The sequence below is a fragment of the Pseudovibrio japonicus genome (assembly GCF_014651595.1).
GTDB classification, from domain to species: Bacteria; Pseudomonadota; Alphaproteobacteria; order Rhizobiales; family Stappiaceae; genus Pseudovibrio; species Pseudovibrio japonicus.
Window position 1 is genome coordinate 1 of record NZ_BMXE01000009.1, and the last position, 115,343, is coordinate 115,343.

At 51.9% G+C, this 115,343-nt stretch carries 89 protein-coding genes, 2 tRNA genes and 2 pseudogenes (1 of these 93 running past the window's edge); 50 read left to right on the top strand and 43 right to left on the bottom strand.

The features are described from left to right. The 5 genes and pseudogenes from IE076_RS19605 to IE076_RS19625 form a co-directional block, all read left to right on the top strand. Positions 1-2,736 (top strand): calcium-binding protein (locus IE076_RS19605; protein WP_244649737.1); only part of this gene is annotated, 2,736 nt, incomplete at its 5' end. 639 nt (positions 2,737-3,375) lie between these two features. Continuing rightward, positions 3,376-3,555: pseudogene (locus tag IE076_RS19610) on the top strand (IS3 family transposase); the annotation flags it as partial. An 800-nt stretch (positions 3,556-4,355) separates the two neighbouring features. After that, the gene (locus IE076_RS19615; RefSeq protein WP_189438496.1) at positions 4,356-4,760 is read left to right on the top strand and encodes a (2Fe-2S)-binding protein; all 405 of its coding nucleotides are present in this window, start codon (positions 4,356-4,358) and stop codon (positions 4,758-4,760) included. Next, the gene (locus tag IE076_RS19620) at positions 4,750-6,132 is read left to right on the top strand and encodes an NAD(P)/FAD-dependent oxidoreductase (RefSeq protein ID WP_189438497.1); all 1,383 of its coding nucleotides are present in this window, start codon (positions 4,750-4,752) and stop codon (positions 6,130-6,132) included. Before IE076_RS19615 ends, IE076_RS19620 begins: the two co-directional genes overlap by 11 nt. Further along, on the top strand, positions 6,132-7,385 hold the full coding sequence (locus IE076_RS19625; RefSeq protein ID WP_189438498.1) for an NAD(P)/FAD-dependent oxidoreductase: 1,254 nt from the start codon (positions 6,132-6,134) through the stop codon (positions 7,383-7,385). The genes IE076_RS19620 and IE076_RS19625 overlap by 1 nt, the downstream gene beginning before the upstream one ends. 525 nt (positions 7,386-7,910) lie before the next feature. Here the strand turns inward: IE076_RS19625 and IE076_RS19630 are convergent. From IE076_RS19630 to IE076_RS19660, 7 genes are all read right to left on the bottom strand, one after another. Then, positions 7,911-8,423, bottom strand: a complete 513-nt coding sequence (locus IE076_RS19630) for an IS66 family transposase (RefSeq protein ID WP_189438499.1) — start codon at positions 8,421-8,423, stop codon at positions 7,911-7,913. Positions 8,424-8,835: 412 nt separating this feature from the next. Then, positions 8,836-9,390 carry an autotransporter outer membrane beta-barrel domain-containing protein gene (locus tag IE076_RS19635; protein WP_280514307.1) on the bottom strand — a complete coding sequence of 185 codons (555 nt, stop codon included), beginning with the start codon at positions 9,388-9,390 and terminating at the stop codon, positions 8,836-8,838. A 426-nt stretch (positions 9,391-9,816) separates the two neighbouring features. Next, complete coding sequence (locus IE076_RS19640) at positions 9,817-10,917, bottom strand: saccharopine dehydrogenase NADP-binding domain-containing protein (protein WP_189438501.1); 1,101 nt, start codon at positions 10,915-10,917, stop codon at positions 9,817-9,819. A gap of 288 nt (positions 10,918-11,205) precedes the next feature. Continuing rightward, on the bottom strand, positions 11,206-11,862 hold the full coding sequence (locus tag IE076_RS19645; protein WP_189438502.1) for a TetR/AcrR family transcriptional regulator: 657 nt from the start codon (positions 11,860-11,862) through the stop codon (positions 11,206-11,208). Positions 11,863-12,755: 893 nt separating this feature from the next. Beyond that, positions 12,756-14,411, bottom strand: a complete 1,656-nt coding sequence (locus tag IE076_RS19650; protein ID WP_189438503.1) for an autotransporter outer membrane beta-barrel domain-containing protein — start codon at positions 14,409-14,411, stop codon at positions 12,756-12,758. Positions 14,412-14,619: 208 nt separating this feature from the next. Continuing rightward, positions 14,620-16,959 carry a beta strand repeat-containing protein gene (locus IE076_RS19655; RefSeq protein ID WP_189438504.1) on the bottom strand — a complete coding sequence of 780 codons (2,340 nt, stop codon included), beginning with the start codon at positions 16,957-16,959 and terminating at the stop codon, positions 14,620-14,622. A 209-nt stretch (positions 16,960-17,168) separates the two neighbouring features. Beyond that, positions 17,169-17,306 carry a hypothetical protein gene (locus IE076_RS19660; RefSeq protein ID WP_189438505.1) on the bottom strand — a complete coding sequence of 46 codons (138 nt, stop codon included), beginning with the start codon at positions 17,304-17,306 and terminating at the stop codon, positions 17,169-17,171. Between the two features lie 413 nt (positions 17,307-17,719). Between IE076_RS19660 and IE076_RS19665 the strand changes: the two are divergent. From IE076_RS19665 to IE076_RS19680, 4 genes and pseudogenes are all read left to right on the top strand, one after another. After that, a pseudogene (locus IE076_RS19665) lies at positions 17,720-18,238 on the top strand (ABC transporter substrate-binding protein); the annotation flags it as partial. 2 nt (positions 18,239-18,240) lie between these two features. Next, positions 18,241-19,323, top strand: a complete 1,083-nt coding sequence (locus IE076_RS19670) for a FecCD family ABC transporter permease (protein ID WP_189438506.1) — start codon at positions 18,241-18,243, stop codon at positions 19,321-19,323. 366 nt (positions 19,324-19,689) lie between these two features. Beyond that, positions 19,690-21,198 carry an efflux RND transporter periplasmic adaptor subunit gene (locus IE076_RS19675; RefSeq protein WP_189438507.1) on the top strand — a complete coding sequence of 503 codons (1,509 nt, stop codon included), beginning with the start codon at positions 19,690-19,692 and terminating at the stop codon, positions 21,196-21,198. Continuing rightward, positions 21,195-24,377 (top strand): efflux RND transporter permease subunit, encoded by a 3,183-nt coding sequence (locus tag IE076_RS19680; protein ID WP_189438508.1) that lies wholly within the window; start codon positions 21,195-21,197, stop codon positions 24,375-24,377. Before IE076_RS19675 ends, IE076_RS19680 begins: the two co-directional genes overlap by 4 nt. Before the next feature lie 184 nt (positions 24,378-24,561). Here the strand turns inward: IE076_RS19680 and IE076_RS19685 are convergent, their stop codons facing one another. Continuing rightward, entirely contained in the window at positions 24,562-25,638 is a 1,077-nt protein-coding gene (locus tag IE076_RS19685; protein WP_189438509.1) for a hypothetical protein, read from the bottom strand. A gap of 296 nt (positions 25,639-25,934) precedes the next feature. On the opposite strand from IE076_RS19685, the gene IE076_RS19690 reads away from it, so the two are divergent. Beyond that, the gene (locus tag IE076_RS19690) at positions 25,935-27,518 is read left to right on the top strand and encodes a TnsD family Tn7-like transposition protein (protein WP_189438510.1); all 1,584 of its coding nucleotides are present in this window, start codon (positions 25,935-25,937) and stop codon (positions 27,516-27,518) included. Between the two features lie 2 nt (positions 27,519-27,520). Here the strand turns inward: IE076_RS19690 and IE076_RS19695 are convergent, their stop codons facing one another. The 5 genes from IE076_RS19695 to IE076_RS19715 all read right to left on the bottom strand — a co-directional run bounded on the left by IE076_RS19695 (position 27,521) and on the right by IE076_RS19715 (position 33,189). Next, positions 27,521-28,939 carry an AAA family ATPase gene (locus tag IE076_RS19695; RefSeq protein ID WP_189438511.1) on the bottom strand — a complete coding sequence of 473 codons (1,419 nt, stop codon included), beginning with the start codon at positions 28,937-28,939 and terminating at the stop codon, positions 27,521-27,523. After that, positions 28,926-31,076, bottom strand: a complete 2,151-nt coding sequence (locus IE076_RS19700) for a TnsB C-terminal domain-containing protein (protein ID WP_189438512.1) — start codon at positions 31,074-31,076, stop codon at positions 28,926-28,928. Before IE076_RS19700 ends, IE076_RS19695 begins: the two co-directional genes overlap by 14 nt. A gap of 4 nt (positions 31,077-31,080) precedes the next feature. Further along, on the bottom strand, positions 31,081-31,659 hold the full coding sequence (locus IE076_RS19705; RefSeq protein ID WP_189438629.1) for a TnsA endonuclease N-terminal domain-containing protein: 579 nt from the start codon (positions 31,657-31,659) through the stop codon (positions 31,081-31,083). Continuing rightward, on the bottom strand, positions 31,623-31,886 hold the full coding sequence (locus tag IE076_RS19710; RefSeq protein WP_189438513.1) for a transposase: 264 nt from the start codon (positions 31,884-31,886) through the stop codon (positions 31,623-31,625). The genes IE076_RS19705 and IE076_RS19710 overlap by 37 nt, the downstream gene beginning before the upstream one ends. A 124-nt stretch (positions 31,887-32,010) precedes the next feature. Beyond that, complete coding sequence (locus IE076_RS19715; RefSeq protein WP_189438514.1) at positions 32,011-33,189, bottom strand: BaiN/RdsA family NAD(P)/FAD-dependent oxidoreductase; 1,179 nt, start codon at positions 33,187-33,189, stop codon at positions 32,011-32,013. A 322-nt stretch (positions 33,190-33,511) separates the two neighbouring features. Between IE076_RS19715 and IE076_RS19720 the strand changes: the two genes are divergently transcribed. Further along, a complete protein-coding gene (locus tag IE076_RS19720) occupies positions 33,512-34,159 on the top strand; it encodes a histidine phosphatase family protein (protein ID WP_189438515.1) in 648 nt (215 codons plus the stop codon). Between the two features lie 105 nt (positions 34,160-34,264). Here the strand turns inward: IE076_RS19720 and IE076_RS19725 are convergent, their stop codons facing one another. The 11 genes from IE076_RS19725 to IE076_RS19775 all read right to left on the bottom strand — a co-directional run bounded on the left by IE076_RS19725 (position 34,265) and on the right by IE076_RS19775 (position 46,589). After that, positions 34,265-36,310, bottom strand: a complete 2,046-nt coding sequence (locus IE076_RS19725; protein WP_189438516.1) for a methyl-accepting chemotaxis protein — start codon at positions 36,308-36,310, stop codon at positions 34,265-34,267. Between the two features lie 351 nt (positions 36,311-36,661). Next, a complete protein-coding gene (locus IE076_RS19730; RefSeq protein ID WP_189438517.1) occupies positions 36,662-37,750 on the bottom strand; it encodes a TRAP transporter substrate-binding protein in 1,089 nt (362 codons plus the stop codon). Between the two features lie 112 nt (positions 37,751-37,862). Continuing rightward, complete coding sequence (locus IE076_RS19735; protein ID WP_209009309.1) at positions 37,863-38,492, bottom strand: TetR/AcrR family transcriptional regulator; 630 nt, start codon at positions 38,490-38,492, stop codon at positions 37,863-37,865. 417 nt (positions 38,493-38,909) lie between these two features. Further along, positions 38,910-39,122, bottom strand: coding sequence for a cold-shock protein (locus tag IE076_RS19740; protein WP_057461006.1), 213 nt, complete (start codon positions 39,120-39,122; stop codon positions 38,910-38,912). A 337-nt stretch (positions 39,123-39,459) separates the two neighbouring features. After that, on the bottom strand, positions 39,460-40,515 hold the full coding sequence (locus IE076_RS19745; protein ID WP_189438519.1) for a branched-chain amino acid ABC transporter permease: 1,056 nt from the start codon (positions 40,513-40,515) through the stop codon (positions 39,460-39,462). Between the two features lie 12 nt (positions 40,516-40,527). After that, positions 40,528-41,556, bottom strand: a complete 1,029-nt coding sequence (locus IE076_RS19750) for a branched-chain amino acid ABC transporter permease (RefSeq protein WP_189438520.1) — start codon at positions 41,554-41,556, stop codon at positions 40,528-40,530. Next, positions 41,553-42,278 carry an ABC transporter ATP-binding protein gene (locus tag IE076_RS19755; protein WP_189438521.1) on the bottom strand — a complete coding sequence of 242 codons (726 nt, stop codon included), beginning with the start codon at positions 42,276-42,278 and terminating at the stop codon, positions 41,553-41,555. Before IE076_RS19755 ends, IE076_RS19750 begins: the two co-directional genes overlap by 4 nt. Beyond that, positions 42,271-43,065 carry an ABC transporter ATP-binding protein gene (locus tag IE076_RS19760; protein WP_189438522.1) on the bottom strand — a complete coding sequence of 265 codons (795 nt, stop codon included), beginning with the start codon at positions 43,063-43,065 and terminating at the stop codon, positions 42,271-42,273. The genes IE076_RS19755 and IE076_RS19760 overlap by 8 nt, the downstream gene beginning before the upstream one ends. A 17-nt stretch (positions 43,066-43,082) precedes the next feature. Beyond that, positions 43,083-43,982 (bottom strand): bile acid:sodium symporter family protein, encoded by a 900-nt coding sequence (locus tag IE076_RS19765; RefSeq protein WP_189438523.1) that lies wholly within the window; start codon positions 43,980-43,982, stop codon positions 43,083-43,085. Between the two features lie 176 nt (positions 43,983-44,158). Next, the gene (locus IE076_RS19770; protein ID WP_189438524.1) at positions 44,159-45,361 is read right to left on the bottom strand and encodes a substrate-binding domain-containing protein; all 1,203 of its coding nucleotides are present in this window, start codon (positions 45,359-45,361) and stop codon (positions 44,159-44,161) included. A gap of 811 nt (positions 45,362-46,172) precedes the next feature. Further along, a complete protein-coding gene (locus IE076_RS19775; RefSeq protein WP_189438525.1) occupies positions 46,173-46,589 on the bottom strand; it encodes a rhodanese-like domain-containing protein in 417 nt (138 codons plus the stop codon). A gap of 224 nt (positions 46,590-46,813) precedes the next feature. Between IE076_RS19775 and ftrA the strand changes: the two genes are divergently transcribed. Then, positions 46,814-47,803 (top strand): transcriptional regulator FtrA, encoded by a 990-nt coding sequence (ftrA, locus tag IE076_RS19780; RefSeq protein WP_244649738.1) that lies wholly within the window; start codon positions 46,814-46,816, stop codon positions 47,801-47,803. Here the strand turns inward: ftrA and IE076_RS19785 are convergent. Continuing rightward, entirely contained in the window at positions 47,794-49,011 is a 1,218-nt protein-coding gene (locus IE076_RS19785; protein ID WP_189438630.1) for a TIGR03862 family flavoprotein, read from the bottom strand. The two genes, ftrA and IE076_RS19785, sit on opposite strands and share 10 nt — an antisense overlap. A 233-nt stretch (positions 49,012-49,244) precedes the next feature. Between IE076_RS19785 and IE076_RS19790 the strand changes: the two genes are divergently transcribed. The 3 genes from IE076_RS19790 to IE076_RS19800 all read left to right on the top strand — a co-directional run bounded on the left by IE076_RS19790 (position 49,245) and on the right by IE076_RS19800 (position 52,363). Next, entirely contained in the window at positions 49,245-50,372 is a 1,128-nt protein-coding gene (locus IE076_RS19790; protein ID WP_209009311.1) for a glycosyltransferase family 4 protein, read from the top strand. Positions 50,373-50,503: 131 nt separating this feature from the next. After that, a complete protein-coding gene (locus IE076_RS19795; protein ID WP_209009313.1) occupies positions 50,504-50,926 on the top strand; it encodes a VOC family protein in 423 nt (140 codons plus the stop codon). Between the two features lie 168 nt (positions 50,927-51,094). Then, positions 51,095-52,363, top strand: coding sequence for a tetratricopeptide repeat protein (locus tag IE076_RS19800; protein WP_189438528.1), 1,269 nt, complete (start codon positions 51,095-51,097; stop codon positions 52,361-52,363). 60 nt (positions 52,364-52,423) lie between these two features. Here IE076_RS19800 and IE076_RS19805 read toward each other — a convergent pair whose 3' ends face one another. Both IE076_RS19805 and IE076_RS19810 read right to left on the bottom strand, forming a co-directional pair. Then, positions 52,424-53,386 carry a glycosyltransferase family 2 protein gene (locus IE076_RS19805; protein ID WP_189438529.1) on the bottom strand — a complete coding sequence of 321 codons (963 nt, stop codon included), beginning with the start codon at positions 53,384-53,386 and terminating at the stop codon, positions 52,424-52,426. Positions 53,387-53,504: 118 nt separating this feature from the next. Next, positions 53,505-54,419, bottom strand: coding sequence for a glycosyltransferase family 2 protein (locus IE076_RS19810; protein ID WP_189438530.1), 915 nt, complete (start codon positions 54,417-54,419; stop codon positions 53,505-53,507). Positions 54,420-54,779: 360 nt separating this feature from the next. Here IE076_RS19810 and IE076_RS19815 point away from each other — a divergent pair, with 360 nt between their 5' ends. Further along, positions 54,780-55,943, top strand: a complete 1,164-nt coding sequence (locus IE076_RS19815) for an acetyl-CoA acetyltransferase (protein ID WP_189438531.1) — start codon at positions 54,780-54,782, stop codon at positions 55,941-55,943. A gap of 371 nt (positions 55,944-56,314) precedes the next feature. Here IE076_RS19815 and IE076_RS19820 read toward each other — a convergent pair whose 3' ends face one another. Next, entirely contained in the window at positions 56,315-58,009 is a 1,695-nt protein-coding gene (locus IE076_RS19820) for an L-lactate permease (RefSeq protein ID WP_189438532.1), read from the bottom strand. A 547-nt stretch (positions 58,010-58,556) separates the two neighbouring features. Between IE076_RS19820 and IE076_RS19825 the strand changes: the two genes are divergently transcribed. Further along, positions 58,557-58,847 (top strand): hypothetical protein, encoded by a 291-nt coding sequence (locus IE076_RS19825; RefSeq protein ID WP_189438533.1) that lies wholly within the window; start codon positions 58,557-58,559, stop codon positions 58,845-58,847. Positions 58,848-58,994: 147 nt separating this feature from the next. Here IE076_RS19825 and IE076_RS19830 read toward each other — a convergent pair whose 3' ends face one another. Then, positions 58,995-59,186, bottom strand: coding sequence for a hypothetical protein (locus IE076_RS19830; RefSeq protein WP_189438534.1), 192 nt, complete (start codon positions 59,184-59,186; stop codon positions 58,995-58,997). A 98-nt stretch (positions 59,187-59,284) separates the two neighbouring features. Here IE076_RS19830 and IE076_RS19835 point away from each other — a divergent pair, with 98 nt between their 5' ends. From IE076_RS19835 to IE076_RS19860, 6 genes are all read left to right on the top strand, one after another. Further along, positions 59,285-60,190, top strand: a complete 906-nt coding sequence (locus IE076_RS19835; protein ID WP_189438535.1) for a LysR substrate-binding domain-containing protein — start codon at positions 59,285-59,287, stop codon at positions 60,188-60,190. Positions 60,191-60,654: 464 nt separating this feature from the next. After that, a complete protein-coding gene (cysG, locus tag IE076_RS19840) occupies positions 60,655-62,124 on the top strand; it encodes a siroheme synthase CysG (RefSeq protein WP_209009315.1) in 1,470 nt (489 codons plus the stop codon). 11 nt (positions 62,125-62,135) lie between these two features. Then, positions 62,136-62,441 carry a DUF2849 domain-containing protein gene (locus IE076_RS19845; protein ID WP_189438537.1) on the top strand — a complete coding sequence of 102 codons (306 nt, stop codon included), beginning with the start codon at positions 62,136-62,138 and terminating at the stop codon, positions 62,439-62,441. A 26-nt stretch (positions 62,442-62,467) separates the two neighbouring features. After that, a complete protein-coding gene (locus tag IE076_RS19850; RefSeq protein WP_189438538.1) occupies positions 62,468-64,123 on the top strand; it encodes a nitrite/sulfite reductase in 1,656 nt (551 codons plus the stop codon). Beyond that, positions 64,113-64,856 (top strand): phosphoadenylyl-sulfate reductase, encoded by a 744-nt coding sequence (locus tag IE076_RS19855; protein WP_189438539.1) that lies wholly within the window; start codon positions 64,113-64,115, stop codon positions 64,854-64,856. Before IE076_RS19850 ends, IE076_RS19855 begins: the two co-directional genes overlap by 11 nt. A gap of 7 nt (positions 64,857-64,863) precedes the next feature. Next, complete coding sequence (locus IE076_RS19860) at positions 64,864-65,394, top strand: DUF934 domain-containing protein (protein ID WP_189438540.1); 531 nt, start codon at positions 64,864-64,866, stop codon at positions 65,392-65,394. Positions 65,395-65,485: 91 nt separating this feature from the next. Here the strand turns inward: IE076_RS19860 and IE076_RS19865 are convergent, their stop codons facing one another. Further along, positions 65,486-66,694 carry a TsoY family (seleno)protein gene (locus tag IE076_RS19865; protein ID WP_189438541.1) on the bottom strand — a complete coding sequence of 403 codons (1,209 nt, stop codon included), beginning with the start codon at positions 66,692-66,694 and terminating at the stop codon, positions 65,486-65,488. A gap of 249 nt (positions 66,695-66,943) precedes the next feature. Here IE076_RS19865 and IE076_RS19870 point away from each other — a divergent pair, with 249 nt between their 5' ends. The 3 genes from IE076_RS19870 (at position 66,944) to IE076_RS19880 (ending at position 71,162) form a co-directional block, all read left to right on the top strand. Further along, positions 66,944-68,812, top strand: coding sequence for an ABC transporter ATP-binding protein (locus IE076_RS19870; protein WP_209009317.1), 1,869 nt, complete (start codon positions 66,944-66,946; stop codon positions 68,810-68,812). Positions 68,813-68,901: 89 nt separating this feature from the next. After that, positions 68,902-70,380 (top strand): aldehyde dehydrogenase family protein, encoded by a 1,479-nt coding sequence (locus IE076_RS19875; protein WP_189438542.1) that lies wholly within the window; start codon positions 68,902-68,904, stop codon positions 70,378-70,380. A gap of 29 nt (positions 70,381-70,409) precedes the next feature. Then, entirely contained in the window at positions 70,410-71,162 is a 753-nt protein-coding gene (locus IE076_RS19880; RefSeq protein WP_189438543.1) for an SDR family oxidoreductase, read from the top strand. Between the two features lie 20 nt (positions 71,163-71,182). Here IE076_RS19880 and IE076_RS19885 read toward each other — a convergent pair whose 3' ends face one another. Beyond that, positions 71,183-72,466 carry a GGDEF domain-containing response regulator gene (locus IE076_RS19885; RefSeq protein ID WP_189438544.1) on the bottom strand — a complete coding sequence of 428 codons (1,284 nt, stop codon included), beginning with the start codon at positions 72,464-72,466 and terminating at the stop codon, positions 71,183-71,185. A 451-nt stretch (positions 72,467-72,917) separates the two neighbouring features. Then, complete coding sequence (locus IE076_RS19890; protein ID WP_189438545.1) at positions 72,918-74,318, bottom strand: glutamine synthetase family protein; 1,401 nt, start codon at positions 74,316-74,318, stop codon at positions 72,918-72,920. Positions 74,319-74,967: 649 nt separating this feature from the next. Between IE076_RS19890 and IE076_RS19895 the strand changes: the two genes are divergently transcribed. The 8 genes from IE076_RS19895 to IE076_RS19930 all read left to right on the top strand — a co-directional run bounded on the left by IE076_RS19895 (position 74,968) and on the right by IE076_RS19930 (position 82,249). Next, positions 74,968-76,023, top strand: coding sequence for a polyamine ABC transporter substrate-binding protein (locus IE076_RS19895; RefSeq protein ID WP_371871519.1), 1,056 nt, complete (start codon positions 74,968-74,970; stop codon positions 76,021-76,023). A 96-nt stretch (positions 76,024-76,119) separates the two neighbouring features. Beyond that, positions 76,120-77,268, top strand: a complete 1,149-nt coding sequence (locus tag IE076_RS19900) for an ABC transporter ATP-binding protein (protein ID WP_209009321.1) — start codon at positions 76,120-76,122, stop codon at positions 77,266-77,268. A gap of 10 nt (positions 77,269-77,278) precedes the next feature. Beyond that, positions 77,279-78,280: an ABC transporter permease gene (locus tag IE076_RS19905; RefSeq protein WP_189438547.1), complete on the top strand. Its 1,002-nt coding sequence runs from the start codon at positions 77,279-77,281 to the stop codon at positions 78,278-78,280. Next, a complete protein-coding gene (locus IE076_RS19910) occupies positions 78,280-79,101 on the top strand; it encodes an ABC transporter permease (RefSeq protein WP_189438548.1) in 822 nt (273 codons plus the stop codon). Before IE076_RS19905 ends, IE076_RS19910 begins: the two co-directional genes overlap by 1 nt. Before the next feature lie 302 nt (positions 79,102-79,403). Beyond that, the gene (locus tag IE076_RS19915; RefSeq protein ID WP_189438549.1) at positions 79,404-80,099 is read left to right on the top strand and encodes a CoA transferase subunit A; all 696 of its coding nucleotides are present in this window, start codon (positions 79,404-79,406) and stop codon (positions 80,097-80,099) included. Positions 80,100-80,114: 15 nt separating this feature from the next. Further along, entirely contained in the window at positions 80,115-80,744 is a 630-nt protein-coding gene (locus IE076_RS19920) for a CoA transferase subunit B (RefSeq protein WP_189438550.1), read from the top strand. 110 nt (positions 80,745-80,854) lie between these two features. Beyond that, a complete protein-coding gene (locus IE076_RS19925; protein ID WP_189438551.1) occupies positions 80,855-81,481 on the top strand; it encodes a YrbL family protein in 627 nt (208 codons plus the stop codon). A 141-nt stretch (positions 81,482-81,622) separates the two neighbouring features. Beyond that, entirely contained in the window at positions 81,623-82,249 is a 627-nt protein-coding gene (locus tag IE076_RS19930; protein WP_189438552.1) for a LysE family translocator, read from the top strand. A 72-nt stretch (positions 82,250-82,321) separates the two neighbouring features. Here IE076_RS19930 and IE076_RS19935 read toward each other — a convergent pair whose 3' ends face one another. The 4 genes from IE076_RS19935 to IE076_RS19950 all read right to left on the bottom strand — a co-directional run bounded on the left by IE076_RS19935 (position 82,322) and on the right by IE076_RS19950 (position 89,622). Further along, positions 82,322-84,061: an ABC transporter permease gene (locus IE076_RS19935; RefSeq protein WP_209009323.1), complete on the bottom strand. Its 1,740-nt coding sequence runs from the start codon at positions 84,059-84,061 to the stop codon at positions 82,322-82,324. Positions 84,062-84,094: 33 nt separating this feature from the next. Further along, complete coding sequence (locus IE076_RS19940; RefSeq protein WP_189438553.1) at positions 84,095-85,144, bottom strand: Fe(3+) ABC transporter substrate-binding protein; 1,050 nt, start codon at positions 85,142-85,144, stop codon at positions 84,095-84,097. Positions 85,145-85,443: 299 nt separating this feature from the next. Then, positions 85,444-86,412, bottom strand: a complete 969-nt coding sequence (locus IE076_RS19945) for a threonine dehydratase (RefSeq protein ID WP_189438554.1) — start codon at positions 86,410-86,412, stop codon at positions 85,444-85,446. Between the two features lie 39 nt (positions 86,413-86,451). Next, complete coding sequence (locus IE076_RS19950; RefSeq protein ID WP_189438555.1) at positions 86,452-89,622, bottom strand: PAS domain-containing sensor histidine kinase; 3,171 nt, start codon at positions 89,620-89,622, stop codon at positions 86,452-86,454. A gap of 564 nt (positions 89,623-90,186) precedes the next feature. Between IE076_RS19950 and IE076_RS19955 the strand changes: the two genes are divergently transcribed. From IE076_RS19955 to IE076_RS19965, 3 genes are all read left to right on the top strand, one after another. Then, positions 90,187-90,573 carry a phasin gene (locus IE076_RS19955; RefSeq protein WP_189438556.1) on the top strand — a complete coding sequence of 129 codons (387 nt, stop codon included), beginning with the start codon at positions 90,187-90,189 and terminating at the stop codon, positions 90,571-90,573. 301 nt (positions 90,574-90,874) lie between these two features. After that, positions 90,875-91,378, top strand: a complete 504-nt coding sequence (locus IE076_RS19960) for a phasin (RefSeq protein WP_189438557.1) — start codon at positions 90,875-90,877, stop codon at positions 91,376-91,378. A gap of 230 nt (positions 91,379-91,608) precedes the next feature. Further along, a tRNA-His gene (locus IE076_RS19965) sits at positions 91,609-91,685 on the top strand. An 82-nt stretch (positions 91,686-91,767) separates the two neighbouring features. Here the strand turns inward: IE076_RS19965 and IE076_RS19970 are convergent. Next, complete coding sequence (locus tag IE076_RS19970; RefSeq protein WP_189438558.1) at positions 91,768-93,588, bottom strand: carboxylesterase family protein; 1,821 nt, start codon at positions 93,586-93,588, stop codon at positions 91,768-91,770. A 337-nt stretch (positions 93,589-93,925) separates the two neighbouring features. Between IE076_RS19970 and IE076_RS19975 the strand changes: the two genes are divergently transcribed. Next, entirely contained in the window at positions 93,926-94,588 is a 663-nt protein-coding gene (locus IE076_RS19975) for a YiaD family glycine zipper/OmpA-like lipoprotein (RefSeq protein ID WP_189438559.1), read from the top strand. 90 nt (positions 94,589-94,678) lie between these two features. After that, positions 94,679-95,437, top strand: a complete 759-nt coding sequence (locus IE076_RS19980) for a class I SAM-dependent methyltransferase (RefSeq protein ID WP_189438560.1) — start codon at positions 94,679-94,681, stop codon at positions 95,435-95,437. An 11-nt stretch (positions 95,438-95,448) separates the two neighbouring features. On the opposite strand, the gene IE076_RS19985 is transcribed toward IE076_RS19980, so the two are convergent. Beyond that, on the bottom strand, positions 95,449-96,768 hold the full coding sequence (locus IE076_RS19985) for an MFS transporter (RefSeq protein ID WP_189438561.1): 1,320 nt from the start codon (positions 96,766-96,768) through the stop codon (positions 95,449-95,451). Between the two features lie 47 nt (positions 96,769-96,815). Further along, positions 96,816-97,094, bottom strand: a complete 279-nt coding sequence (locus IE076_RS19990; protein WP_189438562.1) for a metal-sensing transcriptional repressor — start codon at positions 97,092-97,094, stop codon at positions 96,816-96,818. Between the two features lie 284 nt (positions 97,095-97,378). Here IE076_RS19990 and IE076_RS19995 point away from each other — a divergent pair, with 284 nt between their 5' ends. Continuing rightward, on the top strand, positions 97,379-98,341 hold the full coding sequence (locus IE076_RS19995) for a nucleoside hydrolase (protein WP_189438563.1): 963 nt from the start codon (positions 97,379-97,381) through the stop codon (positions 98,339-98,341). A gap of 6 nt (positions 98,342-98,347) precedes the next feature. Here IE076_RS19995 and IE076_RS20000 read toward each other — a convergent pair whose 3' ends face one another. Next, positions 98,348-98,944 (bottom strand): LysE family translocator, encoded by a 597-nt coding sequence (locus IE076_RS20000; protein ID WP_189438564.1) that lies wholly within the window; start codon positions 98,942-98,944, stop codon positions 98,348-98,350. A 91-nt stretch (positions 98,945-99,035) separates the two neighbouring features. On the opposite strand from IE076_RS20000, the gene IE076_RS20005 reads away from it, so the two are divergent. Next, positions 99,036-100,448: an aminotransferase-like domain-containing protein gene (locus IE076_RS20005; RefSeq protein WP_189438565.1), complete on the top strand. Its 1,413-nt coding sequence runs from the start codon at positions 99,036-99,038 to the stop codon at positions 100,446-100,448. A gap of 72 nt (positions 100,449-100,520) precedes the next feature. On the opposite strand, the gene IE076_RS20010 is transcribed toward IE076_RS20005, so the two are convergent. Continuing rightward, entirely contained in the window at positions 100,521-101,522 is a 1,002-nt protein-coding gene (locus tag IE076_RS20010; RefSeq protein ID WP_189438566.1) for a BMP family lipoprotein, read from the bottom strand. Between the two features lie 372 nt (positions 101,523-101,894). Here IE076_RS20010 and IE076_RS20015 point away from each other — a divergent pair, with 372 nt between their 5' ends. Beyond that, complete coding sequence (locus IE076_RS20015; protein ID WP_244649739.1) at positions 101,895-102,752, top strand: lytic murein transglycosylase; 858 nt, start codon at positions 101,895-101,897, stop codon at positions 102,750-102,752. Between the two features lie 156 nt (positions 102,753-102,908). Here IE076_RS20015 and folD read toward each other — a convergent pair whose 3' ends face one another. Further along, positions 102,909-103,835 carry a bifunctional methylenetetrahydrofolate dehydrogenase/methenyltetrahydrofolate cyclohydrolase FolD gene (gene folD / locus IE076_RS20020; protein ID WP_189438568.1) on the bottom strand — a complete coding sequence of 309 codons (927 nt, stop codon included), beginning with the start codon at positions 103,833-103,835 and terminating at the stop codon, positions 102,909-102,911. 8 nt (positions 103,836-103,843) lie between these two features. Next, positions 103,844-104,701 (bottom strand): formyltetrahydrofolate deformylase, encoded by an 858-nt coding sequence (purU, locus tag IE076_RS20025; RefSeq protein WP_189438569.1) that lies wholly within the window; start codon positions 104,699-104,701, stop codon positions 103,844-103,846. A 376-nt stretch (positions 104,702-105,077) separates the two neighbouring features. Here purU and IE076_RS20030 point away from each other — a divergent pair, with 376 nt between their 5' ends. From IE076_RS20030 to IE076_RS20065, 8 genes are all read left to right on the top strand, one after another. After that, complete coding sequence (locus IE076_RS20030; RefSeq protein ID WP_189438570.1) at positions 105,078-106,202, top strand: glycosyltransferase; 1,125 nt, start codon at positions 105,078-105,080, stop codon at positions 106,200-106,202. Positions 106,203-106,472: 270 nt separating this feature from the next. After that, a complete protein-coding gene (locus IE076_RS20035) occupies positions 106,473-108,041 on the top strand; it encodes an efflux transporter outer membrane subunit (RefSeq protein ID WP_189438571.1) in 1,569 nt (522 codons plus the stop codon). Continuing rightward, complete coding sequence (locus IE076_RS20040) at positions 108,038-109,192, top strand: efflux RND transporter periplasmic adaptor subunit (RefSeq protein WP_189438572.1); 1,155 nt, start codon at positions 108,038-108,040, stop codon at positions 109,190-109,192. The genes IE076_RS20035 and IE076_RS20040 overlap by 4 nt, the downstream gene beginning before the upstream one ends. A gap of 1 nt (position 109,193) precedes the next feature. After that, on the top strand, positions 109,194-112,559 hold the full coding sequence (locus IE076_RS20045; RefSeq protein ID WP_189438573.1) for an efflux RND transporter permease subunit: 3,366 nt from the start codon (positions 109,194-109,196) through the stop codon (positions 112,557-112,559). Between the two features lie 163 nt (positions 112,560-112,722). Continuing rightward, positions 112,723-112,797, top strand: a tRNA-Gln gene (locus IE076_RS20050). 130 nt (positions 112,798-112,927) lie between these two features. Then, positions 112,928-113,179, top strand: coding sequence for a hypothetical protein (locus tag IE076_RS20055; RefSeq protein ID WP_189438574.1), 252 nt, complete (start codon positions 112,928-112,930; stop codon positions 113,177-113,179). Positions 113,180-113,864: 685 nt separating this feature from the next. Next, a complete protein-coding gene (locus tag IE076_RS20060; RefSeq protein WP_189438575.1) occupies positions 113,865-114,824 on the top strand; it encodes a 2-keto-3-deoxygluconate permease in 960 nt (319 codons plus the stop codon). Beyond that, positions 114,817-115,343: the start of a four-carbon acid sugar kinase family protein gene (locus tag IE076_RS20065; protein WP_189438576.1), read on the top strand. Its footprint extends 727 nt past the window's final position; the window shows 527 of its 1,254 coding nt (coding positions 1-527); it begins with the start codon at positions 114,817-114,819; its stop codon lies beyond the right edge, outside the window. Before IE076_RS20060 ends, IE076_RS20065 begins: the two co-directional genes overlap by 8 nt.

The window sequence follows — 115,343 nt, forward strand, 5'->3', positions numbered from 1 at the left end:
GTGCTTGGATCAGCTGGTCATGATGAGATCATTGGGGATGGCAAGGACAATGTGCTTGAAGGCGGCCTTGGCGATGACACGCTTCAAGGTGGCCTGGGCGCAGATACACTTGATGGTGGAGATGGTATCGATACAGCCTCTTATGCAGACTTTACGGATGGAGCTGTCTCTTCTCGCATTAGTCTTGCAAACGCAGATGAGAACACTGGCGTTGCAGAAGGCGATATCCTGACGAACATCGAAAATGTGCTTGGATCAGCTGGTCATGATGAGATCATCGGGGATGGCAAGGACAATGTGCTTGAAGGCGGCCTTGGCGATGACACGCTTCAAGGTGGCCTGGGCGCAGATACGCTTGATGGTGGAGATGGTATCGATACAGCCTCTTATGCGGATTATCATGATGCCACTTCAGTATCAATGATCCGCTTGGGTGCTACTTCCGGGAACACCGGTGTTGCGGCTGGAGATATCCTGTTGAATATTGAGAATGTAAATGGATCTGCTGGGCAAGACACGATTTACGGCTCCAGTGACAGTAATGTCATTGATGGCCGAAAGGGAGATGACCACCTTTATGGGGGGTGGGGAAATGATACATACGTTTACAACCTGGGACATGGTGACGACATTATCTATGAAGAGTTGAGGGGCGGTGATCACGATAAATTAGCGCTCGGTGTAGGAATTACACTCGAAGACGTTCATTTTCGGAGAGTGGGTGGAACGCAGAACTCCAACGGTATTACAATCAGTGATGATTTGGACCTACAAATTACGTTCAAAGATGGCTCAGTTCTGTTGATTAAAGATCAATTTCCAGATCCGACGAAAACATTCGACGAGGCAGATTTGTCAACTGCTCGTGTCGAAGAAATTCACTTTGCTGACGGAACCGTTTTGGACGCAATTGCGATGATCCACCTGGCGTCTCAAGGGGCGACTGAACAAGATGACAGACTGTATGCAAGTAATCAAGGTGCCGAAATTCACGGACTTGGAGGAAATGATAGAATAGCAGGTGGGTTTGGTAGCGACACTATTTTTGGTGGTAGCGGCAACGACAGCCTTCACGATGGGTATATGTGGGCAAGCCGATGGCGACATTTCGAAGTTGCTGATGATCATCTCTTCGGAGGCGCCGGCGATGATAGCTTACATGCCAACTGGGGAGACGACCACCTTGATGGTGGCACTGGCAACGACATGATTCATGGGGGGTGGGGGAATGACCTTCTAATCGGTGGTGCCGGGAATGATTACCTATACGGTGAAACTGGTGACGATGTATATCATTATAACCTCGGGGATGGTGATGATAATATTGTCGAAACAAATGAAGAAGGCAGTATCAATAAGTTAATATTTGGTGCTGATATCAACCTGGATGATGTCAAATTCTCTAGAGTGAATGAATTGACTGTCACGGGTTGGGGAAGTAGCACAACCTATTATGGTGTCGACCTCAGACTAACCTTCAGCGATGGTTCAAACTTATTGATCAAAGATCAGTACATGGGGGAGTACGCCAAATCGATTGACGAAATCCACTTTGCCGATGGAGTGATTCTAGATCTGCTAGCTATTGCTCAGCAAGTTCACAATCATGCTACCGATGAGGCTGAGACCTTTTTTGGTACTGAACGCGATGATGAAATCTATGCACGAGGTGGTGACGACGTGGTACGCGGAGAGGCTGGTAATGACACAGTCTACGGTGGTGCGGGACAAGATTACGTAGATGGCGGGATTGGCAATGACATAATATTCGGCGGCGCTGATTGGGATCGGCTCTACGGAGACCAAGGCAATGATGTGTTGGAAGGTGGTCTTGGGGATGATAGCTTAAGCGGCGAGGAGGGAGACGATACGCTGATTGGTGGTATCGGAGATGATTACGTAAGCGGCGGATCCGGCAATGATACTTACCACTATGCCCTTGGTGACGGGAGTGACAGATACAGAGATTCACCGATAAGTAATGAAGTCAACAAAATTATCTTTGGTGCAGGTATTAAGTCTGATGAGTTGAGACTTGTTCGGACGGGTAGTTACGTCAATTCAAGTGGCCGCGAAACAGAAGATCTTGATTTAGAGCTTATATTGAATGACGGTTCAATCATAACAATCGTTGACCACTTCAGATATAAAGAATTGCCTGGAATTAATGAGGTTCACTTCTCAGATGGTACTGTCTGGGATGCACAAGACATGGTGCGCTTCGCTTACCAGAATTCCAGTGATGAAGCTGATGAGCTATACGGTGGTGTCCTAGATGACCAGATCTTGGGCTTAGGTGGTAATGATAAGATCATAGGGGATCATGGTAACGATACAATCTACGGCGGTGCAGGCAATGATGCTATAGATGGAGATGACGGCAATGATACGCTTCTTGGAGGAGCCGACAATGATCGTATTGACGGTGGTCAAGGAGAAGACGTGCTTACTGGTGGCTTAGGTCGTGATGCTCTAACTGGTGGAACAGGGAACGATACATTTGTCTTTAGTGGTGCAAGTTTTGGTAATGACTACATCAACGATTTTGTGGCCGGTGAAGGAACGGAGGACATTATTAAGCTCGACGCTGGTGTGTTTGCTAGCTTCGATGCGGTGCTTGCCGCAGCGACTGAAGATAGGTATTCGACCATTATTACGTTAGACGACGAAAACAGTCTTAAACTGTACTACGTGACCATTGCCGACCTTCATAGCGATGACTTTCAGTTTGTTTGATCGGACTTAGTAGCGAGTGATCCAGCTCTCAGCAGGTTTCTGCTGAGAGCATTTTATGTTTCGAGGTTAGAACCAAAAACTAGTTCTGATGATAAGACTTCTGGCTCATCGCAAAGAAATCTACGCAATCAAATTACTTGATATACTAATGATTCTATACATAAGAACGAAAGCATTTGAGCTTGGTATCTTTTTGATTGATCAACTTAACACTGTAGAAGCCAGTTTGGCATCACTTGGGACGCAAAATTCAAATTCTTTTGAGCGCCGATGAGGTGAAATACTCTGCGTACGACTGTTCCTCGTTTCGTGCTCTAAAGTGCCTCTGTAGTGAGATTGCAATATCCGTAGATGATAGTGATGGTATGACGATGAATAAAAAGAGGTGAAGAAGCTATTGTTCACGAAATTGGAAGAAGTGCTCAAGGCTAATTGGTGAATTGTGGGCTCAGTCATAGTTTGCGACGGAGCCTGTTAGGTGGGTCTGGATTGTTTGTCATCGACGCCTTCTGGAAAGATCGGTTTAATTGAATAAGAGAATGTTTTGGCCCAAGATCACGACGAGAGGAGTGAGACCTGGAGGCAAACCCTAAGACTGCCAGCGTTGCTGCAGAGCGCATGGTCAAGGATATCTGACACAAGACTCGCATTGCTCTTGCCGGATTACGCGGCGAGGACAGCATTGCCGAGCTGTGTCGTCAGGAGGGCATCTCTTTGGGGCATTATTACATCGGGTCGAAAGAAATCCTGGAAGTTATCAAAAAGCGCCTTGCCAGGGACACAGCCCGTCAGGCCAACACCAGCGAATTCAAACAACTTGCTGAAACGATATTGTACGATATCTATAAGGAGAGTAAGTACAAGATTGGTTCATGAGCTGAATTTAACTTTAATTCCTTGCAGGAGTTCCGAATAAACGACGCTGACATTGACTTATTTAGATGTTAATCTTGTTCGCATGAGTTAATAAATTTAATGATATTATAAAATATTATTTTTGTGATCAATATTACTGTTGATGAGCTTCAAATGAGCTGATATTAACGCTTATGAAGAGAATTTTTCTATTATTTATCATTGTGCTAATTTCAGCGATGCATAGTTTTGCTAGCGCTTCAGTGTATCACGACTTCGATAATAGTACCTATCACTCAGGCGTCTTTACATCTAAAACAACGACTAATTATCTGGTCATAAAGAGTGTTCCAGACCTTTGTCTTGAAGATAGATGTGACTCTTCTCTTGCTTCTACCAATTGTCCCAAATCGTGCGGTTTCATTAGCTATTTCTCGGAGCCTTTAGCACCGGTGCAGTCAAATATTGGCGAGTGCTCTTCTCCCCCTCAGCCTCCTAGTTTACTTCAAGCTACTCCACTACGCCCTCCCATTGTCTAATCACTAAGAAACTACGCCTTGGAGCTGATCACACCTCCATCGCAACACTTAGTTCTCATCGTAGAAGATAGCTCCGTCCAAAATTGTCCCTGTCACGCTGCCTGAAAGGCGGCAGGATACTGGGGAGTTTGGGATTGTCGGTAGTGCTTAAGCACGCCCAATGCCGAAATGCCTCTGCTTGCCTATTTGGGAGGAGTTTGGATCTGCCTCAAAAGGTATGAAGGTATGACAAAGGAATTTCAAAAAACTCGCAATGCGATTCCCCTTCGCACGGGTGAAACATTCAAGCACAACATCCCCGTCGCAATTCCGACGGTTAAGAGAGAACAAGACATTACGAAAACAGTTGATCGGCCTTTTACAATCAATGTTGATGGCGTACCGCTTCCCGCGCTTGAGGGCGAAAGCGTACTGAGCGCTTTGCTTGCCTCAGACATTCGCCAATTGATGAAGAGCGATTATGGCTCTCTATCTGGGGCTTATTGCGGAATGGGAGTGTGTCACTGCTGTTTATTGCACATTGACGGCAAGCACAAACAGCGCGCCTGCCAAACAATCGTAAAACCGGGTATGCGCATCCAGACCCAACGGAATATGGTTTTGGAACAGGAGGGAAAACATGACCGATAATGTCGTAATTGTCGGAGCAGGCCCTGCTGGTTCCTCTGCCGCAGTTGAGCTGGCCAAACACGGCATCCAAACAACCGTAATAGATGAAGCACCCAAAGAAGGCGGGGTTATCTACCGGGGGCCTTGGCGAAAGACGCCCGACATGCCGCACTTGGATGAAAAGCTCATTGCAACTATGGATATGCTCAAACAAGCATATCAAACCCACTCTTCTTTCATCGATCTTCAAACCCAAACACGTGTTTTGGGACCTTTGAGCACCAATAGCCTGCTGATCTCCAAAAACAATGAACTCTCCATTGTGGAATATGATCAACTCATTCTAGCAACGGGATGTCAGGAGCGCAGCGTTCCGTTTCCCGGCTGGCACCTTCCGGGTGTTATGCTGCTCGGCGGCATCCAGCTACAGCTGAAAAGTGGGCTCGTGAGACCGGGTCACAAGGTGGTCATAGCGGGCACTGGGCCGCTGCTCGTGCTCGTGGCGTGCCAGTTAAGTAAAGCCGGGTGTGACGTCCTCGGCGTTTATGAGGCGGCTAAATTCAGCGATATCGCGAAAGAGGCCCTGGCATTGCTAAACCGCCCGCAGCAAGCGCTGAACGGCCTATCAATGATGTGGTACCTGAAAAAGATGGATATCCCGATTCATTATGGTTGGGGTTTGGTTGAAGCAACGGGCGATGGTCAAGTTAATGAGGTGACCGTAGCTCCCTATGATTATGAATGGACACCTGATCACTCACAAGCTGTGACGCTTTCGACAGACACACTGGGTGTAGGATATGGATTTACGGCACGCTCTCAGTTAGCACAACTAATTGGTCTTGATGTTGAATACGACCATATGAGCGGCACGATCCCAAAAGTAGATGAGTGGCAGCGCAGTAGCAACACCGGGGTCTTTTGTGCTGGTGACAGCGCCAAAATTGCTGGAGCTGATGCTGCAATGATTGAGGGAACAATCGCGGCTCTGGCAGTTACTTGCGATCGTGGCAAGTTAGACCATTCTGCTGCGGAGCGTAAGCTCATTCCATTACGGCGAAAACTGACGCGTCAGTATCGCTTCAGACAAGGCTTTGATAGCTCAGGCTATCGTAAGATGGGGCTGCTCACTCTGCCGAAGAACGACACAATCATTTGCCGTTGCGAAAAAGTGGAGAAGCAAGCAATTGATGCCGCGATTGCGCAGGGTACCCGCGATATCGTTACACTAAAAATGAGAACGCGCGTCACAATGGGGGACTGTCAGGGCAAAATTTGTTCACCCTATTGTTATGACCGCCTGAAACACGAAGGTTTCAGCCAAGATCAAGGTCTCGTTCGCCCGAGGTTTCCGCTTGACCCAATTCCCTTTGCTGCGATGGAGGGCGAGTAATGAAAAAATATGATGTAGTTATCTGCGGCGGCGGTGTCATTGGCGCTGCAGTTGCATATTTTCTCAGTCGCAAGAAGGATCTGGATATTGCCCTTGTGGATTATAAACATCCGGGCAATGCTTCACGTGCGTCTGCGGGCGGCTTATGGCCAATGGGCGAGTCAACCGGTCTGGGCTGCGGGGTAATCCTTTTTAAAACGCTATCCAAGCAGATGCAGGAGACAGGTGATACAAACATCCCGCAAATGAAACCGCACATCATGCCAGAGAGTTTTTTCGAAATGGCAATGATGTCCAACGCGATGTACCCGACACTCCACGAAGAGCTATTGGAAAAGCATGGCGTTAATTTCAAATTCGAACGCACCGGTTTGAAGTTTGTGATGTTCGACAAATATGATCGCCTCTATGCGGAACAAATTGCTGCGGCAGTTCCAAATCGGAAAAATCATGTTAGCTGGTTAGATCAGGACGAGCTTCGTGCCAGCGAACCCCATGTGTCTCAGGAAGCGATTGGCGCAATGGAGTTTGATTGTGATCATCAAATCAATCCCTATCGCCTTAACGAAGGATATCTTGAGGCTGCGCGGCAAAATGGCGTAGAGCTTTACTTGAATACCAAAGTGATTGGTGTAGAGCGTCAAGGTAACCGCATAACTGCAGCAGATACTGAGAGCGGTAACTTGCCTTGCAAGGTAATGATCAATGCAGCTGGGGCATGGGCGGAAACGATCAGCAAATGGGCAACGGGCTATGCCTTACCAGTCTTCCCAGTCAAAGGACAGGTGATTGTCTCCGAAAAGCTGCCGAAACTGCTTAACGGCTGTTTGACCACGAGCGACTGTTACATCGCTCAGAAGGACAACGGCGAAATTCTGATCGGCTCCACAACAGAGGAACGAGGGTTCGATACCACAACCGATATCAAGTACCTCAAGCAGTTGGCTCAAGGAGCTATGAAGTCAATTCCCGCTCTGAAAGATATGAACATCAAGCGCTGCTGGGCGGGGCTGCGCCCCGGCTCACCCGATGAGTTACCAATACTTGGGCCAGTCCCCGGTGTTGAAGGGTACCTCAACGCGTGCGGTCACTTTCGCACAGGCATGTTGACCTCGGCAATAACCGGTCAGGTCTTGAACGAGCTGGTACGGGGGCTGCCAACTGCCGTTGATATTGAACCATTTGCATTTCAGCGATTTCTGAATGCTGAGGGTGAGATGGCTGGAAAGTACCAACTGGAAACCAGCCTGTAAGAAGGAAAGAATGTCAGATACCCTAGGGCACGGTAACTTCCCTAGGGTATTTCATGGCTGTTGCTCAGCAATTGACGTCAACCAAAACGTTCTGGACTAGCTTGCGAAACGTGGAAACCCTCTGTCTCAATATCTTTGCGCTGTTTATCGAACGTGATTGGTGAATGATAGCCTCACGCTGAGCGCTGCCGAATTGAATTTCAAAAGCTTCCAATGTATGGCCCAAGTGAACTTCTTCCGTCTCTCCCGATACTTTCCATGTTTCGCCTATGCCACCATTTGGCAACTCATTTCATTTCTTCGTATGCTTGCGATCGGGTTCTGTAGTTTATTACTGAATGCCAATGTTGGCGATTAAAAAAAGACTTCGACGTACTCGAATGTTTTCGCCTTTGTCTACGCTCTGGGTTGCAATTGAGTACGGTGAACAAGTTCCTTTTCAGGCTGACAAAGAAGGTGTGCTACCAGCGAATCCGACCTATCTAACTTGAACAGCTTCAGTTGCGCTGCTTTTGCAGCGTAACACTAGGGCATGAGATCGCTGGTGTGATTGAGTTTCTGGTCGGCTGTTTGATCCAGCACCAAAGTGAGCCATGCTTGCGGGTTGACGTTGTTGAGCTTTACGTTTTGTATCAGGGTGTTGGCGGTCGTCGCAGTCTTTCTGCCCCCCCTTGTGATCCCTTGAAGAGATAATTCTTTCGTCCCAAAGCGACAGGTATCATTGCGCGTTCGGCTGAGTTGTTGTCCGGCATCCAGATGCCGGTTGTCGAGCTGACTATGTAGCCAGTCTTCTCGATCATCGAATGCGGGTTTGGCCTGCATCTGCCAGAGTTTCACCCGCTCCGGCGGTGGTTTGCTACAAACCTGTTTTTCGATCTCATTGAGCGTTGAAATTCGTTGAATGGCCACGTCTACGATGCTTGAGCCTTGAGGTGCATGGATATCGATGAACTTGCAACTAATGTGCGCCGGACAGCCTATTTCAGTGACCTTATCTTCCCCGAGTGAGCCGTTGAACCCTGTATAAGCCCCCGGCATGAATCCAGCCCTTGCAGCCCTTCAAGTGACCCTGGTGATGCTCCCTTTTGTGATCAACGGTGAACTGGTACCAGATCAGAGTTGGTGCTTCTTGTAGCAGAGTAATAAAGTGTCATTCTGGGGAATATAGTTTCATACTGGAAGGGGCATAATGCGGGACATCGCTGCCGTTCGTTGCAATGCGAAAGATGTGGTGTACGAGAGACAGCTCCAGGTGACAGGGCAAAGAAGCGGACTTTCGCTGTGATTTGGACGGAAGCCCGCTAATTAGGCCCTCAGAGATCTAAATTACTACGCGAATCCGCCAAGATCTGCACAATGGGTTGGCAGGAATTGATCTTAAATTGTAACCGCGCATCGGAATGTGTGGCGTGTGTTTCAGTTTAATCAGAATGCAGCAGTCAATCGCAGACTACCCCCCATAGGTGTCGTAATCGTTGGCACCGATACCCTCATAATAGCCATCGAACTGAAGTGCGACCTTGTTGCCGATTATGGCATCAAAGCCAACGCTTATCCGGGCACAAATATTGCCGTTCTGACCGAAAGCATCAGCCAGAGCGGTGCCGTTTTTGACTCCGAAATTCCATACGCCTTCAATGCCCAGACTTGGGGTGAGCACAGAACCATCCTCAAAGCGGATGTCGTAGGAGACGGTCGGACCGAAGCGGATTTCATCGGCCGCGACTTGCTGGCTCGGGATCCGGCTCCCTAAGCTGTCGGTGTAGCTGTGCTGTTCCTCGCTGAAATAGAGGGCTTGCAGAGAGGGGGTTACCGTCCACTCAGCTAACTTTAGCGGGCCTTCCACCTTACCACTAACCAACCAGCGATCTGTGCGGAATCTGTCGGTATAGGTGCCAAGCGGCGAGACCTTGTTCTCCGACTGCCCCAGGCCGCACGAGCGTCGAAAAAGAGGCCTTGCCCAGGCACGCGGCCCACGAGATACGGCCCAATCATCCAGCCCCAACCATCAACGGCCGTGCCCGCAGCATCATTTGTTTCTTCGGCCCAATCCAATTGAGCTAGACCGCCGATCAGCAGGTTTCAAAATAGTGGGTACCGAGATAGCCGGTCCAGAAATCGATGTCGTTGTCATTAGAAAATGCCCGACTGCCATTCACTTGTATCCAGAGGCCATAGGAAAGAGGAGGTTCGGTATGCGGTGCGAGATTTAGGGCTTGGTTTATTCCTTGCTGCGCCTTTTGTTTGGGAAGGGTTTGTTCCTTTTACATGGCCGGAGCGGGGGTAGCCTGGCGATTTTAGCCGGCAGCAATGCGGCTCAAGCTAGTAGTAAAAGCCAGATCCATGTTGTTGCTATCGGCTGAAAACTGCAGGTTACCAAGGGGTCCACCTCCTGAATTTTACCCGCAAGCTACACAACCACCCGCGCCCTCTAGATAGACACGAACATATCGTTAAATTCCCGGCTCAATGCTGCGATAACAGGATCAATCTCAATAGTTTGTTCGCTATGAGAAACGCCAGCCTCTTGGTTCAGGGTCAATACCTGACGTGTCATTTCAGCTGCAATGATAGCGGTCATTTTGGCTTCGTTACGGCCAATCACCCCAACTGTAATCTCTTCCGCTCCGTTCTTAGCCCGCCCGCGGGCTCGTACAGCTACGCCGCAAACATCTGATCCAATGTGGACATTCATGAACAGCCAGACTGCGATCTTACGCCAGAACGGGCGTCGCAGTAAGCGACCGAGACCAGCTCGGGATGAAACTGCAAAGAGCCACGTTGTGAGGCGATTCTCGAATTGCACCCAGGTTGATACCGAAGGAACCTCAAGGGTACGCCCAATCACGTGCTGATCGGAGAAGTTAAATCGGTAGGCGGAACGCTTTTCTCTGCTGTTAGGCAGACCAAGAGCAATACTCTCTCCAAAACTACGTACTTGCCTGGCATTACCATTGTCCATCACGCTATAGGTGGTATCGAGGTTATTGAACATCCATTCTACAGCTGCCTGACCATGATGATCGCCAAGTCCAAACTGCAAGAGAATATCAATACGGTCCAGTTGCTCCATTTGATCACGCGCCCGAGCAGAAAGCAGATTGGTAAGCCCCGGCGCAGTACCAACACTAAGCAGCGCTGTGGCTTCGTTACGCTTCGCTAAATCGTCAAGTGCTTCCACTTGAGAATGGAAGTCGTGCTCCGCGCTAATGTCCACATAGTGAATGCCACGCGACAAACACAGCTCAACAAAACCTGTACTAGTCTGGTCTAGACAGACAAGAACAAGCTCAATATCATTAAGGGCGTCACCAACATCCATCGCGAAGATATCAACAGCGCGGCCTTCCGTATCGTAGCCGACCTTCGCAGCTGCAGTTTTGGCCTTGTTGAGGCTTCGTCCGGCAAGAGCGATACGTCCCGGAAGCTCTGGGGCTAGTCTTTCGGCGATCATATATCCCACCTGACCATAGCCACCCACGATTAGTATTTTACCACATTTTTCCGGCACGCTTTGGTATTCTGATGACATTTCAATTTACCTTTCATACAACTAATATCGGGTCTTTAAAATTTGCTTGGTTATTGAGGTGGAAATAAACGCCCTTTTTATTCAGACACTTATTATGTCCCCTTATTACTTATAAGGTGCCGGATCCTTGGGTTACGGAAGTTAAGCGACCGCTCTTGGCAGGCCACTTAGTCAACAAGGAGGCTTATTAGGTGGCACTGCAATACACTGGTGGGATATTCACTTTCGGCCTCTCAACGCTGCTCATGCACTCTCTACCTCGGGCTTCACGTCTCTGGCAGCATCGTGTCATGCAGCACCGAGACCTTCCCGATCTCCTAGCAAACCGTTCAACTCAATCTGAAGGAACTCGTGTGCCAGCGTATCAACCTCAGCCTCAGGGTTGACCACAACAGCGTAATGGATGGCCCGCTCGATAAGCCCCAAAATCCCCCATGCAGACGCATCAGTCACACTACCGCGGATTATCCCACGCTTTGCCAACTCCTTCAGGTAAGTCCCGATAGAAGTAATAGTTTGAGCGAATCTTTCTTCAACGCGCGTTCGCGAGGCAAGCGAAACCGCATAGGACTCACGCAGAATAAGTGCAGTTAAAAATGGCTCGCATCGACAGTGGCCCAAGATTGAACGCCACATTTCTAGGAGTTGGGCGTTTAGCTCACCAGTGTTGGCGACCGCAGAGGCAGGAAACCGATCCAGTGTTTGATTCTGCAAACGGGTGAAGAAATCATCTACAAGATACAGGAAGATTGCTTCCTTATTATCAAAGTAAAGATAAAAGGTGCCGTGAGCCACACCAGCATGGCTTACAAGGTCAGATACCCTCGTCGCGTGATACCCGCGGGTGCCGAACACTTCGATTGCCGCACGAACAAGACGATCCCGAGAAGTGAGTTTATTGGAGCGAGACATGAACTTACCCATTATGACTGACATGTCAGTCATAATGGTATTCTTAATTCTCATGTCAAGAACTTGTTTGGTGGAATTATCTCAAACCTCGCCCTATGATCCCAATCGCATTCTCGTTCCGGTTCGACAAAAAGGGCATTGCCACAGATCGTTAGATGTAACTGATTGCACTTATCCGACGCTCGAATTGCAAACATCCTGATTTTTCACTCGAATTAAATGCGACTCCCAGAGGGGCCAAACTCACATTACTTGCCTCGCGATTGCAAACATCCACCTCGGATCACATTATTTGCGAATAGCAGCAGAGCGGGACAAAGCAGTCCTTCGCTGCAGGGCAGAAATCTAGCTAAACATCAAGCCATTGCTGACGTGGTGGACCATTAGCGGACATTCGAGTGGTTCTATCACGAGTCGACGCAGCTTTTAATAGATGATGCCGCGACCTCATTCTGGAGAACTCTTCTTGAAAACTGATTGCGTGAGTGCCGGACAATTGGAGGGTTCCTTAAACCTAAGACTGCCCTCACGGCCCGCCTTGTATGGTGAAAGCACTCTATCTCGCAATCAGCCCAGGCCTTTACGCCGACTTACGCTTTATCCAAACAGCAGCGGGGCCATTGCCTGCGACCGTGGCTGGCTGCTAGGAACTCAGCCATTTGCGAGTGAAATAGTCGCCTTTGGCTAAGCTAATCTGCGCTTTGTTACCAAAGTGGGAAATAGTGACGTCATGGTGCTATCTGCCATTCCTGCGTTTCCACGCCTCGCAACATCGTAGGGTCCAGCGTGGCGGGTAGCTTGCTAGCATAGGATTGCTTTGATGTTCAGGCACACGTCGGGAATCTTGAAACAGACCGCCCGCAGCTACTCTGGAGCCTCATAGAGGTCTTCAGCCGCATTAGGTTGTGGAGGCAAGGGCTTCGGTCTTAAAACAACACCGAGAACCCTGCGTTGATGCTGCCGAAGACGGCGTCGATGGAGTCGTAGGCACCTTCTACACCGAAGTCCAGTGTGGCCCGGTCGGTGACCTGATAGTCAACGTCTGCACCGATGAACGGACGGACACCACCATCATTCAGGTTCTCGTGGTAGGGAACATCAAAGCCCATGACACGTGCGTCGATGTCGTCGCCCCAGTTTCCGTAGATATCCAGACCAGCACGTAGTGTGGTGTTCCAGTAGTTGGAATCCTGGTTAAGAGCGTTGAAACCGATACCTGCCAATTGCAGCCTGACGTTGATCTGCTGGTGGTTCCGGCTGTCCAGACGCAGGCCGTTGACCCCGCTTTCGCTGTAGCTGTCCTGATGGAACAGGGAGTAACGGACGCCGGCAGATGGCACGATGAGGTACTGCCTCCACGGCACCTCGTAACCGATGGTCAGCTCTGGCGAAATCAGGAAGCCAACACCGTTGTCGTCTCCTTTGACAACGCCGCCGGGAGCGGTGTTATCAAGATACGTGCGAGAGACATCATCCCAGTTGATACCACCCAGCAGGTTGATGCCGGTCAGGATACGGTTGAAGACGCGGTCGTAGTAGATACCCGCATAGGCTGTCTGCAGTGTGTTGTCCCAGTTGCGATTACCCGCATTAACGGCGCCGATGGAATAGCCGGCATAAATGCCGCCCAGTGCATTATCCTCAAACGCTCTGTCATACCCGATGGTGAAGGCGCCGAGGAAGTGGGAGTAGGCCCGTCCGGTCGTGCTGGCCTGACCAAAACCACTGGCATCAAACCAGAAGTCCTGAATGAGCCCGTTGTCCTGATAAAGGAACTGACGGTTCTTTAGCTCGCGGGTATAAATCTCCTGTTGCAGATAGCGGATCAGATCATCCGTCATGCGCACGCTTGAGGCTCTGAAGAAGCCGTCAGAATCCAAGGTCACAACCTTGACCTGATAGGGCGCAATCTGGTTGACCGCCAGTGGCTGCCCTTGACCCAGAACGGTCAGCTCATGCGGATCAGCGTCAATTGTAAAGGCAGCATCAAAGCCGCTACCAATGGTCAGGGTATTGTCGGTTCCGAACGTGCCTACCCCATCGCCAAAGGTGATCTGGCCCTGAATGACGGGATAGGCGAGTAGGGATAAGCTGTTGTGATTGCCATTCATCATAATGGCGTGGCTGTCCGGTGCCAGATCGGCGAACACACTGCCGTAGTTCACAAAATTGTTGTGGTCGCCGTTCATGCGAACGCCAAAAGATGTAGGTGTTGCGCTGGTGGATCTCGCAATAATTCTGCCACTGCTGAGCAGTTCAGAATTATTACCAGTCACAAGAACACCCTGGGCTAGATTACCTGAAGCATAAACCTCAACGCCTCTTTCCAGAGTAAGGAACCCCGAGCCGTTTGATGCAAAACTAGAAATTCCGATTGCATTTGATCCGGCCATAACGCTGATACGACTATTGGCATGGATGGTTGCTCTATTATTTCCAGATGTAGCGGTTTGCTGGATGCCGATTCCAAGGATATCGTCCACAACAACATGAACTAGAGAGTTTTCGCCTAAGGCAAATGTGTTTTCAGCTGAAGCTTGAAGTACGCCCCGTGCTGTTGTCACTGCGGAGATATTCATCATGGAGCCCGAGCCCACAGATAGGCTTGCAGATCCATTAGAAGCACCTTGGAAGATACCAGTCGCTGCGTCTAGTGAAGCAGTAGCGTTAATTCGTGCGTTTTGCCCGATCGCAATTGTTACGTCACCACTCCCAAATGTGAATTGGCTTATTCCTGTAGCGAAAGAGGAAGCTTCGGCCGTTATTCGGTTACCCGCTGCGATCACGATGCTACTGTTGCCGGTAGAGTCGAGCCCGTGAAATTGGTCTATTGCGGTAGCACTCCCCCCCTCCATTAGCCGTTATTTTCCCGTGTGAACCGAAATAGATAGTGTTATCGCCGGCAGTATTTATCTGATTTATGCCAGTGGCCGCTCCCCCCGCAGTAACAGAAATGTGCTCACCCGCTCCGATCCAGATAGAGTTAGTTCCGAGATCAGTGAGCTGATCTATTCCGACGGCGTTTCCGCCCGCAGTAACGGATAAGGGATCATTGTCCCCGATCAGGAGCGTGTTATCGCCATTGACATTGTTCTGACGTATTCCAGTGGCCTCTTCTCCAGCGTCAACGATCAGGTTCCAATTTTCTCCGACCTCAATAGTGTTATCGCCGTTGATATTTTGTTGGTCCAGCCCAACGGCTGTCCCTCCCGCGATAACAGTTAAGTCCCCATCTGGTCCGATCAGGAGAGTATTATCGCCACTGCTAGTTCTCTGAGTTATTCCTGCGCCATCAAAATTCGCTGTAACGTCTAAAGTTCCATTTGATCCAATATCAATTGTGTTAGGTCCACTGTCGTTTGACTGACGAATTCCAGTCGCAAGCCCCCCAGCGTTAATGATCAGTTCCTGACCTGCTCCGATCCAGAGAGAATTATCTCCGTCGAAAGTTCCCTGACTGATACCAATAGCGATTTCCGACGTAGTCACAGTCAAAGGATCATTGTCTGCAATCTCGATTGAGTTATTGCCGTTGTCACTTAGCTGTGAAAGCCCAAAGGCTGCGGCTCCCCCGGTTACGGTCAAGTCCCCATTGGCTCCAACCTTAAGCGTGTTATTGCCATTGATAGTTTGCTGATTGATTCCAGAAGCGTTCTCATCTGCGGTAACACTCAAAACCCCGTTTGGTCCGATGTCGAGGGTGTTGTCGCCATTGACGCTGAATTGTGAGATTCCCTCGGCGTCCTCACCGGCATCAACTGTTACTTCCTGATCCGCGCCGATCCAGATAGAATTTTCGCCGTCAAAACTACCCTGAGTTATGCCAGTGCCGTCTTCACCGGCACTTACGGTAATCGGATCATCTTCACCGATTTCGATCGTGTTGCTGCCTGCATTTGTTGACTGCGATATGCCAGTGGCAAACGTTCCGGCGGTAACGGTCAGGTTTCCGTTTTCCCCGAGACGCAGAGTGTTGTCACCGGTAGAATTTCTCTGAAATAGTCCAAAGGCACCCAAATCTGCGGTAACACTCAAAATACCGTTTGGCCCGATCTCGAAGGTGTTATCGCCCTCAATAGTTTGCTGAATGGTTCCGTTGGCAAACCCACCGGCGTCAATTGACATTTCCTGATCCGCTCCGATCCAGATTGAGTTATCTCCGCCGGAGTTATTCTGAACCATTCCAACGGCGTCCAAGTCAGCGGTAACGGTTAAGTCCCCATTTAGTCCGAGCAGGACCGTGTTATCGCCCTGGACAATTTGCTGAAGTATACCAGTGGCGTCTCCCCCCGCATCAACAGTCAAGTTCCCATTAGATCCGATCTCAAAAGTGTTAGTACCGCCGTTATTTTGCTGAAATATCCCTCTGGCTTCATCCCCCGCGGTAATGGTTAAGGTCCAATTTTCTCCGATTAGGACAGTGCTATCGCCTACGGTGGCTAGTCGCTGCTCTATTCCTCTGGCCCTTCCCGCTGCGGTAGCGGTTACGGTGCCATCTGGTCCGATATCGACAGCGTTATCGCCTTCCTCATTTTCCTGAAAAACTCCAGTTGCGGACGCGGCAATATTCCCAATAGCGGATACGTGCCCATTAGAACCGAATTCCATAGTGTTATTGCCTGAGGAAGTGTCTTGCACTATTCCTCTGGCGAAGAAAGCATCGGACGTAGCAGAGATTTGAGCGTCTTCCAGAAAAATCGTATTGTCGCCTTCAGCCGCTCCATTGCTGAATTGTGCCACTCCCGTGTGAGTGACGAACCCACCACCACCACTTGCAGAAACATCGCCCCCTTCGTGGACATTGAGTATATTGTAATCCTCTCCGCCCTGTAGGATGGCATCTACGTTACCGCCTAAGGGCGTGTCGTCTACTGAAACGGGACCATTGAGGGTGATTTCACTGTTAACCCCATCGGCGTCGATAGCTGTTGGGTCACCATTAACATCAATGCTCCCTGTATCAGTGACAAGCACTGTTCCGTCCGCGCCCAGAATGACCGGCGTATTTTGTGGGGCGTTGATCACGATCTGAGCGTTGGCACTGCCCGAGAATGAGACTGCGATGATTGTGCTGGCGAGCAAGCCTGCGGTGAATGGAGCAATCCTGCGATAATTCGGTCTTTTGCGCATCAAACACCACCTAGATTCAATGTCTAAGAAAGCATTTCCAATGATAGATTCTGTTTATCTCAGTCTCCGTTAGATCTATATCCATGAAATTGCGCTTGGATATTGGATCAAACATGAAGTACTATTGTAAGAACTACTGTGCTAGATAGGCGCATACTTGCCTGTTATTTCATTTCGGCTCACTGGTGCTTGACCCTTTGCTCCACAGCTCAGAACAAGACGGAGAACCCTGCGTTGATGCTGCCGAAGACTGCATCGATTGTGTCGTATGCACCTTCTACACCGAAGTCCAGTGTGGCCCGGTCGGTGACCTGATAGTCAACGTCTGCACCGAATTCACCGAGCATTTACTATCGACATCCTCCGATACTATTTGCAACGGCAACGAACTACCGCTTTCCGCCAATGAGGCTTGCTTGAGTATATCGACCTGAAGTTGAAACATCCCCCTTCAGAGGACTGCCCTGTGTCAGGGCGAATGGCAGCTCTGGTCATGCTGCCACATGCCGCATCTGCGAAGCTCTGAGAATAACTTTTCGCTGATGAACGTCAGCAAAGGGCTCAAACCCCAACCTCACCATCTAAATGGCTATCCGGCGACAAACCTCAGTATGACACTTTATTACTTTGAAACTAGCGATTGAGTGCGGATTTGCTCATCTAAGTATGGAACACTATTTCTACCCACCGCTTTGGAAACCGAAGGTTGCCGCTAATATTGCACACTCTAAGGATGAAACTTTATTCCTCTCCCACAGTTGGCGCGAAACCGAAGGTTTCCATGGATGACATGTACAATGACCTGCTGAACCTTGGCCGTATCTTTGGGGTTGAGGCACGGGCGGAAAAGCTGGTGCAGCACTACCGTGATGAGCTTGCCCAGTTCAAAGCTGGTTTGAAGGTTTCAGGCACCCCACCACGGATCTTTGTTTATGATAGCGGAGAGGATTCCCCATTCACTGCAGGGCGTTATGCCATGCCAACGGCGTTGATTGAGGCTGCTGGTGGCAGCAATGTGATGGATACCTTTGAGAAGAACTGGGCACGGGTGAACTGGGAGGCCGTTGTTGAGGAGAACCCGGAGATCATCGTGATTGTGAACTACGGCGAAGTAACTGCTCAGCAGAAGCGCGATTTCATGCTCAACAATCCCGCTTTCGCAGATATGGACGCCGTGAAGAATGACCGGTTCGTGACGCTGGAATATGCTGAAGCAACGCCAGGACCCCGCAACATTAAGGCGATCAAGAAGCTCGCAGCCGCGTTCTGGGAGAACTAAGCATGAGCAAAGGAACCGGCGTCTTTGCGGCCCCCAAAGTGGTCCGTTCTCATCATTTGCTACAGATCAGCTGCGCGGGCTTGGCTGCGCTGGTTCTTTCTGTTTTCCTTGCTGTCTCTGTGGGCGCGGTTTCCATTTCCATGGAGACGGTCTGGGGTGTTCTTGCAAACAAGCTGGTGCCGGGTCTGGTTGAACCGAGCTGGTCCGTGGGGCGCGAGAACATTTTGTGGCAGATCCGCCTGCCGCGCGCCCTGCTGGCGATCATGGTGGGGGCAGGGCTGTCCATAGTGGGGGCCTGTCTTCAATCGGTCACCCGCAACCCCTTGGCAGATCCTCACCTGATCGGCATTTCAGCCGGTGGTGCGTTTGGGGCAGTTTTGGCGCTGCTGCATACGGGATTGTTTCTGGGCACGCTGACGGTGCCGTTACTGGCGTTCCTAGGCGCGCTTGGCGCGACCTTCCTTGTGATCGGTGTAGCGAGGTTTACGAGCGCGACCAGTGCGGACCGGTTAGTGCTGACTGGTGTGGCTGTGAGTTTTGTGCTTATGGCAGGCGCAAATATTCTCATCTTTCTGGCAGACCCACGGGCGACACACAGTGTGGTCTATTGGATGCTCGGCGGGTTAGGTCTGGCACAGTGGGGGCATCTTATGTACCCGCTGGTCGTGCTGGTGCTGTGCGGGGGCTGGCTGTGGCTGAGGGCAGGGTACTTCAACGCCATGACGATTGGCGATGAGACGGCGACCACACTTGGCATATCCGTCTCCAGATTCCGGCTGGAAACCTTCGTGATTGGCGCGCTGATTACGGGTGTGATGGTCGCGTTTTCGGGGATGATCGGTTTTGTGGGGCTTATGGTGCCTCATATCGTGCGCTTGTTTGTGGGCGGCGACTATCAGCGCCTGATCCCGATCTCAGCATTATTTGGCGCAATCTTCCTCCTCCTCGCAGACGTGGCCGCACGTACATTGATGAAGCCCGAGGACATGCCAATCGGCATCATCACCGGCCTCCTTGGCGGCATCTTTTTCATCTGGCTTCTGCGAGAGAAAAGGTGGCGGGCAGCAACTTGTCAGAGCGGGTGAATACTCTGCGGCCCCGGAGACCTTAGGAAAGGTGAGTACGACCAAATTCATGTGCTGTTGGTTGCTCAGCATTCATCCTGAAACTTTACATCTAGTCTTTCTTAAGTATCAGTTTCGATTCAATATCAATAAGACTTTATTGTTTGTAAGTATTATAAGGGTAGTGTGATCAAGACAAGCGGTTGGGTGGATTAGTCTTGACCTTCTAGTTGCTGGAAGGATTACAATACTTGGCTATGAGTTGCCTTGTGCCGGAAGAATAAGAAAAAGTAGTGCACTGGCAGAACCTTGAGCAGCACGAGCATTCTTGAATACTGCTTCTCCGTTTCAGGTTGCACCAGTGCCTGGTAGATCAGGACAAGACCGATGCGTAGCAAGTACGCGGTTGTAGCTGGGTTTGTGGTTGTTTCGAGTATCTCGGTTGGGCTTGGGCTCTTTCTTGGAAGGTCGATGGATTGGACATCTAGAGGGCCTGACAGCAACGAGCAGGAGATCCTGTACTGGGTCGCGCCGATGGATCCCAATTTCAGACGCGATGAGCCCGGCAAGTCTCCCATGGGAATGGATCTCATCCCGGTTTATGCGGAGGAGGACGCCAAGCCAAAGGCGAGTACGGTGGCGCTTTCTCCAAGCGTCATCAACAATATTGGCGTGCGCACGGCTGTTGCCAGTGTTGAACCGATCTCTCAGAAAATCGAAAGCGTTGGCTTTGTGGGCTACGATGAACATCGCTCCAGTCATGTTCACCTGCGCACGGAAGGCTGGATTCAAAAGCTCAATATTCGAGCGATCGGTGATCCGGTTAAGAAGGGCGATTTGCTTTTTACCGTATACGCGCCGGAAGTGATTGTTGCCAATGCGGACCTGATCAGAGCTGTACGCAGGAATGACAAAGCAGCGGAACAGAGTATCCGCATTCAGCTTCAGAACTACGGTATTGATAGTGCTCAGATCGACGAGATGGCACAAGCCAGCAAGCCTGGCGATGTCTTCAAAGTATTTGCCCCACAATCCGGCGTCGTGACCACACTGGAAGCTGCAGATGGCATGTATCTGCAGCCGGACTCAATGGCGCTTAGACTAGCTGATATGTCTTCTGTCTGGTTAATGGTTGATGTGTTTGAACAGGATATCGCACGCCTTAGCCCAAACAGCCAAGTACTTGCCAGCTTTGAACATTTGCCTGGCATGGTGCTGGAAGGGCGGATTGATTACATCTATCCGGAACTGGATGTGGTGACACGCACGCTGCCGGTGCGCCTGTATTTTGATAACTCTGAAGGCCTCTTGCGTCCCAATATGTTTGGCCGTGTAACCATCATCCCTGCTGAAACGCGCAGCGCTGTGACCATCCCGACCAGTGCGTTGATCCGGACAGGCATGTCTGAGCGGGTGATTTTGAAAGCAGGTGATGGCACCTTCGTGCCTCGTATTGTGACGCCTGGATTGACCGGCAGTTTCGGTGAAGGCAGTCGAACGGAGATCTTGCAGGGCCTTCAGGCCGGCGAGGAAGTTGTGACCTCTGCCCAGTTCCTGATCGACAGTGAGAGCTCACTTTCTGCTGGAATGGGACGGATGTCCCCTTCGCAAGGTGTTCCTATTTGGTCAAATGGGACGGTAACCAAAGTTGATCCTGAGACCAACTCCATCACCATTCGGCATACGGCAATAGATGAGCTTCATTGGCCAGAGATGGAGACCACATTCGCTGTTCGCGGCAATCTGACAGCTTATGAGCTGCGCCCGGATGAACACTTTGAGTTTGCGATTATGCGAGGATCTGACAAACGTTTCAGCCTTGTTGATCTGCGGCAAATGGGAAGTAAACATCACAAATCAGGACATCTGGCACCAGCGGGGGCCGCTGAGAGATGATCGCCTCAATCATTCGCGCCTCCATTAAGAACCGCGTGATCGTTCTGCTAGCTGCGTTGATGCTGGCACTCGGCGGCATCTGGGCGTTGAAGGAAACCCCTGTCGACGCAATTCCTGATCTTTCCGATGTTCAGGTGATCATCAAGACGTCTTACGACGGTCAGGCACCACAGGTCATAGAAGACCAGGTTACCTACCCGATCGCCACAGCCATGCTGTCTGTGCCAAATGTGACCGATGTGCGCGGATTCTCGTTCTATGGCGACTCCTACGTCTATGTGGTTTTCAAGGACAATACGGACCTTTACTGGGCAAGAAGCCGCGTGCTGGAGTATCTCGCGCAAGCGGGCGCACGTTTGCCTGACGGGGTGACACCAGAGCTTGGGCCGGATGCAACCGGCGTTGGCTGGATCTATCAGTATTCGTTGATTGACCGGACCGGCACCTATGACATGGCACAGTTGAGGTCCTTGCAGGATTGGTGGCTGAAGTTTGAGCTTCAAACCGTCAGCGGTGTATCTGAGGTGGCGACCATTGGTGGCATGGTCAAGCAGTATCAAGTTGTTGCTGACCCCAACAAACTACGTGCTTACGGCGTGGCACTGCCTGATCTGATGAGCATCATCGAAAATGCAAACCGCGAAACCAGTGGCAGTGTTATCGAGATGGCTGAAGCCGAGTACATGGTCCGCGCCACGGGCTATATCCAGTCCATCGACGACCTAAAGCACATTCCGATCAAAGTGAACGAACGCGGCGCTGCGCTCACACTGGAAGATGTCGCTGAGATCCGGCTTGGCCCGCAAATGCGTCGAGGGGTCGCTGATCTGAACGGTGAAGGCGATGCGGTTGGTGCAGTTGTGATTATGCGCTGGGGTGAAAACCCGCTGCGCACAATTGAAGGCGTCAAAGCCAAACTGAATGAGCTGAAGTCAAACCTGCCTGACGGTGTGGAGATCATAACCACTTATGATCGCTCTGGTGTCATCGAAAGGTCCATCGCAAATCTGATCACGAAGCTTACTGAGGAGTTTATCATGGTGGTTCTGGTGTGCGCGATCTTCCTGCTGCACCTCAGATCCTCATTGGTGATCCTAATCTCGTTGCCGCTCGGCATTTTAACAGCGCTTCTGGTCATGCGTCTGCAAGGGGTGAATGCAAATATCATGTCTCTTGGCGGGATCGCAATTGCAATCGGCGCTATGGTGGATGCGACCATCGTGATGATTGAGGCGATGCATCGCAGACTTGAAGCGGAACCAGACCCAGGTAAGAACCGCTGGAAAGTGGTTGCTGAGTCTTGCTCAGAGGTCGGGCCAGCACTGTTCTACTCTCTCGCGATTATCACCATCAGCTTTCTACCCGTATTTGTGTTGGAGGCGCAGGAAGGGCGTTTGTTCAAACCGCTCGCCTTCACCAAGACCTATGCAATGGCAGCGGCGACCATCTTGAGCATTACCCTGGTCCCCGTGCTCATGGGATATTTTGTGCGGGGACGGATTCATCCAGAGGCCAGGAACCTGGTCAACCGTTTTTGCATCACACTGTATCGCCCGGCGCTTTCGCTGGTTCTCGCTTGGCCAAAGACGACGATCGTCCTTGCTCTGGTTCTTGTGGCTTCCATCCTTGTGCCGGCGCATCGGGTCGGGACTGAGTTCATGCCGGAGTTGAAGGAAGGCGACTTCCTCTACATGCCATCACTTTATACCGGTGTCTCGATCGGGAAGGCACGGGAGGTACTTCAGCAAACTGACCGCATGATCATGCAGGTGCCGGAGGTTCAAACTGTGCACGGCAAGCTGGGACGTGCGGACACGGCAACGGACCCTGCGCCTTTGACCATGTTTGAAACCACCATCCAGCTGAAACCGCAGGACCAGTGGCGCGATGGCATGACGCTTGAGAAGATACGGGAGGAACTGGACAAGTCCGTACAGGTGCCTGGCCTGACCAATGTCTGGATCCAGCCGATCAAGAACCGTATCGACATGCTCGCGACTGGTATGAAAACCCCTGTGGGTGTGAAGGTCTCCGGGCCTGATCTGCAAGTTATTCAGGATATCTCGGTTGAGATCGAAGGTCTTGTCAAAGGCGTTGAAGGCACTTTGTCAGTCTACGCAGAGCGACCCGAAGGCGCGCGCTTTATCGAGATTGACATCAACCGAAACGCCGCCACTCGCTATATGATGAACATCAAGGATGTTCAGGACGTGGTGCAAACTGCTATCGGCGGCATGAACATTTCTGAGAGCGTGGAAGGTCTGGAGCGTTACCCTATTAACCTGCGCTACCCGCAGGATTGGCGTAGCACGCCGGAACAGCTGGAGAAGCTGCCTGTAGTTACTCCCTCTGGTGCTCACATTCCGCTCGGCGCTGTGTCTGACGTGAAAATCGTCGACGGTCCCGGCATGATCCGCTCCGAGAATGCACGGCCAACAGGCTTCGTATTCATTGACATTGAAGACCGGGATCTAGGTGGCTATGTGAGCGAGGCACAGCAATTAGTCGCCTCCAAAGTCAAGATTCCTGCTGGCTACTCGATCACTTGGTCAGGGCAGTACGAGTATATCGCGAGGGTTCAGGAGCGCTTGCTGCTTGTTGCCCCTGTTACCCTGCTGGTCATTACACTGATGCTGTTCCTTGCCTTCAACCGGATAGGTGAAGTGGCGATCATCCTGACATCCCTACCAATAGCCCTGACCGGCGGTATCTGGTTTGTCTACGTTTTGGGTTTCGACCTGTCTGTTGCGGTACTGGTTGGCTTTATTGCGCTTGCAGGTGTGGCTGTCGAAACGGCTATTGTAATGCTGCTTTATCTCAACCTCTCCTGGGACAAGCGTATCGAGACCGCTCGGTTATCGCATCAAGCTTTGACATCAAAAGATGTTCTGGACGCAGTTGTCGAAGGAGCCCTTCTGCGCCTGCGGCCAAAGATAATGACGGTTGCAGCTATCTTTGCCGGGTTGATCCCCATCATGCTTGGCAGTGCGACAGGTTCGGAGATCATGAAGCGCATCGCGGCCCCCATGGTGGGAGGTATGATCACCGCCACGCTGCTCACACTCTTCGTCATTCCCGCAATCTACGTACTTTGGAAGAAGGCCCGTTTGCGCGCATTGAACAAGAATATCGAGGAGACGCTTGTCTCTGACGAAGCGGCGAAAACAACAGGCAAGTGAACGTGGACTGGCTCAGGAAAAGTGGCAGGAACTCTGATGAAGCGAAGTGAGGAGTTCATGAGGCGACTAATTTATACAGAAGAGTAGAAATGGGAAAAGCGAGATCTAAGCAGCTGATTGCTCAGCTAAATTCAGTACTTGCCGTCGATCTTCTTAGTACGTGTCGTCTTTCTCTCTAATCTTTTCATTTCTTCAATATTGACGATGCTGGGATCAAAGTAGGATCACACTCGATCATAGGAGAAAATGTCGTCCTATGATCCATACTATTGTGATGAATTCTTTTGCTTGTCAGATTTACTGTACAGGACCTTCCATAGAGTATAGCAGTCATGGGGGAGAATTTATTAGGCAGTCCTAGTGTTTTGCTTGGACAAGCGTGACATGGGTGATTTTGAGGCATGATCCAATCATACACGATTGCTTTCTTGTCAAAGTAACCGAGATAGCTGCGTGCAAGCTCTAAGTATCCTAGTTCAATAAGTGGTAAGATTCGTACTTTGTTTTCTGAAGGGAACACAAATGTTCTATCGACGCTAAGATCTAAGTACCCCTTGAGTGCGATAGTTCTAGGCGGTGAGGTGGTGTGATTATTTGTCGTTTCATCAGTCATATACTCATTTCGCATTTGATAAATTAACGCTTGAGAGCAGGGACTAAGGCGTGCATGGACCCCGCACAGCGCTTCCGCGACTTCATCGATCTTGTTATAACGTTCATGGAGGTTAGGTTCGTTTGCGTTCTTGCCACTCGGAGGTGGCATGTTGAATGCGTATTCCTTTCCCGATAATATCGTTTCTAGGGCTTGTAGGGCTTCTTTTCTGTTGTTGCAAACTGCTTTCGCAATGGGCTGGTCATGTTCTGAACAATGATTGTCGGCATGCCACTTCGCTAGTAACCATCCACAACCAGCTTGTTTGATCTGCTTCTCAATGCACGCTCTACAGTAGGAAATCATCTGAGAAAGCTGGTATGGTTCGTAAACTTGTTTTCGCCTGTCAATTGGCTCAATCAAATTCTTAAGCCTAGTTACAAGTTCGTCTGGAAAATAATGTTCTTTATGAATGTTGCTTACAAATCCATTACAGCCAAGCAATGTCAGCATAAGCTTGTCGCCGTAGCTTGCAAGCTCGCTCACGCTGTGTGGGTGGGCAAATGGATTCTTTGACCAGCATCCATTCTTGCTGATGATATTTGAAAAATCTGAAATTCCTGCTTTTTTTTGAAGGCGGTATAGAAGTGAATGAACGAGTTCGACCAATGTTGCTTTGCGGTGACTAGTTGTTGCGTTTAAGGGTGATAGCAGCAGCTCAGGTAAGTATTATTGAAATAGGTAACAGGGTTGCTGATGTGCGCTTATCCTCTGAAGACACCGGGGATGCAACCAACCAGAAGTGTAAGTTTTAGTAAATTCAAAGCAAAATCCCATCTTGATTGAGGGTACATGCAAAAGTAAGTTTGTATCATCGATCGTTGGATGCATTGAGGGCAACAAGAATTTAAAGAAAAGCTCGCTATTCTTCTAGCTGCATTGCAGAAACTACTAGAGTAGACAAGGTGCAACTACCAAAAGTATTGCCTGATGAACTCCTCTTCAGTCGGGTAGTTCGGTGCTTCGAGATTAGTGGGCTAGTACGATCAGATTTTCTCGAGGAGGTGGCTGGCTCAAAGCGTGCTTCAATTCACCCATTGCTTCCAAACGGGATTGAGCGTTTCAGCCGATTTACCTCTGAAAGTTCAAGACAATTGCTGTGGGAGCAAACAATGGCTCCTCTCTTTTTAGCCTGCCTTGCCGATCGGGCCGAGGTAATCCAAGATGCAATGTTGGGGGAGAGAGCGGGAACGCCTGGAAGGAGTTGCCAGCTACCTTGCTTTAAGTACCATCCAAAGCTGGTGCTTAAATTCTGTCCTGAATGCACGAAAGAGGATATCAAAAGATTTGGCGTCTCATATTGGCACCGCGCCCATCAAGTTTTTGGTGTAAATGTGTGCTCAACTCACCATAAGGAACTGCTTGAAACCAAACTCCATGGTCGTTCACGATTGTTACGTGGATTGCTGCCGCCTACCAATTGCATTAGTGCTACTACAACGCTTGAGAACGCCCAGTTTGCAGAGTTTGCTTGCAGCAAGCTTATTAACTTCAGTTCAGGAAGAAAAAGCAACACAGCTGCATATCGCCGAATGCTTAAGCGTTTTGGATACCTGACAACATCGGGCCGGGTTCGCAGGCAATTGCTAAGCGCTGAGCTTTACGATCTGCTATCGACTCTGACTGCAGTTGATATCCAATTTAAGCCGACCAGTAGAAAAGACTTTAGGTACGTATCGGGATTACTTGACAAAAACAATGTCAAACACCCAGCGATACACTTGTTGTTTAGCTACTGGATTTCAAGAACGAGAAAAGCTCCCCTCCCACTCAAGAGACCAAAAATAAGGGAAAGCCGGCCTTGTTTAGGGAAAGAGAAAGACGCTGAATGTTTGGCATTGCTTGCGGAAGGCTTTTCGTTAACAGAGATTATGCTGAGAACTGGGAGGAGCCGTTGTTATCTCAAGAGGCTGGCTGCTCTTAATTGCATCGAAACAAAAAAACAGCCGACGAAGTTGACTTCTGACCGAAGCGTAATCCTTCTTCAGTTGGCCAGAAAAGGTTTTCATCGTCAAATAATAGCAGAGCGTTTGGGTATTTCCGTAGGAACCGTTGAGATGGCGATCTCGCAGGCGGAAGGGTTGGTTGGCCACCGCAAGCGATGCAAATATCAGAGTTATCGACGTCGTTATAAAGCGCAAATTTTACGCTATCGTCAGAGGAATCCTGGAGCGCTACGTAAACATATCAAGAAAGCATGTAGTGCAGCATTCTTCTGGCTTTACTTGAATGAGCGTTACTGGTTGGAGGAGGCTTTGCCTACGCCAACAAAAGCGCAGGCCAAACCCCGTGTTGACTGGGAGTTGCGGGACAAAGAGTTAGCCATGAAAGTTGGTGATGTTTTAAGCGGATGCGAGGGAAGGATTTCAAGGTCACGTCTTGATCGGTTGCTGGGCGGTCATGGGTGGCTGACCAAGTATCGGGCGCGTTTGCCACGGACCATGAACGTTTTCCGGGCTCATATTGGGTCGTGTAAAGGGCAATCGTGAGCCTACGTCCCGAGCTGCAGTAATGGGTCATCGCAAAGGATGTCTTTGTTTTTTAACTCATTAATAGGGTCTGCCTGTTCAGCTGCCTGTTGGATTGCATTAGGATCTTCAACCAGGCGCGTAAGGTCAATTTCGTCTTTAAGAAACTGCAACTGCTCCGCAAACTCAGGATGCTGAGCGCGCGTTAAGTCTCCCGGAATTTTATGAAAAGCTGGAGGGGGGGAGATGGTGCCTTGAGAAACAGCTGCTTCTTTGCGTGGTCGTTTTAAGATCGCAGTGTGCGAGTGGCGCATTTCGTTTAGCGTTCTGGCTGTTGCTTGGGAGGCCACCGCGGTAGCCTGATCCAATACTTGCTCGTTCAAGTGTTCCGCTCCAGAACCAATTACTATGCGTTGCGCCTCTCTAAAAATACGAACCGCCATATCGACATTCCCGGCAGATAGATGATGTAGGTGATCACTTATCGCTTTTGAACTCGGTGTTACCTGGGCTGTCCATTGTAACTTCCAAAGTTCTTCAAAAAAGATCTCCCATAGCTCATCATTCTGCAGCAGTTCCATTCGAAGATAAAACTCAGATTCAGCCCGGCGAGCTGTTTTAAAATCCTTGCTCAACAGCTCATCGAAAGGAGGGTTACCGCAAAACAACAATGGGATCCCCAAGTTGTTCACCAGATTATGTAGGAACTTAAGAAGGCTGTCGCTCCCTTTCGTTTTTCGCGCTGTCAGGTGCTGCATTTCATCGATCACCAACAGGCCAAGGAAACTGGATTTAACCCTAGCCTCAATTTGTAACAGCAGATCGGGTATTGTATGCCCCAGTTTGGTTTCGCTGAAGCCTTGCAATTCATCCAGTTGGCGCAGGATATTATTACATAGTTGCCTCACACTTGAGTCATGTGGGCAATCGACCTTCGCCCAAACAACCTGTCTTAAGTGGAGCGGCTCTGTGTAATAGTCCGAATGATCGATAATCTGCGGAAACGGTGCCAGAACCTGTTCCAGCATCGTTGTTTTGCCCGCGCCACTTTCACCAATAACGGTAATTACACAGCCTTTGGGCCTAAAGTAGCCGGTGATAGGTTCAATCTTGGTAGGTGTATCGAGGGGGTAATGAAGATAGTTCTGTGTGGTCGGCGAGAGAGGGTTTTTTGCAGAGTAGCCTTTGCGAATGGTCCTATCAACGGCACGGTAAAGGTGAAGGTACTCAGGGAGAGGTTGAATGAAATGATCTAAGCGGGAAAGGTAGTCAAGTCTGTCAAAGGGATCCAACATGCGCTCTGCGGTGGTTGGAGTTGGGTAATTTTCAAGGATTTCAATTAATTGCTCGTCAGAGCAGCGGCGTGGCAAGGCTTCAATAAGCGGGTTACCTTGATAGTCTGGGAAAGCTGTTTCTATATACTGAGCCTTAACAGGAGCCATTGCGGTTTTTCTTTCTTTTAAGCAATGAAATTGTACTTTTCAGGTTGTGTGGGTCGGAAGCATGCATGCTTTCGTTCGGAGCTCGGGTCGCTTCTGGCTGATTTGGCTTTCTACGTTCAAACTCTAGTGCTTGTTGCCGGGTCTCCCGCATCCCTTTCGTTTTGTCTGCCTTGCGTGTCCCAACTGACGCTTCTTTTGTTGCAGCTTGAGCCTTGGTTTGTGTTTGTTTGCGCAGCCTTAGGCTCTCAATTTTTTTCGATGAGACCGTCCCAAAGCGTTTGTTGGCTTTTTGATAGTCCAAAAAGAATGAGATGTCCGCACTGTGCATATTTGCAAAGATTGCTGATTTGGACGACAGGGTGCATAAAAGAAATGGCCCATTGGGCTGCAACCTGACATACAAAAGAGAAGCATTTTCAGGATCTTGGCGGCCTTCAAGTTTAATCCGTCCTTGCGTACGGGCTTTTGCTTTCAAAGCATCAAAATCGGGATGGTCGTAGGTATAGTATATACTGTCATGAAGCCGAATTCCTCGCCCGGTCATGGATACTTCTACTGGGTGCAAGAGCTCAGCAGTCAGCCTGTCAGGATCGGTGACCATAAAAGCCGTGCGGTTGGTCTGTCGGTGGATGTTCCAGTAGTTAAGTGGGGTCGGTGCTAAACCATTCTGGATGAGCAACGGGCTTTGGGAAGCAAGTGCCTCGCAAACACTTTGATTTTGCTGCAGAACTTCATCTATTAGGAGTGCGGTAAACTCGTGAATGGTTAGCTGGGACTGAAGGCGAGCGTCTGGTTCCCCCCGCGTACGTGCACGGCCTTTGGTGGATCCGGGGAGCTCGTGCAGCAACTCGGAGTTAAACTTCCCAAAGCAGCGCTCAACAATCGCTTTCATGTCTGGTCGATAAGGCGGAGTAATGCTTAACTGGGTCACAGGTACCAGAAGTTGTTCTGGTACTAGTCCCGCTAGCTCACCCCGATCGCACAAAAGGCTCTCAGGCAGATGATGGCAGGGCCAAGCTTCCTCTGTAATTGTGATACCATACCGCAAACAATAAGGAGGCTTCGGCGAAAATGCGTTCAACAATGCTTGTTTTGCGGCTCGCCAGGAGGCGTGTTCTAAGGAAACGTGGATGCCAACAATCATTCGGCTTGCGACATCGACAACTGAATAAATAGTGGGACGACCCAAAACCTTACTACGGTCAAAGTGGGCGACGAGATGTACATCAGCGACCGTCGCGTCGATCTCGAAACAGCTACCCGGCACCTTCGCGTGATCAGTTGCTGCCCCGTGGAGCCCACGTTTATTGCGAAGGTAGTCGCCAGTATTTGTTCGTCCACGAATGAGTTTATCTTCGTCGATTAGGACTTTGACCCAATAACAAAATTGCCGGTAATTGGGAACATTAGGAAAGCGCTCTTCTTGTTCTGCCGCCAAGACTTCCTTGGAGTAGTAGTGGGCAATCGTTTTCTCCCATGCGCTCTTGTAGGAGCGATGCTCACCAATAAGTAGGAACTTTTTTGCCCCTTTCAAAATTAGTTTCTTATCGTGAGGTGTGATGTTGATCCCCGGATTCATATTGATCAGACCGGTGCGGGAGGTAACAGGTTTGCCGCGCTTTTTCTCTCCTGATTGTCTTTGTTTGCCTGGTGCTCCTTGTTTCGCAAATCTAGGAAGCAGGGCGTTAGCGGTCTGCCCATAGCGCCAATAAGTGTTTAAGAGGCGATAGAGGGTTCGAACGTCGATCCCGATCTCCTTGGCTCTGTCACTAACGTGTGTCGAGCGTAGCGACAAAGCGAAGTCTTGCAAGAAACTTCTGTTCTTTATCAGGGGCTGAATGTGGAGCAGACGTTCGTCGCGCATTTGCCGACGGTGTTGCGGAAGGCTTTCTTCATCGACAAGTAGATACGGAGGTGTTTCAAAGGCTTCAGCCTGAATTGCGTTACTATCGACAGCGGCTGTAAAGTCGCTGAGCAAGGCACCGATCGGGCGGTGAAGTTTGGTGCTGCTCTCGTGCTCCAATTTGAAAAGAACGACTAAATCGGTTTCTGGTTGGATTGCCAAGACCCGATAGTGTCCGGCTTCGATACCGTCCAGATCGTAAATCTTCCAAGTACTGTTGGTCTCAATCTGCAATCTGCTAGGTCCCAACGCCCAGTGTTTGTGTTGCTAGTATTTCGAACGCATCGGCTTCCTGCCAATCTTGTCTACTATCCAGATGGACCCTCTTTGAACCAATTAGCGCACGCATTACGTTGATTGCATCGTCCAGTTGAACATCAAGGTGGTCGACAAACCTTGAGCACAGGTTAGTACGCAGCTGCGGGCCTAATTCCACGAGCTGTACAGCTCTATCTAGAAATTCATTGTCATAGTGTCCGTGCCGCAGCGGCCACGTTGCCCATTTGATGTTTGCGGCTTGCATTTTAAGTCGTTTGGTCAGCACAAAAATGCGAAACCGAACGCCGAGTAACTCCCAGAAGACGCGCTCGATATCGATTTTTTCTGCTGTTCGTTGATTAGTAAGTTCTTCGGCCGGTTTGACGCAAACCGCTTCATAGCTGAGTTGGCCATCCCTTTGGCAAGTTAGTAAAAAATCAGTTGTCATAACGTTCGGGTGCTTAGTCGAGACAACCAGTGGATGTTTGAGATCAAGACAACTTGCAATCCGAAGTGTCTGGTCTAGGGGAAGAAGCGGAAATTGCTCACGAATATCAATAACGCGCTCATTGTGCTCGCAGAGATAGAAAACGCACTTTCATTGTTTGAAAGCAAATGATGTTCGCGTTGTGTTTTCATTCCCCAAATCTTGGAACATGTTCCATGAGAGGGAATGTCCTGCACTCGTATCCAGGGCTTGTAAGAAGCTCCTTCTCCGAGACCATATTTGTTGCGAAGTGAACGCTGAAAATCTTTGATTTCATTCAGCTTTCGTCCTCTTGCCATGTTGTTTCTCTTTGTTCGGCTAAAGGGTGGAAAGATTTTAGTGTGCAGGAATTATTATTCCGTTAGGCGCTTGTGTGCAAAAATTATTAGCTATGTGCAGAAATTATTATACCTACACAAACTCTCATACAAACTGCCCCGCCGCATGACCGGACGCCCACGCCCATTGGAAGTTGAATCCTCCCAGATGCCCGGTAACATCGACGACTTCGCCGATGAAGAAGAGGCCGGGAACCTTGCTTGCTTCCATGGTTTTGGAGGAAATGGCCTTCGTGTTCACGCCGCCTAAGGTGACTTCAGCGGTACGGTAGCCTTCTGTTCCAACCGGCTTGATGGTCCAGTCATTTATCGCAAGCGCCGCCTTGCGCAGCACCTTGTCGGAGGTATCCGCTAACCGTCCGCCCAACTTGTGCTCCTCGGCAATATGAGCGGCCAGCTTTTTGGGCAGTAATCCTGCAAGGGTGGTCTTGATGTCCTGCTTGGGCTGGTTCTGCTTGGCGGACTTCAGGGCGTCAAACGCATCCGTGTCGGGCAATAGGTTGACGCGAATATCTTTGCCTTCTTCCCAATAGGAAGAGATCTGCAGGATGGATGGCCCGGAAAGGCCGCGGTGGGTGAAAAGCAAGCCTTCGCGGAAGCTGGTCTTCTTGAAAGACACCACAGCATCTACTGAGACACCCGCCAGATGTTTGGTCCGCTCGCGCATGGCATCATCAAAGACAAACGGCACCAGTGCGGCGCGAGGTGACACGATCGGTAGATCAAACCGCTTGGCAACCTCATAGCCAAACCCTGACGCCCCCATCTTCGGAATGGACGGTCCGCCACACGCCACGACGACGGACTGAGCACGTATGGTATCGCGCGATGTGCCGATGGTGAAGCGGTCATCCGGCTTGGTCAGTGAAGTAATGCTGGTTTGCAGCTCAATGCGCACGCCAGCTTGCTGGCAAAGCCCAAGCAGCATGTCGATGATCTGCTGTGCGCTGTCATCGCAAAACAGCTGGCCCAGTGTCTTTTCGTGCCAGCTGATGCCGTGCTTGTCGACCAGTGCGATAAAGTCATGCTGGGTAAAGCGCTTCAGGGCAGAAACTGCAAAACGTGGGTTCTGGGAAAGGTAATTTGCAGGGGAGGCGTGCAGATTGGTGAAGTTGCAGCGCCCACCACCGGAGATGCGGATTTTGTCTGCCGCCCGTTTGGCATGGTCAATCACCAGCACAGAGCGTCCGCGTTTTCCAGCCTCAATGGCACACATTAGGCCGGCAGCACCTGCACCTATTATAAGAACATCAATGTTTTGCATGGCGCTCTTATATGAGCTTTCAAGCTAAGGTCAACTCATCTGCAATGAACACCGAGAGTAACTGTCATTGAACAAAACCGGGAAACTCTGAATTCTGAGCATGATGCAACGCCCTAAAGGACGATGTTTCCTAATGGAGTACCTGTGGATTGCGAGTGGTGATATATTGATCGAATAAAAGATATATATAAAATGTATCTTTATAAGGTAACGGCAGTGAATTACCGTTTCGACCCAAACCAGCTCGGTACCGGTGCAAGATGTGATCCGCTGTCTAAAGATAAAAAACGACCATCACCTCCTGCAAAAGGCCCCTCTGGTTATGAAACCATCCCTCTTAACTCGTTTATCACTGTCATTTTTCCTTTCAATCGCGGCGTTTTCCCCACTAGCCGCAGACGAAGGAAAGGCTCCGCCTCCACAACATCTTAAACCAGCAACAAAAGAGTTGATCGAGCAATTAAAGACAGGCGGGCATGTGCTTATCGTGCGCCATGAACGCACGAATGCATTTATTCCTGACACCAAAGAGGTGGACCTGAATAACTGTGCAACACAGCGTAATCTTTCGATTGCCGGGCATGCAAATGCAGTAGAAAATTATCGTGCACTTAGTTTCCTGCAGATTCCGATTGGGCAGGTTTACGCAAGTCCCACCTGTCGCACATTGGAAACAGCCAGACTCATGTTTGGAAGTGTCGAAGCACACAACGCACTTTATCGGTATGGCCAAGATTCAGAGCAACTTAGTGCTGACTTAAAAGAACTGATCCGCTCGAATACGAAGAACGCAGAAAATGCAGTACTGGTCACACACTTGGGAACGTACGCACCCGTATTTGGTGGGCACCTTGCGGAAGGCGACGCTGCTGTGTTCTCATTGGTAAATGATCGACCTCAACTGCAGGGCGTTATTCCAGCAAATGGGTGGAATGATGCGATCATTGATGCAGTGCTAGCCGCTCAATAGCCTAGCGATCAATCTCACAGCGAAGTATCTGAGCAGGTTCGTCGTTGGTACCGGGAAAACGGAGGGCCTCCGCCCTCCGCATATCATGTCCGCACGGCTTAAGATCTAAGCAGCCACAACATCCTTCAGGAAGCTGGAGATGGTCTGGCGCAGCTCTGTGGCCTGTTTGGACACCAAGGAAGAAGCCTCAAGCACGTTATTGGCAGAACTGTTGGTCTCTTCCACAGAGCTGGTCACAACGGTCATACTGTCCGCCACATCCTGCGTGCCCTGAGCAGCCTGCTGAATATTCTGGCTGATGGAAGAGGTCGCAGCGTTCTGCTGGGCAATCGCAGTGGCAATGGAGCTGGTGTACTCATTCACCTGCTGCATGGTGTCGGCAATCTGCTCAATGGCTGTCACAGCTTCCTTGGTGGAACCCTGAATACCTGAGATCTGCGAGGAAATCTCCTCCGTCGCCTTGGAGGTCTGGGTAGCCAGCTCCTTCACTTCAGAAGCCACGACTGCAAAGCCCTTGCCCATCTCACCGGCACGGGCCGCTTCAATGGTTGCGTTCAGCGCCAGAAGGTTGGTTTGCTCGGCAATGTCGCGAATAAGGTTGACCACTTCGCCAATCTTCTGCGCAGCATCATCCAGATCTGTCACATGATCGTTGGTTGCCGTGGCAACAACGGTTGCATCATCAACGGTCTGCTTAGTCTGGGAGATCTGGCGGCCAATTTCTTCGATAGAGGCGGAAAGCTCCTCCGCAGCAGAAGCCACAGTCTGCACGTTGTGTGAAGCCTGTTCAGAAGAACCTGCAGCATGACTGGCACGATCAGAGGTGGTTGTTGCAATGTGGGTGAGCGAGTCAGCAGTCTGCTGCATCTTGCCGGTGTTGTCATCGACGCGATCAAGCACGCTGGAGACCTGATCATTAAAGGCGCTGATCAGTTGATCTACACGCAACTGGCGCTCGCGTTCCTGCTCATGCTCCTGCTCGGAAAGGCTTTGCAGGCGCTTCTGTTCAGCAACCGTATCGCGGAAGGACATCACCGCAGTGGCCACCTGACCCACCTCATCAACGCCAATAGCGCGAGAGAAAGTCACCGAGGTGTCGCCATTGGCCAGTTTACGGGCATCGGAAAGTAGCGCTGCCACAGGAACGGACACACTGCGGATAATGCCGTATGCCGTGCTTATACCCAGCAAAGTAACCGCACCGGCAATGATCAGCGCCAGCACGAAGGCCCACTGAGCATCGGCTGTCAACTTCTTTGCATGCATCACCAGCTCACCGGCAAGGTAGTCCTCAAACTCCTTCAGCGCGTCAATGCGTTTGGTCGCCATATCAAACCACTCGGGACCGGAGATGGAGGAGATGTCTCCACCAAAGGCAGCCGCATACCCCAACTCGCGGGCGCCTTCCACTTGAGCCATGATCGCGCGGCTGAAGATCTTGTCCAGAAACTCTGCCTGAGGCTTGGTCATCAAAGAACGGGCCGTCTCAAAATGTGTATCCTGACTGGCACCAAGGCGAACGAACTGGTGATAGATCGAGGCGTTGAATGCTTGCGCACTAAAGCCGTTTGCGCCAATAGCCCGCTCAATGCCAGCGTTCTCTTTCCCAAGCAGCATCTCTTCGTACATGCTCAGCTTGCGAACAAGACTTGGATCGCGGCTCACTGCAATGGTGCTCGGCAGAAACTTGAAGGCCTCATTAATGGTGCCGCTGTAATAAGCCACAGTCTCGTCAACGGTCGCCTTCAGACTTTTCACATCGCTACGGATACGGTCGATGTTTGCAAGGCGCCTGTTCACCATGTCCACCTGCGCAGCAAGTCCGGTATCAATGGATTTCAGATCAATCTCGGTCAGCGCATTTTTATAGATGCGGATTTTGCTGTCGGTCAGCTTGTGCTGATCAGCAAGGCTTTCAACAAATGCCTTGCCCTGCGCACCAAGGTATCCTGCAGAACGACCACGCTCTTTCTGCAGCTCATGAACAACAGCACTTAAGACGGGAACAAACTCAGCAACTTGCCCAATGGAGGAAGCCTCCACCTTCTTGGTGTAGGTGGCGGTTATTTGTGAGCCAGCGAAGTAAAGCATGGGGACAAACGCAAGCAGAAAGATCGCAATGATGCGGTACTTTAGAAGAATACGGCGCATGGAATTACCTGAAGGGGAATGTGAGTTTTAAATTTGAACCGGCACAAACCGTCCGTTTTGATTGTCTTGGGTTACAATCACTAATTGAGTTAGTAATTCTTTATAGAGCGTTTATTTAAAAGTGAGATTTGCTTTATTAGCATAATTATTTGTAACTAAGTAAAGTTACTAAGTATGGTGATTAGATAAAGTAAATTTGCTGGTCACCAATGCCTAATTTCCAAATTATACTATATTTTTCAGGGTCTAATGGAAATTCGCGTCTTTTGGTTGTGCGTTCTGGCGGCGTCTTACAAAGGGTTGAGGAGAGCGGGGAGACAAATTCCCCGCTCATTGTTTTTTGCGTTGTCCTTATGCAGACCACACCTGCGCACGGTCCTGATAAAGCTGACCTTCCATGCGTGAGCCGTACAGGGAACAAGCTTTGACATATGCCATGTAGGAACTATGGATCTTCTCACACATCGCATCACCGTTCGGATAGTCCGCGATTACTTCGCGGGCTGCTCCGCCGATTGCGTCAATTACTTCTGGTGGGAAGGAGGAAAGAACCGCACCGCGCTCCACTAGTGTGGAAAGGGCAATGGTGTTGTGGTAGCGGAACTCGGCAGTTGTCTCTTCAGCCTGAGCGGTTGCCGCCTGCGCAAATACCTCTTTCAGCCAAGGGCTAAGGTTCTCATAGGTGTTCTGGTTCACGATCATTTCCAGACCCGGACCTGGCTCGTGGAACGCTGGCATGTGGTAGTAAGGTGCAATCTTGTAAAGGCCCAGAGCAAGGTCGTTCCATGGGCCAACAAACTCAGCCGCATCAACCACACCGGATTGCAGGGCAGAGTAGATCTCTGGTGGAGGCGTCACAACGGTGGTTGCACCCACCTTGCGCAGAATATCCCCGCCAAGGCCTGCGATACGCATCTTCAGGCCCACCAGATCATCCAGCGACTGGATTGGCTTCTTGAACCAGCCACCCGCTTGAGCACCGGAGCTGCCCACATAAAACGGCTTCACACTATGCGGTGCATATGCTTCGTCCCAGAACTCCTGACCGCCGCCATGACGCAGCCAGCCAGAAAGCTCTACTGCATCAAGCCCGAATGGCAGGGCGGTAAAGTACATGGTCGAACGGATTTTGCCAACCTGATAGTAAGGCGCGTTGTGGCCGATATCAGCCGTTCCGGAAGAAACTGCGGAAAATGTCTCAAATGGAGGAACCAGCTCGCCGCCGCCGTAATACTTGATCGAGATCTTGCCATCAGACAGCGCCTCGATGCGCTTACCCAGCCGCTCAGCAGAGGTACCCACGCCCGGGAAGCCTTTTGGGAAGGCTCCAACCAGCTTCAGGTTCAAGGTGGCATTTGCGATCGCAGGGGCAGCAAGGACAGAGGCCCCACCTGCTGTACCCGTTACCATCGCGGTTTTCAGAAAGTCACGGCGTTTCATCTGCCCGTCTCCGCTTACGAAAATTACATAGGTATTACTTCTAGCAGAGGAGGGGCAGGTCTGCGACATATTTCAGCAGCAAAACTGGGAAGAACTGAGGTCCATATGCACCTTATTTGAGGATTTCGGACATCCTGTCCAGTTGCTCGTCTACATCTAGCAGCTGCTCATCCAGCACCTGAAAAATGCCGTTGCAGTGAATGCCCTCTACCGCCAGATAGACGAGGGTTGCGAGCTCCGGATCTTCAGATTCCTTTTGGAGGCGCTCGTACACTTCCTTGTGGAAGGCACGTACCGGGTCGAGCAGGCTGTGGTCGTCTGCAATTGCAGCAAGCATACCGGACCCTGTTTTGCCCTCTTCCTGCATTCTTTTGCAGTGGCCCTTCAAGAAAGCACGCATCAATTTATGGCGATACGGATCATCGGCAAGCTTTCGCTCTTCTTCTGCAATGTGGGCACGGGTTTCGTCCACGTGGTATTGCACCATGGCGCGAATGAGTGCTTGCTTACTAGGAAAATTGTAGAGCAGTCCGCCTTTGGAAACGCCCGCATGCTTGGCCACTGCGTCCAGTGAAAACTGGCCGCCAGCTTGTGCCTGCACAAGATCAATTGCTGCCTCAAGAATGCGATGCTGTGTTCTGCTGGCTTTGGTTGTGCCCTTCACAATGAGTCCTTTGCCACGTCTGCGATAGCCGCAGAGAATAGAGTTCTGTCCAAACCATAGGTCTGCGACACCTGTCACTATAGGCTATCGGCTACAACTTTGCGAGGCCAACGAGCCCGTGTAACCATGAAATTTATGGTGTTAAAACAACGATGTCCATGGCTCAAACCAAAATAACGTTTTTTTGCGGTCAGTTTACGGGCCAGTCACATAGGTGACAGCGCATCTGTAGGAATAGGCAATCCTTGAAGAGGCGCGAAGAGATGGCTGTATAGGAACAAACCACTTTGCTGCCGCCTGTGGACCAGGCATATCCTCAAAGCGGAGCGCATAATCGGCCTCTGGCAACGCAGTTTTTGTGCGCAGGAGAGCCACCGCTTCGGAAAAATAAAAGGCCTGACGGTGCCCGGCAAATGCCGGCACTCATCAGGCCAATTATAAGTTGTGCCAGAACTGCTTCAGCCTATGCAGAAGCAATCCTCAAAATCTCGCAAATTAAGCAAGCTCAATCTGAGAAGCCTGCAAACCGCGGCCCCGACGATCTTCTTCAGCAACAAAAGTAATAGCAGCGCCTTCAGCAGGAACTGCAATGCCAGAGCGTTCGAAAGCCGTGATGTGAACAAAGATGTCTTTGGAACCGTCAGCTGGAGTAACGAAGCCGTAGCCTTTGTCGTGGTTGAAGAATTTGAGGGTACCGTCTTGTCGCATGGAAACGTCCTTTAAGCCAAAATAGTCAACTCGCCTGGTTAGAGCGAGCCAGTCTTGACGAGCAATGTAATCAAAGGCCGTAAAGGACATTGTTCCGATGCGTACACCGCAACACTGCCAACCGTGTCTCTAATAACAGCCCGCAGTCAAAAGATCTGAGCTCCCGTTTCTATCTGGAAAACTCAGTCCTAATGGTTCATATAGCGAGGCGGGGTATATGTCGCCCCTCTAATACTACGGGATAAGCAAATCTCTTAGCTCGCTCGTCCCTACCGATGTAGTTGCTCCTTAATAAATCCACAAGGTACATTTTCAAAAAAAGAGATGATTTGAGGCATTATGTTCCCCTCAGTCGGCCGGTGATGCCCTTAGGGAACCAATAAATACTGCAAATAAACAAAATCCCCAGCCAAAGCAGCCAGCGTTCCGGTGAAACCACCTCGGAAATTATAGGCAGATTACCCAGTGATTCTTGAAGGAAACCCAAGAGATTTTGCAGGTACGACTGGGTGAGCAAGAACAACACAGCTCCGATCACAGCGCCGTACATGCTGCCCATTCCGCCAATCACAACCATCAACAAAATGTCGACCATAATATCCATGGAGAGCGTCGTGGCCGGCCCCGTATAGCGCAGCCATATTGCCATCAGCGATCCGGCTAGCGCAGCCATCACAGCCGACAAAATGGTCGCCACACTGCGATACCGAACCACCTTGTAGCCAATAGCTTCCGCACGGAATGCATTTTCCCGGATCGCCTGTAGAACACGGCCAAATGGTGAGTTCACCATGCGCAGCAGAATGAGGAACAGACAAAGGCTACTGAAGAACACCGCATAGTAGGTGATCAGCTTGCCATTGATCCGAACCCCCAGCACTTTTTCGTTGACCAGCTTGAACGCAGGTGTCATCTCGCGCGGAATGCGATAGGTCAGCCCGTCCTCGCCGCCGGTAAAGCCAGAAAGCTGCGAGATCAACACCAGAAAGGCACTCGCCACTGCCAGCGTCATCATGGCAAAGAAGATCGCCTTCACACGCAGAGAAAACAGCGCAATCACAAAGGCAAAAGCACCAGCCACCAGCGCACCGCACACAGTCCCAAGCGCAATCGCACTATAAGAGGGACCCATGTTCACCAGAGCCAGTGCTGTCCCGTAAGCTCCAATGCCAAAGAACATGGTATGGGCAAACGAAACCACACCGGTATACCCCAGCAGCAAATCATAACTCGCCACCAGCACAATGAAGATGCAGATGCGCGCAGCAGTATCTAACGGGCGCGTACCGGGAAACAGGAAAGGTGCAAACAGCAAACCAAATAGAATGAGCAGCAACACAGCACTCAACATTTTACTGCGCGGGGTGTCACCGGAAAGGAGCTTCACAATCATCCTACCAACTCCTCAATGCGCTTTGACAACGGGGTAAAGCCCCTGAGGCCGCCACATAAGAACAGCGCCCATTAGAAGGATCGTCGAAACCAACGCCAGTTTGGGGATCAGAAAGCCGGTGTAGTTCGTCAGCAGTCCCACCAGCATAGCCCCGATAAAGCACCCCTCAATGGACCCAAGCCCACCGATGATCACCACGATAAACACTGAGATCATCACCTCCGCGCCCATATGCGCGGTGATGGTTTCCTGATAGAGCCCCCACATCACGCCGCCGAGCCCCGCCAATGCGCAACCTGCCATGAAAACCGCCAGAAACAGTTTCTGGATCGGATACCCCAGCGCCTCGACCATCTCACCATTTTGAACACCGGCTCGCACCAGTAGCCCGATGCGGGTCCGGTTGAGCACCAGCCGCATGGCCACAAACAAGGCCAGCCCGATCACAATGGCAAGCACACGGTACTTTTCAATGGCCGCACCCAACACAACAAACGAACCCTGAAACGCAGCGGGCCGCGCCAGCACAATCTCGTCCGGCCCCCAGATCACATAGATCAGCTGCTGGGTCACAACCAACCCGCCCATGGTCACGAGGATCTGCTTTAGGTGCTGTCCGTATACCGGCTTCACAATCAACCGCTCAAAGCCATAACCCGCAAGTCCCGTCACCAGCATGGCAAAGACAACCGCCAGCAACACTGCACCCAGATTCATCGCAATGCTGGGGCTCGCGATCCAGCCGCCCAGCAGGCCCAAAATGGTGAAGCCTGCAAAGGCTCCAAGCGAGATAAACGCACCATGGCCAAAGTTGATCACATCCATCAGCCCAAAGATTACCGTAAGGCCGGAGGCCATGATGAAAATCATCATACCCATCGCCAAGCCCGCAGCCGTCAGCGTTAGCCATGTGGAACCAGACCCGATTGCGAACAGGCCAATCAGCATCAACACCGGCACCAGAAACAACGGCGCCTTCGCCTCTATGACCTGTGATAGAGGAGGGCGCTCGATGCGTGGTTTAATCAGACTGTCGCTCATTGGTGCGCCTCCAGTGAAAGTCCCATCAATCGCTCCTGCAAGTCAGCATCGGCAGCCAGCTCCGCCATCTTGCCGGAATAAACAATCCGCCCGTCATCCATAACCGCCACCGTATCGCCCACCGCCCGCGCCATGGAAAAGTTCTGTTCCACCAGCAGGATCGTCGTCTGCATCTCTTTCAGCTCCTTCAGGGCAGCAATCACGGAGTTGATGATGGCAGGCGCCAGCCCCTTGGTGGGTTCGTCGATCAGCAGCAATTTACGGGGTTCAATAATCGCCCGAGCCACCGCCAACATCTGCTTCTGCCCGCCTGAAAGGTTGCCCGCAGCACTCTGCCAGAAGGTTTGAAGGGGAGGGAACAGGCCAAAGAGCCACTCAAGCCGTTCCTCATCAATGGCACCACTACGCGCTGCTAGCAGCATGTTCTCGTGCACCGTCAGATCGGTGAAGATGCCCATGTCCTCTGGCACAAAGGCAATCTCACGCTGGGCAATCGCAGGCGTGGCCTCTTTCTGGATTTCCGCCCCATCAAACAGGATCGCCCCTTGCGAGGCTTGCCACAGACCTATGATGGTCCGCAGTGTCGTCGTCTTGCCAGCACCATTGCGGCCAAGCAGCACCGTTACTCCGCCGCGTGGAACCTCCAGATCAACACCCTGCAAAATGTGATAGGGCCCTATATGCGTGTGCACGCCGTCAAGCGTGAGAAGAGCATCAGACATGAGCACCCTCCGGTTCTGCTTCGGGTGCAACGCCCAGATAAGCCTGCTGCACCACAGGGGAGGCGATCACCTCCGCAGGCTCCCCATCCGCCACCAGCTCCCCGTTGTGCAGAACAATGATGCGGTCTGCCAGCGAGCGGATCACATCCATCTTGTGCTCCACCAGTAAGATTGTGCGGTCCTTGTCCTGTTTTAGCTCGGCGATCAGATCCAGCACGATTGGCACCTCATCAACGCTCATGCCCGCTGTTGGTTCGTCAAACATGAGCACTTGCGGACCAATGGCAATCATCAGCGCCACCTCCAGCTTGCGCTGGTCCCCGTGAGACAGCTCGCTGGTGATCTGGTTCGCCTTATCCAGCAGATGCACCTCTGCCAAAATATGCTCGGCCCGCTGGATCAACTCCACATGACTGTCCGCCATGGAAAACAGGTCCATCCCCATGCGCTGATGCGCCTGAACCGCCAGCCGTGCATTTTCGCGAACAGATAGACCGGGAAACAGATTGGTCAGCTGAAACGCCCGCCCGATCCCCCGCAAGGTACGCTCTGCCACCGACAGGCGGGTGATGTCCTCGCCGTTAAACCAGACTTGACCGGAGCTGGCAGAAAGCTGGCCGGAAATCAGGTTGAAGTACGTTGTCTTGCCAGCGCCGTTCGGCCCCACAATGGCTGTCAGCGTCCCACGAAGAAAATCGCAGGACACAGCATCCACGGCCACATGACCACCAAAGCGGATGGTCAGATCCCGCGTGCTCAAAACTGGCGCTTCAAGTGTCTGTTGCATACTCAAAGACCTGCTTCTTAAGAGGCTTCACTTTGCGGGCGTAGCTCCGGATTTTTCCGGGCTCTCCAGCGCAGCCAGCCGATAAAGAGAAACGCACAGGCATACATGGTGATGCCGTAAACGCCGGAGGCCAGACTATAGGGCGGCAAGGCTTCGCTGCTCATGGCAATCAGAGCACCTACCGTGATCCCCAGCGTGGCATTCTGCACGCCCACCTCCATGGCAATGGCAACGCTATCAGGATGGGAAAGCTTCATCATCTTCGCCCCGCCATACCCAATCGTCAGCATCACCACATTCAGCAAAACAAGCACTGGCCCCAGCTCCAGAATATTCTCCATCAGCACCGACCAGTTGGTCACAAGCGCCCCGAGCACGATCACCACAAACAGCACAGAGGCGACGATCTCCACCACCTTGGAGATCGTCGAGGCGAAAGTGGGAGCCAGATGATTGACAGCCAAACCCGTGGCAACCGGCACAGCCGTGATCAGTGCCATGGAAATTCCAATGGAGGTCACATCGATCTTGGGCATCGCCGCACCGAGGAAATGGCTCGCCGCCGCTGCCGCAAATACCGGCACCGTCAAAACGCACAGCACACTGGTTATCGCCGTTATGGAAACAGCTAGTGCAACCGACCCACCACCAAACCGCGTCAGCATGTTGGAGGTCACCCCGCCCGGAGCAAAGGCGAGCAACATCACGCCAAACGCCATGGCCGGCTCCAGCTCCACCACCTGTAAGATGAGAAAGGCAGACGCTGGCAGCAGCACCAACTGCCCGAGCATACCAATGCTAAACGCTCGCGGTATCTGCACCACGCGTTTAAAGTCCTGCAATGTCAGAGTGATCCCGAGGGAGAACATGATGAACGCCAGCGAAAGCGGCAAAAACAGTTTGATGATAATATCCATGGCCTGTACTTCGCTCTTCGGCGCTCTGACAGACCGGCGAGGTTGCTAAACTGCTGCCGCGGATGAGGTCGGCGATTGTGCAGAAAAACCCCACAGGTTCAGAGCGTTATATTTTGAGATTTGAGAGAGGAAGCGAAGGATTCCGCTCCCCCCTGAAGCGATGCAAAACTTGGCAGCTATTGGTTCTGCACTGGAATATCCATGTCCTCGATGGTCAACTCCCGCACCAATTCAGGAATGCCCCATTCCACCTCAGGGTCCACGCGGATCTTGAAGTGATACATGGACTGCAAGGCCTGATGATCCTCGGCGCGAAACTTCATCAGTCCCTTCGGCCCCTCAAACTCCATACCTTCCATCGCCGCAATCAGCTCTTCCGTATCTGTTGAACCTGCCTTGCGGATCGCCTCCACAGCCGCAATGCCTGCCGCCATACCGCCAGCGGTAAAGAAGTCAGGTGGGCCGTCGTAACGCGCCTCATGCTCCTTCACTAGCCAGTCGTTCACCGGATTTTTCGGGATCTCGTAGTAATAGTAGGTCGCCCCTTCCATACCCGGCATGGCCTTGTAGGCCTTCAGCGCTGCCAGAATATTTCCGCCTGTCGCAATCTCGATGCCGTAACGCTCCGGGTTCATCGCATTGATCTTTGCCAGCGGATTGCCGCCACCAGCCCAGATCACAAACAGAAACTTCCGTCCCGGCTGGTCTTTAAGCGCCTCGAAAATGCGCTGGGCACTGGCGGTAAAGTCCTTGGTGTCCGTCGGTGCATACTCTTCAAACACCAGCTTGGCATTGGTTTTGGCAATGGCTGTGCGGAACGCGGAAACCCCATCCCGCCCAAATGCATAATCCTGAGCCAGGGTTGCGATGGAAGCACCGTCCTGACCAAGTGCCACAGCATTTGCAATCGCATCCTGAGAGGAGTTGCGTGAGGTACGGAAGATATAGCGGTTGAAGTTTGCGCCGGTGATGCTGTCAGCAACAGCTGGCTCCACAATCAGCAGCTTCTCGTATTCCTCCGCAACCGGCAGCATGGCCAGCGCGACGCCGGAAGAAACCGGCCCCACGGCCAGATCAACCTCATCATCGCCATAGGCCTCGGCAAGCATGGCCCGCCCGATATCCGGCTTGAGCTGACTGTCCTTCTCGATTACCTCAATCTTACGGCCATCAATCTCCATGGTGCCGCCTGTGGCGTATTCCAGCCCCATCATCAGACCCACATGGGACTGCTTGGCATAGGCCTCAAAAGGTCCTGTTTTGCCATAGACATGGGCGATCTTGATTGGCTCTTCCGCTGAAGAAATACTGGATGAAAATGAAAGTGCAAATACGCTGGCCGCCAGACTAAGCGCCGTGGCCCGAACTAATTTATACATAATGAAACCCCTCCCGCGCTGTCCCGGGGCCTCCTGCAATGCAAGTGTCCTTTTTTAAAGACGTCGGAAGCCAAACCTTAAACAACGTAAAGATAGTTGACGCATGTATTCAGGAAGGAGTCAATGATTCCGGACTATGCCAAATCATTAAGATCTGATTCCAGTATTTGTATTTGCCGTTGCTTCGACGGACTTCGGATTATCCGGTTCAAACATCAAGTAAAACACTATTTGGAAGGTGGCGGGCGCCAAATAGTTGCGATAACTTTTTTTCTACAAGAAAGAATGCTGAGCGGACGCCATCCCACGCAGGTCTTTGAAAACACGTTGCTTTCGACTGCGACAAGCTGACGATTCTGCGCCACCAAAACGCCACATTTTGCCCTGCTAACACCTTAATTAGCCTTTAGGTCGCGAGTCTTCAACGGCGGTCAGCTAAGTGTTTGTTCACCATATCTGGCAACCGGATGATAACAAGATACTGGTACCTTCAGGAACAATAAAAATAATATTCTATTAGGTGTCGTTAAGTATTGGCTGCTTTGCAGTCAGCGCTATAAAAACAATAATAAGTCCTGATCTAGGATTATTCGCATTTCACTGTGTGAACAACTTAAGGATGGCTTGCTTCCATTGCTTGGTAGGCCATCCTTTCTCAAAACGGGTTGTCTTGCCCCGACGATTTGAAAGGCCGCATCTCCTCCCCCCAAGCGGTCTTTGAGACCTGTTTTGTTTAGCACCGAGGTCACCTCCCACCTCGGTGCTTTTTTATGTCTGCATGCAATCGCGCGCGGTCTGCGAGGATTGACAGCTACGCCACCGCTTCTGCGTTCTGCAAAGAAGCCAGCTCAAAGCCTTCATCAATCCAGCCTGTCACACCACCGAGCATCAGCTTCACAGGGCGCCCCAGCTGCGAGAGCCTATAGGCCGCCTTGTCCGCAGCGTTACAGTGTGGTCCGGCACAATAGACCACAAACACGGTGTCCATCGGCCACTTGGCAAGGCTCTCTTCTGTCATATTGCGGTAAGGAAAAGAGATCGCACCATCCACGTGGCCTCTGGCAAAAGCGTTAGGACCGCGAACATCAAGTAAGACAAAACCTGCGGTGCCATCCACCAGATCAGCCTGCACATCAGTGCAATCTGTTTCGACCTGAATCTTTGCACCAAAGTGTGCAAGGGCGAACGTCGGGTCGGCAGCGGAATATTCAAGTGCGCGTGAGGACATAAATCTCTCCAAAAAACGTCATGGTGCCCCGATAAGGGGGACGGGGCACCAAAAGGGTTGTCTTTAAAGCAGCTTACGCGATGGGTGCACCGCTCTGCCGCATTCAGTGATGACAGGAATTTCGCCTGCCCCTGTAATCTGAAGAATTTCCCGCTTGCAGAAAACTGGCTTGAATGACTATATTCGTAAAAATTACGCCAAATTCATTTCCGCAGGATTTTTTGATGGTTTCCATGTCCTCTCACAAGCCCGAAGGCCCACTGGTTGCAACGCTCATTTATGACGGCCTGTGCACCTTCGAGTTCGGCCAGACCTACGAGCTGTTCGGCTTGCCCAGACCGGAGTTTGGCAGCAACTGGTACAGATACGAGACGGTTGCTATTGAGGACGGCCCACTACGCGCAGCAGGCGGATTGGAGATCAAAGCCGAAAAGCAGCTGGAAGCACTGGAACGAGCAGACATCATTATCATCCCCGGCTGGCGTGGCATTGAAACGCCCGTTCCGGAAGACCTGATCGTCGCCCTTTGCAAAGCCCACCAGCGCGGCGCACGTCTTGCCTCCATCTGCTCCGGAGCGTTTGTGTTGGCACAGGCAGGCCTGCTCAATGGCCGCACAGCCACCACCCACTGGCGTTACGCTCAGGCGCTGCAATCAGAGTTCCCCGCGATCAACGTGGAGGAGGACCGGCTCTACTCTGAAACCGACCGCGTATTCACCTCCGCTGGTAGCGCAGCAGGTATGGATCTGGCGCTCCATATCATCCGACAGGACTATGGCGCACAGATCGCCAACAGTGTCGCCAAACGACTAGTGGCACCGCCATTCAGAGAAGGAACACAAACCCAGTTTGCCGAGCAACCCGTGCCGGACCAAAGAGAAAGCAAACGCTTTGCATCACTGTTCGAAGAGTTGGAGAAAAAGCGTGCCTACACCATGTCGGTGCCGGAAATGGCCGAGTTGATGGGCATGAGCCAGCGCACCTTCATCCGCAAGTTCTCGAAGGTCACCGGGCAGGCGCCAGCTGAATGGCGACGCGCCAAGCAGCTGGAAACGGCAAAGCATCTGCTGGAGGCGGAAGAGACTATAGACATGGAAAAGCTCTCCCACCTCAGCGGCTTTGGATCAGCTGCTACCTTGCGTCACCATTTCAGAAGCAAGTACGGCACAACGCCGACAGCGTACAGACGCCAGTTCCAGACCCGTCAGTCTTGAAGATAGGATGCGATGCCAAGAGCAGCAGAACGACCTGTTGCAAAAACAGCTTGCAGCAGATAGCCGCCCGTCGGTGCCTCCCAATCCAGCATCTCGCCCGCCACGAATACACCGGGTAACTTGGTAAGCATGTAATGCTCGTTGATCTCATCAAACGAAATACCGCCCGCGCTGGAGATGGCGCGGTCGATAGGCCGCGGCGCGGTCACCTGCAACGGCAAGGCCTTAATGAGCGCCGCCAACGCCTCTGGCTCTGCAGGTAGCGGACCAGCCTCGCGCATCAAAGCAATGGCAGCGGCTGGCAGACCCGTTGCTTTGCGCAAAAAGTTGCTCATGGATTGTTTGCCACGCGGACGCGCCAGCTTGGCAGTAAGCTTGTTAGCAGAAACATCCGGCTTCAGGTCAATCTCAATCTGCGTCGTGCCATTCGCAAGCACCGCATCGCGCAATTCAGCAGAAAGCGCATAGACAACACCGCCCTCAATGCCAGTGGCATCCAGCATGGCATCACCAACAACACGATTGCCTGCGTGTGAAACGGCAATCTTTTTCAGCGGCGTGCCCTTGAAGCGTTCTTTGAAGTGCTCGGAAAAAGAAATCTCGAACCCGCAATTGGCAGGCAGCAGCTCCTTCACCCCAATCTGATGTTCACGCAAAATAGAAACCCACGACCCATCAGACCCAAGTTTCGCCCAGGACCCACCGCCAAGTGCCAGCAGCACTGCATCAAACGCTTGGGACTGGATCGGCCCTTCACCTTCCTGAAGAAGCAGCGCGCCGTCCTCATCAAACCCATGCCAACGGGTGTTGGAGTGCAGCGTCACACCGTGCTGATCGAGCAGCCTCAACCATCTGCGCAAAAGAGGGGAGGCCTTAAAGCTCTTGGGGAACACCTTGCCACTCGATCCGGCAAAGGTCGGCTCATCCAATCCTGCGCTCCAGTCCTGCAGCGCTGCAGGCGGAAAGTCACGCACGGACTGCAGCAACTGCGCATGAGCAGGGCGGTAACGGCCAAGAAACGCCTCCAACGGCTCGCTGTGCGTCAGATTAAGACCACCAAGACCGGCCATCAAAAACTTGCGCGCAGGTGAAGGACGTTGATCAAACAAGCTCACAGACAATCCCGCTTCCGCCAGATGTTGAGCGGCAAATAGTCCAGCCGGACCTGCTCCGATGATTGCAACGCGCTTTGTCAAAGACCCATCCATTCTGCTCAAGACCGCTGAGGCTCCTATCAGCCACAACCGCAGCTCTAATGCATTTGTTTTTCGCCAAATACAAGCGTCAAGCGCGACCTCTCACACAGATGTAGGAAAGCAAGATCACTCGGAGAATACCTCCTTAAAGAAACGCCCCCAAATTTGGCAGGAAGACTTTTAAGGAATGTACAGCCCCCGCACTTCCAGCTTTGCTGGATGCAAACACTATACTGGGGGCCGCTTTGAGAACTGCAATTGTAATGCCGCGTAACATGCACTTTTGCCAGTCTCGGGCCACATCAATCGACCTGTGCGCTCACGAGCTGGCCCTGCACAGCCAGAACAAAAGAAACCTGCGCATCTTTGCTGGCGGTGAGGAGGATCTGTTTGATGATGTTGATGTTCTTCCTGTAACTGCACCGGGCGGAAAACCGAGCCCCGCCAAATTCTACGATCCTTTGTCAGAGTTCGGACCGCACCTGATCGTGGTGCACCAGCATCTTGAAACCGCATTTCAGATCATCAACGACTTTCCCGGCACACCCGTTGTCCTGCATCGCCACGGCAGGTTTGAGCGCAACAGCGCCTACAAGCGTTGGAAGTACACCCGCAAAATGAATCGCCTCGCTGGCATCATCTGGGTCGGCGAAGATGCCCGCAATAACTTCTGTGAGAACTTCACCGGCGTAAGGGCGCGCAGCGTGGTTGTCCCGAACGGAATTGATTGCGAGATGTGGGCGCCAGCCCCCAAGGAGAACGCGGTAATCTACGTGGGCAGAGCCCGCGAAGACAAAGGCGTCTTTGACCTGGCCCAGGCCTGGCTCGCGTGTGCCGACCGACTGGAGCGTGCAGGCTGGAAATTGAACCTTGTCCTGGCCGTTACAGACGAAGGCGAACGCTCAACGGAAAACGCACTTCGCCAAATGCTTTCAAGCCGTGCGGACAGCGTGTCCATTGAATCCAATCTCAGCGCGCCTGATGTTCAGGAAAGGGTCGCCAGATCATCCATTGCCGTGGTGCCCTCCATTGTGGCCGAAGGATTTGGCCGCACCGCCATTGAAGCCATGAGCTGCGGCGCCGCTGTCATCACCACACACTCCGGCGGCCTATGGGAGGCGGTAGGGGAAACCGGCAAGGTGATCAATCCAAGAGCCCCCAAAGAGATCGCAACAGCGCTCCTCGATCTCGCAGACAATCTACCGCTACGTCAGGATATGGCAAAGGCCGGGCGCGAAAGGGTGCTCCGCCTCTTTAACATCCAGCAGATCGCAGAAAACTACGATGATGCGCTCATGAGCCTCTGGGATGACTTCGTCAGCGGCTCTCACAAAATACAGGGAATGATCGACCACATGCTGGTCTCTGAGTGAGGCCCGAGCGGAGCAAAGATCTGCACCGCCGGTTAGCCTGCTGGAGACAGTGCCCCAGCTCAAATGAGGCCACTCAGACAAGACAGGTAAGATGGATAACTTAGGAGAAGAAGGAAATGCATCCCGACCACATGACAGTAGTTGTCCGTGACTTGAATGAGGCCCGTTCCTTCTTCTCCCTCCTCAATTTTGAGGTCGCAAAGGCGCTGGTGATTTCCGGCCCCGTCCTCTCCAACTACATGAATATTCCAGATCTGGAGGCCGATCACATCACGCTGGTTTTGAAAGGGCACACCCCACGCTTCGAGATCCAGCTGCTGCACTATCGCAACCCGCAGCCCCATGTCGAACCACACCCCGAAAACCTATGCAGGACGGGCTACAACCACCTGTGTTTTGCAGTCAAAGATCTCGACCAGATACTGGCCAAACTTCAGGCCGCCGGATTTAAAGCCCGCTCGGATGTGATGGAGTTCAATGACAGAAAGCTGGTGTTCATATCCGGTCCCGAACAAATCACCATTGAGCTGGCTCAGTGGACCAAGCCAACCTAAAGCGCAAGTCTGAAGAGGCGCATCCCTCGGACAGGATGCTCCGCTGGACCACGCAAGTTGTCGAAGTATTGTGATAGCAGCCTCGCACCAGTAGGGTCTGGGCTGCAACAGAAATTGGATTTGCAAAATGTAACCTTACGTAGTTACAATTAAAGACAAGGGGGAGTCATGCTTCACAAGAAATTGCTATTCTTTTTGTCTCTGTTTGCTTTGCTTTTCTTATTGTCTGTTTTCGCTTTTATTGGCTGGGACAAGGTGGCAGGTTCGCAAACTCTTGAAGAATGCCGACATGATCCTGTGGGGAAAAATAAAGAGAACCTATCCTCCTGCATCGAATTAGCGAATGCAACTGGTGATAGTCGTCTTCACTTTCGTCTAGGTGTGGCATTTGCCAATGGCGAAGGCGTAGAGCAGGATTATGTGAAGGCACTTGAATGGTATCGCAAACCAGCAGCACAGGGCTCTTCTGGCGCACAGTACAATATTGGTGTTATGCATCACAACGGCCAAGGGGTGCAACAGGATTACGCCAAAGCGCTTGAGTGGTTTACCCAAGCAGCCACGCAAGGACATCCTAAAGCGCAATATCACATAGGTTTTATGCATTACAATGGCCAGGGGATGCCTCAGGACTACGCCAAAGCCTACGAATGGTTTAGCCAGGCAGCCGCGAATGACTTGGGGCGTGCTCAAAATTATTTGGGTACTATGTATTCTTATGGCCAAGGAGTCCCGCAGGATTACGCCAAAGCGCACGAATGGTATCGTAAAGCGGCACTCAATCATAATCCGAAAGCGCAAAATAGTTTAGGTCTAATGTATCTAAACGGTGTTGGAGTGCAAAAGGATTATGCAGAAGCATTTGAGTGGTTTAGCAGGGGCGCCGAACTTGGTGATAGTGAAGCCCAGAGCAACTTAGGCGCCATGTACGAAAAGGGCAATGGGGTGCGCCAAGACTACGCCAAAGCGTTCGAATGGTACCAGAAGGCTGCGCTAAACGGGGTACATATGGCACAGCATAATCTGGGATTACTTTACGTAAAGGGTGAAGGAGTAGCGCAAGACTACACCAAAGCGTTTGAGTGGTTTGGGAAAGCTGTACGAAATGGTTCCTATGTGGCGCAGAACAGCTTGGGTTTGATGTATGTAAACGGTGCTGGAGTGCAAAAGGATACTGCGGAAGCGTTTGAGTGGTTTAGCAGGGGTGCCGAACTTGGTGATAGTGATGCTCAGAATAATTTAGCCGTAATGTATCTATTGGGTGATGGGATACCGAAAGATTTTGTGAGAGCCTACATGTGGCATAGCCTTGCTGCAAACCAAGGTAATCAACTGGCGCTAAGAAATCGCACCGAAATCATGAAGCGTCTCACCCCCGAACAAATCACTGAAGGGCAACGAATGGCGCGTGAGTGGATCGAAGCCCACAGTGATTAGAAACTAAGTCGCCTAAAGGTCATACAAGTACAACCCACTCAGGCACAGTGAGCACAGCCTTCACACCAGCAGTGCCTTGGCCGCTTCCTTGTAGTTGCGCGCCTTTGCGTTTTGAGCGAAGAGCAAGCCCTTTAGGCGCTCCATCCCCGCATTGCTTTTTTTGATCCGGTGAGCCACATGCCGCGCCACTTTGGGAGAGAGAAACGTAAACCCGCGCTGCTTGATTTCCGCGCGCAAAGCATGTCCCAAGTCGGTCGCCAGCGTCTCCTTTGTGAACGCGGGCTCCTCCTCACCATGAAAGCGAGCGATAGCCGCGAGCAGTGCCATATCAGCAACCAGCCGGTAAGGACGCCCGATGCTGGCCGTCACTTGGCCGGGATGCAGCCGATACCGCACAAGCCGCTCATTGAGAGCGCCAATCTTCCCAACCTCCAGCAAACGCAGATAAAGGTCATAGTCTTCGGCACCATCAAATTGCGATCGATACCCGCCGACCGCCGTCACTATATCACGGCGAAACATAATGGTCGGATGGTGCAGGCAGCATTTCTCATAAAGACGTTTACGGATCTCCACCGAACTCTTCGGGCACTCCATCTGGTCAATGACCTGCCCGTCCGCATCAATCACCGAAACCTCTGTCCCGCACAGAAGCCAATCAGGATTGCGGTCCATAATCCGCAACTGCCGCTCCAACCGCAGCGGCTCTGAAAGATCATCCGCATCAAGGCGCGCCACCAACGGGCTTTGAATGGCAGCAAGACCCAGATTAAGCGCAGCAGAAATTCCTTTCCCCGGACCCTGCAGAATCTGGAAGCGGCCTTTAGGAAAGTACTCCACAAAATGCTCGCCGATCGCCCGCGTATCATCGCTGGACGCATCATCCACCAGCACAACGGCAAAGTCTTTGAAGCTCTGCGCTCGCAGACTGCTCAGCGTCTCCCAAAGAGTGTTTGCGGCGTTACGCGCGGGGATCAACACGCTTACAAGCGGGGGAGGGTCCTGCATCTGCTGTCCAGCCATCTAACCAGTCACCTGTCTGCCAACACTAGTCACCATCAAAGTAGGATGGCAATCCGCGCTAAGCCTCTGTCTATCCCGTATTTACTGCGAATACGGCATCACCGGACGCACCGTGGCCTCACCCATTATCCCGGCGCATAGCAGCTGGATCCTCCTTGGACTTGCCAGCTTTTGCCATCAGATCCGCCTCAATGGATTTCGCCACCCGCAAATACCGGCCCACCGCATAGTTGGTGGAGGCAATCAAGCCCCACCAGCCATAACGGCAGTAGCCTCGCATCACATATCCCTTCAGGAAGGCAAGGGGGAACTCATAGAGCAGCCGGGACCGTGAAAGCCTGCGGCCCCGCCCATGCATCTCTCGCACCTGCATGGAGGAATAACGGTTCATCTTCTCAAAGTGGAACGTAATGCTGGGAATGCTGCGGTGGTCCATATGCCCCTTCAGCATGCCCACGCGGGCATCACTGGGAGGGCGAACCGTATCGTGCACCGCGTTGGCAGCAAACCGCCCAACGCTCCTGCGATAAAGCCGGATTTGTTTATGCGAATAAGCGTGCTTTGCCGCAGTGCTCTCATGCGGCCACACATCACAAATATCGACTTCCCAAAAATCGTTCTGCATCAAAACAGAGGTCTGGAATAATCCAAGAATCTCGTCGCGCAGCGCAGGGGTCACCACCTCGTCCGCATCAATGTTCAGGATCCAGTCATTCCGGCATTGGTCTTCCCCAAACCGCTTTTGCAGGCCGTATCCGTTCCAGTCATGATGCAGCACACGCGCACCCATGCGCTGGGCAAGCGTAACAGTCCGGTCCGTGGACCCGCTATCAATCACAATGACTTCATCAGCCCAATGAATGCAGCTGGCAATTGTCCGTCCGATCCGGTCTTCCTCATCCTTTGCAATGATGAAAACCGAGAGCGGGATGCGGGGTTTCTCGGAGCGGCCATCAGCAGCGAGCGCCCCCTGTCGGGCACGCTTTTCTGCAATGTCGATGATTTTGCTCTGGGTGGAGATATCGGGCCTCAAACTCTTGGATTACGCTAAGTAATCTACAGTTTACTCCCCAAGGCACATTCCGATATTCGCTCAATATGAAGGACTGTTTTTGCCTAATTGAAACCAGTCAGTATCAATTAAGGGATCGAGCAGCGGGCAGGGCACAATGGCCCTGAACAGCTGGTAAAACCCATCAGCTACTCGTCTGCTTAAGCAAGAAATCACGCGCACCGCCACGAAACCTAGCACAAAGTCCTTCGGATAGCTCCGCTCACTACAACTTCCGTATGATTGCATCCGGCGCCGAGGGGTGAAACGATCTGCGCAAATTTGAGAGCCGGGTTTGAGGCGAGACTTACGGCACCACATCAAGTCCTTTGGGAGAAGAACATGGCCGCAATTATTGGTTGGGCACACACACCATTTGGAAAACTGGCAGATGAGACCGTCGAGACTCTCGTAACAAAAGTTGCCAAGCAAGCGATTGAGGATGCAGGTCTCGCCGCAGAAGATATCGACGAGATTGTGCTGGGTCACTTCAACGCCGGTTTCTCCAAGCAGGACTTCACCGCAAGCCTCGTGCTGCAGGCCGACGATAAGCTGCGCTTCAAGCCAACCACCCGCGTTGAAAATGCATGTGCAACAGGCTCGGCAGCGGTTCATCAGGGCGTAAAATCCATCAAGGCAGGTGACGCCAAGTTCGTGCTTGTTGTTGGCGTAGAGCAGATGACCACCACACCAGGTCCGGAAATCGGCGCCAACCTGCTCAAAGCTTCCTACCTGCCTGAAGATGGCGACACACCTGCTGGTTTCGCTGGCGTCTTCGGCAAAATCGCAGGCATGTACTTCCAGAAGCATGGCGACCAGAGTGAAGCGCTGGCCCACATCGCGGCGAAGAACCACAAGAACGGCGTCGACAACCCATACGCACAGATGCGCAAGGACCTCGGTGTGGAGTTTTGTCTCAATGAGAGCGATAAGAACCCGTTCGTGGCTGGCCCGCTTAAGCGCACCGACTGCTCGCTCGTGTCTGATGGCGCAGCAGCGATTGTCCTCACCGACACCACAACAGCGCTTTCCGCGAAAAAGGCCGTTGCCTTCCGCGGCATGGGACATGCGCAGGACTTCCTGCCAATGTCCAAACGCGACATCCTCAAGTTCGAAGGCTGCACTGAAGCGTGGAAGCGCGCACTCTCCATGGCCAACATCAGCATTGAAGACCTGTCCTTCGTAGAAACCCACGACTGCTTCACCATCGCAGAGCTGATCGAGTACGAAGCCATGGGTCTTGTACCAGAAGGGCAGGGCGCAAAAGCTATTCTGGAAGGCTGGACCCAGAAGGACGGCAAGCTGCCGGTCAACCCGTCCGGCGGCCTGAAAGCCAAAGGCCACCCAATCGGCGCAACCGGTGTTTCCATGCACGTCCTCACATCCATGCAGCTGGTGGGCGAAGCGGGCGGCATTCAGGTAGAAGGCGCAGAACTCGGCGGCATCTTCAACATGGGCGGCGCCGCCGTCGCCAACTACGTCTCCGTCATGCAGCGCTTGAAGTAAGCGCCGCTAGAGATATCGATAAACGCATGAAAGCCCCGTTTGCTCGGGGCTTTTGTGTTTTATGGAAAGCAACATGGAAATGTGGGAGAGCAACAAACTGTTTTACCGAAAGCCCTGAGCTGACCATTCATCCGCGCATAGGCATTTGCGGGTGATGCATGGCGATTAGTGACCATACCGGACAGTCAACCCTGACAGGCAAATTCTCGGTCAGGGCGAGGGCTCGACTTTAGATCGGTCCTCTACAATGCTGACAAAATTGGTGTGCGCAACAGGTTTACTGCACCTTGCGCTCGCCGGGACATGATCACGACCACTCTTTGCAACGGGCCACTCAGCGGGAACAAATCCAGCTTGGTGACATTCTTGAGTTAAATAGAGGCCGGATTTAATGGTCCCAAAAAGAAGACGACGAATAGACCTAAAAGGCCAGCGACCAAAAGATAGTAAAATGTCGGCAATATTGTCTTTCTAAGCAGAGCTCCTTCCTTGCCAAGCAGCCCGACAGTTGCAGACGCGGCTACAACATTATGTATTGCAATCATGTTTCCAGCGGCGGCTCCAACAGACTGTAACGCCAAAATGGTAACTGTCGATATCTCGAGTTTTTCTGCAACTCCAAACTGGAAGGCAGAAAACATAAGATTGCTAACTGTATTTGAACCAGCAATAAAAGCCCCTAAGGCACCGATGATTGGCGCGAAAAACGGCCAGGCCAAACCTACCGTATTTGATACCCAGTCTGCCATTGCTAACGGCATACTTTCGAGACCAAGTCCATTGGCACCTGAATTGACGTAAATCCGAACCATAGGAATGGTAAATATCAACACAAAGCCAGCTCCCAAAATTATTCGTGAGCTTTCATTGATGGATGCAAAGATGTCGGATGGTTTCATCCTTTGAAGGAAATATGTAATGGCTATAACAAGAATAAACACGGAAAACGGCAGATAGAGAGGGGCACTTCCGGCAGAAATGTCGGTCCCAAGTATATTCTGGAATTCAATCCTCTGAGATTGGAGCCATGTGCCGATTGGCAATTCAGTCAGACGAGTGATTACAAGGAAAACGGGAATTAAAAGATAAGGAGCCCAAGCACGCCACAATGACATTGCAGGCATTTTGCTGGTCTTATCGACTATCTTCTCCAATTCCCCTGACCAGCCTGCTGGCCATTGTGTACGCGGAGCGAAGTCCCAATGATCTTTAGGAACGCAGAACCCCACACGGGCAGCTGTATATAATATTCCAAGCGCGACCAAACCACCAATAAGACTAGGAAATTCAGGGCCTAAAACAAACCCTGTAATGATATAGGGAATTGTGAACGCGAGGCCACCTAGTATTGCGAATGGAAATATGGATAACCCTTCAAGCCAGGATTGGTTTTTCCCAAAAAAACGCGTGAGCATCATAATCATGATAATGGGCATAAACGTACCAGCGATGCCGTGAAATATTACAATATCATTGGTAACGAGCTGTAGGTAATCGCTCATTGTTAAACCGGATGAGCTCAGTAGAGCATCAATTTCTGGCCCTTGTACACCACCGCTTACTCCAACAATAATAGGCGTTCCAACAGCACCAAAAGATACTGGCGTAGACTGAACCATCAATCCAAGCATTACCGCCGCCATAGCGGGAAACCCCAATGCGACCATTAGTGGAGCAACGACTGCGGCTGGTGTCCCAAAACCAGAAGCACCCTCAATAAATGTACCAAAAGCCCAAGCAATAATAATGACCTGAATTCGTCTGTCGGGACTTACGTGAGATAAGCTGTCCTTTATAATCTTGGTCGCTCCCGAATGCTTCAGCGTGTTAAGAAGCAGGATGGCCCCAAAAACTATAAGAAGTATTTCTGCCGTTAGAACAAGACCTTGCAGGGTAGACGCAACAACTAGATCAACCGGCATTTGCCAAATGACAATTGCTATGGCTGCAATAACTATGTAGACAATCGGCATAGCTACCCGTGCTGGTAGCCTAAAGCCCAACAACATTATGGCAGCCAATAATATAGGCACTGCGGCAAGTAATGCTTGTATACCAAGAGTCATTTCGAATTTCTCCAGTTATATCTTTATACAGGCAGTACATCAAAGGCGATGCTATCGGGATTAGGGTCAAACGGACTTCAATTGCCCTAGGGGAAGAAGAGGCAATAGGTCGCACTAGTGGGCGAAATGGTCGTATTTATGACTCTGTCACAATGACCTGACTATGAAACGGTAATCCCCCCGCTAATTGATCGAGTTTAAAAGTAGAGATGTCGTTGCCTCATATTGAGGACTCATTATTAAAGAAATCTCATTTCAGAGATTGCGCACTACTTTACCCGAGCTGTACTCAGCCCTTGATGGAAACATCCGAATATCCGCCCATGGCCCAACCGGGTCAGTAATGGCTAGATGGTTGACTTGGATCTCTGCACTGTAGCGAATGACCGGCATGGCTGAAACTTCGATTAATCATTGGTCTCTTTGACGCTCGTTTCAATCGGGTGAACAACTCCAATTATGTATAATAGTCACCAGCGCTATGTCTCTGATATCAGATCTACACAGTAGTCTTCGTCCCGCATGACAGAAACGACAGGAGAATAGCTTGCAGGATACTAATAAACTGCCAGAGGGGCTGGAACGCGAGCTCCTGATTGTTCTGATGGAAGAATGCGCTGAAGTGCAACAGCAAGTCAGCAAGATCTTGCGCTTTGGCGCGCTTGTAACCGGACCGGATAACCAACGCACCAATGCAGAGCTCTTAGCAGCGGAGGTTGGTGACCTCTCCCACATGATCCAAAGATGTATAGAAATAGGCCTCTTCACAGCCGAGGACATCGCGACCGCAGCAGAAGCAAAACGGACCAAGCTCAATCGATATCTGAGACATAAATGAAGATTGGCCGAGCAAAGAGCGATCTCTGAAAATTAACCTGCTCTTTGCAGTCGGCGCGTCCGGCGTGGCACAGCTTGCTCCGCCAATTTGGGATGACTTGGGAGAAGACAAGGGGTGATAAGAACCATATGACAACCTTATCCTTGCTCACCTGATAGATGATCTTGACTCTAAATCCACCCCGATATCCCTTTGTAAATGTGGTGGCAGGTCATGCGCATCCAAACGTTCACTCACGCGTTCTCCTGATTGGAGTAAGTTTCCAAGTGCTTTAATTAGGCCGTTGAAAATATTGGGTTTATTTTCGATTTTTCGAACTTCGGCGGTAAAGTCTACCATGATTTTTCTCCGTTTGTTGTTGGGGTGATTAATGCCGGAGCTTGCATTTACAGTCCAATCGAATATAGGGATGAGTACATAAGGAGAATTTATTATAAATGCCGAACAGCCTGCCTCCACTCAACGCTCTGCGCGCCTTTGAAGCTGCTGCGAGACATTCCAATTTCACCCGCGCTGCGGAGGAGCTGGGGATGACGCAAGCCGCTGTGAGCTACCAGATAAAAGTGCTGGAAGATCGCACGGGCAAACCCTTGTTCAACCGGGTGGGACGACAGGTTGTCTTAACGGATGCGGGCGCTCAACTTGCGGCAGTAGCAGGTGAGGCTTTCCAGTCCATTCGTACTGGCTTTTCGGCAGTACAGGGAACCGAGGACGGGACACTCAAGTTAAGTGTGGTTCCCACGTTTGCCATGAATTGGCTCTCGTTGCGTATTGGAGCGTTCCAGATGGCAAACCCCAAGTTGGCCGTTCAGTTGGAAACTTCTGGCGCTATTGTCGACTTTGCATCCTCTGATATCGACATGGGGATCAGGAATGGTGCTAGAGATGTGCCGGGGTTATGCTCACACAAACTGGCGGAAGTTACTTATACCCCCATGTTAAGTCCAAGGCTTGCCGAGAGCATTGGCGGCGTGAACAAACCGGAAGACCTGCTGAAGCTTCCCCTCATTGATATGGGGGATCCTTGGTGGAGAAATTGGTTTGAAGCAGCTGGCGTGAAAGACCCCGATTTCTCAAAGCAACCTGTTTCCCAAATGGGGACGCAAGCTGTTGATGGAAATATCGCGATTGCAGGACATGGTGTAGCTATTCTGACGCCGTTGTTTCATTCCAGCGCGTTGCGTGACGGCCTTCTTATTCAACCCTTTGAATTAAAGTGCACGGCTGAAAATCCGCTTTGGCTTGTTTATCGTGAAACGCAGAAAAACAACCGGAAAATAAAGCTGTTCCGAGACTGGATACTGAGCGAAATGGCAAAAGACAAAGCTTGCTGTGCTGCCTAATCCTTTTTGGAAGTTTTATTAAAGTAAGCTAGGGTGGTTTTGCTTGCCTGCGCACTCCAGATACAGTTCATAGAAACAGCAGGGTAGACACGAAGAACCAGATTCCTCAAATGGCGAGTTCATCGAAACCAGCAGGTTTCCAGCACTGGTATCTGGTGATCCCAGTGGGACACAATGCGCATAGATTTTTTTTCTCATTCTGTAGGTCAGGCAGCAAAGTCGAGCGCTTGGGCGATCTCTATTTGCCGTAAATGTAGAATGGTGTTTCACATGCGCTGATATTTCGGTCTGGGCGCCGTTTCCCAGTTTGCGTGCTAGGAAAAAATCTTTTCTAACCCGCCACTCAGCTTTGGAATGCCATACCGAGCTTCGGATAGTTCCCCTCTGTACACTCACCGGCAATGAAGCGTTTTCCCTAAGGATGCGCTCCATGACAAATGATCCCTAAACGACCGGAGAGCGCAATGGCTTTGGTAGAGAGCTTCAACACACAGCAGGACGAGAACAATAAACTCGCTGTCTTTCCAACCTTCCACAAGGTTGAAGGCAAAATGGTTGTTGTTGTTGGCTGCGGTGATGAAGCTGCTGCGAAAGTAAGGCTACTGGCGCAAACCAAAGCGCACATCCGTGTCGTTAGCCAGGAGCGCCCAAGTGCAGCTTTGGCAGAAGCGGTCGCCGATGCAGACGGCGTCTTCATGCTCAACGCATTCAACCCGGCTTATCTGGATGGCGCAGTCCTTGTGTTTGCAGCCAATGACGAAGAAGAGCTGGACCGCCAGGTCGTGGAAGCAGCCCGCGAAAAAGGCATTCCGGTAAACGCAGTGGACCGTCCTGAGCTTTGTGATTTTTACACCGGTGCGATGGTCAATCGCGCACCTGTTGCCGTTGCAATCACCTCAACAGGCGTAGGCCCTGTTTATGCTCGCCACATCCGAGCGCAGGTCGAAGCTTTGTTGCCACGCGAAGCTGGTCAGCTGGCAAGGCTGGCAGAAGGCTTCCGTGCGACAGTTGGCAAGCTGATGCCTTCGGGAAGTGCACGTCGTCGCTTTTGGGCTGAATTCTTTTCAGGTTCTGTCGCTGCGAACACTTTTGCTGGTGAGACACAAAAGGCCCTGACCGAAGCGCATCGCTTGCTGAACAGTGAGCAGGACCAGCGCGGATACGTCTGGCTCGTGGGCGCTGGCCCCGGAGCCGAGGACCTGCTGACCTTGCGCGCGCAGCGTGTTCTGCAGGAAGCTGATGTGATCTTCTACGACGCGTTGGTGCCAGATGCTGTGGTCAACATGGGTCGTCGCGATGCAACGCGTATCAGCGTTGGAAAACGCAAAGGAACGCACAGTTCAACGCAAACCCAAATCAACCAGTTATTGGTCGCCGCCGCCAAGTCCGGCAAACGGGTTGTTCGCCTCAAAGCAGGGGACCCGATGGTGTTTGGACGGGCTGGCGAGGAGATCGCTGCGCTACGTGAACATGATGTCGACTTTGACATTGTGCCCGGTGTCACCGCAGCCTTCGCTGCTGCTGCCAGTGCACAAATACCGCTGACATTACGGGGTGTTTCCTCGTCACTGGTCTTTGCCACAGGACACAACCAGCACGGAGATGTTCTCCCCGATTGGGCGGATCTCGCCCTGAATGGATCAACAACCGCCGTTTACATGGGCCGCACGGTGGCGGGGAAAGTTGCTAACCTGCTTGTCAAAGCGGGGATGGACTTATCCACGCCGGTCATGGCCATTGAGAACGCAGCCCAGACAAAAGAACGCAATTTTGCAGGCAACCTGCAAGATCTTTGCGACTTCGAGCAGCATGACAGCGTCACCGGACCCACACTTATCGTCATCGGTAAGGCAGTGGCCCACGCAGACCAGTCGCGCTCGCTCCCACTAAGTCCATACAAATACGAACGTTTACCGGCTGTTGTCGCAGCCTAGGGAGACCCCGGATGAAAACTATTACCGCCAACAGACTGGTCGATGGGGATGTCGTCTGGCTCGGCCACAACGGAGATTGGGTCGAGTTTGTCGAGGCCGCATGGATCCTCAACTCTGATGAAGACATGGCCAAAGCTCTGGAATTCGCAAAATCCGGTGAAGACAAGCAATACGTTCTTGGCACCTACGCGATTGATCTGGAACTAAAAGACGGCCACTTGCAACCTAAGAGCCTGAAAGAACGCATTCGTGCGCAAGGCCCCACCACGCGCCTTGATCTCGGCAAGCAGGCTGAACAGCACCTGCGCTCGGCGTAAGTCCTTTTAAATTCTGGAGTATTTTAATGTATCGCTACGACGAATTTGATCGTGACTTTGTCAATCAGCGCGTGACCCAGTTCGAGGATCAGGTGCGCCGCCGCATGTCTGGCGAGCTGACCGAAGACGAATTCAAGCCGCTCCGCCTGATGAATGGCCTTTACCTGCAGCTACACGCCTACATGTTACGCGTTGCCATTCCATACGGCACGCTCAATGGCACCCAGATGCGTAAACTTGCTCATATTGCAAGGACTTACGACAGAGGCTACGGCCACTTCACAACCCGTCAGAACATCCAGTTCAACTGGCCAAAGCTCTCTGACACCCCAAAGATCCTGCGCGAACTCGCCGACGTAGAGATGCACGCCATCCAGACGTCCGGCAACTGTATCCGCAACGTAACCTCCGACCAGTTTGCCGGCGCAGCCGCTGACGAATTCGCAGACCCACGCGTTTACGCCGAGATTCTGCGTCAATGGTCCTCCCTGCATCCTGAGTTCCTGTTCCTGCCGCGCAAATTCAAGATCGCGATCACCGGCGCTGATGAAGACCGCGCTGCCGTGCAGGTGCACGACATCGGTCTGCAGCTGACCCGCAATGAAAACGGGGAAGTCGGCTTTGTGGTCTACGTGGGTGGTGGCTTAGGTCGCACGCCTATGGTTGGCCGTAAGGTACGGGATTTTCTACCGGAAAATGATTTGCTGGCTTACAGCGAAGCGATCTTACGCGTCTATAACCGCTATGGCCGCCGCGATAACAAGTACAAGGCGCGTATCAAGATTCTGGTGCATGAAACCGGTCTCGAAGAGCTGAAGCAGGACATCGAAAAAGAGTTCGAGGCTACCAAAGACGGTATCCTCAACCTGCCGCATGAAGAAGTCGTTCGTATCAACGAATACTTTGCGCCACCATCTTTCGAAGCCCTGCCAAAGATCAGCATGGAGCTTGAAGCCGCCAAGCGCGAAAACCGTGATCTGGCGCTGTTTACAAGCCGCAACCTGAATGCCCACAAGGCAGAAGGCTACACATCTGTCACAATCTCGCTGAAACCGATCGGTGGAGCACCAGGGGATGCAACGGCGGACCAGATGGACGTTATTGCTGATTTGGCAGAACGGTTTGGCTATGATGAGCTGCGTGTTACACATGAGCAGAACCTCGTTCTACCACACGTAAAGCTGCAGGATGTCCCCACCGTCTTCAAGATCCTGAAGGCCAATGGTCTGGCAGAGGCAAATGCCGGTCTGATCACCGACATGATCGCATGTCCTGGGCTGGATTACTGTGCGCTGGCGAACGCCCGCTCGATCCCGGTCGCGCAGGAAATATCCAAGCGGTTTGAAGAGGTTAAGCGCCAGAATGAGATCGGCGATCTGAAGCTGAAAATCTCTGGCTGCATCAACGCCTGTGGTCACCACCATGTCGGTCACATCGGCATTCTGGGTGTAGACCGCAAAGGCGAAGAGCTCTATCAAATTACATTGGGTGGTTCTGCGGATCAGAACACATCCATCGGCAAAATCATTGGTCGCGGCTTCCCGGAAGCAGAGATCACCGATGCCGTTGAAACTGTTGTAGATACCTATCTGGCAAATCGCCTGGATGAGGACGAAAGCTTCATCGACGCTTACCGCCGCTTGGGTGATCAGCCATTTAAGGACGCTCTTTATGGCGCATAATCAACCACATAACGCCTCACTAGGGGCGCAGGTGAAGCTGCTAAACCGGATGTATTCCGAGCGATCCGCACAGCAGATTCTGGAGCATGCGCTCAGCGAGCAGTTCGCCGGCGAGATTGCTCTGGTGTCCTCGTTTGGTGCCGACAGTTCAGTTCTGCTGCATATGGTCTCCCAGATCGATGCACGCACACCCGTTCTGTTTGTCGATACCGGCAAACTGTTTGGCGAAACCCGCCGCTATCGTGACGAACTGGCTGAACAGCTTGGCCTTTTGGATGTGCGCACGCTCACACCAGAGCCGGAAAACGTAGCTAAACAGGACCCCAAGGGCTCACTCTGGGCGACTGATCCAGACACCTGCTGTCATATCCGCAAGGTGCTCCCTCTCGCGAAAGGTCTGCAAGGGTTCGAGGCCTGGATCTCTGGCCGCAAGCGCCATCAGGCCAGCACGCGCGCCACTTTGGAGCATTTTGAGGTCGAGGAAGGCCGTGTCAAAGTGAACCCGCTGGCCAACTGGTCAGCAGCCGAAGTCCTTCAATACGCAAAGGATAACGGCCTGCCACCACATCCGTTGGTTGCGGAGGGGTATCCATCCATCGGCTGTATGCCGTGTACTGACAAGGTTGCTCCGGGTGAAGACGTACGTGCAGGTCGCTGGCGTGGTCAGAACAAAACTGAATGTGGAATTCATTTCTCAAGTGCGTCCAAGGGCGGCGCAGCCCAAAGCATCTGAGGTTAAAATGACAGAAGAACTCAAAAAGACCCATGAGGTTTACAAGGGCGGTAAGATCGTCCCTGACGACTGGAGCTACATTGCAGATGAGGACCCTCTGCCGAAAGAAGGCAAGTTGATCTTCTCACTGGAGCGTTTTCTAAAAGAAGAACAGGACCTTAAGAAGACAAACCTGTCTTTGGGCGTTGTGCTTCGCGCGGGTGAAAAAGCTGAGGATCTGACGGATCACCTTGAAGCGCTTGAGTTGATCGCAGTCGACTTTCCAAGCTTTTCGGATGGCCGTGGCTTCTCCGCCGCACGCATCCTGAGAGACGGATTACACTACGGTGGCGAGGTCCGCGCGGTTGGTCCGTTCATTCTGGACCAGATCGGCTTTATGATGCGCGTCGGCATCACCAGCTTCGCGCTAGACAACCCGCGTTTGAGGGCAGATCTGGAAACTGGCAACCTCAACCAAGTCACTGCCTACACCCAGCCGGTCTTTGCACGAAAAGAAGCGCCAGCAGGAACAAGGCCATGGCAGCGACGTCCAGTCTGACGACTGCGTACCTCCTGACAGGGCCTGCGGGCACTCTGGGTAAGTTACGGAAAACAAGCGAGAAAAGGCGGGTCAATGACCCGCCTTTTGCTTATTCTGCCGGTTGCGCCTGCAATTGGCTGGACGCAGACAGCAGCTTGTTATTGAGCTTCAGGAACAGCCAGACAGTCGCAATCTGCACCACGATCAATGGGGCATAGAGCGCGAAGTAGGCAAAGGACATGGAGCCAACGACCCCGAGCTTCACCAAACCCGCATTGATCACAAAGTTGCCGAACACGAACAGGCCTACACCGGGGCAAACCAAGGCGTAAGAACCGGGAGACTTTTCCGAACCCGCGATCCAGCGATCATAATAACCAACCCGCTTCATGACTGACCAGCCGATCAAGCCAAACAGGATCTGGACTGCAAACAGGCTAATCAGGAACACATAGACGCCCCCAGCAGTCACAGGCGCATCAAAGTTATGGGCAAGGCTCATCTTGATGCGGTAGATAGCGATGCCGATCACAGTCAAAAACGGGATGATGATCCAAAGGGTTGGCGTGGTTTCACCCGCTGCCTTGTGTTCCATCATGGAACGGAAACCAAGGATCAGCTTGATCGTTCCCATCACAATCGCGGCGCCAAGAAAGAAGATACTCCCTGCAATACCAATGGCCGCGATCACCTTCGTATGGCTCATGGCCGCTGGTGCGGAAAACCCGACGCCGATCATCGCAAAAGCAAACACGGAGAGCATCTGACCCAGGCTGTTGTTCTTCGCGCAGTCATAACCGCCCTCTGTCAGCACGCGGGAGATAAAACTCAGATAGATGCGAAAACCGAACACACCGATGGCCGTCAATGCCAGCAGTGAGAGGGGGAACAGCATCTCGCGGACCTCCCAAAGCCCCGGAACAAACACCGCACCAGCAATGAAGCTGACATTGACCGTCATGGCCAACGCCAGCGGAATAGTCATCAGCTGACTTTCCGCATTGGAGGTTTGAAAGCCTTTGAAAACCTTGGTGTTCTTCCATTTTCCGTACTCTGAAAAGTTCCAGAATAACAACCGGAAATGTATTAGAGAGAAGAAGAGAATCCCAAGCGTTGCCACAACGATCACAGCTTGCATGGCCAAGGAACCAGTGCTGAACGCCTGCATTAGCGAGTCAAAGCTGGCAATTGGAGAGCCTTTATGTGGGGTCATCCACATGAGATACATAAAGAAGCTGATAGCAAGCCCGCCTGCACCAACAGCGGACAGGAAGTACAGAGGCGAATACCGCTCACCTAAATTAGAAAGATAACGCATTGGGCTAATCCTTTTTCAGAGTCAAGTTCATTATATTAGATAACTCTAAAATAACAAGATATGAAAATTAGGATGATCTAATATTAAAATAGCGCATTGAAATAGAACGGGAACCTTCTAAACAAACTGGTCGCGGAAACTCTGCTTTGGCTCAGATTTGAGATTTAATTATTTGAAATTTTTTGGGTTTTCACAGGAGCATCGAGCGGATACCCTAAGCGTTCTCTTTTTGTTTTCCCGGAGCCAATTTTGCTGCATGCATTCTATAAGTGGGCATCCAATCGGGTTGATCCATTCGCCAAAAATCACATGGAATGGGAGGGCAAGACGCATCTGCAACAGCTGTGGTCGCTCCTGTTCATCTTTCCAAAGCACACGCTTGTTCTTCTGCTGGTGGTGCTGGTTGAGACCATCCTCACGGTCTCGCTGCTCTCATTTGTCGGCTTCCTGATCGATCAGTTGGAAGCAAGCGGTCCCGAGCTTTTCTGGCAGCAGAATATGTGGCTAATCGCAGGGGCTGCAATCGCGTTTCTTTTAGCAAAGCCCTTGTTTTCAATTGCTTATGAAGTCCTGATTTCGCTCACGCTGCACGTCAATATTCTTACCGCGACCCGGGTGACGTTCTTCGACCGGCTGCTCAAGCAGGACATGACGTTTTTTCAAAAGGAGTTTGCGGGGAATCTGGCCAGCAAAACGTTTGTGGGTGGTCGTGAAGTTGCAGAGATGTTCTGGGCGGGGATCGGTGTTGTTGTCCCGAATGTCTTCTTCGCCGGATCACTGCTGATCGCATTGTCATGGCTGCATTGGTACCTTGGAGTCGTCATGCTGCTCTGGATCGGGCTATTCGCTGTTCTTGCGTATGTCCGTGTGCCAATCATTCGCGATGCATCGAAATCAGCCTCAGACATCGCCCATGCAGTGAACGGATCGGTCGTCGATGTTTACTCCAACATTCAGACTGTGAAGCTTTTTCAAGGCAACGAACGCGCCAATGGCCAGTTCACGGATCAACTCAGAGGTTTCCGAGTGGCGATGATCCAGTTTCGTACCACGGTGGTGACATCGCGAATGCTTGTTGCTGTCATTGGGGCGTGTGGGCTTGCTACATTCACCGGACTCAGCCTCGTTCTGTGGTACCAACAGGCCATTACCACAGGGGAGGTCGCGATCGTTCTAGGCTTTGCTATTCGTCTGGAAAGCAAACTCCTTGAAATCTTTGCTCAATTGACCGGCCTGTTCCGCTCTTATGGATCATTCAAGTCCACCGCCAGAACGATGGAGCACTCGCTCGGCCTTGTTGACGACAGCGATGCCAAGGACTTTCAATTCAACAAAGGCTTGATTGAGTTCAAGAACGTCAACTTCGCATACGGCCAGCAAACCGCCATTGTGAAGGACTTGAACTTCACACTTCATCCGGGAGAGAAGGTTGGTATTGTTGGACATTCAGGCGCAGGCAAGTCCACCGTCGTGAATTTGCTTCTGCGCATGTACGATGTTGAGGGCGGAGCAATCAACATTGACCATCAGAACCTGCGCAACGTAACGCAGGAATCTCTGCGCTCGGAAATTGGATTGGTGACACAGGATACATCGCTGTTTCATAGATCCATATTCGACAACATCTCGCTGGGAAGCGACGAAGCCACCATGGAAGAGGTGCGCGCCGCTGCCCGAAGAGCGCACGCTTTGGAGTTTATCGAAGCACTGGTAGACAACAAAGGCCGCCGAGGCTTTGAGGCGTTCGTAGGCGAGCGTGGCATCAAACTCTCCGGTGGCCAACGCCAGCGTATTGCCTTGGCCCGCGTTTTCCTGAAAAACCCGCCAATTCTGATTCTGGATGAAGCAACATCGGCGCTCGATACCAAACTGGATGCGGACATTCAGGAGATTCTGAATGACGTGATGAAGGACAAAACAACTCTGGCCATCGCCCACCGCCTGACGACTGTGGCAAGAATGGATCGCCTGATTGTGATGGACAAAGGACAGATCACCGAAACCGGCACTCATGCAGAATTACTGGGAAAAGGTGGTCTCTATGCGGAGTTGTGGCACAATCAATTCTATGGAGTAAAAACCGCAGAAACGGAGCTGACGCCAACTGCTGCGCAGTAAGATCCCGGTAAGAAGAGAATTGCGCTGCCCTCTTTGATGATCTAGCGTTTGAAGGACCATCACAATGCTTTTCATCTGGGGAGGGCAGCATGACAGAGTTTGGCACAACACTTAGTTCGAGGGAGCTGAAGAAATATCGAGCTCTTATCAATGGTTTGCAGTGTGATGGATCCTCTGGTGAAACCATTGAAATGATCTGCCCAAGCACCGGATTGCCCTTTGCAACGATTCCTCGTTGCAGCGCGGCTGATGTGGGAAGAGCCGTTTCTGCCGCCAGAGCAGCACTTGGCTCCTCCGAGTGGTCCAGCCTGTCCGCCGGCCAGCGCGGAGAGCGTTTGCACCGCCTTGCAGAGCTGATTACTCAAAACCGGGACCGCCTTGCTGAGCTTGAAGCCCGCGACACCGGCAAACCGCTCAGTCAGGGCTACGGCGATATAGATACTGCGGCCCAGTACTTCCGCTTTTATGGCGGGGCAGCTGACAAGGTCACCGGAGACACCCTCCCAATCGCCACTGACCACCTTGCAATGACCGTTCGTGAACCCCACGGCGTGGTTGCTTCCATCGTGCCGTGGAACTACCCCATGCAAATCTTCGCCCGTGTTGCGGGAGCTGCCTTGGCCATGGGCAATACGCTGGTGGTCAAACCCGCCGAAGACGCGTGCTTATCGGTGATCGAAACCGCCAACCTCGCACTGGAAGCTGGCTTCCCACCCGGAGTGCTTAACATCCTGACTGGTCTGGGAGAAGAAGCAGGAGCCGCGCTCTCCTTCAATCCGGAAGTGGATTTCATCACCTTCACGGGCTCTCCGGATGTAGGGTCCATGATTCAGTCCGCCGCCGCCCGCAATCACATCGGCTGCACACTGGAGCTCGGCGGCAAGTCACCGCAAATTGTCTTTGAAGATGCCAACCTGGACAAGGCACTGCCAGTCATTCAGGACTGCCTGTTAATGAACGGCGGCCAGACCTGTTCCGCGGGATCTCGTGTTCTGGTGCATCAAAGCCTCTGGGATGAGGCAATCGATAAGCTCAGAACCGGCTTCCGAAGTGCCGTCGCAGGCCCCTACAAGGACGACAGAGATCTGGGCCCCTTGATCAACGCAAGCCAGCTGCGCCGCGTAAACGCCTTCTGTGAGCAGGCAGAAGCAGACGGCATCCCACTTCTTGGTGAAGGCACCATAGCCCCGGACGCACCCGTAGAAGGCTACTACACAACCGCAAAAGTCTATGGCCCGGTTCCGGTCGAACACCCGCTTGCACAGGACGAAGTTTTTGGTCCGGTCCTCTCTCTGATACCATTCCGCACAGAGGAAGAAGCGATCCACCTCGCAAATGCCACCGCCTATGGGCTTGTAGCAGGGGTCTGGACCCACGATATCTCCAGAGCAACCCGTGTTGCCAAAGCCCTTCGCTCCGGTCAGGTCTTTGTAAATACCTACGGCGCTGGAGGGGGCGTTGAACTCCCGTTTGGCGGGGTTAAAAAATCAGGCCACGGCAGAGAAAAAGGCTTTGAAGCCCTTAAAGAATTCTCTGTTCTGAAAACCATTGTTGTTAGTCACGCATAAAGCGGACTGACAGATGCGGGAGGAATAGCGTGTCAGGACGATTGGAAGGAAAAACAGCAATAATTACGGGTGGAGCTGCGGGCTTTGGGGAAGGCATCGCACGAAAGTACGCGCAAGAAGGGGCTGCGGTGATCATCGCTGACCTGAACGGCGTTGCAGCACAAAACCTTGCAGAGGACATTGGTGACAGTGCCTACGCCATAGAAACAGACGTCACCGTGCGCTCGGATGTCAAAGCCATGGTTGCCCACGCGATGGAGAGAACCGGGCGCGTTGATATTGTGGTCAACAACGCTGGCTACACCCATCGCAACTGCCCAATGGCACAGGTCGATGAAAATAACTTTGACCGAATTCTCGAGGTCAATGCAAAGGCGATCTACCTGACGACGCTTGAAGTTCTTCCCGAGCTGGAAAAACAGGGTGGGGGTGTCATCATCAACACCGCCTCAACAGCAGGCATCCGACCCCGTCCGGGTCTCACCTGGTACAACGCCTCCAAGGGTTGGGTGATCACGGCAACCAAATCCATGGCCGTGGAACTTGCCCCCCAGAACATCCGGGTCAATGCCCTGTGCCCCGTTGCTGGCGAAACCGGTATGCTGGAACTCTTCATGGGCGAGGATACACCGGAAAAACGCCAACAGTTTCGCGATAGCATTCCGCTCGGACGCCTATCAAAGCCGGAAGATGTTGCCAGCGCAGCACTCTGGCTCGCCTCGGAGGAAGCACAGTTCATTACGGGAGTTGCGTTGGAAGTCGATGGAGGAAGGACAATCTGATGGCTTTCGGAGCCGCGGGATTAATCCACGTCGATGGTCATGGCTGATGAGGTTACAACGCGGTTGCGACCGGATTTCTTGGCCCGGTACAAACAACGGTCCGCGACCCTGAGAGCACTGACCAGCGTATCTTCGCTACCGGAAGACAGGCCGACGCTGATCGTAGGCGCAAACGTATGCTCGTCATTGCCGGGGTCAGTCACTGGCATGGAACTTCTCAGCTCAGAGAGAAATTGCTTTGCAGTTGGCTCGTCAGTATCCGGCAGAGCAACGCAAAACTCATCTCCACCAATACGAATGGCAACCCCGTTGCAGGGCAGGAGATCCGAAATGCGATGAGCAACGGAGATAATTAGGTTATCTCCAGTTTCATGGCCAAACTTGTCATTGATCTGCTTGAAGCGATCAATGTCGATCATGGCATATCGCATCTCCCTACCAGCTTGGGCCTGACTTCCGTGAAGCTTGTCGACCACGTCGTAAAGATGACGGCGGTTGAACAAACCCGTCATCGGATCCCGGTGCGCCATCTCAGTCAGCTCCGCAATGCGGTCCAGCTGGTTGAGGTTTTGCGAAACCCGTAACAGCAACTCTTCAGGCGTACAGCTCTTCTTCAGAAAGTCGTTGGCCCCGGACTTGAGGAACTTTGCTGTAAGGGCTGGATCGTCTTTGGATGATATCCCGATAACTGCCAAAGTGTTGGCGCTATGTGTCCGACGAATTTGCGTTATCATCTCAAAGCCGGAGGCGCCCGGTAGTGAGTCATCAATGATCAGCAACTTGATATCTGGATGTTGCTGCAGCACCTCAAGCACATTCTGACCTGAAGTCGCGGTGAGTACGTTGAGGCAATAAAGTTGCAGTCGTTTTTTTAAGAACGCCCGCGCTTTTGAGGAATCATCGATAAGCAAAACCTTGGTGCTGAAGTTCCGATCAACCCGGTTCACTAAGCCACCTAGATAACCAAGGCTTGCGGGCGAATCCTTGAGCACATAATCCACGATGCCCTTCTTAAGGATCGACCGGCGAGTGCGCTGGTCAAAGCGTCCGGAGAACACGATGGTCGGCAGGCCAGCGTCAATTGTCAGGTCCACAACCTCGCCATCAGGAGCATCTGGAAGCGTCAGATCAACGAGAGCAAGGAAAGGCTTCAACTTTCCTTCATCAAGGATCTCCTTGGCCTGAGCGTAGGTTTTGACTGTTGTCACATGGTAAGGACCGGCACGTTCAATTTCGCTCACCGTAATGCGCGCAAAGAAATTGGCGTCTTCAACAAGAAGAATGCTCTTTTTCTGATCTGGCATGTGCTGTCCTCAAAAACCGGTAAGTGCGATAAAATTGCGCCTGCAATCCATCGAGCGCTATTGATATCCTAGAATAGCGGTTCTAATAAACAGTATTTGAAATACACTTAAAATTAAAAACAAAATTGCATTAAAGTTAAATAAAATTAAAATTTATATTAAGAGGAGTGCCGCATGTGATTAATCACCCTCTAGTGGTAAAAATGTATAGGTAAAACTTCCTAATTCATTATATTCAGTAATGTCTCTATCAAAAGATGAACCGTCTATATTGGAAGGAGTTTATAGGCGGGATGTAAGTTGGAGTGTCCCGTAAGTATACCATCAGTAGTAGTGTTGTAACGGGGCGTGCAGTAGACGCAAAAATCTTGGATTGCTGGTGCTTTATTTTACACTCAATGAGTGTGGTATCCACAGGTTCTCGCGCAAACCACACCCACCGGAACCAGATTTAGACGTTCATCAGCAGATATTCGCGCTCCCACGCGCTGATGACCGACATAAAGGTCTCATACTCTTCTAGTTTAATGGCACGATAGGTCGCAATAAACTGCTCGCCAAAGATGTTCATCAGATCCTCTTGCTCCTCGAACTCATCAACCGCATGAAGCAGCGTACGAGGCAGCCTACTCATGATTTCGCTGTTATCTGTGTCCCGTGGGTTATCTGGCTCAATCCCTTTCTTGATGCCCAGATACCCAGCTGCAAGGCTCGCAGCGATCACAAGGTAAGGGTTTGCATCAGAGCCCGGAACACGGTTCTCCAGACGCCGCGCCTCGGGTGAAGAGTTTGGGACGCGTAGACCAACAGTTCGGTTGTCATAGCCCCAAAACAGATTACTCGGTGATCCGCTGTTGCGTGCGCTCCGCCGATAAGAGTTCACGTAGGGGGCCATAATCGGCATCAGGGCAGGCAGATAATGCTGGTGCCCGCCGATGAAATGAAAGAAGGCAGGGGTGGCGTCGTTGTCCGCGCCGGTAAAGATGTTCTTGCCGGTAGCTCTGTCCACGATGGACTGGTGGATATGCATCGACGAACCCGGTTGAGACGACATCGCTTTTGCCATGAAGGTCGCATATATCCCGTGCCTCAGCGCAGCCTCGCGGATGGTGCGTTTGAACATGAAGGCCTGATCCGCGAGCTCCAGAGGATGCCCGTGGCGCAGATTGATCTCCATCTGCGCAGCGCCCTCTTCATGAATAAGCGTGTCGATCTCCAGGCCTTGCGCCTCTGAAAGATCGTAGATGTCGTCGATCAACTCATCAAACTCATTGAGAGCGGAAATCGAATAGGATTGCCTGCCAACCTCGGGGCGACCAGAACGGCCAATAGGCGGTTCCAGCGGATAGTCAGGATCAGTATTCGGTTTGACCAGATAAAACTCCACTTCCGGTGCGATAATCGGATTCCAGCCCTCAGCATCGTAAAGCTCAAGAACACGCTTCAAAACATTGCGTGGAGCAACCGGAAAGGGCTTACCTTCCTTGGTGAAGGCATCATGGATAAGCTGCGCTGTCGGGTCGGTTTCCCACGGCACCACCGTCAGCGTCGAATAATCGGGCTGAAAATAAAGGTCGCCATCCGTTGGGCTATATTGAAAGCGCTCATCATTTGCAGGGTAATCGCCTGAAATGGTCTGGGCAAAGATGGACGACGGCATCGTCAGCGTATTGCTGCTGAAGAACTTGTTTGTCGGCATCATCTTGCCGCGCGGAACTCCGGCAATGTCAGGCACAACGCATTCGATATCGCCAATGTTACGGGCTTGCAGCCAGGTGCGTGCTTCCTCAAGGTTGCTCACACCGCGCATGTTGGGCGCTGTTTCATCTTCTGGATAATTCTCAGAACTCATAGGACTTCCAATAGGGTTGCTGCCCAGCTCGTAAGGCAATCGTTCGTGAGTGAAATAACATTTCAGCTCTTTACAGCTGCTAAAAAGCGCCCAGTTTTCTTTTGGTTGTAGACGTAGTTTAGCAGAAGTGAACACAACTCGGATACTCAGCTGTTTGGTAGAACTTTAAGCAGACCATCCACGAACTTCTCCTTGATTTCGCCCTCTGAGCCCGAAATCCACCAGCCTCAAAACGCGCCGCAATCCTCGGTTCAGATGATGAAAGTGGACTTATGAAGAGCTATCACATTGAAAAGACTTCTGTTTCATGAGTTGCGCTATATCCGCTGCAGCACTGACTCACAATTGTGCACCTATACCGGCAACTAACCCGACATTTCTAATGAACACGCCCCTCAAACAGTCCCCAAAAGGGTTAGAGCGGGGATCTGAAGCCCATGTCATCAATGACCCCTTAATTTATAGGGGATCTACGGCATTCCTATAAAATGCCGATTTGGAATGTAGGTCGAAATTAATCCATCCGCACAAGGATGTACCATGCGGCTAAATGCAGGAATCTGGTGCGCAAGTGTGCTTCGAACCCCTGTATTTGATATTGGAGTGTTTGAGGATGAGAAGCTTGGTTTTAGTGTCAGGAGCTGCCGCTATGGCGCTCTCGCTGTCTGACGCTCTCGCTGAAGACCGCGTTGTAAACGTATACAACTGGTCCGATTATATCGACATGCAGGTTCTCACCGACTTCGAAGAGGAGACCGGCATCTCCGTAAACTATGATACCTATGACTCCAATGAAGTTCTGGAAACAAAACTGCTGACCGGCAAAACCGGTTATGATGTGGTCGTCCCCAGCGCCACCTATCTCCAACGGCAGATACAAGCAGGCGTTTATCAGAAGCTCGACAAAAGCAAACTCCCTAATCTCAAACATATGGATCCGCTCCTGCAAGAACGTGTCACAGTATACGACCCCGGCAATGAGTTCTCGGTCAACTACATGTGGGGCACGTCTGGCTATGGTGTGAACGAAGATCAGGTGCGGTCCCTCAACCCCGAGGCTCCAATCGGCAGTTGGGAACTGCTCTTTAACGTGGAAGAGCTTGCAAAGATTGCCGGGTGCGGCGTCTATGTGATGGATGAGCCGGAAGAAATGTTCCCGGTTGCCATGCATTATCTCGGCTTAAGCCCCAACTCCAACAGTCCTGAAGACATTCGGAAAGCCGGTGTATTGCTGGAAACAATTCGTCCGCATATCCGGAAGTTTCACAACTCTGAATTCGTAGGCGCCCTGGCAACCGGTGAGATCTGTCTCGCCTATGGGTGGTCAGGCGACATATTGCAGGCAAAGAACCGCGCGGTTGAGGTGGGCAAGGGTGTTGAAGTCACCTTCATCTTGCCCAACGAAGGCGCACAGATGTGGTTTGACCAGATCGCAATTCCTGCAGATGCAGAAAACCTTGAAGAGGCCTATGAGTTCATCAACTACCTGATGCGCCCTGAGGTAATTGCACGGATGTCCGACTACGTCTTTTACGCCAACGGCAATAAGGACGCGACTGTTTTGGTCAAAGAGGAAGTGACGTCAAATTCAAATATCTATCCGCCCGATGAAGTAAAGCAGCGCTTATACACCATCAGTGTAAAGCCGCTCCTCGCACAGCGCCTCATGAACCGTGCATTTACAACGGTAAAATCAGCGCACTAAGGGCATACCAGCGAGAACAGAAGGGGGGATCTGTGAGATTTAACCCCACCTAAGCCCGCGTTCTAATCTGGGCTTAGATAAAGGATAGGAGTACTGGTGAAGAAACCGCTCGGTCCTGTTCGTCGCGCCTTTTCGCCTTGGGACAACCCGAGTGAGCAACCCTTTATCGAATTTTGTAATGTCACCAAGCGATTTGGCAGGGTCGTTGCCGTAGATGACCTTTCCCTTAAAATCTATGAGCGAGAGTTCCACGCGCTGCTGGGCGGGTCAGGTTGCGGCAAAACCACCCTCATAAGAATGCTTGCTGGATTTGAGGTTCCCTCAGAAGGGCAGATCTATCTGCAAGGGCAGGACCTATCCGGAGTGCCGCCCTACAAGCGCCCAATGAACATGATGTTCCAATCCTACGCCTTGTTCCCCCATATGAGTGTTACAAAGAACATTGCATTTGGCTTGGAAATGGATGGCTTGCCCTCCCGTGAGATCAAAGACCGTGTCTATGACATGCTTGCTCTGGTCAGACTGGAAGGCTTCGCTAAGCGCAGACCGCACCAACTCACCGACGGGCAGCGTCAGCGTGTTGCTCTCGCCAGATCTCTTGCCAAACGGCCGAAAGTTCTTCTCCTTGATGAGCCTCTGGCTGCACTAGAGAAAAAGCTCCGCGAAGAAACCCAGCTGGAGCTGATCAACCTGCAGGAACAACTGAAAATCACATTCCTGATCGTTACACATGATCAGGAAGAGGCCATGACCGTGGCGGACCGCATCTCACTGATGCACATGGGCAAGATCATGCAGAACGCGACGCCCGGCGAAATTTACGAGCAACCCAACTCCCGCTTTGTTGCGGAGTTTCTCGGTGATATCAATGTCCTGGATGGGCAGATCAGCAAGAAACAGGACGACGAAGTTCAGCTCTATTCGTCGGTTTTAGGCGATCATCTGGATGTGCACTATCCAACACCTGCTGAGGTCGGAGACCATGCAGCCCTTGCCATCCGTCCAGAAAAGATGCGGATCTCACTTGATAAACCAGAGCAAACCGACATCAATGCCATCCGTGGCGAGGTTTGGGATATCGCTTACATGGGTGACGTATCAATCTATCACGTCAAGGTGGCTGAGACTGAAACACTCCGGGCAATCGTTGCCAACACAACGCGGCTGGTGCAACGACCAATCACTTGGGAGGATCAGGTTTGGCTGTCATGGGACAGTGATGCCGGCGTGATCCTGTTAGCGTGAGGTGTGGCAAATGATAGACCATAACCTCTCATCCGTCGGCCTCACCAGAACCGAACCTGCGCCGGCACCGCGCCACGAACCCGAGGCCCCCGAAAACACGCCAACCAACCCAACCGGAACTTGGGGCCGCTTCGCGCTCATCTGTGTGCCATACGTCTGGCTCCTGCTGTTCTTCCTCATCCCGTTTGTCATTGTGGCTATGGTATCTCTGGACGAAGTCACGGTCGCAGTTCCTCCTTATCTGCCAGTCATTGAGTGGGGCAGGGGTGTTGCAGGCCTCTGGGAGGCTGTGCAGCACTGGTCGCTCAGCAATTATGTAAGGCTGGTAGAAGAGGCACTTTATTGGCAAGCCTATCTATCGAGTTTGCGTATCGCATTCTTATCAACACTACTGACGGTGCTTGTCGGCTTCCCAATCGCCTATGGTATGGCACGAGCACCAAGAAGCTGGCAGCCCATATTGGTGATGATGGTCATCTTGCCCTTCTGGACAAGCTTTCTGATCCGAGCCTATGCATGGATCGGTATCCTAAGGACAGATGGCCTGCTCAATCAGGCGTTATTGTCCGTTGGTCTGATCAATGAACCATTGTTTCTGCTCAATACCAGCGGCGCTGTCTATGTCGGTATCATCTACACATACCTGCCCTTCATGGTCCTCCCGCTCTATTCAGCTTTAGAGAGGCTGGATACCACACTGACCGAGGCTGCTGAGGATCTCGGATGCCCGCCATGGAAGACCTTCTGGTATGTAACTGTGCCACTTGCAAAGCCGGGCCTGATCGCAGGCTGCCTGCTTGTCTTCATCCCGGTTATGGGGGAGTTTATCATTCCAGACCTTTTGGGAGGCTCATCAACGCAGATGATTGGTCAGACCCTCTGGGTCGAATTCTTCTCGCACAGAGATTGGCCCATTGCCTCGGCTATTACCATTGTCTTACTGGCAGTGCTAATCATCCCAATCCTGCTGTTCCAGCGTCATGAAACCCGCCGCAGCGAGGAGGAGACGTGATGCTGTCAAGACCAAGCTGGTTCAACATTACATCACTCGTTGTGGGCTTCAGTTTCCTTTACCTGCCCATTGTCATCTTGATTGTTTTCTCGTTCAATGACGCTCAGTTGGCGACGGTTTGGTCCGGGTTCTCAACCAGATGGTATGGTGGGATGTTGCAAAACGAGCAACTCATGCAGGCAGTCTGGATCACGCTCCGGATCGGCCTCACTTCTGCCACGCTGGCGACCGTTCTTGGAACCCTGGCGGCTCTGGTCTTGGCTCGACAAGGACGCTTCTTTGGACGTTCACTTTTTTCAGGGATGATCTACGCACCTCTGGTCATGCCTGAAGTCATCCTCGGACTATCCTTAGTACTCCTGTTCGTGGCCATGGATCAGAACCAGGGCTTCTGGACCATCATGATCGCGCACACCACATTTTCCATGTGCTACGTGACAGTCATTGTGCAATCGCGGCTCTCTGAATTTGACCGCTCTCTGGAGGAGGCCGCCATGGATTTGGGATGCCCGCCCGTCCGCACCTTCTTCCATATCACGTTACCCCAGATCCTTCCGGGCATTCTGGCAGGCTGGATGCTGGCATTCACGCTTTCATTGAATGATCTGGTGATCGCAAGCTTCAACGCTGGCCCTGAAACTACTACTTTGCCAATGCGAATTTATGGGCAAGTCAAACTGGGCGGAACACCTGAGATCAACGCCATTAGCACCATACTGATCCTGCTGATGACAGTTGGTGTCATTTTAGCTTCTGTGCTTACCAAACGGCAAAGGCTTAAGCGTATGGAGGAGGAGCGACTCGCAGCAGCGCACCTTTGAAAAGATTTCACCCTGTGGGGATACCCAATAGTGAGATTGTGTGCTGCAAACATTCATTCCTCCGGGCTTTGTGATCTCCATCTCAACAAATAGTCGCTCTCCGCATAAAGAGCACTTGGCGAGGACATAAAACCGGTCTATCAACGATGAGATCGCTATACATATTTTCCCTAGTAGGGAAGGCAGGGTGCTGGTCCAAATGGAGGACCAATATCCCAATGCCAGCATGAAAATGTAGTATTGCTTGCGTTTTGGGGAATGAGAAGCGCGAGTTCTGCCAAGTCATGTATTGGGAGTATACAATGAATAAAGTTTATCCAAGCGCTGCCGCTGCTTTGGAGGGGCTTACCTTTGATGGCATGACCGTCATGGCAGGTGGGTTTGGTCTCTGTGGCATTCCGGAAAATCTGATTATTGCGCTGCGGGATTCAGGTGCAAAAGACCTGACCGCCATCTCCAACAATGCAGGCGTTGACGACTTCGGTCTGGGCCTCTTGTTGCAAACCCGCCAGATCAAGAAGATGGTGTCTTCTTACGTTGGCGAGAACGCGACCTTCGAGCGCCAATATCTGGACGGTGACCTTGAGTTGGAGTTCAATCCGCAGGGCACTCTTGCTGAACGCATCCGTGCCGGCGGTGCAGGTATCCCGGGTTTTTACACCAAAACCGGCGTTGGCACCCTGATTGCTGAAGGCAAAGAACACAAAGACTTCAACGGTGAAACCTACATCATGGAAACCGGTCTGGTATCTGATGTGTCGCTGGTAAAAGCCTGGAAAGCCGACAAGGAAGGCAACCTGATCTTCCGTAAAACGGCACGCAATTTCAACCCGATGATGGCAACCGCAGGTAAGACCACTGTTGTTGAGGTTGAAGAGCTCGTAGAGATCGGCGAACTGGATCCGGATCAGATTCACACTCCAGGTATCTTTGTTGACCGGATCGTTGCCGGCTCATTCGAAAAGCGCATCGAACAGCGCACCATCCGCGAAGCTTAAGGGAGGGCATATATCATGGCTTGGAATCGTGACGAAATGGCCGCCCGTGCGGCAAAAGAACTGAAAGATGGTTTCTACGTGAACCTTGGCATTGGCATCCCGACACTGGTTGCCAACTACATTCCCGATGGCATGAATGTAGCTCTTCAGTCTGAAAACGGCATGCTCGGCATGGGCCCGTTCCCAACCGAAGACGAAGTGGATGCCGACCTGATTAACGCTGGCAAGCAGACCATCACCGAGCTTGACCGCACCAGCTACTTCTCTTCTGCTGACAGCTTTGGAATGATCCGCGGCGGCCACATTGACTTGTCTATTCTCGGCGCAATGGAAGTCTCCGAAGAAGGCGATCTCGCCAACTGGATGATCCCCGGCAAGATGGTCAAGGGCATGGGCGGCGCAATGGACCTTGTGGCAGGCGTCAAGCGCGTTGTCATTATTATGGACCACACCAACAAACGCGGCGATAAAAAGCTCCTCCACAAATGCGCCCTACCACTCACCGGCGTAAAATGCGTAGACCGCATCATCACCAACCTCGGAGTGTTCGACGTTGTTGATGGTGGTCTGAAGGTCGTCGAAATGGCCGATGGTGTAACGATGGACGAGATCAAAGAAAAAACCGAAGCAAATCTGGTAGACTGATTTAACTTAATACTTCTTAGGACGTAGAGGGAGGGCAATGTGCTCTCCCTTTTTGTTTGTGTTTGATAAGAGCACTTGGTAACAGCTCCCTAAAAAAAGGCGGAAAGCGAATGATCGTTCTAAATCAAGATCAATTCATCGCTGCAGGTGCACTACGAGAAGTGTACGTACATCCGGAATTTCACGATCGATGCATCAAAGTTGAAAAAAATCATGGAGGTGAAGGTGGGGCGGCTACATTAGCTGAGATCGTTTATTTTGAATACCTTAAGAAAACACGACGACAGCAGCGTTTCGGGGCAATTGCATCTTATCATGGAGTTGTTGTGACAAGTAGAGGGCTTGGTACGGTATTTGACTTGGTTCGAGACGAGGAAACAGGAAAGACTTCCAGAACCTTATATTCTGAAATGTGCAAGCAGCATAATGACGTAGAGAAGGAACGGCACGAGAGAGAACTACGTGCTTTCAAGCATCGTCTTCTAAAAGATGCTGTTCTTGTTACGGATTTGTCACCTTGGAACATATGCGTCCAGAGGTTGAAGGGAGGACAGATTCGATACTTCTTAATTGATGGCTCCGGACATCCGAACGCTCTACGGTATAATCGGTTCAGGATTTTCATTAAGATGTTCCGACAATTATCGCATCGGAAACTAACGTCATATAATGTTTTGAAAACCTATTGCGTTGATTATGAGCTTTCGAAGATCCACTGGAGGGGAGTAGAAGAATAGCTTTCCTTTCAGTATGGCTTGGTCTTTGGTGGCTGATGCCACATTTGCAGAGCTAACGGCCTGCTTAAAAACTTGAAGCAGCTTTTCTTACCTGTTATCTCCCTTAGTATAAATAATTAAGGTCTAACTGAGGAGCTCTATGTGATCCCAATAGACGTACTTGCCGGTTTCTTCACCGTTACTGTTTTGTTGGCGCTGGCTCCGGGCCCAGACAACATCTTTGTGCTGACACAGTCCGCAGTGTCTGGTCGTATGGCAGGGATTGCAGTGACGCTTGGGCTTTGTACTGGTCTCATCTTTCACACAACGGCAGTTGCCCTTGGTGTGACTGCAATTTTCCAGGCATCTGAGATGGCATTTACTGCTGTGAAGGTGTTGGGCGTCGGTTATCTGCTTTATCTCGCATGGGGAGCTTTCAGGGCGAAGCCTGAGCCACTAAAGCAAGACAAGGTTGATCAGTCTTCGTTGATTCCGCTGTACCGTCGTGGCGTGATCATGAACATAACCAACCCAAAGGTTGCGATCTTCTTTCTGTCGTTTTTCCCGCAGTTTATCAATCCGGCCCACGGCCCTTTGATGCCGCAGTTCTTCACGTTAGGCGCTGTGTTCATTCTGTCGGCTATCTTGGTATTCGGCAGCATCGCGTTTGCTGCCGGAACGATTGGAGAGCGTTTGAGCAAATCAGTGAAGGCTCAAAAGGTCATGAACCGCATCGCATCCGCTGTCTTCGTTGGCATGGCGCTAAAGCTGGCAGCAGCCACGAGATAACGAACACACCAGTCTGAAATAAAAAATCCGCCGAAGTTCTCGGCGGATTTTTTTACGTTGGTGCCGTAGAAATTACTCGGCAGGCGCCATTGCAGCCTCTTTGGAGAAACGCTTGTTAGCGCGCTTCTCGCGGAAGGTATCGGCGCTTGTTTTTGCCAGCATAATCACTGGAATAATGCCTACAAGCACGATGGAGAGAGCCGGTAAAGCTGCATCCTCGAACGCCTCGGTCGATGCAGAATTGTAAACCGTGGTTGCCAGCGTTTCGAAGTTAAACGGGCGCAGCAGCAACGTCGCCGGAAGCTCCTTCATGCACTCTACAAAAGACAGCAGAGCAGCAGACAGGATCACGGGTTTCATCAACGGCATATGCACGCGGCCAAGTGTGCCCCACGCGGTATGGCCAAGGCTGCGGGACGCCATGTCATAGTGTGGAGTGATCTTCCCAAAGCCGCCATCAATCTGACCGTAAGACATCGCCAGAAAACGCACCACGTAAGCATAAATGAGCGCAGTGCCTGAGCCGATCAGCAGCAACCCGGTTCCAAAGCCAAACAGCGCTTGTGTGCTTGCGGAGATCATGTTGTCCAATGCGGCGACCGGGAACAAAATACCGACAGCCAGAATTGTGCCGGGAACAGCATACCCGATTGAGGCAACGCGGCCCAGGAACGTGGTGACGTTGCTTGGGAACAAGCGGCGGCGATAGGCCAGCATCAGGCTGATGGCGATGGAAACCGCAGCAGCCACAGCCGCAAGCCAGAGGGTATTGCCAGCAGCGGCCCATAGAGCAGGCTCAAACAGGTCTTCAATACGGCGGCTTGCCCGGCTCAGCAGCAACAGGGACGGGAAGAGGAAACCCAAAATGATTGGCAAGGAGCAGATAACGACAGCAAGCCAACCACGCCAGCCTTTTAGTTCATAGCTCGGTAAAGCACGATACGTGCCGGTGGTTTGGTGGAAGCGTTGTTTGCGCCGCCCATAATACTCAAAGAACATCAGTGCCAGCACAAACACCAGCATGATTGTTGCGATCTGTGCAGCACCGGTCAGGTTTGAGCGGTTGAGCCACGTGTCATAAACGGAAAAGGTTAGCGTCTGAACGCCGAAGAAAGAGACTGCGCCAATATCATTGAGGCACTCCATCAGGGCGAGCGTGACACCAACGACGATCGCGGGACGTGCCAGCGGTAAAGCGACTTTCCAGAACAGGCGAAGCGGACCTGCCCCGAGTGTGCGGGAAACATCCAGTGCGCAGGCCGACTGGATCAGGAATGAAGCACGGGCACTCAGGTAAACATAGGGGTAAAGAACAAACCCCATCACAAACATGGCGCCGCCAAGAGAGCGGATCTCCGGGAACCAGTAGTCGCGAGAAGTCTGGAAACCAAAGACACTGCGGATCAGGCTTTGTACAGGCCCCGTGTAATCCAGTAGCTCAACATAGGAAAAAGCAATAATGTAGGTCGGCACAGCAAACGGCAGAAGCAACGCCAGATCAAACCAGCGCCGTCCGGGAAAACGGCACATGGTCACCAGCCAGGCGGTGCTGACCCCCACCACGAACACAATCAGCCCGACCCCGACCATCAATTGGACCGTGGTGGAAATAGCGCGTGGCAGAATTGTTGAAACAAGATGCGGCCACAGATTGCCCGAAGAACCCATGGCCATGAAAACAATTGCAATAACCGGCATTACAACAAGGCCGGCTAGAAAGTAGGTACCAAATGCGAGCAGCCGCTCCCCTCGCGAAGAGGGGGCGGCCGTCCTGTATTGTGGCGATCCACTATGTCCGTGTCTGGATGTCATGGAATGGCTTCAACTCGATTTGTCTGTGGGAACTTAGCTGGATGGACCGTCGTCAAAGCTAACTACATCGGCCATTTCACTTGCTTTGGCACGCAGTGCCGCAATCTCTGCAAGGGAAATGTCATCAGCTTTAAAATCACCCCAGGATGCAACCAGTTCGGATGGCTCAATGCCAGCCTCTACCGGATACTCAAAGTTCTCTGCCGCGTAGATGGCCTGAGCTTCGTCAGACGCAAGGAACTCCATCAGCTTGATGGCGTTCTCTTGGTTTGGTGCGTATTTTGCCAGGATCATGCCGGAGATGTTCACGTGAGTGCCGCGATCTTCAGTGTTCGGGAAGATGATGCGGACTGACTCTGCCCACTCTTTCTGTTCCGGATCCTTTTCGTTGGTTTGCATTTTGCCCATGTAGTAGGTGTTACCCAAGGCAATGTCACACTCACCGGAGTAAATGGATTTAACCTGATCGCGGTCACCACCGGTTGGTCTGCGGGCAAGGTTGTCACGCACACCTTCCATCCACTTTTCTGCTTCAGCTTCGCCCTTGTGGGCAATCATGGAAGCGAACAGACCGATAGAATATACATGTTGGCCAGAACGGGTGCAGAGACGGCCTTTCCATTTTGGATCAGCAAGCTCTTCATAAGTGATGCTGTCTTGATCCACGCGATCTTTGGAGGCGTAAATCACACGGGCACGAGTGGTCAGACCAAACCAGTGGCCTTCCGGGTCACGCAGGTTTTCTGGAATGTTGTTGTTGATCACTTCATTTTCGAGAGGCTGGCTAACGCCCAGATCCTTTGCGCTCTGCAAACGGCCGATGTCGACGGAAAGAAGAACATCTGCCGGAGAGTTTTCACCCTCAGCCTGCATGCGTTCGCCAAGGCCGTCGCTTGCGTAAACGAGGTTTGCTGTAACGCCGGTTTTCTCGGTAAATGCGTCGAGAAGCGGTTTGATCAGTTCTGGCATACGGTAAGAATAGATATTTACTTCTTCTGCAGCCTGAGCTGAAGCTACCAGAGCAGTTGTGCCGAGGGCAAAACCAACTGCGGACAGCCCGATTCCCTTAAACAATGACTTCATTGGAGCATCTCCTACGTGATCTTATATGCGTCTGCGAACGCTTGTCATTAGCTGTTATATCGGAAAGTTGACTTTCTCTGTCAACTAATAAACTTCGTAAAAACAATGGGATAGAATGATTCTAAACTATAAAACTCAGCTTTCTGAGGGCTATCTGGTTGCAATTGCGAATGATTTTCAGTTGCGCCTTGTATCCGCGCAGAAAAAAAGTTCACCAAAAAACTCAGCGTTGTTGAAAACAATCAGAAGGTAGGGAGCTTGGTTGCAGTTTGGGGGAGGGGGAAAAGCAGTATTTGCCCCTATGGAACCGGTGTGTCACCACTCAATACGCGGGCCATCCAGGCCCGATTCATATTCTGCCCACACAGGACAAAAGACGCTTTTTTGCCTTGTAGACTGTCCCGTTCGTTTGAGAGACCGGCAAGACCAGCCGCAGCAGCGCCTTCGCATGCATTGTGGGTTGTGCGATAGAGCAGACGGATCGCTTCGGCAATTTCCTCATCACTCACGCGTATAACGCGTTCTGCGCCAGAGCGAATGTGCGCAAATGCTTCTCGCGCAGGGCCTCTCACACTAATTCCTTCTGCAAAAGTATCGGCAGAGGAGGTGAGTGTGTATTCGCCAGCCTCAATGGATCGCGCGCACCCATCTGCCTTTTCTGCGACTACGCCGATGATCTTTGTCTTCAGGCCAAAAAGATCCCGAACAGAAATCAGTCCACAAATCCCCGTGCCCAAACCAACAGGCACATAAATCACATCCAGATCCTTCATTGCTCTGAAAATTTCAAGCGCGTAGGTCGCCGCACCCAACACCAGGTCATAGTTGAAGCCCGGAGAAAGTACCTGCTTGGAATCCTCGGCCATCTGGCAGGCAAAGTCGTGCGCTTCTTCAAAGTCATTACCATGTTCAATGAGGAATGCACCATAGCTTTGGATCGCTGCTGTCGTCTCACTGGAGGTGCCTTGCGGAACAACGATGGCAGCTCGTTGATGCAGCTCTCTGGCGGCCCAGGCCATGCCTAGCCCAAAGTTGCCACGGGTCGCAGCTACAAAGCTTGAGGAGCTGATATGGCGTTCTGACTGCCGTAAGAGATAAAGCAAAGCGCAGCGTGCTTTGAAGGAACCGGTCGGCGCATGGTTTTCGTGTTTGATGAAAACCTCACAGCCCAAAGCCTCATTCAACAAGGGCCAGCTGTAAAGCGCCGTTGGCGGCATGTGGTGCCGCAATTCCTGTGAAGCTTGTTCCAAGGCAGCCAGTGTGAGCATGTGCATCTCCTGCGAAGGTCAGCCCACCGCAGGAGCGCACTATTCAGCAAGAACGCGCTGCGGAGGGAAGGTAACTTGGGCCAACGTACCCTCATCCTCTTCAGAATTTATTGAAAATGAAGCGCGATTTGCTTCCACAAGGGCTTTAGTTAAGGGAAGGCCAAGACCCGACCCCTCTGTTGAGGCCGAAGCATCAAGACGCCGGAACGGTTGAAGGGCAGCTTCAAGGTCGGCCTTGGACATGCCATGACCCGTGTCGCGCACTTTCAAATGCACTTCGCCATTTGCATCAAGCCCAAGAGAAACAATCACCTGACCACCAGAGCGATTAAACTTGATGGCATTGGAAAGCAGGTTCAGCGTGATTTGGCGAAGCGTTTTGGGATCAGCCACAATCTTGGGAACGGACAATGGCGTGCTCGCGCGAATGATCACGCGTCGGTCATTAGCCTGCGGCTGCAGCAACGCAACGCACTCATTAATGATGTCCGCCGCGGAGACGGCCTCAAACGCCAGATCCATCTTTCCAGCCTCGATCTTGGCCAGATCGAGTAAATCGTTGATCAGGGTCAGCATATGCGAGCAGGAGCGGTGAATATCGCGTGCATATTCTTTGTAACGCACATTCCCCAGCTCACCGAAACGCTCTTCCTGCATCACTTCGGAAAATCCAATCACAGCGGTAAGCGGTGTCCGGATCTCGTGGCTGATCTTGGTCAGATACTCCGACTTGTGGGTGTTTGCTTTTTCGGCTTTGTAGCGCGCGCTTACCAACTCTTCTTCAGCGCGCTTGAACTGAGTGATGTCACGCAGAACGGCGCAGAATAAACGCTCATTAGCGTGACTGACACGCCCCATGCTCAGGAAGGTCGGGAACAGGTCACCATCCAGCGTCTGGCAAATCACTTCGCGCCCATCATTGAGTACGCTGGAAACACCATTGGCAACCAGACCATCCAGATAATCCAGCGCGGCAATGTGGCTTTCATCGGCAAGGAAGGTCGTGAACGGTGCGCCAAGAAGGTCATCCTCACTGGCGTTGAACAAAGCCTGGGCAGAGTGATTAGCACTACGGATGATACCCCGTTGGTCCATCACAAGTACGCCATCGGTTGCCGTTGCCAGCACCGACTCCAACTCTTCAATACGTGTATGCAAATGCTTGATCTGCGCATTAGATGCACCGGCGCTCGTCGCTCGCGGTGCAACCGAAAGCTCATCCTCAGAGGCATCATCCGGGGCTTTCTCAACGACAGAGATCATGAGAGCTTGCGCACCGTTCCATGGCACAGCATGCATTCGCGCATCAGCTGAAAGCACACCGCCTCCGGCAAGGCGCACATGCACCACCCGGTCAACAGTCTGAGGGCTTGGAGTAGGGCACTCTTCCGGCTCAGCAAAGATTGCCTCAAGCCCGCCAGCTTCATTTAGCGCTTCGAAGCGCTCGTAGCCAAGCAATTCCAGCAGTGTATCGTTTGCATAAACAACGTCACGTTCGCGAACGATGGCAACACCAATCGGCAGACGGTCCAAAAGACGCGGATCAATTGGCGCGACGATCGGTTTATCGGGAATACGGCCATTTTTCTCGCGGGCCCGTTCAGCCGCCTCTTCAATGTCCGGCGGAACACGTGGCAACACCACATGGGTGACATTGTCGTGTTTCTTCTCAGCCTGCGCCTTCTCTTCGCGAGCAGCAGCGTCTGCAGGTAGCGAGATAACGTTATCCGCTGTGGCCTCAGGTGCACGTGCAGCCTCTGGCTTCGCCGCATGGGTTTCCGCGACAGCTAGTGCAGCCGCTTCTTCAGATGTTGTCGGAACGGATTTTGAGGTCTCAGCCTTTGCTGGAGTAGGTTCCGGCTTTTTCTCCGCACCAAGCGCACGCGCAATTTTGTCAAACGCGTCTTGTTCGGGTTTCGAAAGCCGGGTGTTTTCTCGTGCAGCAGGCTGCTTGTCCACCAGACGAACGATGCTGCTCGTCAACTCCGCAAGGCTGCGGGGGCCAGATCTGGTTTGTTTTGGCGGGGCATCCGGAAGATTTGCTATAGCACGGGCAAAATCGTCTTTGCTGCTTTGTGTCGGAATAGACGGCAGCTCACCAGCCTGTCCTGCAACTTCCGCAGAAACACGCTCCACCTCTTCCTGCTCGGGCATTACCAGCTCGGCAATGTCCTCTTTCAGCGCTTCAACCTCCGGGGAAGCCGCAATCTCAAGAGGATCAGCCGGATCGTGAAGCACATCCGCATCGGTCAGCTGAAGAAGGCCCTCTTCTTCGTCAACCTTAACCGGCTCTTCCGTAGGCACAAACCGCAAGCCATCTTCCAAGGCCTCTTCGGGCTCGGGCTCTGGCTCGTCTGGCGCTGCAAGTGCTGCGACCTCGCCAGCCGCATCCGGCTCAGCTTCAGTGATGGCCTCAACAACTGGCTCTTCAGCTGGTTGTGTCGCTTCAGGTGTGTCTGGCTCAACCGCTTGAGTGGCTTCGCTGACCTCTGGTTCTTGTTCGTCTTCCTCTTCATCCTCGTTGAAATCGATGATCAACTCGGGAATTTCCGGTTCACTCTGCAAAAAGCCCGGAGCGGTAATCCCGTCGTCCAGCGGCTCTTCTAATAGTTCAGAAACCTGAAGTGCCTCTGCCTCTATCTCTGGTTCAGTAAGCGCACCGATTGGTGCGACATCAGCCTGCAAAAAACGTTCAGGCTGGTCGTGTTCGAGGGATAGTCCAGGACTTGGTGCCGCATCCGTCTCTACAGGAGGTGGCTCAGGCAGCTCGTCGGTGTCTTTTCCATCTACCCTGTGCGTCGCCGATAGCTTCGCAAGGGCAGCAAGCGGGTCCACCGGTTCATCGGCGGTGATCGCATCCACACTACGTATAACCCCAAATCCACGCAGCCCGTCATACTCACCGGTTTTGCTCTCAACCGGTTGAGCAGACAGATCGACAGGAACGACTTTGTTGGAATTGCACGCAGGCCAAAGCATCGTAGCGCCCACCACCGCGCGCTGTTTCTTGATGGCTTTGGTGATCGCAGGAACCTTGCCCATTTTAAGCTTCTTGCGAACAGCATCAAACGGCAGGCCGATCAAAGCAGCGTCCTGCGGGCCCAAAATCTCGGCGAACTCCTTCGAAAGGCTGCGAATGCAGCCATCTCGGTCCAGCTCCCAGGTGAAGCGGATCGGCCGTTGTCGGCGTTTAAAGACGAAGTCAGCCACGAGCTCGGTCCTTACTCTGAAGGTTTCCCAGGAAGGGGTTGATTGAGAAACGCAAACTACTCTCTTTCACAGGCACCAGGACGCAAGTGCACCGGTGCTACTGAATGATATCCGGTTTGAAACGGGCATGTAAGCGCCTTCAGCGGTTTTGCTGTAAGCTTACTAAAGAAACCTGCCTCAATTTATCAGGGGTATGTTTTCCCAATACTAGCCCCACCCTACCTTATCCGTAAGCTTTGAAAAACCAGAGCTTGTCTTTCAAGACAACCCACCCACCGGCATTTTCAAAAGCTAAATTCTGATAAAGGCTTACACTTTAACAAATGAGCGCTGAAGTCCGCATCTGTCAATTCCAATAGAAGCGCGTCACCAAATTATTCACCCCCCAGTCCCTGCTTACTTAAGGTACCGTAAACTCCGGTGCTCGTCTAAGCTCCTATTTTCTTTCCCTATAGTTAAGTATAGCATTGCCACAGCAGAGTAAACGAGTTGCAAACAGGGGAGGGAATAGGCCCTCGCCGCACTGCGAATCTAACCTAAATCGAAAATGGTGGAGGCTTGAGCATGGCAGATACGAAGAATCCCTTTGAAGTTTCAGATCAAATGCGTGAGTTCGCGGATCGAAGCATCGATCAGGCGCGCAAGGCCTTTGATAACTTCATGGATGCAACCGAAAATGCGGTCAGCAACATGGAGGACGCTTCAAGCTCAATGCACACCGATTCCTCCGATATCCACCGGCAGGCCCTTGCTTTCGCCGAGCAAAACGTAAGCTCCGCTTTTGAGTTGGCGCAGCGCATGTGTCAGGCGCAGGATCTAGAGGAACTCATGGCCCTGCAGCAGGAGTATCTGCATAAGCAAATGGAGCAAAATGGAGCGCAAATGCGCGAGATGGGAGAGAAGGCTTCGAAGGTTGTTCAGGAAGCTGCTAAGAAAGCCGGCGACCGCTGAGAAAAACCTGCATGACGCAGGGTCCCTCCATGAAAAAGCAAGGGTTACATGAGGCGATTCCCAGCCTCATGTAAGGTGAGTCGCTAAAACCCTCCGGTGTAAAACCGGGATATACACCACAAGAATAAAAAAGTTTTCTGTCTCCTTTCAGCAGCTTAAGTCACATCCATTATGTTGCACTGCAAAATAATGTTGCAACGCACAAAAAATCTCCTATATTAGTTTCAAGTTGACCTTAGGAGAGATTGGTCTCTCCCTTTGATCCTTTATGTTCCTCCCAAGACGATAAGGAGCGATCCCAATGACTAATGCCAAAACGAATACTGCTAAATCCGAGACGAAGACGGAAGAGACTGTTTCCAAGGCCTCCAAGTCTGTAGAAAATGAGGTGTTTGCTATGAATAAGATGGAAGTACCTGCATTTATTCAGGAAATGACCGAAAAGAGCGTCGATCAGGCGCGCGAAGGTTATGCAAAAGTGAAAACTGCTTCTGAAGAAGCAACTGCGATGCTCGAAGAAACCATCGAAGTCACTCGCGACAGCATTATGGAAATCAACCTTAAGGCTGTCGATGCTGCAAAAGAAAACTCTGAAGCCGCATTCACTCACATCCGTGACCTGTTCAGCGTGAAGAGCCTGTCTGAAGCCATCGAACTTCAGTCCGCTTATACACGTCAGCAGTACGACACAGTGAGCCAGCAGGTCAAAGACATGCAGGAAACTGCAACCAAACTTGCAGCAACCGTGTCCGAGCCTGCAAAGGAAGCCTTCGATAAGTCCATGAAAGAAATGAAGCTGGCATAATCGCCAAAAATTTCTTTTAGGAAAAACATCTCCTCTCGTTTGAATTGCTGCACTTTTTGCAACTCAGGCGAGAGGATTTTGTGTTTAAGTCGCTGAAAAACAGAGTGAAACCACTTAGTTGCAGTGGGTAACTAGCGATTTTTTATCAGTGTTGTGGACTTTTTGCATTTTGAGGTTTCAAGGGACTTGCCAACCTCAAAAATTGAACCTATGTTCCGCGCCACTGGCAAGCAGACGTAGCTCAGTTGGTTAGAGCGTCGGATTGTGGCTCCGAAGGTCGGTGGTTCGAATCCACTCGTCTGTACCATCTCTTCTTAAGGCTCCTTAGTGAGATAGTTGAGATCATCTGCTTCGCCAGTTCTTTTTCCTTCATCGTTGAAAATGTTCACTTATTCCGCTGGTAATTGCTGTGGAATAACGATCGCATTTGCATTCCTCTCGATGATCTCTCCAAGCCAGAACGCACAATCGGATTGCTCAAACAGACCTGAATAGGTGTTGTCCATTGAAGCACCTTGCAACACATTGAAGTTTGCCGGGTTCCCAACGGCAGGCAAGGTCCACTGCATCCAGTCGTCTGCAGGTCCTTCCTCAGGTGTCTTTGCAAACTGCGCCCAAAGCCCATTCATCTTCACCGCAAGATCTCTGTCTTCCTGCGTTGCACCTGCTGGCATGGTGTTGAACACAAATGGCAGTTCTGAGGTGTGGCAGGCATTGCCCCACTCATTATTCGGCCCGCAAACATTATTCAGCGAACTGTCAGTTGGCGGTGCTTGAATATTTGCAACAGAAGTCTGCGCGAAGAAATACAACCATGTGTTCTGACTTGGTGCCTCTGCCTCAAGATTGGCGGACATGGTTGGGCACGCAAAAACCGAGTTCCCGATCAGATTGGAAAGTGCAGTCGCCGGTGTGCTGGGCTGTAGGCCGTTTGCAGCCGGCGTGGTGGCCGCATAGCCATCCCGATTCACAATCATCATGGGGTCTTCATAGTCCCGCCCTAAGGTCCCATTGAAGGTCACCGCAGTCAGGTCGCCGCTCGCATCAATGGAATTGGCGAACAAGACCCCTTCATCCTTGTTGAACCCCAGTAGGAGGGGTTTGTCGTTCCCTTTTTCCATCTGGACTTCAGGCTGATCTCTGAGGAACTCACCGTCGATGATGGGCGAGAAAGTAAGACTGCCAGGAAGGCCGGTCAGGAACACACCCTTCTTGGAGAGTGTCTCCTGAAGCAATGCCTGTGCAAGAAGGATCTGGCGGGTATTTGCCTGCTCCAGATCATCAAGCTGGGCCGTCAACGCACATTCAGTGGAAGCGGGATTGCGCATAGTCGCTCTTAGGCACTTCAGATAGAAGTAGAACAGGTCCCGCCCTTCATCTTTATCGCGGTATTTGTAGGCTGCAGCACTGCTTTGCATAATGCCGGCCTGGAACAGGTCCCGCGAACTGTCCGCGCTGAACATATGCAGGCCAACAGCCATGGCACCAGAGCTGGCGCCAAAGATGGTCACCTGTTCAGGATCGCCACCAAATGTTTCAATGTGCTTTTTTACCCAGTTCAGCGCAGTCTGCTGATCCTGAAAACCGTAGTTGCCGCCATTCGAAGGGTCTTGCCCGGTAATGCCGTCTGTAGCGAGCGTTCCAAGCGCGCCGAGGCGGAAGTTGACGGTAACCACCACGATATTCTGATCCGCTGCAAATGAGTTCCCGGAATAGAGCTCAACGATCTCATTGTCCTCAGCATGATAGACCTGGTCTGCACCGCCAGCCATAAAGCCACCCCCATGGAAAAACACCATGACAGGCAGTTTGCTCGAATTCTTGATCGCCCCGTCCGGCGCCCAGATATTCAGGTAAAGGCAGTCTTCCTCACCGCGTATTTGATCCTCTGGTTTGCTGATAGGCTGCGGGCACCGGGCGCCATACTGCAAAGCCTCAATGCCATTGGGCTCATAGTTATCAAACACGCTGGAAGACTGCCAACGCGCCGCTTGTCCGTACTTTACACCTTTGAAGATGCTGAGAAGCTGGCTGCCGCTATTATCGGCTTGCCCGCAAATATCTTTATCATTGCTCAAGGTAACGCAAGGTTGCTCCGGAGCAGGCGGCTGGGTTGGAGCAAGAATCGACTCATCATCAGCATTTGGGCTTTGTGCAAATGACCACGTTGAGCTGAGAATGCTGAATGCAAGGACAAGCGCCGTTTTCATAGAACCCCACCTTCTTATTGTATTTTGGGTTCCCTCTAGTGTTCGCCTTTTTGGAAAAAACGGCGTTAAGCAGCATGCTTTAAAATTCCTTGCGTAATTGTGGCGAATTTTAGAGTGTCAAAACGCTTTGGCAAAATCATCGGAAATTTTCACTGCTACCAGCGGAATTTAATTAAAATGGCAGTTTTCTGCGTGAAACCCGGTGGAATTCAAGGACACTCTTACGTTGGGTACTTGTTTTAAATGCTCAGTACCTTTTGATGGGCCCCAACGTTCGGGGTAAGGCCAGATTAACCAAGATCCATCTGCCTTCAAAAATTACGATGAGAGATTTTAAATGAAAAAACTGATGCACGCCGCGACTGCTGTTGTTCTCGGCCTTTCCGTTGCAGCATGTACCACAACCAATCCATATACCGGTGAGTCACGCGTTTCCAAAACCGCAGGCGGTGCAGGTCTGGGCGCAGCCACAGGCGCAGTCATTGGTGCCCTTGCTGGCGGCAAGAGCGCACGCGTTGAAGGTGCTCTCGTTGGCGCAGCTGCTGGTGGCCTGATCGGTGGTGGTATCGGCAACTACATGGACCGACAGGAATCGCAGCTTCGTGCGCAGCTCCAGTCAACCGGTGTTTCCGTCACCCGTAATGGCGACCAGATCGTCCTGAACATGCCAAACGATGTGACCTTCGCCGTTGGTCAGGCAACTCTGTCCTCCCGCGCAATGCAAGTGCTCAACAGTGTGGCGCTTGTGGCGAAAGAATTCCCGCAGACCCGTCTGAACATCTATGGCCACACCGACAACACCGGTTCTGCTCAGTTCAACATCGGCCTGTCCCAGCGCCGCGCAGATTCCGTCAGCAACTACCTGTTTAATCAGGGCGTCAACGGTGCACGCATCTCCGCAGCTGGTTACGGCCTGTCCAACCCGATTGCTTCCAACGCAACCGAAGCTGGCCGCGCACAGAACCGCCGCGTAGAGATCATCCTGTCTCCTATGAGCTAATCTCTTAGCAAGCAAAAATTTAAGAACGCGGTCCCTTGTTGGGACCGCGTTTTTTGTTAGGGTGCTCCCGCAGTGAGGGGAGGCACAGACATGACGCAGAACAATCCAGCCGCATCACACTTCCAGAGCGTAGGTGAGGGCTACGCAAAGTATCGCCCAACCTATCCCATCCAACTGGCGCAATTTTTGGCCTCCCAATGCACCCGGCATAATCTGGCGGTAGATGTGGGCTGCGGAAACGGGCAGTTCAGCGTGTTGCTTTCCAATCACTTCAAACAAGTGCTTGCAACAGACGTCAGCGCCTCGCAAATCGAAAATGCTGCAGCCGTCCCCAACATTCACTTTGCCGTAGAGCCAGCTGAGCACTGTTCCGCAAAAGACAACAGTGTTGATCTGATTGTCGCCGCACAGGCCGCCCATTGGTTCGACTTGCCACGTTTTTATGAGGAAGTCAGACGCATCGCAGCCCCAGACTGCGTTCTTGCACTCGTCAGTTACGGAGTGCTTTCCATTAATGACAGAGACTGCAACGCCCGATTCCGTCAGTTCTACTATGACGAAATCGGCCCTTACTGGCCGCCGGAACGTCAACACGTCGACAACAGTTATACCAGCATCGGCTTTCCGTTTGAGGAGCTCGATTACCCGCAAATGACCATTGACCGTGAGTGGACGCTGGAACAGTTTCTTGGCTACCTGTGCACATGGTCATCGGTCATAGCCGCAGCAAAGGCTGGCAAGCGAAACCTGATGGAAAGCTTCGCAGAGCAGCTAACGAGCCTTTGGGGAGGTCCTCAGCAGCATCGTAGAATCAGCTGGCCCATCGCCATGCGTTTGGGCCGTGTCTGATTGGGCTGGCGCTAAAGGCTGCTCGGCCATCGTGTGTGCAGATCATCAATCTTGAACTCATGCACGTGGCTCTTGCCGACCTTGTCGACACCCTTGGACCAGTGCGGATCATTATCCGGCAGATTTTCGTGGGAGTGGCGTAGCTTCTCCGCATCCTTGCTAGGCCAAAGCATCATCGCTGCTGCTACGCTGAACCATGCCAAAACGGCCATGGCAAGGAAGCTGACAGGAATGCCAAAACTGGCGCCAACCCAGCCTGCGAGAGGGTAGCCAATCAGCCAGCATACATGGCTCAGCGCAAACTGGCTTGCAAACACCGATGGTAGGTCACCGCCTCTCGCAGAGCGACGCAACACACGCCCTGCTGGTGTCTGCGCTGCAGAATAACCAATCCCCATCAGGAACCAGAGTGACAAAAGCTCGGCAAAGCTGGTCAGGAAAAAACCAAAGCTCAGGGCGGCAGCCATCGCAACAGCACCCAAAATCATCACGCTTCGGTCTCTAAAACGTTCCAGCACCTTGGGCAAGCTGAGCGCTGTGATCATCGAACCAGCACCAAAGCAAGCAAGCGCAATGGCAACACTATCGGCTTGCAAACCAAACCTGCCTTGCACAATCACCACTGTATTCACAATCACCATGGCGCCACCAGCTGCAACGGCCAGATAAACAGCCAGCATACCGCGCAGGCGAGGGGTGCTGAGATAAATGCGCGTGCCTTGCGTCATACGCTTGACCGTACGCTGGTTTTCGACCGGCTTAAGCTTCGGTAAGCTGATAGAGACAACAAGCGCAGCAGACGCAAGGAAACCAAGTACCGTGCCACCAAATAGGCCATGGAAGTTGATCACCAACAGCAAGCCAGCCGCAATCGTTGGGCTGAGCAAGTTCTCCAGATCGTAAGCGAGACGGCTCAATGAAAGTGCGTTGGTGTAATCCTTCTCTTCCGGCAGCACGTCGGGAATAACCGCCTGAAAAGCTGGCGTGAACGCAGCAGAAGCGGACTGCAGCACAAAGATGAGCACATAAATTTCCCAGACCTGTGTCACGAACGGCAGCGCAAGCGCAACAGCTGCGCGAATAAGATCCAGCCCCACCAACACAGCGCGCCGTGGCAGCCGTTCAACAAGTGCAGCTGCAATCGGTGCCAGCCCCACATATGCAATCATCTTGATCGCAAAAGCAGTCCCCAGAACTGAACCGGCGTTGTCCCCGGCAATGTTAAACGCCAGCAGGCTCAACGCAACGGTGGCAAGGCCAGTGCCAAACAGGGCAATGACCTGAGCAAGAAACAGGTGGCGGTAGGTTCGGTTCGCGAGTACGGACAGCACGCGGAAACTCCTTTGACTTAATGTTTTCCCGAGTATGCGTATCCCCCTTAAAGGTAGCGGGAGATTGCCTTGAACTCTTCAATTGTCTGTTTGGAATCAGCTTCTTGATTAACGATAGTCTCATCAAGGCAGTGGTCAAGATGATCGTAGATCAGCGTCTTCTTTGCCTGCATGACAGCTCGTTCAACCGCATGAAGTTGCTGAGCTATTTCAACGCAGGGCCGCCCATCCTCAATCATGTCAATGATTGATCTGAGATGCCCGTCGGCGCGCTTCAGGCGATTGACAATGCCCGGATGGGATTGGTGTTGTTGCTTTTCGGTCATTCGATAAGTGTATCCCCCCTGGGGGGATGTCGCAAGGTCGATAATCCTTAATAATAGGCATCCGCGCACACTAGTGCGCAAAAGCCTCCACCATCGCCAGCGGAAATAAGGGCTTGCTCGTCATCGAGGAATGCTGAGACTGATCTGAACAGGTGCACACGCATTGCCAGCACTGTGTTTCCCCGATAATAAGGGGCAGGACTATTCGGAAAAATCTGGCAAAACAGTCGCTTAAAGTAGCTTGCGGCAGACAGGCAGTTTTAAAGCTACGCCGGGAGAAAGACGTGTCGGATAAATATGTGTTTGTAGTAGACACCGATGGCGGAATTGATGATGCAATCGCACTCATGATGCTGATCGGTGCTGGCAAGAAGATTGATTTCATCACGACCACATTTGGCAATATTGATCTGGAGCAGGCAACGACGAATATTCTCGACGTACTTGCCGTCTGCAACGCCGAAGTCCCCGTTTATAAAGGTGCTTCTGATTCCCTTGTCGGCGAACGTATGAATGCGGTTCATGTGCATGGGCAGGATGGCTTGGGCGGTGCCGAGCGCCCGCATCATGAGCTCAAAGCATCAGGCGAAACCGCTCACAACGCGATCAGAGATGTGCTGCGCAAAGCCGTACTTGGCGGACCAAAGCTGCAGCTCCTGACCATCGGCCCTCTCACAAACCTTGCGGAAGTGCTTCGAGAAGAACCGGATTTGGCGCAAGGGATTGATCGCATCTGGATCATGGGCGGCACCTGTCACGGACGCGGCAACGTAACGCCCGCTGCTGAGTTCAACATCTTCTGCGACCCCGAAGCCGCTAAAATCGTCCTCTCCCAGTCTGTTAACATAACCCTCATTCCATGGGAGCCATGCCTTCACAATGCTATCCCTGGCGATGTGATTGATGGTATTTTCCAGCGTCTCCGAGCGTCTGCTCCAGCTCAGTTTGCAGAGCATATCTGCACGTTCCTGCGAGAGCGCTATAAGACATGGTATCAGGAAGACCTGATAATCTTGGCTGACCCCTTGGCCGCTGCTACACTGCTCGACCCTGACGTGATCACCAAAACAATTATTTGCGGCGTACTGGTCGAGACAGAAGGGGAGTTTGCCCGCGGCGCAACCATTCTGGATTACCGGGGTAAGACGGAGGCCCCCATCATCGGTATCGTGGAGCAGGCCGACCGTTTGAAGCTGGAACGCATCCTGGAAGCAACACTGGCAGCGCTCATATCACGCCACCAGTGAGGCTCTTTACAGAAGCAAGGACCATGCAGTGGCGGCCAGCATCGCTACAGCCATGGCAATGGTGATACTACGCATCAAGGGACCCTCGCCAATCACCTTCAGGATTGAGACGCCCACCATCGCCCACACGCTGTGAGAGATCATGCCGCCGATTAGGAACCCAGCAGTCAGGATTGCGGCGTTCTCGTAAAGTCCCATGCCGTTGGCAGCAAAGAAGCTGGTAAACGCCACCAGGCTCATCGCCCATGTTTTGGGGCTTAGCGGGTGAATGAACAAACCTTCCCAAAAGGTCGGAAGGCTGACTTCTCCCTTAGGCTTGATGTTCAGCTGTACAATGCGCCAGGCCAGATACGTCATGTAAGCCATGGATGCGAACTTGAAGGCGTTGACCATCGGACCACCCCGAGCCATCAACTGTCCCAGTCCGAAAGCCACACAAAGGTTAAGCAGAAGACTGCCAAGCTCTGCCGCAATGATGACCGGAAACGCAGTGCGATACCCCGCGCTGGCACCAATCGCCATGAAGGTAAGGTTTCCCGGTCCCGGTGTGCCGGTCATAATGGCTACAAAAATCGCGAAAGCGCTGAGTGTTGCCCAATCCATATTGTTATTCCAGTCAATTGATACAATCTATACAACGTGCTAAGTTATTGTATCAATCGTATCGATCAATCTCTTTATTGTTATGAATACAATGTGGAAGCCCGACCCAAACAAACTCACAAGTCCAAAATACCTAAGCATTGCAACGGCTTTGGAGCAGGACATTCAAACTGGCCGCCTTGTGGAAGGTGACAAGCTCCCACCCCAACGCGAGCTTGCCTATCAGCTTGGGGTGACACTTGGCACAATCACGCGAGCCTATGCCGAGGCGGAACGCAAGAAGCTGGTGCGCGGGGAAACGGGCAGGGGCACATTTGTGGCCAAGACCGGAGATGTCCGCTTACCGTTGATGTTAGCGTCTAATACAGAGGGTGCCCAAAGTTATGATTTAGCTCGTAGTTTGGGTCTCGCACATCTGAGTCCGGATCTGGGTCAAATGCTCCGGGAATTGAGTGATGATCCCTTGGTCGGTTCACTTAATGAGTACGGTCCCTCAGAAGGAACAGATCATCACCGGGAGGTTGGCGCTCAGTTTCTCCGTGAGTATTACGGTGCCCCGGCGAATGCCTGTCAAACGCTTGTTACCTCTGGGGCGCAGCATGGCATTCAGACCTCCATGCAGGCTCTGTTCAATCGTGGTGATGCAATTGCGGTAGATGAGATGATCTATCCGCCCGTGTTGTCTGTTCTTGCCACCTTGGATTTGCAAATTGTACCCATCGAGTCTGAGCGTGACGAAAACGGCCACATAATTGGCATGTCTGCAAGAGCTCTGGAGGAAGCATGTGCCAGACAGGAGATTCGTGGGATCTTCCTGATACCAAACGCCCAAAACCCCACGACGCATACACTAAGCAATGCCAAGCGACAGAAACTGGCGGCCATCATCGAAAAGTACAATCTCATGGTTGTCGAGGATGATCCTTATATGCCGTTCATCTCCTGCAAGCAGAAGAGCTTTCTGGAATTGGTTCCCGATAACACTGTTCTGATTGGCTCCCCCTCCAAGGTCATGTCTGCGGGGCTGCGCACCGGCTACGTCCACGTGCCTCAATCCACCAAAACTGCCTTTGCAAACGCAATTGGTGAAAGCACATGGATGGTTGCTCCGCTCAATGTGGAGATCGTCTCCAGGTGGATCACAGGTGGCCAGCTGCAAGAAACATTGCAGCGCAAACGTGAGGTTCTAAAGCAGCGCTATCGGTTTATGAAAAACACGTTCCCCGCAAACACGCTGCAAGGCGGTGAGGAAAAGCTGTTTGCATGGCTGCACCTCCCGCAGCACCAAAACGCTGAACTGGTTGAACAGGCTGCTCTGCTACGCGGTGTTGAGGTGCTCTCTCATCGCCACTTTCAGGCCGCGCCGCGCACAGACATCAACGCCCTGCGCGTCAGCCTCTCAAGCATTGCTCATCAGGCGCACTTTGAAGAGGCGATTACCCTGCTAAAAGCTTCCATTGACCAGTTGGAAAACCTGCAAGCACCAAGGCCGATGGTGGGGTAGGCCATAAAAAAGCCCCCCGCCTGAACTCAGGCGGAGGGCCATTTCTGGTCTAAGCCAGTAGACTGGAAAGTCTTAGTATGGGCAGGCCATGTCGCTCATGTAGTCATGAACAACGATCTTGCCGGAAATGATGTCAGCGCGAGCTGCTTCAACAGCTGCTTTCATTTCATCGCTAACCAATGGAGCGTTGTTTTCGTCCATTGCGTAGCCAACACCGTCTTCAGCAAGGCCCAGAGCCTGAATGCCAGTGGTGAAGTTGCCGTCTTTTGCATCCATGAATGCATTGGAAACAGCAACGTCAACGCGCTTGATCATAGAGGTCAGCACTTTGCCAGGAGCCAGGTGGTTCTGGTTGGAGTCAACACCGATGAACAGCTTGTCTTCATCAACAGCCGCCTGAAGAACACCAAGGCCGGTACCACCAGCGGCAGCGAAGATCACGTCTGCGCCACGTGCGAAGTGAGACTTGGAAAGCTCGCCGCCTTTAACCGGGTCATTCCATGCAGCTGGAGTGGTACCGGTCATGTTTGCGAACACTTCACCGTCTTTGTTGGTGGCTAGTGCGCCCTGCTTGTAACCACAGGAGAACTTGGAGATCAGCGGAATGTCCATGCCGCCCACGAAACCGACTTTACCGGTCTGGGAAGCGAGCATTGCCATCATACCAACCAGGTAAGAACCTTCCTGCTCTTTAAAGACAACAGAGCGAACGTTTGGCAGGTCAACAACCGCGTCAACAATTGCAAAGTTTACATCAGGAAATTCCTTAGCAACTTTCTCAACTGGCGCTGCCTGTGCGAAGCCCATTGCTACGATTGGGTTCAAGCCACGGCGCGCAAAGTTGCGAAGAGCCTGCTCGCGCTGTGACGCGTTGGAAACTTCAAACTCGCGATATTCGATTCCGGTTTCAGCCTTGAAAGCCTCAGCACCATTGTAAGCAGCTTCGTTGAATGACTTATCGAATTTACCACCCATGTCAAAGATAACTGCTGGCTTAAAGTCTGCTGCCATAGCAGTTGTGCTCATTGCTGCTGCCAATACCGCAGATGCAGCGATGGTTTTGATGGATTTCATACCCATTCCTCCGTTATATCCCAATGGGAAACCTTCCCTTTGCCCTGTCACCAAGCCTGCCTTCAGTGCCAATTCCCAACCTGAAGACACACCTCGATGAGGTGAGCGCTTTAGTGCATACCTGCCCCAGCGTGAGTCCAGCCAAGCGTTAGCCTGTCCTTAATTATGCACTTCTAGATTGATCAAATCGATCAGGCATGCTGAAACCAGTTTTGTGTACGACCTTCAGTTGGACACATGCTGGTGTTAGGATCAAGTTCAAAATACGAATAAATATATCACGAATGCAAAATTTTTCAGTTATCGGTTAATTTGGCTAATATTTTCCATAAAAACCACCAAAATCGCAGAGTGACAAAACAGGAGTTTGGGGTGTTCGAATCGTTTATTGAGACTGCGAAAAGCACAGCCGGAAAGGCTGGGCTCTTGCTCGGTGCCGGGCTGATGGTATTGGGTGTATCTTCCACTCAGGTAGCAGCGCAGGCGCAGGCCTGTGGCAACACTGGAGCTGGTTTTGACAACTGGCTGTCGTCTTACAGGCAGACGCTCCAAGCCCAGGGGATCACACAGGCAACACTAAACAGGTCGCTGAATGGTGTAACCTACAATCCCCGAGTGATTAGCTATGACCGGAACCAGAAGTCTTTCAGACTCAGTTTCGACGAGTTTTACAAACTTCGGGTCAACAATGCGCTTATCAATCAGGGTCGCGGGTTGATGCGCCAGCACAATGACCTGTTCAATCGTATTGAGCGCGATTTTGGTGTCCCGCGTGAAATTATCACGGCAATCTGGGGCCTTGAAACCGGCTATGGCCGAGGCATCGGCAACATGAGCACAATCCGCTCTCTGGCTACGCTGGCCTACGATTGTCGCCGTGCGGATTTCTTCCGCAATGAGCTCTTCAACGCACTTCTGATTGTCCAGAAGGGCGATCTGGAGCCAAATGAAATGGTTGGGGCATGGGCAGGAGAACTCGGTCAGACCCAGTTCCTCGCGTCCTCCTATATCAAGTTTGCTCTGGACTACAGCGGCAACGGTAAACGCGACCTGCTTCGCAATACCGATGATACACTCGCCTCAACCGCCCACTTCTTGCAGGCCCACGGCTGGCAGCCGGGCCAACCATGGGGCCCAGGCACACCAAATCACGAGGTGATCCGCGCCTGGAACCGTGCCGGTGTGTATGTAAAGACAATCCAGATCATGGCAGAGCAGCTGAGTCAGTAGGCCAGTCTGTGACCCACATCTGATACAGTCTGCAAAAGACAAAAGGGCTGCTGAATGGAAAATTCAGCAGCCCTTTTCTATAAACTAAGCGATTACTTCAGCAGTACCCAGCAGGCCTCACCTTTTAAAGGCGTGTCATCAGGCAAACACTGTGCCCTAGGCGTCCAATGCCTCAAACAGTGGTGGCTCTTCGCTCAGACCCATCAGACGACGCGCAGCAGTCAGAGTATTGCTCATCAACATGGCAATAGTCATAGGCCCAACACCGCGTGGAACCGGTGTGATTGCTGCAACGTGATCAAGCGCTTCATCAAAAGCCACATCACCCACCAGACGTGTCTTGCCTTCGCCCTTCTCAGGCGCAGGTATGCGGTTGATACCAACGTCAATCACAGTCGCGCCCGCCTTCAGCCAGTCACCTTTGATCATCCGGGGACGGCCCACCGCAGCAATAACGATATCTGCCTGACGAACCACATCAGGCAGGTCCTTGGTGCGTGAATGCGCGATGGTCACTGTGCAGTTCTCCTGAAGCAGCAACTGCGCAATCGGCTTGCCAACAATGTTGGAACGGCCAACAATGACGGCGCTCTTGCCAGCAAGGTTATTGCCAAGCGCCTTTTTAGCCAGCAACACACTGCCTGCAGGCGTACATGGCACCAGCGCACGCTCCGTGTTCCCGCTGCCCAGAAGACCCACATTGATTGGGTGGAACCCGTCAACGTCCTTCTCTGGCTTGATGAGATCAAGGACCTTATTTTCGTTGATGTGCTTTGGAAGGGGCAACTGAACCAGAATGCCGTGAATGGCTTCATCTTCGTTCATTGAGGCCACAAGAGACAGCAGCTCTTCTTCACTCACATCAACCGGCAATGTATGTGTGATGGAGTTGAAGCCGCATGCTTTTGCAGTACGCCCCTTGTTGCGTACATAAACCTGACTGGCAGGGTCTTCACCCACAATCACAACAGCCAGTCCCGGCTTCACACCTGTCTCAGATTCAAGACGCGCAGCACGTGCTGCAATCTCTTCGGTTACAGATGCAGCAATGGCTTGGCCATCGATAATAAGAGCCTTACTCATGGCAAGTCCTATTTAAAGATCACGGTACGATCACCGTTCAGAAGGATTCGGTGCTCCAGGTGATAGCGGACGGCACGAGCGAGAACCTGACTTTCCGTATCACGACCCTGGGCAATGAGTTCGTTCACCGAATGGAAGTGTTCAACCCGGCTCACGTCTTGCTCGATGATTGGGCCTTCGTCAAGGTCAGCGGTCACATAGTGCGCGGTGGCACCAACCATCTTGACGCCGCGTGCATGGGCCCGGTGATAAGGTTTTGCACCTATAAAGCTTGGCAGGAAAGAGTGGTGGATATTAATGACCTTACCCGCCAGCTTCTCACAAAGGTCGTTGGAGAGTATCTGCATGTAGCGCGCCAGCACCACCAGATCGATGTTCTCACGTTCTACCAGATCCAGAATCTGTGCTTCCTGCTCTGCCTTGGTCTCTTTGGTCACCGGCAGATAATGGAACGGAATCTGCTCATGCTCCACGCGGGACTGGTACTTGGTGTGGTTGGACGCAACCGCCACCAGATCCATCCGCAACTGGCCGGTCGAATTACGGTAGAGCAAATCGTTCAGGCAGTGTCCCATCTGAGAAACCAGCACAAGCACACGCGGCTTCTTGGAAAGGTCATGCACCTGCCAGTCAAAGCCATACCCGGTTGCGACAGGGCCGAACCCTTCTTCAAACTTTTCTTTGCTCATCCCCTCCGGCGCGTTGAAAGAGACCCGCATAAAGAAGCGGTCTGCTTCCGGATCGCCGTACTGGGCGCTTTCGCAGATGTTGCAGTTTTGGGAAGCGATTGAATTTGCAACCGCTGCCACGATGCCTTTTCTGTCTCCGCAGGAAAGGGTGAGCACATAGTTTGCCTGAGTGTTCATAGGAGGCTTATTCTACACTTTTGATCTGGTTTTGTTGCCGCGCACAATAGGGGGCAACATTCCATTTTTAAAGCGAAAAAACGCCAGTAAAGCTCAGAAAATGACGCCTGTCGGTTACAATGTGACTTATTTGGGCACCCAGTCGGCCCTCCGTTAGTTTTTAGGGGGCTTTTGTATCAGATTCAGAACCGACCAAATCGCGGGTCTATGTCAGCAATAACCCTGATAATTGCCTTGGGAGATAGTCGGGTACCAAATCAACCAGATTGAGAACAACACCGTAGATTTCTAGATTAAGCTGCGGTGTGGGCTCTTGTAGCCAGAATTCTGAGTATCTGGAGCCGGACCAGTTGGACCGGTGGGCCGGGGGCGCGTCATGAAGCTCTTTATGGTACAGGACAGCTTCCTTGATGAAGACATAGCTGAGATCACCGGGGTGGTCGCCAACGGTCTTGCTGCGCGTCAACATAACATCACTCTGGTCACGCTTACGGGCAAGCCAAGAGATCTTTCCCACTATTCACCGCGGATCACGCCGGTCTTTTTGGAAAAGGCAAGGGCTGCCTCCGCCGCAGCTGGTTTAGCCAGACTGGTGGAACGGGAAAAGCCCGACATCGTCCTCTCCCACGGCACCGGCAGCAACATCGCCTGCCTGTCCGCCGTCAAAACACGCACACGGCTCAAGGTGCCAGTGGCGATTACGCTTCATTCCTCGGTCACCATCGCAGGCAATCTCTCGCTCGACACCCAAAAGAGCGCGGCCACCATCGCCATACCGCTGCTCTACCGCGAAGCTGATAGGGTAATCTGCACGCTAAAGTCCATCGAACATGTCGTAGAGTTGTGCGAGCAGGTGCCCAACGAAAAGATTTCCGTCATTTACAATCCTCTTGTCCAAATGAACGTGTTTGAAACAGCTGCAGAGCCCATCGAAGAGGATTGGTTCGACACCCACGGGGCCAGCAAAGTCGTTAGTATTGGCACCGCTTTCAGTCGCACCGCCCACCACCAGCTGCTGCGCGCCATGGCAATCAGCCGCTATAAAGAGGATCTGCGCGCCTATCTTCTGGGCTACCGCGACGAGCAAGACGATCTCCGCCTTCTGGCCTCTAACCTGGCGCTGGACGACATCGTGACTATGCCGGGGGATGTGGTCAAACCGGAACGCTTCCTGCGTGCGGCCAATGTGTACGTCTCAACCTCTCAGCAAGACAGTGTTCCGGGAGAAATGGTGCGGGCCATGGCGTTGGGCACACCTGTTATCGCACTGGATAGCGGAGCAGGGGCCCGCGAAGTTCTCAGCGACGTGCGCAATGGCTGGCTGGTCCCGTCAGGCGATGCCGACAAACTGTCGGAAGCCATTCTCGCAGCAGTAAAATGCGACAGATCCGACGACACTCTGGCCACAAGAGCACGCGACTTTTCGCTGGAGCGTGCGTTGGATGCCTACGAGAAACTGCTTCTCTCTATGGTCGCGGAGCGCGTCACAGACCTGAACTAGGTGCCTCCATAAAGGTGAGCCCATAGGATTTCGGATCGTAACTAATTAATATAACTAGGTAAAATAGGATATCTCAGGCCATTAGCTTGGGATAACCCAACACACGTCACAACCGTGTTTGACCTGCAAAATCCGCATCAAGTATCCTAAACTAAGCCGCGTTCTGGGCCAGTATTTGTGCGTGCGTACAGCTTTGTTCTCCGCCAACAAAAGATACAGGTCATTGGAGCACCACTGTTGAGTCTCAGGTTCGGGTTTTGCAGCAAGACGATGACTGCTCTTGCGCCTGCAGTTTGCCGGCGTTCCGGGCTTGCGCTGCTTGTCCTGCTCTCAGGCTGTATGGTTGGTCCCAACTTCGAGCGGCCGGAACTCCCCCTGGAAGCCAAATATGTCCGCAACGACCCAGGCGCCACCGCATCTGCGGATATCCATGGTGGAGAATCGCAAAACTTCTCCTTCCAGAGAGATTTGCCAGGTGAGTGGTGGGAACTTTTCGAGTCAGAGCCCCTTAACGCTTATGTTAGCCTCGCGATCGTCAACAGTCCGACACTCGGGCAGGCCGAAGCGCTCTTGAGACAGGCACAGGAAACCGCCTATGCCGCTGGTGCAGCGCTTTATCCGACCGTTACCGGCAATGCTAGCCGTAACAGGCAGAAATTCGCTATCCTTGGTGGTGGGGTGAATGAGATCATCGCGAACATTGACCCCTTTTTCACCACATACAGTGCCACGCTCTCGCTTTCGTACCTGTTGGATGTCTGGGGCGGGACCCGTCGCTTTATTGAATCACAAGTCGCAAATATCGAGTTTGCCCAATTTCAGGTGGAAGCAGCCCATCTGACCCTAACCTCCAACCTGCTCAATGCGGTGATTATGGAGGCTTCGTTCAGGGGCCAGATCCGTGCGACCATCGAAATAATTCGGGTCCAGCAAGAGCAGCTTGACATTCTGGAGGCTCAATTCAGGCTTGGCGGAGTGGACGAAAGTCAGGTGCTGCAACAAGAAGCGCTTCTGGAGCAAACCAAAGCAACACTGCCGTTTCTCGAAACGCAGCTGACCATTCAGCGAAATCTGATCAACACGCTCGGCGGCTTTTATCCCACACAGGAGGTCGTGCAGGAGTTTGATATCGAGGATCTGCAGCTTCCCAGAGAGCTGCCCTTGAGCCTGCCATCTGAGCTGGTTGCCCAACGACCTGATGTCCGGCAGGCCGAAGCTATGTTGTGGGCAGCCAGCGCTCAAATTGGTGTAGCTCTGGCCAACCAGCTCCCTAGTTTCATGATTACCGGCAACGTGGGTAATGAGTCAGAAACGTTTGAGCGCTTGTTCTTCTACCCCGGCACTGGCATATGGCAGATTACCACCACGGCAGCACAAACCGTATTTGACGCCGGTGCGCTTAACAGCCAGCGCAAAGCCGCAGTTGCTGCCTTCGAGGCAGCTGCCGAGAATTACCGTTTTGTTGTTGTGAGTGCGTTTGGAGACACCGCCAACGCCATTGGTGCTTTGGAAAATGATGCCATTGCGCTTGAAGCCAGTCTGGCCGCAGAACGCGCAGCCGCAAGGAGCCTGCGACTGGCGCAACAGCAATACAGACTGGGCGCCATTGAACTCGTTACGTTGCTATTTGCAGTCCAGACCTACCAGCAGGCAAAGATCAATTTGGTGCAGGCGCAAGCTGTCCGCTACACGGACACTGTTGCTCTCTTTTTTGCGCTGGGCGGCGGCTGGTGGAACCGCCCGGAATCCGCGCCACTCCGGGATGGCAGGCCTCTTTCAATCATTTCAGCGGTTCCGCCGTTTAACCTACTTCCACCTCCGGCGAAGAACCAACCATGAGCGAAAACAAGAACCCCCACCTGAAAAGAAATATGATCATCATGCTGATCTGCGTGGGGATAGCGTTCGGCGGCCTTTATGTATTCCAGCTGATCAAATCCAGAGCGCTCAGCCGGCTTGCGACGAGCATGCAAAACCCTGTGGAGACGGTCTCTTCCTATAAAGCCACTACTCAACTCTGGACAGATACTGTCTCCGCAGTTGGTACACTTGTCGCCATCAAAGGCGCAGACCTGGCGCCCGAATTGCCCGGTACAGTGACCAACATTAACTTCTCATCAGGTGAGGACGTTGAAGAAGGCATGTTGTTGATTGAGTTGGATACGTCGCTCGAAGTCGCACAACTCAAATCATTACAGGCGCAGGAAACGTTCGCCCGTCAGACGCTGGAACGAGATCTGAGACAGCTGGAAGTCAATGCGGTCAGCCAACAACAGATTGACTTTGATTGGGCGAATCTCAGAGACCTTCAAGGACAGGTGGAAAGCCAGCTGGCGATTATTGCCAAGAAAAATTACCGCGCGCCATTCTCCGGTCGTCTGGGTATCCGGCTAGTTAGTGTCGGGCAGTACGTCAATGTTGCGCAGCCGTTTGTCAATCTCCAGCAACTTGACGAACTCTTCGTTGATTTCTTTATTCCTCAGCGCATGTTGGGAATGATCAGGCCAGGTCTGGACATTGACGTTACGGTCGACACGTTCCCGGACCAAACCGTCAAGGGGAAGGTGGTTGCCGTTGATGCTCAAGTGGACATTAACAATGGTAACGCCCTTGTACGCGGGCGCTTCACCAACCCAAATAAAGAGCTGATCCCGGGCATGTTTGTTGATGTGGCAACAGCTATCTCCGAACCGGAAATGCGAGTGACTGTGCCGCAAACAGCAATTGCTTATGAGTCCTTTGGCACAACAGTCTATGTGCTGACCAAGACGAGCGACACGTTTAACGACAAGCCTGTTTACACGGCCACGCAAAACTTTGTCACGACTGGGGCAACACGGGGAGACCAGATTGTGATCGAGAAGGGTGTCGAGGCAAATGATCTGGTGGTGAATGCCGGCCAGCTCAAACTTCGCAATGGGTCAAGAGTGGTCATCGACAACTCTGTCCAGCCAACCAACGATCCTAATCCAAAACCGGTGGAGCACTAGGATGGCTACAAGGAATTTCACGGAAATCTTTGTTCGTCGGCCCATTATGGCGTCCACCATCAGCCTGATGATCCTGGCTCTCGGCCTGAGGGCAATTTTCCTGCTGCCAGTGCTGGAATTCCCTCAGACGGAAAATGCAGTCATCACCATTTCCACCACTTTGTTTGGTGCCAGTGCTGAAACCGTAGCAGGCTTCATCACGACACCGCTTGAAGAAGCCATCGCACAGGCCAACGGCATCGACTACATGACCTCCACCAGCGCCAGCACCGTGAGCACGATCACGGTCAATCTGGTGCTCAACTGGGATGTTGACTCAGCTCTAACGGAGATCAATACACAGATCAGCTCGGTACAAAACCAGCTACCTCCCCAAACGCAGCCCTCGGTTCTGACCATTCAGATCGGTGAAACCATTGACGCCATGTACATTGGGTTCACTTCCGATGTCATCGACCCCAACCAGCTCACAGACTACGTTGTCCGCGTTGTGCAGCCACAGATACAGGCGATTGAGGGCGTGCAAAATGCTGAACTTATTGGTGAAAAGCGCTTTGCAATCCGCGTCTGGCTCTATCCGGACAAAATGGCTGCTTATGGCGTGACTGGCGCGGATGTTGCAAACGCTCTGGCAGCAAATGACTTCATTTCCGGCGTTGGCAACACCAAGGGTCAGATGGTGCAGGTGGAACTCACTGCCAACACCAACCTGACGGATGTGGAGCAGTTCCGCGAGCTTGCAGTGGCAACAAACGACGGTGCTATCATTCGCTTGCGCGACATTGGCATGGTTGTTCTGGGGTCGGAAGACTATGACGAAGAAGTGTTTTATTCGAACGTTTCAGCGGTCTACGTTGGTGTTCAGGCAGCTCCCGCCGCCAACGTGCTTGCAATGCTGGAGCAGGTGCGTGCACTCATTCCCAACATCCAGGAAAACATGCCTCCGGGCTTGGAAGTCAGAATTGTCTACGATTCCGGCGTTTTCATCGACGCTGCCATTGATGAAGTGATCAGTGCCCTAGTGGAAGCGCTCGCAATCGTAACCTTTGTGGTCTTCCTCTTCATCGGCTCGCCCCGCACGGTTGCCATCCCAGTGATCGCCATTCCGCTCTCGCTGATCGGAACGTTTTTCATCATGCTCGTTCTGGGCTTCTCCATAAACCTGCTAACGCTGCTTGCGTTGGTGCTCGCCATCGGGCTCGTGGTCGATGACGCGATCATCGTGGTAGAAGATGTCGAACGCCATATTTCTGAGGGGAGTACGCCGTTTCGCGCCGCAATTCAGGCCGGGCAGGATCTGGGGCGCCCCATTCTGGCAATGACTGTTGTCCTTGCAGCTGTTTACGCACCGATCGGCTTTCAGGGCGGGTTGACGGGTGCACTGTTTACAGAATTTGCCTTCACGGTGGTTGGCGCGGTGACCATCTCCGCTGTCGTCGCGTTGACTCTAACGCCCATGATGAGTTCCCTGATCCTGAAGCCAAGATCGCCGGATTCCTCCGGTTGGGATGATGCGCTGGTCCGTACCGTCGATGCTGTCTATGACAGGTTTCGCAAGAGCTACCTGCGTGCCTTGGAAGCCTCGCTTGATAACAGACCTGTCGTTCTGACCTTTGCGTTCTTGATACTCGCAAGTATCCCTGTGCTTTATGCCACTTCGCAGGCAGAACTTGCGCCCCAGGAAGATCAGGGCATCGTATTGGCTATGTCGACACCTGCGCCCTCAGCCACCTTGCAACAAAAGCTTCTCTATATGGAGCAGATCTTTCACAACTCACAGAACTACCCGGAGGTCATGGGGGTTTTCCAGCTGGTGCAATCGGCGACAGCCATCTCTGGTTTCCTCCTCACTCCTTGGGATGACCGCTCGCGAACTGCCACCCAGCTGCAATATGCCATGCAACCCTCCATGGAAGCCGTTCCGGGCCTAAGAACCGTGCTGTTTCAAAACCCGCCGCTGCCGGGCGCCAGCGGCTTGCCCGTGCAGTTCGTGATCAAGACCACGCAACCTGTCGATCAGCTCAATGTTGTCGGGTCACAGCTTCTTGAAATGGCAGAACAATCGGGGAAGTTCATTTACATCGATAAGGACCTGAAGATCGATAAGCCTCAAGGCCAGATCATACTGGATCGGGACCGGGTGGCAGAGCTCGGGCTCACTTTACAGGATGTGGGGCAATCTCTTACCTCGGTCATGAGTGGTGGCTTCATCAACTACTTTGATTTTTATGGCAGGTCCTATCAGGTCATTCCTCAGCTTATCCAATATGACCGCCTCAATCCTGATCAGATGCTGGAGAACTACATTCGCGTACCAAGAAGCTCCACCCCCCCCAGTGCCTCTGGCGGGCCAGCCCCCAGTAGCTCAGCCGCCAGCGGTTCAGGTGCAGGTGCCAGGTTAATGGCCATGCCTTCGGGCACGACGTCTCAAACCAGCACCACGTCAGGTGCTATGACAACGGGTTCCATCACCACCCAGTCAAGTGCGACAGCAACGAGCTTCTCTGGCACTGCGCCAACGGTTCCCGCTGGTGCAGGGGGAATGGCAACAACCAGCAATGGACCGGTAGACACAATCATACCGCTCTCCAGTGTGGCTTCCATTGAAATGCAAGTGACACCTGAGTTCATCCCACACTTCCAGCAACAAAACTCCATGACCCTTTCCGGAGTACCCAGCTTTGGCGTGCCCTTGGCCGAAGCCCTGCAAACCTTGCAGCAACTCGCAGCGGAAGAACTGCCGGAGGGATACGCCATTGACTACGCCGAACAGTCCCGACAGTACATTCAGGAAAGCAGCGGATTTGTCGTCACCTTCGCTTTTGCCTTGCTGATCATCTTCCTGACGCTCGCCGCCCAGTTCGAAAGTTTCCGCGACCCCATCATCATCCTTGTCTCTGTCCCAATGTCCATCGCCGGTGCGCTGTTCTTCATCAATCTTGGCGTCGGCGGAGCCACAATCAACATTTACACTCAGGTTGGCATCATCACGCTTATGGGGTTGATCTCCAAACACGGCATTTTGATTGTTGAGGTCGCACGTGAGCTTCAGGAAAATCAGGGTGCAACCAAGCGGGAAGCCGTCGTCGGTGCCTTGCAAATCCGTTTGCGCGCAATTCTGATGACCACCGGTGCCATGGTGCTCGGCGTAATCCCGCTTATCCTCGCCAGCGGAGCAGGGGCAGCCTCCCGCTTTAATATGGGACTGGTCATTGCAACCGGCCTGTCCATCGGAACACTCTTCACCCTGTTCGTGGTGCCCAACGTCTATATGCTCATTGCTTTGGACCGTTCGGAATTAAAGGAACCTGATGATAACGCTACAGAAACACCTGACGGGGATGGCGAACCAGATCCAGCCACATAGGAAATCTGCGGGCGATTTCTGACTGCTATCACCTCACAAATCTGCCGCTTTCTTTGGAAATAAACTTCAACTGTGGAACACTTGTAAGTTTCTCACAGCAAAAAGAAATTGAGTGGTTGCCTATTCCAAATCATAAAGCTATAACCCGCCCCACACGCATCAATGGGGTGTAGCCAAGTGGTAAGGCAACGGTTTTTGGTACCGTGTATCGTAGGTTCGAATCCTACCACCCCAGCCATTCTTTCCTAAAAATCGTTATATGACAGCATCTTAAGCGATTAGTATTTCGCACAAGATTCTCTGTTGTACACAGCTGACGTGTATGACGGGTTTAAGCCTTCAACTCTCAATCTTGAGAGGTTTGAACCATGCCCAAAATTCCGTATGTTTATCGCCGCAGAGCCGTATATTGGTGGCAAAGAAGGTTGCCTGTGCGGGCGAACACTATTTCTCAAAAAAATTTCCGGATCAGACATTGTTTGCATGAAATTCGAGCTAGCGTCGCCAAGACGGTGGCTTTTGAGCTGACCGCTTACAGTGAAAAAGTGTTTTGGGAGTATAAAATGGGCGCAATTGACCACCTTGAAGTCCGCGAACTAATCAAAAAAAATAGCGAGTGATTTTACCTTTGAATTGTTTGTCATCGACGCCGCGCTGGTGGTGGATTTTTACAGGTAAACACGGAGAGTTAGAAAGCAAACGCGAAGCTTTGCGTGAACGTCTGAACCAGAGCAAAGCAAATAAAGCGAATACGGAGTAGTCACTACTAAAAGCTTCAGAAGATCTCCTCTGCTTGGAGAAGAGTATTCAACAGAAGGTCGATGATAAGAGGCAGGAAGTGACCCTCCGAATGCGTTTAGCAAACGAACGACTACCTATCATCAGGGTGGCAGCATTTGGACAAACAAACAAAGCAGAAAATGAAGCTGGAAGCAGAATATGAATTTGCTCCACGTGAGCTGGCTCCGTCTCGGTTCTGATCAATCCAGCGTCTAGTGTTTGCACCACCCTGTTTCGTCTGATGATGATGTTGACACGCTAGGTACTTAGCAGCTCTCATTGAGTGCTCTATGTTGCAAGTCAGTACATAGCTTGTCTTTGGTTCATCGGAATTATGGAGCGAACTCGTTCCAACTTAAGAGGTGAGGGCTGCAATCAAACCAAAGTTTACGCAGAACTCTAAATCATCAAATTTACAGCACTATATGGACACGATCAGGCGCTATAGCGCCGATCTTTCAATAAGATAAAAATCTTGTTGTCTTACCTCAGAGACCCACCCCTCAGCTAGGTATGACCCAAAAAATGAAAATCAAAAAGACAATTGAGAAAGTCCCTGGCGGAATGATGGTCATCCCATTGGGACTTGGGGCAGTAATTAGTACATTTGCGCCTGAAGCCTTGCAAATTGGTGGCTTTACTACGGCCCTCTTTAGTGATGGGGCGACACCACTCATAGGTGCATTCTTACTGTGCATGGGTGCAGGCATAAGTTTGAAGACTGCGCCTCAAGCACTAAAGCAAGGCTCTGCGATTACCCTCTCTAAATTGATCACTGCGGTAATCATTGGGCTTGCAGTGCAAACTGCCTTCGGCGACGCTGGTTTTTACGGGATTACTGGGCTTGCGATTATAGCAGCTATGTCAAATACCAATGGTGGGTTATTCGCCGCGCTTGCTGGTGAATTTGGTAATGAGAGAGATTTAGGATCGATCTCAATATTAAGCCTTAACGATGGTCCATTTCTAACAATGATTGCACTAGGCACCGCTGGCATAGCGATCATTCCTTTTATGACTTTGGTCGCCGTACTGGGTCCGCTGGTTGTAGGGATGATACTAGGCAATCTGGATAGCGACATGCGCACGTTTCTGACAAGTGGAGGGGCGCTGCTAATCCCGTTGTTTGCCTTTTCTTTAGGAACAGGCATTGATCTAAGGATATTACTTGAAGCAGGCCTTGCTGGCATCGCATTGGGTTTTGTTGTCACGTTCGTCGGTGGTTTCTTCAATATCTACGCTGATAAGATTGCAGGTGGAACTGGCATTGCAGGTGCTGCTGCGTCCTCAACCGCTGGCAATGCAGTCGCTACTCCTGCAGCAATTATTTTGGCTGACCCCACATTAACTGATGCTGCGCAATCCGCTGCGCCTCTTATTGCAGCTTCTGTTATTACTACTGCGGTTTTAACGCCAATTCTCACCGCTTATGTCTCAAAGCAAAACCAACGGGCAACCATAGGAAAGGCTAGCAAGAATGCCTAAATTGCTTGTTGTTGCCGATGATTTTACAGGGTCAAATGATACCGGTGTGCAGTTTGCCAACAAAGGTGCTTCGGTCGAAGTTAAGTTGTCGGATCAGGCAGTTAACTGTGATGTGACGGTTATCAATACAGAAAGCCGAGCGTTGACCGCCAATGAAGCGGCGTCGAGAGTTAGGAGCGCTATCAAAGACAATGTCGATGGTGACACGCAAGTCATCTTCAAGAAAATAGATTCGACGTTTCGCGGAAATATAGGAGCCGAACTGGAAAGTGCGGTAAATGCATTCGGTGCTAAATTAGCCATCGTAGTTGCAGCGATTCCTGAATCAGGCAGGCTAACTAAGAACGGCGTTTGCTATGTAAATGGCACACCGGTGAGCGAGACGGAGTTCGCTCGCGACCCCAAAACGCCAGTCAGCCATTCGAGCATTGCTGAGATAATTAGCTTACAGACTAATCTGCCGTGCGAAATTGTTCCTGTTGAACAAGTTAGAAGCCACACTCTCAATAGTCTTATTAA

Coding starts and splice junctions, on each gene's coding strand:
- IE076_RS19945 (WP_189438554.1), bottom strand. CDS start 86,412: ATGCTCACACTGGCTGCCTTGGAACAAGCTTCACAGGAATTGCGGCAC.
- IE076_RS19775 (WP_189438525.1), bottom strand. CDS start 46,589: ATGTCCTCACGCGCACTTGAATATTCCGCTGCCGACCCGACGTTCGCC.
- IE076_RS19845 (WP_189438537.1), top strand. CDS start 62,136: ATGAAAACTATTACCGCCAACAGACTGGTCGATGGGGATGTCGTCTGG.
- IE076_RS20000 (WP_189438564.1), bottom strand. CDS start 98,944: ATGGATTGGGCAACACTCAGCGCTTTCGCGATTTTTGTAGCCATTATG.
- IE076_RS19750 (WP_189438520.1), bottom strand. CDS start 41,556: ATGAGCGACAGTCTGATTAAACCACGCATCGAGCGCCCTCCTCTATCA.
- IE076_RS19740 (WP_057461006.1), bottom strand. CDS start 39,122: ATGCGACAAGACGGTACCCTCAAATTCTTCAACCACGACAAAGGCTAC.
- IE076_RS19875 (WP_189438542.1), top strand. CDS start 68,902: ATGACAGAGTTTGGCACAACACTTAGTTCGAGGGAGCTGAAGAAATAT.
- IE076_RS19960 (WP_189438557.1), top strand. CDS start 90,875: ATGACTAATGCCAAAACGAATACTGCTAAATCCGAGACGAAGACGGAA.
- IE076_RS19895 (WP_371871519.1), top strand. CDS start 74,968: ATGGCGCTCTCGCTGTCTGACGCTCTCGCTGAAGACCGCGTTGTAAAC.
- folD (WP_189438568.1), bottom strand. CDS start 103,835: ATGAGTAAGGCTCTTATTATCGATGGCCAAGCCATTGCTGCATCTGTA.
- IE076_RS19975 (WP_189438559.1), top strand. CDS start 93,926: ATGAAAAAACTGATGCACGCCGCGACTGCTGTTGTTCTCGGCCTTTCC.
- IE076_RS19620 (WP_189438497.1), top strand. CDS start 4,750: ATGACCGATAATGTCGTAATTGTCGGAGCAGGCCCTGCTGGTTCCTCT.
- IE076_RS19920 (WP_189438550.1), top strand. CDS start 80,115: ATGGCTTGGAATCGTGACGAAATGGCCGCCCGTGCGGCAAAAGAACTG.
- IE076_RS19730 (WP_189438517.1), bottom strand. CDS start 37,750: ATGAAACGCCGTGACTTTCTGAAAACCGCGATGGTAACGGGTACAGCA.
- IE076_RS19625 (WP_189438498.1), top strand. CDS start 6,132: ATGAAAAAATATGATGTAGTTATCTGCGGCGGCGGTGTCATTGGCGCT.
- IE076_RS19660 (WP_189438505.1), bottom strand. CDS start 17,306: ATGCTCGGTGAATTCGGTGCAGACGTTGACTATCAGGTCACCGACCGG.
- IE076_RS19820 (WP_189438532.1), bottom strand. CDS start 58,009: ATGACTCTTGGTATACAAGCATTACTTGCCGCAGTGCCTATATTATTG.
- IE076_RS19865 (WP_189438541.1), bottom strand. CDS start 66,694: ATGCGTTATCTTTCTAATTTAGGTGAGCGGTATTCGCCTCTGTACTTC.
- IE076_RS19765 (WP_189438523.1), bottom strand. CDS start 43,982: ATGGATATTATCATCAAACTGTTTTTGCCGCTTTCGCTGGCGTTCATC.
- IE076_RS20055 (WP_189438574.1), top strand. CDS start 112,928: ATGCCCAAAATTCCGTATGTTTATCGCCGCAGAGCCGTATATTGGTGG.
- IE076_RS19835 (WP_189438535.1), top strand. CDS start 59,285: ATGCCGAACAGCCTGCCTCCACTCAACGCTCTGCGCGCCTTTGAAGCT.
- IE076_RS19675 (WP_189438507.1), top strand. CDS start 19,690: ATGCGTAGCAAGTACGCGGTTGTAGCTGGGTTTGTGGTTGTTTCGAGT.
- IE076_RS20010 (WP_189438566.1), bottom strand. CDS start 101,522: ATGAAATCCATCAAAACCATCGCTGCATCTGCGGTATTGGCAGCAGCA.
- IE076_RS19720 (WP_189438515.1), top strand. CDS start 33,512: ATGAAACCATCCCTCTTAACTCGTTTATCACTGTCATTTTTCCTTTCA.
- IE076_RS19850 (WP_189438538.1), top strand. CDS start 62,468: ATGTATCGCTACGACGAATTTGATCGTGACTTTGTCAATCAGCGCGTG.
- IE076_RS19990 (WP_189438562.1), bottom strand. CDS start 97,094: ATGACCGAAAAGCAACAACACCAATCCCATCCGGGCATTGTCAATCGC.
- IE076_RS19805 (WP_189438529.1), bottom strand. CDS start 53,386: ATGGCTGGACAGCAGATGCAGGACCCTCCCCCGCTTGTAAGCGTGTTG.
- IE076_RS19680 (WP_189438508.1), top strand. CDS start 21,195: ATGATCGCCTCAATCATTCGCGCCTCCATTAAGAACCGCGTGATCGTT.
- IE076_RS19925 (WP_189438551.1), top strand. CDS start 80,855: ATGATCGTTCTAAATCAAGATCAATTCATCGCTGCAGGTGCACTACGA.
- IE076_RS19795 (WP_209009313.1), top strand. CDS start 50,504: ATGACAGTAGTTGTCCGTGACTTGAATGAGGCCCGTTCCTTCTTCTCC.
- IE076_RS19855 (WP_189438539.1), top strand. CDS start 64,113: ATGGCGCATAATCAACCACATAACGCCTCACTAGGGGCGCAGGTGAAG.
- IE076_RS19910 (WP_189438548.1), top strand. CDS start 78,280: ATGCTGTCAAGACCAAGCTGGTTCAACATTACATCACTCGTTGTGGGC.
- IE076_RS19800 (WP_189438528.1), top strand. CDS start 51,095: ATGCTTCACAAGAAATTGCTATTCTTTTTGTCTCTGTTTGCTTTGCTT.
- IE076_RS19670 (WP_189438506.1), top strand. CDS start 18,241: ATGAGCAAAGGAACCGGCGTCTTTGCGGCCCCCAAAGTGGTCCGTTCT.
- IE076_RS19695 (WP_189438511.1), bottom strand. CDS start 28,939: ATGGCTCCTGTTAAGGCTCAGTATATAGAAACAGCTTTCCCAGACTAT.
- IE076_RS19755 (WP_189438521.1), bottom strand. CDS start 42,278: ATGTCTGATGCTCTTCTCACGCTTGACGGCGTGCACACGCATATAGGG.
- IE076_RS19935 (WP_209009323.1), bottom strand. CDS start 84,061: ATGACATCCAGACACGGACATAGTGGATCGCCACAATACAGGACGGCC.
- IE076_RS20005 (WP_189438565.1), top strand. CDS start 99,036: ATGTGGAAGCCCGACCCAAACAAACTCACAAGTCCAAAATACCTAAGC.
- IE076_RS19905 (WP_189438547.1), top strand. CDS start 77,279: ATGATAGACCATAACCTCTCATCCGTCGGCCTCACCAGAACCGAACCT.
- IE076_RS19710 (WP_189438513.1), bottom strand. CDS start 31,886: ATGGCAAGAGGACGAAAGCTGAATGAAATCAAAGATTTTCAGCGTTCA.
- IE076_RS19725 (WP_189438516.1), bottom strand. CDS start 36,310: ATGCGCCGTATTCTTCTAAAGTACCGCATCATTGCGATCTTTCTGCTT.
- IE076_RS20060 (WP_189438575.1), top strand. CDS start 113,865: ATGAAAATCAAAAAGACAATTGAGAAAGTCCCTGGCGGAATGATGGTC.
- IE076_RS19655 (WP_189438504.1), bottom strand. CDS start 16,959: ATGCGCAAAAGACCGAATTATCGCAGGATTGCTCCATTCACCGCAGGC.
- IE076_RS20030 (WP_189438570.1), top strand. CDS start 105,078: ATGAAGCTCTTTATGGTACAGGACAGCTTCCTTGATGAAGACATAGCT.
- IE076_RS19940 (WP_189438553.1), bottom strand. CDS start 85,144: ATGAAGTCATTGTTTAAGGGAATCGGGCTGTCCGCAGTTGGTTTTGCC.
- IE076_RS20045 (WP_189438573.1), top strand. CDS start 109,194: ATGGCTACAAGGAATTTCACGGAAATCTTTGTTCGTCGGCCCATTATG.
- IE076_RS19715 (WP_189438514.1), bottom strand. CDS start 33,189: ATGCAAAACATTGATGTTCTTATAATAGGTGCAGGTGCTGCCGGCCTA.
- IE076_RS19760 (WP_189438522.1), bottom strand. CDS start 43,065: ATGCAACAGACACTTGAAGCGCCAGTTTTGAGCACGCGGGATCTGACC.
- IE076_RS19615 (WP_189438496.1), top strand. CDS start 4,356: ATGACAAAGGAATTTCAAAAAACTCGCAATGCGATTCCCCTTCGCACG.
- IE076_RS19650 (WP_189438503.1), bottom strand. CDS start 14,411: ATGATGAATATCTCCGCAGTGACAACAGCACGGGGCGTACTTCAAGCT.
- IE076_RS19815 (WP_189438531.1), top strand. CDS start 54,780: ATGGCCGCAATTATTGGTTGGGCACACACACCATTTGGAAAACTGGCA.
- IE076_RS19640 (WP_189438501.1), bottom strand. CDS start 10,917: ATGTCATCAGAATACCAAAGCGTGCCGGAAAAATGTGGTAAAATACTA.
- IE076_RS20035 (WP_189438571.1), top strand. CDS start 106,473: ATGACTGCTCTTGCGCCTGCAGTTTGCCGGCGTTCCGGGCTTGCGCTG.
- IE076_RS19955 (WP_189438556.1), top strand. CDS start 90,187: ATGGCAGATACGAAGAATCCCTTTGAAGTTTCAGATCAAATGCGTGAG.
- IE076_RS19645 (WP_189438502.1), bottom strand. CDS start 11,862: ATGACTGACATGTCAGTCATAATGGGTAAGTTCATGTCTCGCTCCAAT.
- IE076_RS19970 (WP_189438558.1), bottom strand. CDS start 93,588: ATGAAAACGGCGCTTGTCCTTGCATTCAGCATTCTCAGCTCAACGTGG.
- IE076_RS19860 (WP_189438540.1), top strand. CDS start 64,864: ATGACAGAAGAACTCAAAAAGACCCATGAGGTTTACAAGGGCGGTAAG.
- IE076_RS19630 (WP_189438499.1), bottom strand. CDS start 8,423: ATGCCGGGGGCTTATACAGGGTTCAACGGCTCACTCGGGGAAGATAAG.
- IE076_RS19980 (WP_189438560.1), top strand. CDS start 94,679: ATGACGCAGAACAATCCAGCCGCATCACACTTCCAGAGCGTAGGTGAG.
- IE076_RS19915 (WP_189438549.1), top strand. CDS start 79,404: ATGAATAAAGTTTATCCAAGCGCTGCCGCTGCTTTGGAGGGGCTTACC.
- cysG (WP_209009315.1), top strand. CDS start 60,655: ATGGCTTTGGTAGAGAGCTTCAACACACAGCAGGACGAGAACAATAAA.
- ftrA (WP_244649738.1), top strand. CDS start 46,814: ATGGTTTCCATGTCCTCTCACAAGCCCGAAGGCCCACTGGTTGCAACG.
- IE076_RS19745 (WP_189438519.1), bottom strand. CDS start 40,515: ATGATTGTGAAGCTCCTTTCCGGTGACACCCCGCGCAGTAAAATGTTG.
- IE076_RS20040 (WP_189438572.1), top strand. CDS start 108,038: ATGAGCGAAAACAAGAACCCCCACCTGAAAAGAAATATGATCATCATG.
- IE076_RS19785 (WP_189438630.1), bottom strand. CDS start 49,011: ATGGATGGGTCTTTGACAAAGCGCGTTGCAATCATCGGAGCAGGTCCG.
- purU (WP_189438569.1), bottom strand. CDS start 104,701: ATGAACACTCAGGCAAACTATGTGCTCACCCTTTCCTGCGGAGACAGA.
- IE076_RS19890 (WP_189438545.1), bottom strand. CDS start 74,318: ATGAGTTCTGAGAATTATCCAGAAGATGAAACAGCGCCCAACATGCGC.
- IE076_RS19885 (WP_189438544.1), bottom strand. CDS start 72,466: ATGCCAGATCAGAAAAAGAGCATTCTTCTTGTTGAAGACGCCAATTTC.
- IE076_RS19770 (WP_189438524.1), bottom strand. CDS start 45,361: ATGTATAAATTAGTTCGGGCCACGGCGCTTAGTCTGGCGGCCAGCGTA.
- IE076_RS19830 (WP_189438534.1), bottom strand. CDS start 59,186: ATGGTAGACTTTACCGCCGAAGTTCGAAAAATCGAAAATAAACCCAAT.